Annotated in this window: 90 protein-coding genes and 1 pseudogene (2 of these 91 only partly in view); 61 read left to right on the forward strand and 30 right to left on the reverse strand. The window is 75.4% G+C overall.

Annotated features, from left to right (window positions below; all coding sequences use genetic code 11):
* A pseudogene (locus ACIQUT_RS02095) lies at positions 1-167 on the forward strand (molybdopterin-dependent oxidoreductase) (its annotated part extends 220 nt beyond the left edge of the window); the annotation flags it as partial.
* Between the two features lie 6 nt (positions 168-173).
* Here the strand turns inward: ACIQUT_RS02095 and ACIQUT_RS02100 are convergent.
* Positions 174-593 carry a molybdopterin-binding protein gene (locus ACIQUT_RS02100; protein ID WP_403558237.1) on the reverse strand — a complete coding sequence of 140 codons (420 nt, stop codon included), beginning with the start codon at positions 591-593 and terminating at the stop codon, positions 174-176.
* 234 nt (positions 594-827) lie between these two features.
* Here ACIQUT_RS02100 and ACIQUT_RS02105 point away from each other — a divergent pair, with 234 nt between their 5' ends.
* The 4 genes from ACIQUT_RS02105 to ACIQUT_RS02120 all read left to right on the forward strand — a co-directional run bounded on the left by ACIQUT_RS02105 (position 828) and on the right by ACIQUT_RS02120 (position 6,358).
* Positions 828-2,108, forward strand: coding sequence for an APC family permease (locus tag ACIQUT_RS02105; protein WP_403558239.1), 1,281 nt, complete (start codon positions 828-830; stop codon positions 2,106-2,108).
* 185 nt (positions 2,109-2,293) lie between these two features.
* Positions 2,294-3,130, forward strand: a complete 837-nt coding sequence (locus tag ACIQUT_RS02110) for an ABC transporter ATP-binding protein (RefSeq protein WP_403558240.1) — start codon at positions 2,294-2,296, stop codon at positions 3,128-3,130.
* A 136-nt stretch (positions 3,131-3,266) separates the two neighbouring features.
* Positions 3,267-4,262 (forward strand): ABC transporter substrate-binding protein, encoded by a 996-nt coding sequence (locus ACIQUT_RS02115; protein ID WP_403558242.1) that lies wholly within the window; start codon positions 3,267-3,269, stop codon positions 4,260-4,262.
* Positions 4,262-6,358, forward strand: coding sequence for an iron ABC transporter permease (locus ACIQUT_RS02120; RefSeq protein WP_403558244.1), 2,097 nt, complete (start codon positions 4,262-4,264; stop codon positions 6,356-6,358). The genes ACIQUT_RS02115 and ACIQUT_RS02120 overlap by 1 nt, the downstream gene beginning before the upstream one ends.
* Here ACIQUT_RS02120 and ACIQUT_RS02125 read toward each other — a convergent pair.
* Positions 6,346-7,890, reverse strand: a complete 1,545-nt coding sequence (locus ACIQUT_RS02125; protein ID WP_403558246.1) for an MFS transporter — start codon at positions 7,888-7,890, stop codon at positions 6,346-6,348. The two genes, ACIQUT_RS02120 and ACIQUT_RS02125, sit on opposite strands and share 13 nt — an antisense overlap.
* Positions 7,891-8,149: 259 nt before the next feature.
* Between ACIQUT_RS02125 and ACIQUT_RS02130 the strand changes: the two genes are divergently transcribed.
* The 7 genes from ACIQUT_RS02130 (at position 8,150) to ACIQUT_RS02160 (ending at position 18,083) form a co-directional block, all read left to right on the forward strand.
* The gene (locus tag ACIQUT_RS02130) at positions 8,150-9,958 is read left to right on the forward strand and encodes an IucA/IucC family protein (RefSeq protein ID WP_403558248.1); all 1,809 of its coding nucleotides are present in this window, start codon (positions 8,150-8,152) and stop codon (positions 9,956-9,958) included.
* 12 nt (positions 9,959-9,970) lie between these two features.
* Positions 9,971-11,509, forward strand: coding sequence for a pyridoxal phosphate-dependent decarboxylase family protein (locus tag ACIQUT_RS02135; protein ID WP_403558250.1), 1,539 nt, complete (start codon positions 9,971-9,973; stop codon positions 11,507-11,509).
* Entirely contained in the window at positions 11,506-13,314 is a 1,809-nt protein-coding gene (locus tag ACIQUT_RS02140) for an IucA/IucC family protein (protein WP_403558251.1), read from the forward strand. The genes ACIQUT_RS02135 and ACIQUT_RS02140 overlap by 4 nt, the downstream gene beginning before the upstream one ends.
* Positions 13,311-13,916 carry a GNAT family N-acetyltransferase gene (locus ACIQUT_RS02145; RefSeq protein WP_403558252.1) on the forward strand — a complete coding sequence of 202 codons (606 nt, stop codon included), beginning with the start codon at positions 13,311-13,313 and terminating at the stop codon, positions 13,914-13,916. Before ACIQUT_RS02140 ends, ACIQUT_RS02145 begins: the two co-directional genes overlap by 4 nt.
* Entirely contained in the window at positions 13,913-15,253 is a 1,341-nt protein-coding gene (locus ACIQUT_RS02150) for a lysine N(6)-hydroxylase/L-ornithine N(5)-oxygenase family protein (protein ID WP_403558254.1), read from the forward strand. Before ACIQUT_RS02145 ends, ACIQUT_RS02150 begins: the two co-directional genes overlap by 4 nt.
* A 312-nt stretch (positions 15,254-15,565) precedes the next feature.
* A complete protein-coding gene (locus ACIQUT_RS02155) occupies positions 15,566-16,711 on the forward strand; it encodes a molybdopterin-dependent oxidoreductase (protein WP_403558256.1) in 1,146 nt (381 codons plus the stop codon).
* A 16-nt stretch (positions 16,712-16,727) separates the two neighbouring features.
* Positions 16,728-18,083, forward strand: a complete 1,356-nt coding sequence (locus tag ACIQUT_RS02160) for a rhodanese-like domain-containing protein (RefSeq protein ID WP_403558258.1) — start codon at positions 16,728-16,730, stop codon at positions 18,081-18,083.
* Between the two features lie 18 nt (positions 18,084-18,101).
* Here the strand turns inward: ACIQUT_RS02160 and ACIQUT_RS02165 are convergent, their stop codons facing one another.
* From ACIQUT_RS02165 to ACIQUT_RS02190, 6 genes are all read right to left on the reverse strand, one after another.
* On the reverse strand, positions 18,102-18,860 hold the full coding sequence (locus tag ACIQUT_RS02165; RefSeq protein WP_403558260.1) for a class I SAM-dependent methyltransferase: 759 nt from the start codon (positions 18,858-18,860) through the stop codon (positions 18,102-18,104).
* An 8-nt stretch (positions 18,861-18,868) separates the two neighbouring features.
* Complete coding sequence (locus tag ACIQUT_RS02170) at positions 18,869-20,167, reverse strand: aminotransferase class V-fold PLP-dependent enzyme (protein ID WP_403558262.1); 1,299 nt, start codon at positions 20,165-20,167, stop codon at positions 18,869-18,871.
* Positions 20,167-21,486 carry a pyridoxal-phosphate dependent enzyme gene (locus tag ACIQUT_RS02175; RefSeq protein ID WP_403559285.1) on the reverse strand — a complete coding sequence of 440 codons (1,320 nt, stop codon included), beginning with the start codon at positions 21,484-21,486 and terminating at the stop codon, positions 20,167-20,169. Before ACIQUT_RS02175 ends, ACIQUT_RS02170 begins: the two co-directional genes overlap by 1 nt.
* Positions 21,487-21,491: 5 nt before the next feature.
* Positions 21,492-23,000 carry a Y4yA family PLP-dependent enzyme gene (locus tag ACIQUT_RS02180; RefSeq protein WP_403558263.1) on the reverse strand — a complete coding sequence of 503 codons (1,509 nt, stop codon included), beginning with the start codon at positions 22,998-23,000 and terminating at the stop codon, positions 21,492-21,494.
* A gap of 168 nt (positions 23,001-23,168) precedes the next feature.
* Entirely contained in the window at positions 23,169-23,732 is a 564-nt protein-coding gene (locus ACIQUT_RS02185; RefSeq protein ID WP_403558265.1) for a GNAT family N-acetyltransferase, read from the reverse strand.
* Between the two features lie 84 nt (positions 23,733-23,816).
* The gene (locus ACIQUT_RS02190) at positions 23,817-24,176 is read right to left on the reverse strand and encodes an ArsR/SmtB family transcription factor (protein ID WP_403558267.1); all 360 of its coding nucleotides are present in this window, start codon (positions 24,174-24,176) and stop codon (positions 23,817-23,819) included.
* 150 nt (positions 24,177-24,326) lie between these two features.
* Here ACIQUT_RS02190 and ACIQUT_RS02195 point away from each other — a divergent pair, with 150 nt between their 5' ends.
* Entirely contained in the window at positions 24,327-25,694 is a 1,368-nt protein-coding gene (locus tag ACIQUT_RS02195; protein WP_403559288.1) for an MFS transporter, read from the forward strand.
* Positions 25,695-25,704: 10 nt separating this feature from the next.
* Positions 25,705-27,723 (forward strand): DNA helicase RecQ, encoded by a 2,019-nt coding sequence (recQ, locus tag ACIQUT_RS02200; RefSeq protein WP_403558269.1) that lies wholly within the window; start codon positions 25,705-25,707, stop codon positions 27,721-27,723.
* A 71-nt stretch (positions 27,724-27,794) separates the two neighbouring features.
* Here the strand turns inward: recQ and ACIQUT_RS02205 are convergent, their stop codons facing one another.
* Positions 27,795-28,721 carry a hypothetical protein gene (locus ACIQUT_RS02205; protein WP_403558271.1) on the reverse strand — a complete coding sequence of 309 codons (927 nt, stop codon included), beginning with the start codon at positions 28,719-28,721 and terminating at the stop codon, positions 27,795-27,797.
* A gap of 155 nt (positions 28,722-28,876) precedes the next feature.
* Here ACIQUT_RS02205 and ACIQUT_RS02210 point away from each other — a divergent pair, with 155 nt between their 5' ends.
* The 22 genes from ACIQUT_RS02210 (at position 28,877) to ACIQUT_RS02315 (ending at position 63,018) form a co-directional block, all read left to right on the forward strand.
* Entirely contained in the window at positions 28,877-29,476 is a 600-nt protein-coding gene (locus ACIQUT_RS02210) for a DUF4255 domain-containing protein (protein WP_403558273.1), read from the forward strand.
* A complete protein-coding gene (locus ACIQUT_RS02215; protein ID WP_403558274.1) occupies positions 29,473-30,435 on the forward strand; it encodes a hypothetical protein in 963 nt (320 codons plus the stop codon). Before ACIQUT_RS02210 ends, ACIQUT_RS02215 begins: the two co-directional genes overlap by 4 nt.
* 24 nt (positions 30,436-30,459) lie before the next feature.
* Positions 30,460-32,328 carry a phage tail sheath family protein gene (locus ACIQUT_RS02220; protein ID WP_403558276.1) on the forward strand — a complete coding sequence of 623 codons (1,869 nt, stop codon included), beginning with the start codon at positions 30,460-30,462 and terminating at the stop codon, positions 32,326-32,328.
* A 45-nt stretch (positions 32,329-32,373) separates the two neighbouring features.
* Complete coding sequence (locus ACIQUT_RS02225) at positions 32,374-32,829, forward strand: phage tail protein (protein ID WP_403558278.1); 456 nt, start codon at positions 32,374-32,376, stop codon at positions 32,827-32,829.
* A complete protein-coding gene (locus ACIQUT_RS02230) occupies positions 32,826-34,844 on the forward strand; it encodes a phage tail sheath subtilisin-like domain-containing protein (protein WP_403558280.1) in 2,019 nt (672 codons plus the stop codon). The genes ACIQUT_RS02225 and ACIQUT_RS02230 overlap by 4 nt, the downstream gene beginning before the upstream one ends.
* Positions 34,845-34,851: 7 nt before the next feature.
* Positions 34,852-35,466 (forward strand): phage tail protein, encoded by a 615-nt coding sequence (locus ACIQUT_RS02235; RefSeq protein ID WP_403558282.1) that lies wholly within the window; start codon positions 34,852-34,854, stop codon positions 35,464-35,466.
* Complete coding sequence (locus tag ACIQUT_RS02240) at positions 35,463-36,914, forward strand: hypothetical protein (RefSeq protein ID WP_403558283.1); 1,452 nt, start codon at positions 35,463-35,465, stop codon at positions 36,912-36,914. Before ACIQUT_RS02235 ends, ACIQUT_RS02240 begins: the two co-directional genes overlap by 4 nt.
* Entirely contained in the window at positions 36,911-37,099 is a 189-nt protein-coding gene (locus ACIQUT_RS02245) for a hypothetical protein (protein ID WP_403558285.1), read from the forward strand. Before ACIQUT_RS02240 ends, ACIQUT_RS02245 begins: the two co-directional genes overlap by 4 nt.
* Entirely contained in the window at positions 37,092-38,189 is a 1,098-nt protein-coding gene (locus ACIQUT_RS02250; RefSeq protein WP_403558287.1) for a phage late control D family protein, read from the forward strand. Before ACIQUT_RS02245 ends, ACIQUT_RS02250 begins: the two co-directional genes overlap by 8 nt.
* Complete coding sequence (locus ACIQUT_RS02255; protein ID WP_403558289.1) at positions 38,189-38,854, forward strand: phage baseplate assembly protein V; 666 nt, start codon at positions 38,189-38,191, stop codon at positions 38,852-38,854. Before ACIQUT_RS02250 ends, ACIQUT_RS02255 begins: the two co-directional genes overlap by 1 nt.
* Positions 38,851-40,545: a hypothetical protein gene (locus ACIQUT_RS02260; protein WP_403558291.1), complete on the forward strand. Its 1,695-nt coding sequence runs from the start codon at positions 38,851-38,853 to the stop codon at positions 40,543-40,545. The genes ACIQUT_RS02255 and ACIQUT_RS02260 overlap by 4 nt, the downstream gene beginning before the upstream one ends.
* The gene (locus ACIQUT_RS02265; protein ID WP_403558292.1) at positions 40,542-43,478 is read left to right on the forward strand and encodes a hypothetical protein; all 2,937 of its coding nucleotides are present in this window, start codon (positions 40,542-40,544) and stop codon (positions 43,476-43,478) included. The genes ACIQUT_RS02260 and ACIQUT_RS02265 overlap by 4 nt, the downstream gene beginning before the upstream one ends.
* A 64-nt stretch (positions 43,479-43,542) precedes the next feature.
* A complete protein-coding gene (locus ACIQUT_RS02270; RefSeq protein ID WP_403558294.1) occupies positions 43,543-44,058 on the forward strand; it encodes a GPW/gp25 family protein in 516 nt (171 codons plus the stop codon).
* An 18-nt stretch (positions 44,059-44,076) separates the two neighbouring features.
* Complete coding sequence (locus ACIQUT_RS02275) at positions 44,077-46,254, forward strand: putative baseplate assembly protein (RefSeq protein ID WP_403558296.1); 2,178 nt, start codon at positions 44,077-44,079, stop codon at positions 46,252-46,254.
* A complete protein-coding gene (locus ACIQUT_RS02280) occupies positions 46,254-48,539 on the forward strand; it encodes a phage tail protein (RefSeq protein ID WP_403558298.1) in 2,286 nt (761 codons plus the stop codon). The genes ACIQUT_RS02275 and ACIQUT_RS02280 overlap by 1 nt, the downstream gene beginning before the upstream one ends.
* A gap of 619 nt (positions 48,540-49,158) precedes the next feature.
* Entirely contained in the window at positions 49,159-51,462 is a 2,304-nt protein-coding gene (locus tag ACIQUT_RS02285; RefSeq protein ID WP_403558300.1) for a hypothetical protein, read from the forward strand.
* Positions 51,455-53,551: an ATP-binding protein gene (locus ACIQUT_RS02290; RefSeq protein ID WP_403558301.1), complete on the forward strand. Its 2,097-nt coding sequence runs from the start codon at positions 51,455-51,457 to the stop codon at positions 53,549-53,551. The genes ACIQUT_RS02285 and ACIQUT_RS02290 overlap by 8 nt, the downstream gene beginning before the upstream one ends.
* The gene (locus tag ACIQUT_RS02295) at positions 53,548-55,098 is read left to right on the forward strand and encodes a hypothetical protein (RefSeq protein ID WP_403558302.1); all 1,551 of its coding nucleotides are present in this window, start codon (positions 53,548-53,550) and stop codon (positions 55,096-55,098) included. Before ACIQUT_RS02290 ends, ACIQUT_RS02295 begins: the two co-directional genes overlap by 4 nt.
* Entirely contained in the window at positions 55,095-56,552 is a 1,458-nt protein-coding gene (locus ACIQUT_RS02300; protein WP_403558304.1) for a hypothetical protein, read from the forward strand. The genes ACIQUT_RS02295 and ACIQUT_RS02300 overlap by 4 nt, the downstream gene beginning before the upstream one ends.
* Before the next feature lie 79 nt (positions 56,553-56,631).
* The gene (locus ACIQUT_RS02305) at positions 56,632-57,426 is read left to right on the forward strand and encodes a BTAD domain-containing putative transcriptional regulator (RefSeq protein WP_403558306.1); all 795 of its coding nucleotides are present in this window, start codon (positions 56,632-56,634) and stop codon (positions 57,424-57,426) included.
* Between the two features lie 20 nt (positions 57,427-57,446).
* Entirely contained in the window at positions 57,447-60,905 is a 3,459-nt protein-coding gene (locus ACIQUT_RS02310; RefSeq protein WP_403558308.1) for a DUF3376 domain-containing protein, read from the forward strand.
* 55 nt (positions 60,906-60,960) lie between these two features.
* The gene (locus ACIQUT_RS02315; RefSeq protein WP_403558310.1) at positions 60,961-63,018 is read left to right on the forward strand and encodes a SpoIIE family protein phosphatase; all 2,058 of its coding nucleotides are present in this window, start codon (positions 60,961-60,963) and stop codon (positions 63,016-63,018) included.
* Positions 63,019-63,164: 146 nt separating this feature from the next.
* Here the strand turns inward: ACIQUT_RS02315 and ACIQUT_RS02320 are convergent, their stop codons facing one another.
* Together ACIQUT_RS02320 and ACIQUT_RS02325 are read right to left on the reverse strand one after the other, a co-directional pair.
* Complete coding sequence (locus ACIQUT_RS02320) at positions 63,165-65,984, reverse strand: SpoIIE family protein phosphatase (protein ID WP_403558312.1); 2,820 nt, start codon at positions 65,982-65,984, stop codon at positions 63,165-63,167.
* Positions 65,985-66,383: 399 nt separating this feature from the next.
* Positions 66,384-67,526, reverse strand: a complete 1,143-nt coding sequence (locus ACIQUT_RS02325) for a glycerate kinase (protein WP_403558314.1) — start codon at positions 67,524-67,526, stop codon at positions 66,384-66,386.
* A 217-nt stretch (positions 67,527-67,743) separates the two neighbouring features.
* Here ACIQUT_RS02325 and ACIQUT_RS02330 point away from each other — a divergent pair, with 217 nt between their 5' ends.
* Genes ACIQUT_RS02330 through ACIQUT_RS02340 form a run of 3 tightly spaced genes read left to right on the forward strand, consistent with a single transcriptional unit; the run spans position 67,744 to position 69,272 of the window.
* Positions 67,744-68,244: an NUDIX domain-containing protein gene (locus tag ACIQUT_RS02330; protein ID WP_403558316.1), complete on the forward strand. Its 501-nt coding sequence runs from the start codon at positions 67,744-67,746 to the stop codon at positions 68,242-68,244.
* A gap of 49 nt (positions 68,245-68,293) precedes the next feature.
* The gene (locus tag ACIQUT_RS02335) at positions 68,294-68,722 is read left to right on the forward strand and encodes a hypothetical protein (RefSeq protein WP_403558318.1); all 429 of its coding nucleotides are present in this window, start codon (positions 68,294-68,296) and stop codon (positions 68,720-68,722) included.
* Positions 68,723-68,753: 31 nt separating this feature from the next.
* The gene (locus tag ACIQUT_RS02340) at positions 68,754-69,272 is read left to right on the forward strand and encodes a YcxB family protein (protein WP_403558319.1); all 519 of its coding nucleotides are present in this window, start codon (positions 68,754-68,756) and stop codon (positions 69,270-69,272) included.
* Between the two features lie 21 nt (positions 69,273-69,293).
* Here the strand turns inward: ACIQUT_RS02340 and ACIQUT_RS02345 are convergent, their stop codons facing one another.
* The 11 genes from ACIQUT_RS02345 to ACIQUT_RS02395 all read right to left on the reverse strand — a co-directional run bounded on the left by ACIQUT_RS02345 (position 69,294) and on the right by ACIQUT_RS02395 (position 82,870).
* Positions 69,294-69,818 carry a methylated-DNA--[protein]-cysteine S-methyltransferase gene (locus ACIQUT_RS02345; protein WP_403558321.1) on the reverse strand — a complete coding sequence of 175 codons (525 nt, stop codon included), beginning with the start codon at positions 69,816-69,818 and terminating at the stop codon, positions 69,294-69,296.
* Between the two features lie 15 nt (positions 69,819-69,833).
* A complete protein-coding gene (locus ACIQUT_RS02350; RefSeq protein ID WP_403558323.1) occupies positions 69,834-71,318 on the reverse strand; it encodes an AlkA N-terminal domain-containing protein in 1,485 nt (494 codons plus the stop codon).
* Between the two features lie 315 nt (positions 71,319-71,633).
* Positions 71,634-72,455 carry a CDP-diacylglycerol--serine O-phosphatidyltransferase gene (gene pssA / locus ACIQUT_RS02355; RefSeq protein ID WP_403559290.1) on the reverse strand — a complete coding sequence of 274 codons (822 nt, stop codon included), beginning with the start codon at positions 72,453-72,455 and terminating at the stop codon, positions 71,634-71,636.
* Positions 72,456-72,480: 25 nt separating this feature from the next.
* The gene (locus ACIQUT_RS02360; RefSeq protein WP_403558325.1) at positions 72,481-73,137 is read right to left on the reverse strand and encodes a phosphatidylserine decarboxylase; all 657 of its coding nucleotides are present in this window, start codon (positions 73,135-73,137) and stop codon (positions 72,481-72,483) included.
* Positions 73,138-73,325: 188 nt separating this feature from the next.
* Entirely contained in the window at positions 73,326-74,540 is a 1,215-nt protein-coding gene (locus tag ACIQUT_RS02365) for an acyl-CoA dehydrogenase family protein (protein WP_403558326.1), read from the reverse strand.
* Between the two features lie 27 nt (positions 74,541-74,567).
* Positions 74,568-75,071: a MaoC family dehydratase gene (locus tag ACIQUT_RS02370; protein ID WP_403558328.1), complete on the reverse strand. Its 504-nt coding sequence runs from the start codon at positions 75,069-75,071 to the stop codon at positions 74,568-74,570.
* A gap of 4 nt (positions 75,072-75,075) precedes the next feature.
* Entirely contained in the window at positions 75,076-76,104 is a 1,029-nt protein-coding gene (locus ACIQUT_RS02375; RefSeq protein WP_403558329.1) for an HpcH/HpaI aldolase/citrate lyase family protein, read from the reverse strand.
* Positions 76,101-78,152 (reverse strand): protein meaA, encoded by a 2,052-nt coding sequence (locus tag ACIQUT_RS02380; protein ID WP_403558331.1) that lies wholly within the window; start codon positions 78,150-78,152, stop codon positions 76,101-76,103. The genes ACIQUT_RS02375 and ACIQUT_RS02380 overlap by 4 nt, the downstream gene beginning before the upstream one ends.
* Before the next feature lie 101 nt (positions 78,153-78,253).
* On the reverse strand, positions 78,254-79,591 hold the full coding sequence (ccrA, locus tag ACIQUT_RS02385; RefSeq protein WP_403558333.1) for a crotonyl-CoA carboxylase/reductase: 1,338 nt from the start codon (positions 79,589-79,591) through the stop codon (positions 78,254-78,256).
* A 461-nt stretch (positions 79,592-80,052) separates the two neighbouring features.
* Complete coding sequence (locus ACIQUT_RS02390) at positions 80,053-80,892, reverse strand: TetR family transcriptional regulator (RefSeq protein WP_403558334.1); 840 nt, start codon at positions 80,890-80,892, stop codon at positions 80,053-80,055.
* Between the two features lie 175 nt (positions 80,893-81,067).
* The gene (locus ACIQUT_RS02395; RefSeq protein ID WP_403558335.1) at positions 81,068-82,870 is read right to left on the reverse strand and encodes a 3-hydroxyacyl-CoA dehydrogenase family protein; all 1,803 of its coding nucleotides are present in this window, start codon (positions 82,868-82,870) and stop codon (positions 81,068-81,070) included.
* Between the two features lie 531 nt (positions 82,871-83,401).
* Here ACIQUT_RS02395 and ACIQUT_RS02400 point away from each other — a divergent pair.
* Positions 83,402-83,971 carry a HEAT repeat domain-containing protein gene (locus ACIQUT_RS02400; protein WP_403558337.1) on the forward strand — a complete coding sequence of 190 codons (570 nt, stop codon included), beginning with the start codon at positions 83,402-83,404 and terminating at the stop codon, positions 83,969-83,971.
* A 23-nt stretch (positions 83,972-83,994) separates the two neighbouring features.
* Here the strand turns inward: ACIQUT_RS02400 and ACIQUT_RS02405 are convergent, their stop codons facing one another.
* Both ACIQUT_RS02405 and ACIQUT_RS02410 read right to left on the reverse strand, forming a co-directional pair.
* Positions 83,995-84,411: a RidA family protein gene (locus ACIQUT_RS02405; RefSeq protein ID WP_403558339.1), complete on the reverse strand. Its 417-nt coding sequence runs from the start codon at positions 84,409-84,411 to the stop codon at positions 83,995-83,997.
* A gap of 129 nt (positions 84,412-84,540) precedes the next feature.
* Complete coding sequence (locus ACIQUT_RS02410) at positions 84,541-86,133, reverse strand: alpha/beta hydrolase (protein ID WP_403558341.1); 1,593 nt, start codon at positions 86,131-86,133, stop codon at positions 84,541-84,543.
* A gap of 577 nt (positions 86,134-86,710) precedes the next feature.
* On the opposite strand from ACIQUT_RS02410, the gene ACIQUT_RS02415 reads away from it, so the two are divergent.
* The 5 genes from ACIQUT_RS02415 (at position 86,711) to ACIQUT_RS02435 (ending at position 92,529) form a co-directional block, all read left to right on the forward strand.
* Complete coding sequence (locus ACIQUT_RS02415; protein WP_403558343.1) at positions 86,711-87,502, forward strand: hypothetical protein; 792 nt, start codon at positions 86,711-86,713, stop codon at positions 87,500-87,502.
* A gap of 82 nt (positions 87,503-87,584) precedes the next feature.
* Positions 87,585-88,028, forward strand: a complete 444-nt coding sequence (locus tag ACIQUT_RS02420; RefSeq protein WP_179178179.1) for an SRPBCC family protein — start codon at positions 87,585-87,587, stop codon at positions 88,026-88,028.
* Between the two features lie 206 nt (positions 88,029-88,234).
* Complete coding sequence (locus tag ACIQUT_RS02425) at positions 88,235-89,068, forward strand: M55 family metallopeptidase (protein WP_403558345.1); 834 nt, start codon at positions 88,235-88,237, stop codon at positions 89,066-89,068.
* A gap of 1 nt (position 89,069) precedes the next feature.
* Positions 89,070-90,476 carry a M20/M25/M40 family metallo-hydrolase gene (locus ACIQUT_RS02430; RefSeq protein WP_403558347.1) on the forward strand — a complete coding sequence of 469 codons (1,407 nt, stop codon included), beginning with the start codon at positions 89,070-89,072 and terminating at the stop codon, positions 90,474-90,476.
* Positions 90,477-90,486: 10 nt separating this feature from the next.
* A complete protein-coding gene (locus ACIQUT_RS02435; protein ID WP_403558349.1) occupies positions 90,487-92,529 on the forward strand; it encodes a prolyl oligopeptidase family serine peptidase in 2,043 nt (680 codons plus the stop codon).
* A 45-nt stretch (positions 92,530-92,574) separates the two neighbouring features.
* On the opposite strand, the gene ACIQUT_RS02440 is transcribed toward ACIQUT_RS02435, so the two are convergent.
* Positions 92,575-93,291 carry a hypothetical protein gene (locus tag ACIQUT_RS02440; protein ID WP_403558351.1) on the reverse strand — a complete coding sequence of 239 codons (717 nt, stop codon included), beginning with the start codon at positions 93,289-93,291 and terminating at the stop codon, positions 92,575-92,577.
* Between the two features lie 34 nt (positions 93,292-93,325).
* On the opposite strand from ACIQUT_RS02440, the gene ACIQUT_RS02445 reads away from it, so the two are divergent.
* The 9 genes from ACIQUT_RS02445 (at position 93,326) to ACIQUT_RS02485 (ending at position 103,052) form a co-directional block, all read left to right on the forward strand.
* Positions 93,326-93,877: a GNAT family N-acetyltransferase gene (locus ACIQUT_RS02445; RefSeq protein WP_403558353.1), complete on the forward strand. Its 552-nt coding sequence runs from the start codon at positions 93,326-93,328 to the stop codon at positions 93,875-93,877.
* Between the two features lie 56 nt (positions 93,878-93,933).
* Positions 93,934-94,833, forward strand: a complete 900-nt coding sequence (locus tag ACIQUT_RS02450; RefSeq protein WP_403558355.1) for an arginase family protein — start codon at positions 93,934-93,936, stop codon at positions 94,831-94,833.
* Between the two features lie 89 nt (positions 94,834-94,922).
* Entirely contained in the window at positions 94,923-96,932 is a 2,010-nt protein-coding gene (locus tag ACIQUT_RS02455) for a DUF5107 domain-containing protein (RefSeq protein WP_403558357.1), read from the forward strand.
* A gap of 336 nt (positions 96,933-97,268) precedes the next feature.
* Positions 97,269-97,856, forward strand: a complete 588-nt coding sequence (locus ACIQUT_RS02460; protein ID WP_403558359.1) for a TIGR03086 family metal-binding protein — start codon at positions 97,269-97,271, stop codon at positions 97,854-97,856.
* A gap of 114 nt (positions 97,857-97,970) precedes the next feature.
* Positions 97,971-99,188 (forward strand): aminotransferase class I/II-fold pyridoxal phosphate-dependent enzyme, encoded by a 1,218-nt coding sequence (locus ACIQUT_RS02465; RefSeq protein ID WP_403558361.1) that lies wholly within the window; start codon positions 97,971-97,973, stop codon positions 99,186-99,188.
* A 60-nt stretch (positions 99,189-99,248) separates the two neighbouring features.
* Positions 99,249-100,430 (forward strand): MBL fold metallo-hydrolase, encoded by a 1,182-nt coding sequence (locus ACIQUT_RS02470; RefSeq protein WP_403558363.1) that lies wholly within the window; start codon positions 99,249-99,251, stop codon positions 100,428-100,430.
* 180 nt (positions 100,431-100,610) lie between these two features.
* Positions 100,611-101,261 (forward strand): hypothetical protein, encoded by a 651-nt coding sequence (locus ACIQUT_RS02475; protein WP_403558365.1) that lies wholly within the window; start codon positions 100,611-100,613, stop codon positions 101,259-101,261.
* Positions 101,262-101,569: 308 nt separating this feature from the next.
* Positions 101,570-102,634, forward strand: a complete 1,065-nt coding sequence (locus ACIQUT_RS02480) for a hypothetical protein (protein WP_403558367.1) — start codon at positions 101,570-101,572, stop codon at positions 102,632-102,634.
* A 160-nt stretch (positions 102,635-102,794) separates the two neighbouring features.
* Complete coding sequence (locus ACIQUT_RS02485) at positions 102,795-103,052, forward strand: hypothetical protein (RefSeq protein WP_403558369.1); 258 nt, start codon at positions 102,795-102,797, stop codon at positions 103,050-103,052.
* Between the two features lie 145 nt (positions 103,053-103,197).
* Here ACIQUT_RS02485 and ACIQUT_RS02490 read toward each other — a convergent pair whose 3' ends face one another.
* Together ACIQUT_RS02490 and ACIQUT_RS02495 are read right to left on the reverse strand one after the other, a co-directional pair.
* A complete protein-coding gene (locus tag ACIQUT_RS02490; RefSeq protein WP_403559293.1) occupies positions 103,198-103,812 on the reverse strand; it encodes a DedA family protein in 615 nt (204 codons plus the stop codon).
* Between the two features lie 41 nt (positions 103,813-103,853).
* On the reverse strand, positions 103,854-104,630 hold the full coding sequence (locus ACIQUT_RS02495) for an MBL fold metallo-hydrolase (RefSeq protein WP_403558370.1): 777 nt from the start codon (positions 104,628-104,630) through the stop codon (positions 103,854-103,856).
* 210 nt (positions 104,631-104,840) lie between these two features.
* Here ACIQUT_RS02495 and ACIQUT_RS02500 point away from each other — a divergent pair, with 210 nt between their 5' ends.
* The 4 genes from ACIQUT_RS02500 (at position 104,841) to ACIQUT_RS02515 (ending at position 109,573) form a co-directional block, all read left to right on the forward strand.
* Entirely contained in the window at positions 104,841-105,245 is a 405-nt protein-coding gene (locus ACIQUT_RS02500; RefSeq protein WP_385429572.1) for a hypothetical protein, read from the forward strand.
* A gap of 232 nt (positions 105,246-105,477) precedes the next feature.
* A complete protein-coding gene (locus ACIQUT_RS02505; RefSeq protein ID WP_403559295.1) occupies positions 105,478-107,616 on the forward strand; it encodes an alkaline phosphatase family protein in 2,139 nt (712 codons plus the stop codon).
* Positions 107,617-107,706: 90 nt separating this feature from the next.
* Positions 107,707-109,077, forward strand: a complete 1,371-nt coding sequence (locus ACIQUT_RS02510) for an amino acid permease (protein WP_403559297.1) — start codon at positions 107,707-107,709, stop codon at positions 109,075-109,077.
* 55 nt (positions 109,078-109,132) lie between these two features.
* On the forward strand, positions 109,133-109,573 hold the full coding sequence (locus tag ACIQUT_RS02515; RefSeq protein WP_403558372.1) for an SRPBCC family protein: 441 nt from the start codon (positions 109,133-109,135) through the stop codon (positions 109,571-109,573).
* Between the two features lie 84 nt (positions 109,574-109,657).
* On the opposite strand, the gene ACIQUT_RS02520 is transcribed toward ACIQUT_RS02515, so the two are convergent.
* Together ACIQUT_RS02520 and ACIQUT_RS02525 are read right to left on the reverse strand one after the other, a co-directional pair.
* A complete protein-coding gene (locus ACIQUT_RS02520) occupies positions 109,658-111,286 on the reverse strand; it encodes an RNA polymerase sigma factor (protein ID WP_403558374.1) in 1,629 nt (542 codons plus the stop codon).
* A 240-nt stretch (positions 111,287-111,526) separates the two neighbouring features.
* A complete protein-coding gene (locus tag ACIQUT_RS02525) occupies positions 111,527-112,288 on the reverse strand; it encodes a class I SAM-dependent methyltransferase (RefSeq protein WP_403558376.1) in 762 nt (253 codons plus the stop codon).
* Between the two features lie 253 nt (positions 112,289-112,541).
* On the opposite strand from ACIQUT_RS02525, the gene ACIQUT_RS02530 reads away from it, so the two are divergent.
* From ACIQUT_RS02530 to ACIQUT_RS02540, 3 genes are all read left to right on the forward strand, one after another.
* Positions 112,542-113,411 (forward strand): bifunctional 5,10-methylenetetrahydrofolate dehydrogenase/5,10-methenyltetrahydrofolate cyclohydrolase, encoded by an 870-nt coding sequence (locus tag ACIQUT_RS02530; protein ID WP_403558378.1) that lies wholly within the window; start codon positions 112,542-112,544, stop codon positions 113,409-113,411.
* Between the two features lie 115 nt (positions 113,412-113,526).
* Positions 113,527-113,898, forward strand: a complete 372-nt coding sequence (locus ACIQUT_RS02535; protein WP_403558380.1) for a hypothetical protein — start codon at positions 113,527-113,529, stop codon at positions 113,896-113,898.
* On the forward strand, positions 113,820-114,797 hold the full coding sequence (locus ACIQUT_RS02540) for a 2,4-dienoyl-CoA reductase (protein WP_403558382.1): 978 nt from the start codon (positions 113,820-113,822) through the stop codon (positions 114,795-114,797). Before ACIQUT_RS02535 ends, ACIQUT_RS02540 begins: the two co-directional genes overlap by 79 nt.
* A gap of 39 nt (positions 114,798-114,836) precedes the next feature.
* On the opposite strand, the gene ACIQUT_RS02545 is transcribed toward ACIQUT_RS02540, so the two are convergent.
* On the reverse strand, positions 114,837-115,343 hold the 3' end of the coding sequence (locus tag ACIQUT_RS02545) for an MAB_1171c family putative transporter (protein ID WP_403558384.1). It continues 702 nt past the right edge of the window; 507 of the gene's 1,209 nt are visible here — the last part of the coding sequence; its start codon lies off the right edge, out of view; the stop codon is at positions 114,837-114,839.

Consider the following 115,343-nt stretch of genomic DNA (forward strand, 5'->3'; position numbering starts at 1 on the left):
CCGAGCTCGACGGGGACTTCGGCGGCAGCCCCGTGCTGCCGGCGGCCCGCCTCGACGGAGCCGACCTCGACGCGGCGGGTGCGCAGCTGGTGGTGCCGTCCGACCGGTGCGGGGCGCGTTACGTCAGCGCCGTGACCGACGTCTGGTTCGGTGCGCCCCCACGGGAGCGGGGGTCAGGTCGCGGAGAGCAGGATCTCCGTCGACTTGATCAGGGCGACGACGGGGGAGCCCGCGGCCAGACCGAGCGCCTCCACCGCCTCGTTGGTGATCACTGCGGTCAGGCCGCCGCCCTCCACGTCCACCTGGACGGAGGCCATCGCGCCGCCGACGGCGATGCCCGTGACGGTCCCGGCGAGCTGGTTGCGGATGGAGATGCCCTCCACATGCCCGGTGGCCAGGGCCACCTCGGTGGCTTTGACCAGCGCCTTCACCGGGGTGCCGGGGGCGATGCCGAGGTCCTTGACGGCTCCGGCGGTGACGGCGGCGGTGATGTGCTGGCCGCCGTCCAGCCGGACCTTCACCGTCGCCATGGCCTCGTCCGCGGTGACGGCGGTGACGGTGCCGGGGATCCGGTTGCGGATGCTCAGGCTCATGGGTGCCCGTCCTTGTGGTGTGCTCGGGTGCCGTGCCGGTCCGGTAGGACCGATCAAGATCGACCGTAGTCGGCGTCCCGCGGGCCCCGGTCCGGCCCCTCGCAACGGCCCGCCGGAATCACCCGCCCGGCCCGGCCCGGGATCCGGTCGCCCCGGCCCCGGCTGTTTCCGTTCGCCCGCTATCGTCTGCCCCGGTCGGGGCCCGGACGGGGTCCTTGGTGAGGGGAGCAGGGCATGGCGGAGCCGGGGGTCGCGGCCGGGGGGCCGGGCGAGCTGCGGCGGCGGCTGGGGGTCGCCGACGCGGTGGTCATCGGCCTGGGGTCGATGATCGGCGCGGGGATCTTCGCCGCCCTCGCCCCCGCCGCCCGCGCGGCGGGTTCCGGGCTGCTGATCGGCCTGGCGCTGGCGGCCGTGGTCGCGTTCTGCAACGCCACCTCGTCCGCCCGACTCGCCGCCCGCCACCCGGCCTCCGGCGGCACCTACGTGTACGGCCGCGAGCGGCTCGGGGAGTTCTGGGGCTACCTCGCCGGGTGGGCCTTCGTCGTCGGCAAGACCGCCTCGTGCGCGGCGATGGCCCTGACCGTCGGCTCGTACGTGTGGCCCGGTCAGGCGCACGCGGTCGCCGTCGCGGCCGTGGTGGCGCTGACGGCGGTGAACTACGCCGGGGTGCAGAAGTCGGCCCTGCTGTCCCGGGTGATCGTGGCGGTGGTGCTGGCGGTGCTCGCCGCGGTCGTCGTCGCCGCCTGCACTTCGGGGGCGGCGGACGCGGGCCGGCTCGCCGTCGGCACCGGCACGGGCCCCGGCGGGGTGCTCCAGGCCGCGGGCCTGCTGTTCTTCGCGTTCGCCGGGTACGCGCGCATCGCCACGCTCGGCGAGGAGGTCCGCGACCCGGCGCGCACGATCCCGCGGGCCGTCCCGATCGCCCTCGGCATCACCCTCGTCGTGTACGTCGCGGTCGCGCTCGCGGTCCTGGCGGTCCTCGGCCCGCAGGGGCTGGCCGCCTCCGCCGCCCCGCTGTCGGACGCGGCCCGCGCCGCGGGCGCCGGGTGGCTGGTACCGGTCGTCCGGGCCGGGGCGGCGGTGGCCGCGCTCGGCTCGCTGCTGGCGCTGATCCTGGGGGTCTCCCGCACCACGCTGGCCATGGCGCGGGACCGGCACCTGCCGCACGCCCTGGCCGCCGTCCACCCGCGGTTCCAGGTCCCGCACCGGGCCGAACTCCTCGTCGGCGGTGTCGTCGCGGTCCTGGCGGCCACGGCCGACGTGCGCGGAGCCATCGGCTTCTCCTCCTTCGGGGTGCTCGCCTACTACGCCGTCGCCAACGCCTCCGCGTGGACCCTCGCCCCCGACGAGGGCCGGCCGCCCCGGATCGTCGCCGTCCTCGGCCTGGCCGGCTGCCTGGCCCTGGCCTTCGCCCTGCCGGCCTCCTCGGTGGCCTCCGGGGCCGCGGTGCTCGCCGCCGGAGCCGCCGCCTACGGGATCCGGAAGGCCGTGCAGCAGTACCGCGGCCGCCCGTAGCCCCCGGCGCTATTACCGGCCAACTCCTCTCCGCGCAAGGGGTGGTGAGTGTGTGCCGGGGGTGTGTGGTGGTGCGCGGGATCTCGACATGGTCACAGGTCCCCCGGGTTCCGAAATGGATCTTAGGGATGCCTTACCTAAGTTGTATGGTGGCGATCGAGAACCCGAGACGGGGGAGGAACGCGGTGGCGTTAGGCGACGTCCGGCTGGTGGCGGAAAGACTCGACGTCGGGCATGCGGGCCGCCCGGTACTCAAGCAGGTGGACCTCTCGCTCCGCTCCGGCGCGATCACGGTGCTGGTCGGCCCCAACGGCTGCGGGAAATCCACCCTCTTGCGCACGGCGGCCGGACTGCTGCCCCCCATCGGCGGCGAGGTGCGCGTCGACGGCGCACCGCTGCGGTCCTTCGGCCGCCGGACCCTGTCCCAGCGCCTGGCGTTCCTGCCGCAGACCTCGCAGGCCCCCGCCGGGGTCACCGTGCGCGAGCTCGTCCGCCACGGCCGCTACGCCCATCGAGGCGCCCTCTCCCGGCACACCGGCGAGGACACCGAGGCGATCGACTGGGCCCTCGACGTCACGGACGCCGCCCCCCTCGTCGACCGGCGGCTCGACGAGCTCTCGGGCGGCGAGCGCCAGCGCGCCTGGCTGGCCATGGTGCTGGCGCAGCGGGCCGGCGTGCTGCTGCTGGACGAGCCCACCACCTACCTGGACATGCGCCACCAGTTCGAAGTGCTCGACGTCGTCCGCCGGCTGGCCCGCGACCACGCCATCGCCTGCGGCGTGGTGCTGCACGATCTGATGCAGGCCGCGGCCTATGCCGACGAGGTCGTGGTCGTCGCCGACGGCGGGATCACGGCCGCGGGCGATCCCGCCGCCGTGCTGACCCCCGAGGTCATCGACCGTGCCTTCGGCCTGCGCGTGAGCGTCGTCCGCGACCCGGCCACCGGCTACCTCGCCTGCTTCCCGCAGCGTCCGCCCGCCGAGTCCGCGCCCTCCGCCGAGTCCGCGCCGCCCGCCGCCTGAGTCCGCGCCTCCGGCCGTCCGAGGCCGCGCCTCCGGCCGTCCGAGGCCGCGCCTCCGGCCGTCCGGGGCCGCGCCGCCGACCCGGTGCGTCGGGGCTGTCCGACCGCACCACCCAACCCCTTAGGAGAGATTCGCCATGCAGAGGATGCCGCGCGCCCTGAAGACGGCGGGTGCCGCCCTGGCGCTGATGCTGACCGCGGTCGCCTGCGGGTCCGGCACGGTCGGCGAGACCGCGGACCCCAAGAAGAGCGGGGACGCGCCCGCGGGCGCCGCCATCGTCCTCGACACCGCCCAGGGCAAGGTCACCCTGGCCAAACCCGCCACCAAGGTCGTCGCGCTGGAATGGACGTACACCGAGGAGCTGGTCGCGCTCGGCGTCACCCCGGTCGGGAACGCCGATAACAAGGGCTACGGCACCTGGATCACCGCGAAGGGGGCCGCCCTGCCCCAGGACGTCACCGACGTCGGCACCCGCAACGAGCCGAGCCTGGAGAAGATCCGGGCGCTCCAGCCGGACCTCATCGTGATCGACAACGACCGCTCCAAGGCGAACCTGAAGCAGCTCCAGGAGATCGCCCCGGTGGTGTCGTTCACGTACACCGCCAAGCCGCAGCTCCAGACGATGAAGAAGAACTTCGCCGAGCTGGCCAGGGCCGTCGGCAAGCAGGACAAGGCCGCCGAGGTCACCGGGCAGATCGACGCCCGGGCCGCCGACCTCAAGGCCCGCCTCGACAAGGCGGGCAAGGGCGGGCTGAAGTACGCGGTCGGGCAGGGGTTCACCGCCAACGGCACCGCCACCGTCCGCATGCTCACCGACGACGCCATCGCCCCGCAGGTGCTGAACCTCGCCGGCCTGAAGAACGGCTGGAAGGGCGAGCCCGACGCCTGGGGCATGACCACGGTCGGCGTCGAGGGCCTGACCAAGGTGGAGGGCGACTCCACCTTCCTGTACGTCGCCGCCGAGAAGGACAACCCGTTCACCGGGGCCCTCGCCGCCAACGCCGTGTGGAAGGGCCTCGACTTCGTCAGGAACGACAAGGCCGTCCCGCTCGACCCCGGCACCTGGCTCTTCGGCGGCCCCCTCTCGGCGCTGCACATCCTCGACGAGACCGGCAAGGCCCTGAAGGTCTGATGGCCCAGGACACCCTGACGGCAGCCGCCGGCCCCCGGCCGGCGGCGCGCCGGCCCGCCGGGGGCCGCACGCGCGCCCTGCTCACCTGCGGCGCCCTGGCGCTGCTCCTGTGCCTGGTCGCCCTGGTCCACCTCGGGCAGGGCGCGTCCGGTGTGGGGCTCTCCGACATCGCGGACCTGGTCCTGGGGCGCGGCGACGCCCGGACCGCCGACATCCTGCTCGGCAGCCGGCTGCCCCGCACCCTGACCGGGCTGGTCGTCGGCGTGGCGCTGGGCGTCTCCGGCGTCCTCGTCCAGGGCGCGACCCGCAACCCGCTCGCCGCGCCCGACACCCTCGGCGTCAACGCCGGCGCCTACCTCGCCGTCGTGCTGGTGGCGTTCACCGGAGTGAGCCTGGGCCCGCTGCCCGCCGGGGGCGCCGCGTTCCTCGGCGGGCTCCTCGCCGTCGCCGTGGTCCACCTGCTCACCAGCGGCGGCGTCATGACCCCCGGCCGGGTGCTCCTCGCCGGGGCCACCGTCGCCCTCGCCGGCACCGCGGCGGCGGAGTTCCTGCAGATGCTCGACGTGCAGGCGACGCGGGGACTGTTCTTCTGGGGCAACGGCACCCTGATGCAGTCCGGGCTGGAACGGCCGCTCACCCTCGGCGCCCTGGTCCTCGCCGGCGCCGTGTGCGCCCCGCTCCTGGCCCGCCCGCTGGACCTGCTCGCCCTCGGCGACGAGACGGCCCAGGCGATGGGCGTCCGCGTGGAGCGGATCCGGCCCGCCGCCTTCCTCGTCGCCGTGCTGCTCTCCGCCGCCGCGGTCTCGCTCGCCGGGCCGATCGGCTTCGTCGGGCTCATAGCCCCCGTCGCCGCACGCCAGCTGGGCCTGCGCAAGCACGCCGAACTCATCCCGACCGCGGCCCTGCTCGCCGCGGCCCTGGTCCTCGCGGCGGACGCCGCCGCCCAGCTGATCGCACCCCCGTCCGCCACCCAGCCCGCGGAGATCCCGGTCGGCGTGGTCACCGCCCTGATCGGCGGCCCGGTCTTCATGGCCCTGGCACGCCGGATCAGCACCGGCGACGCGGACACCGGGGCGGCCGTCGCCGTCTCCGACCGGCGGCGCGCCCCCGGCTTCGCCGCCGTGCTCGGCGCCGGGCTGATCGTGTTGGCCGCGGCCGTCGCGGTGTCGCTGCGCCTGGGCGACGTGGAGATCGGCTGGGGGCAGCTCGGCGCGCTGCTCTCCGGTTCGGCCGAGCAGATCACCGAGGCGGTGGTCGGCTACCGGCTGCCGCGCGTCCTGGTGGCCGCCGTGGCCGGCGCCTGCCTGGCCGTGGCCGGTGCGGCCGTGCAGGCCGTCGTACGCAACCCGCTGGCCGAGCCGGGACTCGTCGGCGTGACCGCGGGAGCCTCCCTGGGCGCCGTCACCGTCATCCTGGCCGTCCCGTCCGCGCCCGCCGCCGCGCTGCCGGCCGCCGCGGCCGCCGGCGGCCTGCTGATGCTGGTCGTCGTCGTCCTCGTGGCCCGGGGGAGTACGGGCGGGGGCCGCCGCGGACTGGACCCGACCCGGGTGGTGCTGGTCGGCCTCGGGGCCGCCGCCACCGCCATGGCCCTGGTCAACATCATGGTCGTGGGCGCCCAGATGAACATCTCGGCCGCCCTCGGCTGGCTCTCCGGCAGCACCTACGGCCGCGACCTCTCGGCGCTCGGCTGGCTGGCCCTGCCCGTGCTGGTCGCGGTGGCGCTGGTCGTCGCGGCCCGGCCGGTGGACCTGCTCGCCCTGGGGGAGGAGCTGCCGCGCGCCCTCGGCCTGGAACTGGGCCGTGCCCGGCTGCTCGTCCTCGGCGCGGGCGCGGTGCTGGCCGCCGGCACGGCCGCCGCCGTCGGCGCGGTCGGCTTCGTCGGGCTGGTCGCCCCGCACCTGGCGCGCCGTCTGGTCGGCGGCCACACCGCGCGGATGGTGCCCATGGCCGCGCTGCTGGGCGCGCTGCTGGTGGTCTGCTCGGACGCGCTGGGGCGCTGGCTGCTGGCGCCGACCGAGATCCCGGTAGGCGTGGTGACCGCGCTGGTGGGCGCCCCGTACCTGGTGTGGCTGCTGCGCCGGACTCAGGACGTCTGAGCCGTACGGGCGGCCGGGGCGGGCTTCCCGGCCGGGCCGCCGGCGGTCCCGGCCCCGGCCGCGCCGTCCCGGAGCGTACGGGCGGCGAGGACGCCGATCAGGCAGACGGCGGCCGAGGCCAGGCAGACGGCCGTGTAGGCGCCGGAGAACGCGGACCGGGCGAGGGGCCGGAGCACGGGGTCGAGGAGTTCGAGGCGGCCGGTGCCGACGGCGTCCCGCACCGGCCCGTCGGCGGCGGCGCCGAGCTCCCCGCCGAGCCCCCCGCCCAGCCCGGCGTCGAGGCGGGCGGCGAACAGGGCGCCGAAGGCGGCGACGCCGGTCGCGGTGCCCAGCGGGTAGCAGGCGTTGGTCAGCCCGGAGGCCAGGCCCGCCCGGTCCTCGGGCACGGCGCCCACCGCGACGCCCATCAGCGGCGGGAAGATGACGGCTCCTCCGATGCCGAGCAGCACCAGCCCGGCCGCTGTGGCGGCCCCGCCGGGGCCGGCCGGCCCGGCGCCCGCGGCGCTCCCGGCGGCTCCGGAAGCGGCCCCGGACGCGGCGGCGGCCAGCGCCAGCAGGCCCAGCCCCTGGAGCGCGAAGCCGCCCGCGACGAGGGCGTGCGGGGGGAACGCCCGCTGGAGCCGGGCCACGAACAGGCCGGCCAGCAGCAGACTGCCCGTCAGCGGGATCAGGTGCAGCCCGACCTCCAGGGGGGAGTAGGCGTGCGTGCTCTGCAGCCACAGGGTGGTGAAGGCCAGCACGCCCAGGCTGGACATCCGGGCGAGGAACCCGAGTACGGCGGCTCCGGAGAGCGCCCGGATGCGCAGCAGGGCCAGGTCGATCAGGCCGTCCCCGCGGCGCTGGACGGCCACCAGGGCGGCGGTGAGGACGATCCCGGCGGCCGCCGGCAGCAGGACGCGCGGCGAGGTCCAGCCCGCTTCCGGCCCCACGGTCAGCGGGTAGTGCAGGGCGAGGAGGGCGGCCACGGCGAGCACCGCGCCGAGGGGGTCGACCCGGCGCCGGGCGGCCCCCGCGGCGGGCGGTGCCTGCGCTCCGGGCATCCGGGCGAGCGCCCCGGCCACGGCCAGGACCCCGATCGGCACGTTGACGAGGAAGATCCAGCGCCAGCCGGGCCCGCTCACGAAGAGGCCGCCGACGACCGGTCCGAGGGCGCCGGCCGCCGAGGCGACGGCGGCGAACGCGGCGATGGCGGCCTGCCGGCGGGCGCCCTCGTACGCGGCGGCGAGCAGGGCGAGGCTGGGCGCGAACACCAGGGAGCCGCCCAGCCCCTGGGCGGCGCGCGCCGCGATGAGCGTGCCCGCGTCCGGCGCGAGCCCGCATGCGGCCGAGGCGACCGTGAACAGTGCCATTCCGGCCATGAACACGGTCTTGCGCCCGATGCGGTCGGAGAGCGCGCCCGCGGTGAGCAGGAGGGCTCCGAAGGCGAGGGAGTAGGCGGAGACCGTCCACTGCACGCGGGCGAGGCCGACGTCCAGGGAGCCGGCGATATCGGCGAGCGCGACGTTCACCACCGTGACGTCCAGCGTCATCATCACGCCGCCTGCGCTGACCAGAGCGAACGTCCATCGCGGAGAGCCACTGCGGGAAGGTGCCACTGATTCACCCCGAGCGCGTAGACCCTGGAACGGGCATGCGGATTGGTAAGCCTAACCTAAGTGCATTCCCGATGGAATGTCATCTGTCCCAGTATGGCCGAAAGTTGTGATTGCGACTTAGGTAAGCCTTCCCTAATCTGGCTTCGCCTGGACGGATCGCCTCCGGGCGCCACAAGACGGATACAGGAGCTGCCAGATGCCCCTGCCCCCCGACCATCCCGTGCCGGACCTGCCGGACGTCTCCCCGGCGGCCTGGCGGGAAGCCGGCCGCCGCCTCCTCGCCAAAGCCCTCGGCGAATGGTGCTTCGAGGACATGCTCAAGGCGGTCGACACCGGCGACGGCTACCGCGTCGACCTCGCGAGCGGCACGACCTACGCCTTCCGCGCCGAACCGGGCGCCTACGGCTGGCTGCGCGTCGACCCGGACTCGATCACCCGCACCGCCACCGGCATGCTCGGCAACTCCATCGCCCAACCCGCCTGGGACCCCCAGCAGTTCCTCATCGAGGCGGCCACGACGATCGACAGCGACCCCTCGACCGTCGCCACCTACCTCACCGAGCTCTCCGCCACCCTCGCCGTCGACGCCGCCCGCCTCACCCACGGCGGCGAGACCGCGGCCGAACTGCGCGCCCTCGGCCACACCGAGCTGGAATGCCGGATGACCGGCCACAACCTGCTCGTCGCCAACAAGGGCCGGATCGGCTTCTCCGCCACCGACGTACGCCGCTACGCCCCCGAGTCCGCGCAGCCGCTGAAGCTCCACTGGGTGGCCGTGCACCGCGGCCTCGCCGAGTTCCGCGGCACCTCCGAGCTGTCCGAACGCGAGATCCTCGCCCGGGAGCTGGACGAGGAGACGCAAGGCCGGTTCACCGCCGTCCTGGAGCGCGCCGGGGTCGACCCCGCGGCCTATGTGTGGCTGCCCGTGCACCCCTGGCAGTGGGACCACGCCGTCCAGGTCCTGCACGCCGCCGACATCGCGCAGCGCCGCATCGTCCCGCTCGGTGAGAGCCCCGACGCGTACCTCCCGGGCCAGTCGATCCGCACGATGGCCAACGTCACCACCCCCGAGCGGTACGACGTCAAACTCCCCCTGAAGATCCTCAACACCCTCGTCTGGCGCGGCATCCCGCCGCACTGCACCGCCGGGGCCCCCGTCGTCACCCAGTGGCTGCGCGGACTGGTCGAGCGCGACCCGTTCCTGACGGAGGAATGCCGCACCGTCTTCCTCGGCGAGGTCGCCTCGGTGACCGTCCACCACCCCTACCTCTCCCGGCTCGACGGGGCGCCCTACCAGTACCTGGAGACCCTCGGCTGCATCTGGCGCGAATCGGTGTCCGCGCGCAAGGACCCGGACGAACGCGTCCGCACCTTCGCCTCCCTGCTGCACACCGACCACACCGGCCGCGCGTTCACCGCGGAACTCGTACGCGCCTCGGGCCTCGACCCGCAGGACTGGCTGCGCCGCCTGTTCGACACCCTGCTCGTGCCGATCCTCCACGTCCTCTACCGCTACGGGATCACCTTCAACCCGCACGGCCAGAACACCCTCATCGGCTACGACGACAACGACGTCCCGGCCCGCCTCTACCTGAAGGACTTCGTCGACGACGTCTGCGTCTCCTTCACGGACGTGCCCGAACGCGGCCCGGAGCCCGACGGCCACGACCACCTCCTGCCGCGCAAGCACCCCTCGGTCATCCGCCAGCACGTCGTCGACCAGGTCTTCGTCGGCCACTTCCGCTACCTCGCACCGCTCTGCGCCGACCAGCTCGGCGTACCCGAGCGGACCTTCTGGCGGCTGGTCCGGCAGACCATCCTCGACTTCCACAAGCGCTTCCCCGAACTGTCCGACCGGTTCGCCGAATACGACCTGCTCACCCCCGAGATCCCCCGGTACGGCCTGAACCGCGACCGGATCGTCGTCACCCGCTACGGCGACCGGGCCCTGCGCCACGCGCTGTACCCGAACGGCACCCACCCCAGCCCACTTGCTGCCGACTGAGGAGGCCAGAGCGTGCTACCGCTGACCGCAGTACCGCCCCGGCCCCGGCCCGCACCGCCGTCCCCCGCCCTCGGCCTCGACGGGCTCGGCGAGGTCCACGGCCTGCTCGGCGAGATCATCGACACCGTGGCGGCCGCCCGCCGCCCGGCCGGCCCCGTCCCCGCCGGCACCCCCGCCGACGTCCTCGCCGCGGCCGCCGAGGCACTCGGACCGCCCCGCCTCCCCGACGAGGGGCTCGGCGCCAAGGCCGCCCTCCAGCGGCTCACCGCCGTCCTCGTCGAACAGGGCCTCGACCTGGCCCACCCCCGCGCCGCCGCCCACCTCCAGCCCCCGCCGCTCGCCGTCGCGATCGCCGCGGACACCCTCGCGAGCGCCGGCAACGCCTCCCTCGACACCTACGACTCCGGCCCGGCGGCCATCGCCGTCGAACGCTGGCTGATCGCGGCCCTCACCGGCCTGGCGGGACTCGGCGACGGCGCCGACGGCGTCCTCACCCCCGGCGGCTCCCTCTCCAACCTGATGGGACTGCTCCTCGCCCGCGACGCGGCCGCCCTCCGCCTCGGCATCGACGTCCGCGAACAGGGCGTCGCGGCCCTCCCCGCACCGGTGGTCTTCTGCTCCGAGTACGCCCACTTCTCCACCCACCGCGCCTGCGCCACCCTCGGACTCGGCGAGGCGGCCGTCCGCACCGTCCCCGCCGACGAGCACCGGCGCATGCGGCCCGAGGCCCTCGCCGCCGCGCTGGCCTCCCTGAGCCCAGGCCAGACCCCGGTCGCCGTCGTCGCCACCGCCGGGACCACCGACTTCGGCTCCGTCGACCCGCTCGCCCGGATCGCGGAGATCGCGGCCGACCACGGCATGTGGACCCACGTCGACGCCGCGTACGGCTTCGGCGCCCTGTTCTCCGACCGCCTCGCCGACCGGCTCACCGGACTGGACCTCGCCGACTCCGTCACCCTCGACCTGCACAAACTCGGCTGGCAGCCCGCCGCCGCCAGTGCCCTGCTGGTCGCGGACGGCAGAGCCTTCACCGCGTTCGACCGCGAGGTCGCCTACCTCAACCCGGCCGACGACACCGAGGCCGGCTACGACGGGCTGCTCGGGCGCAGCCTCCAGACCACCCGGCGCCCCGACGCGGTCAAGGCCGCCGCCACCCTCCTGGCGTACGGGCGCACCGGCCTCGGCCGCATGGTCGACACCTGCCACGACCTGGCCCGGCACGCCGAACGGCGCATCCTCGCCGAGCCCGAACTGGAACTGGTCTCCCCGGCCGAGCTGACCACTGTGGTGTTCCGCTACCGGGGCGGCGCGGACCCGGCGGACGCCGACGCCCTCAACGGCGCCGTCCGCCGCCGCCTGCTCCAGTCCGGCAGCGCCCTCATCGGCCGCACCGAGGCCCCGGCCGGCGAACCGGGCGCCCCGCACCGGGTGTGCCTGAAGTTCACCCTGCTCAACCCCGCCGCCACCGCCGACGACATCGACGACCTCGTGGACACCGTCCTCGACGCCGGACGCACCTGTGAACGACTGACGGAGGAGACCGCCGCATGACGACCACCGCCGCGGCCGCAACCCCCACCCCACCGGACGGCCCCCCGCCCGCCCCCGACCCGCTGCACGCCGCCGACGCCCGGACCGCCGCCGAGCACGCCCACGCCGAGGCCCTGCTGCGCTGCTGGCTCCTGGAGACCGCCACCCCCGTCCGCCCCGGCCCGCTGCGGGTCGAGCTGCCCACCGCGGGACTGGCCCTCGTCACCGAGGTCACCCACCGCTCGCCCACCGGCTGGCACCGCTTCGCCCCCGTACGCCTCGAAGGCCCCGGCGGCCTCCTCGGCAACCCCGCCGACCCGGTGACGGCCGTCGCCCTGCTCGCCGCCGAGGCCGCCGTACGGGGCGGCGCCCGCCCCGGCGGGGTCCCCCCGGGCGAGGCGGCCGACCTGGTCGAGCGCACCGCCGAATCCGTGCGCCGCGTCACCGCGTTCCTCGCCGACCGCCGCGCCCACCCCAACCCGCCGCCCGGCACGGACGGCTTCCTCGACTCCGAACAGGCCCTCCTCCTCGGCCACCTGAACCACCCCGCCCCCAAGAGCCGCGACGGCATCTCCGACCACGACACCGCCGCCTTCTCGCCCGAGCTGCGCGGCTCCTTCCGGCTGCACTGGTTCGCCGCCGACCCGTCGGTGCTCTCCCACGACGCCGTCGAGGGGGCGCCGTCCCTGGCCGGCCGGGACACCGCCGCCCTCCTCGCCGACCTCGCCGGGGAGCCCCTCGCCGACGGCCGGGTCCTGATCCCCGCCCACCCCTGGCAGGCCCGCGACCTGCTGCACCGCCCGCGCATCGCCGCCCTCGTGGCCTCCGGCGCACTCGAACCGCTCGGCGAGCTCGGCCCCGTCTGGTGGCCGACGTCCAGCCTGCGCACCGTGTACCGGCCCGGCGCCGAGGTGATGCTGAAGCTCTCCCTCGGGCTGCGGCTGACCAACTCCCGCCGCGAATCCACCCGTACGGAACTGCGCCGCGGCCCGGAGGTCAACCGGCTGCTCGACGCCGGCCACGCCGACAGCACCTTCCTCGCCCACCCCGGATTCACCGTCACCCGCGACCCGGCCTGGATCGCCGTCGACGAACCCGGCCGCCCTGAGGGCCCGGAGGTGACCGGCCTCGACGTCGCCGTCCGGGAGGTCCCGCACGGCATCGCCGACCTGCGCTGCCTCGTCGGCCTGGTCGCCCCCCGCCCCGGCCTCGGCCGCAGCACGCTCGGCGGGCTGGTGGCCGGGCAGGGCCCCGGCGCCGCCGAGCAGTGGACGGCCGACTACGCCGACCGGGTCCTCGTCCCCATGCTCCACCTGTACGCGGCCACCGGCATCGGCCTGGAGGCCCACCAGCAGAACACCCTGGTCCGGCTGGACGCACAGGGCCGGGTCACCGGCGGCGCCTTCCGCGACAACCAGGGCTACTACCTGGCCGCCTCCCACCTGCCGGACGTCCTCAAGCGGACCGGCTCCGACTCCTCCACCCTCGCCGTCGTCAACGACGCCCTCGTCGACGACCGCCTCTCCTACTACCTCCTGCGCAACCAGGCCCTGTCGGTCGTCGGCTGCCTCGCCGTCGACGGACTCGCCGCCGAACGCGACCTCCTGGCCGTGCTCGCCGACCGGCTGCGGGCCGCCCTGCCCGCCCTCGCCGCCGCCGGCCCGGACGGCGACCGGCTGGCGCGCCGCTGGCTGACCGCCGGCACCCTGCCCGGCAAGGCCAACCTGCTGACCCGGCTGCACGGCATCGACGAGGTCCTCGCCCCCCTCGACGCCCAGTCCGTCTACCTCGACGCCCCCAACCCGCTGCAGGAGGCCGCCGTATGACGTCCGCCCACCCGCTGCCGCCGGAAACGGACCGGCCGGGCGCCGCCGTCCCCGGACCCCCGCTGCCCCTGCTGCCCGGCCCCTGGTCGGCCCGCACCGCCCGGGCCGGCGGAGCCGACCTCGACCTGGTCCACGGCTGGATGCAGTCCCCGCACATCGACGCCTTCTGGCACCAGGCCTGGCCGCGCGAACGCTGGCACGAGGAGATCGCCGGACACCTCGCGGGCGTCGCCGTCCGGCCCGTGCTCGTCGCGCTCGACGGCGAACCCGTGGCCTACATCGAGGTGTACCGGGTGCTCCGCGACCGGCTGACCGAGCACTACGCCTACCACCCCCGCGACCTGGGCGTGCACATCGCCGTCGGCGAAGAGGCCCGCACCGGCAAGGGCCTGGGCCGGACCCTGCTGCGCGCCCTCGCCGAGGGGCTGCTCGCCGCCGACCCGGCCTGCCCCCGGGTGGTCGCCGAGCCCGACGCGGCCAACACGGCCTCCCTCCGGGCGTTCGGCGCCGCCGGCTACCGCCGCATCCGGGAGATCACCCTGCCCGAGAAGACGGCCGTCCTGCTCTGCCACCCGCGCCGCGAGGAGGACCTGCCCCGATGACCGGACACGATGTGATCGCCATCGGCTGCGGCCCCTTCAACCTGGGCCTCGCCGCCCTCGCCCAGGCCGTCGACGGCCTCGACCTGCTGGTCCTGGAGGAACAGCCCGAATTCACCTGGCACCGCGGGATGATGTTCGCGGACGCCTCGATGCAGGTGAACTTCCTCGCCGACCTCGTCACCCTCGTCGCCCCCGGCCACCCCCTGTCGTTCCTGCACTACCTCCACGACATGGACCGGCTCTACACCTTCACCGTGCGGGAGAACTTCTTCCCCTCCCGCCGGGAGTACGAGGACTACCTGCGCTGGGCCGCCGCCCGCCTGCCCTCCGTCCGCTTCTCCCACCGCGTCGAGGAGGTCCGCTGGGAGCCCGGCCCCGAGCACTTCGCCGTGCACGCGGTGCGCGGCGACGGCACCCGGCTGCGCCTCGCCGCCCGCAACCTCGTCCTCGGCATCGGCACCGCACCCCACGTGCCCGAGGCACTGGCCGGCCTGCCGCGGGAGCGGCTGCTGCACACCTCGGAGTACCTGTACCGGGGGGCCGAGGTGCAGGACGCCGGCAAGGTCACCGTGGTCGGCTCCGGCCAGTCGGGCGCCGAGGTCATGGTCGACCTGCTGGGCCGCAACGTGGAGGGCGGCCCGGCGGCGGCCTGGCTGACCCGGACCCCGTCCTTCGCGCCGCTGGACTACACCAAGATGGTCCTGGAGATGACCACCCCGGCGTACATGCAGTACTTCCACACCCTGCCGGAGCACGTACGGGACCGGCTCGCCGGCGAGCAGTGGCAGTTCTACAAGGGCATCTCCACCGACACCCTCGACCAGATCCACGAACTGCTGTACCGGCGCCAGCTGGAGCACGGCCTCGCCGACGTGGAACTGCGCTTCGGCATCACCGTGGAGTCCGCCGGCGTCGACGCGGCGGGCCGGGCGGTGCTCGCCTGCCGGCACCGCGACACCGGGGCGGTCTTCGAGCACACCACCGACCTCGTGGTGGCCGCCACCGGCTACCGCAACCGCCCGCCGACCTTCCTCGACCCCGTCGAGCACCTGCTGCTGCGGGACGGCCGCGGCCGCTACCGGGTCCGCGCCGACCACTCCGTGGAGCTCGCCGACGGAATCGAGGGCATCGAGGGCGTCGGGGGCATCGGGGGCATCGGGGGACGCATCTTCGTCGCCAACGCCGAAGTGCACAGCCACGGGGTCTCCGCGCCGAACCTGGACATCGGGGCGGTGCGCAACGCCACGATCCTCAACGCCGTCACCGGCCGCGAGGCCTTCCGCCTCCCCAAGCGCAGCGCCTTCACCACCTTCACGGCCCCGCAGCAGAACCCCTGACACGCAGCAGCCCCCACACACAGCAGTCCCCGGCAGCCTTGCCGATCCTGAGGGTCGTCGGTCGTCGCCGTCGAATCCTCTGGTCGGCAGTCTCTGCCGGGGGCCTGGCCAGAGCCTGGACAAGTGTCACGCGGGCTCCCGAACGTCTTCGGGAGGCGGAGTGGCTCTTTCTGGTATTCCGGTGTAAGGACTACTTTCCTCCTCTATTGCTCCGAGTCAAGGGTTTTGCCGGAATTTTCCGTCGACGTCCCCGGACGTAAACTGAAGGGGATCCGCGTCGTGTCAGGTCAGCGGCCCGACGGAGGTTCCGCGATGACGGCATGGCCCATTCCGCTCGGGTCCGGTGCCACCGGCTGGGCTCCCGAGACGGTGACGTCCGACCCGTACAACGCCCAGACGCCGGCGGCCGCGCTGGCCGAGCCGGTGACACCCGTGGCCGCCCTGTTCGTCCGCGACCACTTCGGCATCCCCGAGACCGCGCCCGACCGCTGGCAGCTGCACCTCGGCGGTGCCGCGGCCGCGCCCTTCACCCTCGGCTACGCGGACCTGCTCACCCTGGAGCGCCGCGAGCACGACGTCGTCATGGAGTGTGCGGGCAACGGCCGCGCCCTGATGACCCCCCGCCCGCCCGGCCTCCCATGGGACCAGCGGGCGGTCGGCTGCACCCGCGTGGCCGGGGTGCCGTTCGTGCTGGTGGCCGCCCGGGCCCGCTTCGACCCGCGCAGCGTCGAGATCGTCTTCACCGGAGCCGACTCCGGCACCGTGCACGGCCGCCCCACCGCCTTCGCACGCAGCCTCCCCCTCGACGTGGCCCTCCACCCCGACACCCTGCTCGCCACGCACATGAACGGCGAGCCGCTCACCCCCGAGCACGGGGCGCCGGTCCGCCTGGTGGTCCCCGGCCGGTACGCGGTCGCCGACGTGAAGTGGCTGGTCGCCGCCCGCGCCGTGACCGAGCCGTTCACCGGCGTCTTCCAGGCCGAGGAGTACCTGTACACCGACTCCCGCGGCACCCCCGAGGGGCCCGTCACGACCGTCCGGGTCAAATCGCTGATCACCGCCCCCGAACCGGACGCGGACCTGCGCCGCGGCCACGAGGTGCTGGTGCAGGGGCGGGCCTGGTCGGGCGGCGGCGTGCCCGTGCGCCGGGTGGTGGTGCGGACGGAGTACGCCGGGGACGACGTCGACGCCGAAAACCCCCACGGCGGGGGCTCCGGCGGGGATGCGGGAGCCCGGGGCCCCGGCGCGGGCTGGCACCACGCCCGCCTCGAAGCCCCGGCCGGCCGCTACGCCTGGACCCCCTGGTCGTACCGGTGGACACCCGACCGGCCCGGCCCCTACCGGCTGCTGTCCCGCGCGACCGACGCCCGCGGCGACACCCAGCCGGACGCCGCCCCCTGGAACGCCCACGGCTACGGCTGCAACCCCGTCGCCCGCGTGGACGTGGTCGTCGTCTGAAGGACCCGGTGACCCGATGACCGAGATCGAGATCATGACCACCGCCTCGCTCGGCGACACGAGCTACCTCCTCGTGAGCGGGGACGAAGCCGCCCTGGTCGACCCGCAGCGCGACAGCTGGGAGCTGATGGAGTCCTGCGCCGGCCGCGGCGTGCGGATCCGGTACGCGCTGGAGACCCACGTCCACAACGACTACGTCTCCGGATCCCTGGAGGTCCGCGCCGCGACCGGCGCCACCGTGGCGGGCCCCGCCCGGGCCCCGTACGCCTTCGACCACCTCGGACTGGCCGACGGCGACGAGATCACGGTCGGGGACACGACGCTGCGGGCCCTGGAGACGCCGGGCCACACCGCCGAACACACCTCCTACCTCGTCCTCGACGCCTCCCGCCCGGACCACCCCGCGGCCGTCTTCACCGGCGGCAGCCTGCTCGTCGGCACCGCCGGCCGCACCGACCTCTCCGGCCCCGACCACACCGAGGAGCTGGCCCGCGCCCAGTACCGCTCGCTGCGCCGGCTCGCCCTGCTGCCCGACACCACCCGCATCCTGCCCACGCACGGCGCCGGCAGCTCCTGCTCCGCCGGCCCGGCGGCGGCCGACCGGACCACCACCCTGGGCGCGGAGCGGCGCACCAACCCGGCGCTCACCGCCGCCGACGAGGAGGAGTTCGTCAGCGGGCGGATGGCGGGCCTGCCGCCGTACCCGGCGTACTACCACCACATGGCCCCGGTGAACCGGTCCGGCCCGCCCGTCCTGGGCGGCCTGCCCGCGCTGCGGCCGCTCACCCCCGCCGCGGTCGAAGGGCTCGCCGGGGGCGGCGCACAGATCGTCGACGGCCGCGACCGCGCCTCCTTCGCCGCCGGGCACCTGCCCGGCTCGATCTGCGAGGAACTCGACGACCGGTTCGCGAGCCTGGTCGCCGAGGTCGTGCCGTTCGGCACCCGCCTGGTCCTCGTCCTGCCCGAACCGGCCGGGGAGGCGGGCCGCGAGGCGGTCCGCCAGCTCCTGCGGATCGGCTACGACAACATTGCCGGGCACCTGGCGGGAGGCGTCGACGCCTGGGCCGCCGCCGGCCGCCCCCTGCGGTCCTTCCGCACCGCCGACGCCGCCGAACTCGCCGGACACCTCGCCGGGCGGCGCATCCTGGACGTCCGCCCCGACCGCCCCGACGGCGGCATCCCCGGCGCCCTCGCCGTGCCGCTGTCCGAACTCCCGCGGCGGCTCGGGGAGTTGCCCCGCGACCGGGAGATCTGGACGGTGTGCGGCAGCGGCCGCCGGGCCGTCATCGCGGCCAGCCTCATCGACCGGGCCGGCATCCCCGTCACGGCGGTAACCCGGGGCGGAGCAGCGGACCTGCTCCGGCCCGCCTGACCGCGCCCCGCCCGCAGGTCAGCGCACGGCGGCCAGGACGCGGCTGCTGCCGTACTGCCAGACCGTGCCCACGTGCCGGAAGCCGGCCCGGCGCAGCAGCGCGGCATGGACCGACACCGGCAGGTCGTCGGCGGCGCAGGGCGGGTGCCCGCCGGCGTCGGGGGAGGACAGCAGCGGGGCGAGCTCCGGGTCGGCCGCAGCCCCCGACCACCAGGACGACCAGTCCTCGTGGGTGAAGGCCAGGCTGCGCTCGCTGTGGCGGCGGCCGATGTCCTGCGCGAGGGCGCGCAGCGGCGCGTCGTCCGGCGCGATGTGGTCGCCGTTGACGAACACCCCGCCCGGGCGCAGCCGTTCGGCCAGCTCCCGGTACACCCCGCCCAGGGTGGTCCGGTCCAGGTAGTGCAGTGCCGTCGTGGAGACGGCCGCGTCCACCGGCCGGTCGAGGCCGAGCGCGTCGAGCCAGCCGGGCGCGCCGATCAGGGCCCGCACGTACCGCAGGCGCTCCCCGAAGTGCGCCCGGCCCAGCTCCAGCAGCAGCGGGTCCGCGTCGACGGCCAGGACCTCGGAACCGGGCAGCCGGTCGGCCAGGCGCGCGGCGAGCGTGCCCGGGCCGCTGCCCAGGTCGAGGAGGAGGCGGCGGCCGGACGCGGTGTGCGTGATGTGCTCGACCACGTCCGCGATGACCGTGAACCGCTCCTCGCGGTCCACCGCGTACCGCTGCTGCTGGCACTCCCAGCGCTCCACCCAGCGCGCGGCCGTCACTGCGCTCATACCCATAGTGAAAATCATTGCAGGTTGGCGAGCACCGTCAGCAACTCCTCCATCTCTTCGAGCGTGTTGTACACGTGCAGGCTCACACGCACCGATCCGTCCCGTACACTTCGCCCGGCCTGGCAGTGCTCGTCGGAACGCACCATGAACCCGTGGCTGTACAGGATGAACCCCAGGTCCTGCGAGCCGATCCCGTGGTGCCGGAAGGTCACGATGCTGCCGCGCCGCTGCACGGGGGACCCGGCCGCCAGGCTGGTCCGGCAGCCGAGGACCTCGTACGCGGGCAGCCGGTCCAGCCCGTCGGTCAGCACCGCCGCCAGCGCCGTCGTCCACCGCGCGATCCGCCCCACATCCGCCGCCCGGAGCCAGTCCAGAGCGGCCGAAAGGCTCGCGATGCCCGCCGTGTTGGGCGTGCCCGGCCAGCCGCCGGGGCGGAACGCCGGGCCGCGCGCGCCCCGCGCCCACACCGCACCGGTGCCCGGCAGCGCGAGCGCCTTGTGCCCGGAGAACACCAGGAAGTCCACGTCCAGTTCGGCGAGGGAGACCGGCTGGTGGCCGACGCTCTGGGCGGCGTCCAGGCAGATCGGCACCCGCGGCCCGACCGCCTCGCGGACGCGGTGCAGGTTCATGTCGGCGCCGTACACGTGGTGGACGTGCGTCGCGGCCACGAACCGCGTGCGCGGGCCCGTGAGGGCGGCCAGGGCCGCCGGGTCGTAGTCCCCGGACCCCGCCTGGCAGGGCAGCTCCCGTACGGTGATCCGCACCCCGCGCGCGGCCAGCAGGTCCCGCGCCTCCAGCCAGGGGTCGAGGTTGGCCCGGTGGTCGCCGAAGGGGACGACGATCTCGTCGCCGTCGGCGAGCAGCTCCGGCAGCCAGTCCCGGGCGACCGTCCGCAGCCCCTCCGAGGCCCCGCTGGTGAAGTGCACCGAGGAGCGCCCCGGGTCCGGGTCCCCGAGGAACGCCTTCACCTGCTCGCGGGCGCCCTCCACCAGCGCCGTCGTCGCGTTCGCCCACGGGTACGAGCCGCGGGCGGAGTTGGCGTTGGAGGTGGTCAGGTAGGCGTGCACGGCGTCCAGGACCGCCTGCGGCTTCTGCCCGGTCGCGGCACTGTCGAGGTACGCCTGGCCGGGGTGCCCGGCCACGATGGGGAACCCGGCGCGCAGCGGGCGCTGCCACGCGGCCAGCTCCCGCAGCTCCGCCCGCGGATCCGGCGGGGCCGGCGGGGCAGTCGGGGTCGGCCGGGCGGGCGGGGTCGGCCGGACCGGCGGGGTGGGCGGGGTCGGCGGGGTGGGCGGGGTCGGCGGGGCGGCCATCAGTCGCGCACCAGCGGGGCGCCCGCGTCCCGCCAGGCGATGATGCCGCCCGCGAGGCTGCGTACGTCCGGATGCCCCATCCGGGTCAGCAGGGCCGCGTACCGCTGCGACTGCTCGCCGACCGGGCAGGCCAGCAGCACCGGCCGGCTCGTGCTGAACGGCAGCCCGCCGCGCACGAGTTCCGCGAACAGCTCGTCCACGATGTTGACCGAGCCGTCGATGTGCAGCGCCCCGTACGCGAACGGCCCGCGCAGGTCGACCACCAGCGGCTGCCCCGACTCCGCCCACTTGCGGGCCTCGGCCACGTCCATCGCGCGTACGGCGGCCAGTTCGGCCTCGGTGACGGTGGCGGCGGAGTTGCGCACGGCGGGTCGGCCCAGCAGCTCGGGCCGCCGCTGCCGGACGTAGCCCAGATAGCTCTCCGCCCGGTCGCACACGATGAACACGGCCGTCCGGCGCTCGGTCAGCCCGGCGTCCAGGGCCTTCAAGTGGCGGACGGCACCCTGGTAGGCGGCCCCGCCGGTCGGGCCGGACAGCAGCCCGCAGCGGCGCAGCAGGACCAGCATCCCGTCGAGGGCCTCGTCCGCGCTCACCGCCTCGATCGCGTCGTACGCGGCCGGGTCGAACAGGCCCACCTCCTGCACCTCGTCGGCGGTGCGGATGCCCGGGATGAAGTCCGACTTCGCGCCGACGAGCCCGACCACGCGCACGGCCGGGTCGTGCGCGCGCAGCGCCCGGGCGACGCCGGTGGAGGAGCCGGCGGTGCCCACGCAGGCGATGAACCAGTCGGGGGCGCGGCCGTCCAGGTCGGCGATGATCTCCGGGCCCGTGCCCTGCGCGTGCGCCTGCGCGTTCAGCGGGTTGAAGTACTGGTCCGTGTGGAGGTGGGCGCTCCCGGGGACGCCGAGCTGCTGGTGGAAGAGGGTCAGCGGGTCGGCGGTGTCGGTCGGGTCCAGGCACTCGCTCTGCCCGGGCAGCTCCTCGATCTCCGCGCCCAGCAGGAGCAGCAGGTCCTTGATCTCCGGGACGCGCATGCGGTTGGTGACGCTCTTGAACCGCAGTCCGTGCAGGCCCGCGATCAGGGCCAAGGCCTTCGCGGTGTTGCCGCTGGACAGCTCGACCACCGTCTCGTCGCCGGCCGCGGCGCCGGCCAGCCGTTCGCGGACCATGTTCCAGGCGGGCCGGTCCTTGAGCGAGCCGAACGGGTTGAGCATCTCCAGCTTGGCGTAGAGATCGATGTTCCGCAGTCCGTGCACGTCCGGATCGATGCGCACCAGCGGGGTGTTGCCGATGGCGTCGGTGATGCTGTCGTACCTCATGTGCCTCATGCCCCCGTTTCCGTGACCGGCCAGTACTGCTCGTCGAGGCACCAGCGCCAGGCTCCGCCCTCCTCTCCGGCGTCGGTTGCGGTGCCGCCCCCGGCGGCTCTGACGGCCACCTTGCGGGCCACGGGCTGGCGTTGGGCCCGGGTTGCGGTGAAGTCCATGCAGTAGGCGGCCGTGTTGGGGAAGGCAAGCAGGTCGCCCGGGCGGGGCAGGCGGGGCAGGAAGACGGTCCGGCGGGTGATCAGGTCGGCCTCCAGGCAGAGGCTGCCCATGAGGTGCACGCCGACGGCGCCGGCAGCGCCGATGGCCGGGTCGACCGGTGCCGCGCCGCCGTCGCGGGGGACGAGGACCGGGTCCACGAGCACGCCGTGCTCCTCCAGGCCCACGTCGCCCGCGTTCAGGGCGAGGCGCACCCGCGGCGGGCCCCCGGCGTCGTCGCGGACCTCCATGACCCGGCCGAGGGTCAGCCCGCACTGGTCGACGAGGGCGCGGCCCGGCTCGGCGTACAGGTCGCACAGGCTCTCCAGCAGCAGCGTGCCCAGCGGCCGCCCCAGCCCCGGCGCCGGCCGGGAGAGCAGCTCGTCGAGATAGGCGGCCCCGGCGGCCGGCCGGTACGCGGGGTACAGGGCGGGCGCGCCCCTGAGGACGCCGTTCTCCACGCGCAGGCCGTACCCGTACCCGCCCCAGGCCAGCGGGCCGCGGCGGCCGAGCACGGCCTCGGTGAGGGCGGTCGTCCAGCGCTCCCACTGGCCGGCGTGCGCGAGGTAGCTGATGCCGAAGCCGCCGCCGACGTCGATCGCCCGGGGCTGGAAGCCCCGCAGCCGCAGCTCGTCCACGGCCCGCAGGCAGCCTTCCAGGGCGACGGCCTTCTCGTCCGCGCTGGTGGTGTCCAGGTGGTAGCCGACACCGACGGGCTCCAGGGCGTCCCGGAGGGTGTCGAGCAGGTCGAGCAGCCGGGCCAGGTGCCGTTCGGGGGTGCCGAAGCGGGTGGGCCGGGACAGGGTGCGGGGCCCGGCCGCACCGAACTCCGACAGGCGCAGCACGACGCGCAGCCGGGGCAGGCCGTGGGTGCGCACCAGCCGGGCCGCCTCGGCGAGTTCGCCCGGCCCGTCGGCGTTCACGACGGCCCCGCAGCGGGCGGCGAGCCACAGGAAGGCGGGGTCCTTCGGCCCGGTCACCATGACGCGGTCGCCGGTGAAGCCGGCGCCGAGGGCGTGCTGGAGCTCCCCCACGGAGGCGGCGTCCAGCCCGGCGCCGGTGGCTGCCGCGTGGCGGACCAGGGCGCTGGAGCCGGTGGCCTTGTGGGCGAACCAGATCCGCCCGGGTAACCGGTGCCGGCGCAGGACCTCGGCGAACGCCTCCGCGTTGCGCTCGAACTCGTCCGGCAGCACCACGTTCAGGGGCGACCCCAGCGCGTCCACCAGGCCGTGCAGGAACCGCCCGGAACGCAGCAGGGCCGCAGGGCCCGAGGTGAGCCGCGGTTCCAGGTACAAAGGGGCGTCGCTCATCCCGGCCGTCCCTCCCCGACGACGCATGCGGACCCGCATCCGCGATCACTCGTACGGCTCCGCCGCGCGATCACTCGTACGGCTCCGCCCATCATCGCTCCCCGTCTGCCGCAGCTGAAGGGGGCGTGGGAGCACGCGGGGGCGGTTGGCCGGATCGGTACGGCCGTTTCAGAGGGTGAGGCTCATCAGGACGTCGTCCCGGTCGTCCCCGGGCGCCACACGCAGCGCACCCGGCCACCGGCCCACCTCCACCCAGCCCAGCCGCCGGTAGAACTCCTCCAGCCCGCACCCGGAGCGGGCGCTGAGCTGCAGCCGTTCCAGGCCCAGCTCATCGCGGGCGACGTCGGCCACGCCGGTCATCAGGGCGCTGCCGATGCCGCGGCCGCGCAGCCCGGGGAGGGTCTGGAGGTGGTTGACCACCCCGCAGTGGGCCACCAGCGGGTGCGGGTCATGGCGCAGAACCAGCCAGCCGGACAGGGTTCCGCCGTCGACGGCGAGGAGGATCCGGCAGCGCAGCGGATCGAGTGCGCGGACGAGGCGGTCCACGGCGGGCGCGACGTCGGCCGCGGACACGGGCGGCATCGGCAGCTCGGGGGCGATCACCGCCCCGCCCGCGTTGACCACGGCCGTCCAGCAGTCCGCCAGCTGCCGTGCGGTGGCGGGCGGTACGTCCCTCGGGGTCGTCAGCTGCACCAGCTCGGGCACCACGGGCACCACACCTCGGGACGGCATGGCCCCAGCCTCCCACGGGGGCCGTCAGTCCGGGGGCCGTCGGTCAGGAGTCCGTCAGTCCGGGGGCCGTCAGTCCGGAGTCCGTCAGTCGTGGGGTGCCTCTCCGCTCACCCGGTGGTCGGCGTGGCTCAGCGCCTCCAGGACCAGGCGGCGCAGGTGGCCGTCGCGGAGCCGGTAGTGGACGTGGCGCCCCTCCTTGCGGGACTCCACCAGCTGGGCCAGACGCAGTTTGGCCAGGTGTTGGCTGACCGCGGTGCGCGAGGCGGCGCACTGCTCGGCGAGGGTGCCGACGTCGGACTCGTCCTGGGCGAGCAGCCACAGCAGGTGCAGGCGCGTGGGGTCGGAGAGCAGCGCGAAGACCGACGCCGCCTCGGCCAGCCGGGCGCCGTCGGGGGCGCGCAGGTGCGAGACGGTCGCAGGTGGCAGGGAATCGCTCAGGGCCATGGGGACAGCGTATGGCCGGGCGGCGCGGGGCCGGGCGGCCGGGCGGCGCGGTTGCGGCCGGGGGCGCGCGGGCATCCATTCGTCATGTGCGCATCTGCGCACATGACGATACGGTGGAGGGGTGACCCCGCCGAGCGGAAGGCCGCCGCCATGCTGTCCGTCCTGCGCAACCGCACCTACCGGCACCTGTTCGCAGCCCAGGCCGTCGCCCTGACCGGCACCGGCCTGGCCACCGTCGCCCTCGGCCTGCTCGCCTACGACATCGCGGGCCCCCGGGCCGGATCGGTCCTCGGCACCGCGCTGGCGATCAAGATGGTGGCGTACGTCGCCATCGCGCCGGCCGTCGGCGCCGTCGCCCACCGGCTCCCGCGCCGCACCCTCCTGATCGGCGCCGACCTGGGCCGCGCCGCGGTCGCCCTCTCCCTGCCGTTCGTCGACCGGGTCTGGCAGGTCTACGTCCTGGTCTTCGTGCTGCAGGCCGCCTCCGCCGTGTTCACCCCCGCCTTCCAGGCCGTGATCCCCGACGTGCTGCCCGAGGAGCGCGACTACACCCGGGCGCTGTCGCTGTCCCGGCTGGCCTACGACCTGGAGAGCCTGTTCAGCCCGGCCGTGGCCGCCGCCCTGCTCGCCGTCACCGGCTACAACCGGCTCTTCCTCGGCACCGCCGCCGGCTTCCTCGCCTCGGCCGTCCTGGTCGCCTCGGTCGCCCTCCCGGGGCCGCCGGCCGCGATGGCGGGGACGCCGGGCGGGGCGGGGGCCGGGGTGCCGGGTGGCGGGTCAGGGTCCGGCGTGGGCGGGGAGCGTCGTGCGGCCCGGCGCGGGCGGAGGGTGTACGCGGCTGCCACCGCGGGTGCACGGCTCTTCCTCGCCGCCCCGCAGCTGCGCGCCCTGCTGCTGCTCAACCTCACCGTGGCCGCGGCCGGCGCGCTCGTCACCGTCAACACCGTCGTCTACGTCCGCGACCACCTGGGCCGCCCCACCGGGGACGTCGCCCTCGCCCTCGGCGCCTACGGGGCCGGCTCCATGGCCGTGGCCCTGCTCCTGCCCCGCGTCCTCGACCGGGCCCCCGACCGCAGGGTCATGCTGCGCGGCGCCCTCGGCCTGACCGCGGTGTTCGCCGCCGCCGGAGCCCTGACCGCGGCGGGCGCCGGCGGCTGGCGCTGGCCCGCCCTGCTGGCGGCGTGGGCGGCGTTCGGGGCCGGAGGCTCGCTGGTGCTCACCCCCGCCGGCCGGCTCATCCGCCGTACCGTCCCGGCCGAGCGGCGCACCGAGGCCTTCGCCGCCCAGTTCTCCCTCTCCCACGCCTGCTGGCTGCTGACCTACCCGCTGGCCGGCTGGGTCGGCGCCACCGCCGGCCTGACGGCCGCCGTCGCCGGCCTCGGCGCGGTCGCCGCCGTCTCGGCCGCCGCCGCGGCCCGCCTGTGGCGCCCCGCCGCGGCCGCGGACCGGCCGCGCGGCCACCGTCCGGCGGGCCCGGTTTTCCACAGGGCGGAGCGGGGTGTCGTCGGAGGTCGGTAGGCTGCCGGACATGACCCTTTCGGACGCGTCCCCCGAGACCAGCGATGCCCTGCAGGTGCTTCACCGCGTCTTCGGGTACGACTCCTTCCGCGGCGAGCAGAAGGACATCATCGAGCACGTCGCCGGCGGCGGCGACGCCCTGGTGCTGATGCCCACCGGCGGCGGCAAGTCGCTCTGCTACCAGATCCCGGCCCTCGTCAGGGGCGGCACCGGCGTGGTGATCTCGCCGCTGATCGCGCTGATGCAGGACCAGGTGGACGCGCTGACCGCGCTCGGGGTGCGGGCCGGCTTCCTCAACTCCACGCAGGGGTTCGACGAGCGGCGCACCGTCGAGCAGCTTCTTCTCGCCGGCGAGCTCGACCTGCTGTACCTGGCGCCCGAGCGGCTGCGCACCGAGGGCACCCAGCGACTCCTCGACCGCGCCGAGATCTCCGTCTTCGCCATCGACGAGGCGCACTGCGTCGCCCAGTGGGGCCACGACTTCCGGCCCGACTACCTCGCGCTGTCGATGCTGCACGAGCGCTGGCCCAAGGTGCCCCGGATCGCCCTGACGGCGACGGCCACGCCGGCCACGCACGCCGAGATCGCCGGCCGCCTCGGCCTGAAGGACGCGCGGCACTTCGTCGCCAGCTTCGACCGGCCGAACATCCAGTACCGGATCGCCGCCAAGAACAACCCCGTCAAGCAGCTGCTGGACCTGATCCGCACCGAGCACGAGGGGGAAGCCGGCGTCGTCTACTGCCTCTCCCGGGCCTCCGTGGAGAAGACCGCCGCCGCCCTCGTGGAGCACGGCATCGACGCCGTCGCCTACCACGCGGGCATGGACGCGGCCACGCGCGCCGCGAACCAGGCCCGGTTCCTGCGCGAGGACGGCATCGTGGTCGTCGCCACCATCGCCTTCGGCATGGGCATCGACAAGCCCGACGTCCGCTTCGTCGCCCACCTCGACCTGCCGAAGTCCGTCGAGGGCTACTACCAGGAGACCGGCCGCGCCGGCCGCGACGGCGAACCGGCCACCGCCTGGCTGGCGTACGGCCTGCAGGACGTGGTCCAGCAGCGCAAGCTGATCGACGGCTCCGAGGGCGACGACACCCACCGCCGCTCGCTGACCGCCCACCTCGACGCGATGCTCGCCCTGTGCGAGACCGTCGAATGCCGCCGCGTGCGGCTGCTGGCCTACTTCGGCCAGGAGTCCGGCCCCTGCGGCAACTGCGACACCTGCCTGACCCCGGCCGAGTCCTGGGACGGCACGGTCGCCGCGCAGAAACTGCTGTCGACGGTGTGGCGGCTGGCCCGGGAGCGGCGCCAGAAGTTCGGCGCCGGCCAGATCATCGACATCCTCCAGGGCAAGAAGACGGCCAAGGTCATCCAGTTCGACCACGACACGCTGTCGGTGTTCGGGGTCGGCGCCGACCTGGGCGCCGGCGAATGGCGCGGGATCGTACGGCAGCTGCTCGCGCAGGGCCTGCTGGCGGTCGAGGGCGACTACGGCACGCTGGTGCTGACGGACGCCAGCGGCGAGGTGCTGGGCGGCCGCCGGCCCGTGCCCCTGCGCAAGGAGGCCGCGCCCGCCGCCGGCCGGACCCGCAAGGAGTCCGGGGCCCGCTCCGGGAAGCAGGGCGCGCGCGTCCCGGCCGACCTGCCGGCGGCCGCGGTACCGGTCTTCGAGGCCCTGCGGGCCTGGCGGGCCGCGACGGCCCGCGAGCAGGGCGTACCGGCGTACGTCGTCTTCCATGACGCGACCCTGCGCGAGATCGCGACGCGGCTGCCCGCCACCGTCGAGGAGCTCGGCACCATCAGCGGCGTCGGCGAGGCGAAGCTCACCAAGTACGCCGAGGGGATCCTCGACACCCTCGCCGAGACCGGCGCCGACCCGGCACAGCCCGCGCCGCCCGCCGCCCCTGCCGCGCCGCCTGCCGGCCCCGCCGCGCCCGCGGGCCCCGGCCGGACCGGGCACCAGGAGCCGTGGGACGACGAGCCGCCCCTCGACCCGGAGGAGACGGACGCGCCCTGGGACGACTGGGAATAGTCACACCCCCGGGCAGCCCGACGGCTGTGGCTGTGGCTGTGGCTGTGGCTGTGGCTGCCCGGTGCCGTGGCTTAGTCGGCCGCGGACGGTGCGGGCTCCTCCTCCTCGGAGTCCGCGCCGTCCTCCCGGTCGGAGTCGGCGTGGGCCGGGCACGGCGGGCACAGGCGGGTGTACTCGGCCATCACCTCCTCCACGGTCTCCCGCTGCTTGCGCTCGCACGCCGCGCGCCGGGTCTCCTCCTTGCACAGCAGCTCCGCCCGGGCGCCCTCCAGCACGGCGATGGCCTGCCAGCCCTTGAGGACGCACAGCAGCGCCTTGCACAGGCAGTCGACGAACTCCGACACGGATCCGAAGCCCCGGAAGGCCTCCGTGATCCGGCGCAGCAGCACCAGCAGGCGCGCGTAGAGGCGTACGACGTCCTGGCCGAGCACCGGGTCGCAGACGTCGGCCAGCAGCTGCACCGCGTCCGCCTTGATCTTCACGGCCCGTTCGGGCAGCGCCGTCACCTCGCCCTCCAGCGCCGTGAAGCAGGCCGCCGCCTGCTGGGTGTCCTGCGTGTACCGGGCGATCCGGGACGCGAGGGAGGCGACCGTGTCGTCCGGGTGGACCGCGTCCGAGAACGCGCAGCCGCAGTCGTCCACGCAGCAGCCCCAGCCGCCCGCGCACCGGCGGATGTCCTCGAAGACCCGGTCCACGGCCTGCGCCAGGCAGTGCCGCTGCTCGTGCCCGACCCGGCAGCGGATCTGCTCGCGGACCTTCCCGAGCGTCGCGGCCGCCTCGTCCAGATCCGCCTTCGCGGCCAGTCGGGCCTGGGTGTACCGGGTCCGGGCCCCGTTGAACTTCTCCTGGAACTCACGCAGTTGCGGCAGGTGCTGCTGGGTGACCTCGGCCCGGCGCTGGATTCCCGTGGCGATGCAGGCCAGTTCGTCGATGGCGCCGGGGTCGCAGCCGCCGGTGCTGCTGCCGGCTGCCGGGTGGGTGTGCGCGGTGCTGCTCATACTGGCTCTCCTGGTCGATGCGGGCAGGCGCGACCCGAGTGTGGGCCGGGCGGTGTCACCGGCCCGTCGCCCGGCCATCGCGCACCGGGCGCCGCCGGACGCGCCCGGGCGGCCCGGCAACGCGCGCGTGACGCGGCGGGCCGCAGCATCGCCCCATGGCTGGATACCGGGCACTCGCCGCCGTCGGGCGCAGCGTCGTCGCGCTGCTCAACCGGCGCTTCGCCGAGGAGATCCCCGTCGGGCGCCGCCCGGAGGCCGTCCTCGCCGGGCCCGTCGACTTCGACAAGGTCGACACCCCGGGCTCCGTCATCCGCAACCCCGCGGTCTCCGTCTACTGCTACCGCCTGAGCCTCGACCGGGAGACCCGGCCCGCCCTCGCGGCGCTCGCCGCCCAGGACGGGCTGCCCCGCCTGCCGCTGCGGATGCACCTGATGATCGCCGCCTGGGACCAGTTCGTGGAGGCCGAGCTGGAATGGCTCGGGCTCGTCGCCCGGACCCTGGAGACCGAGGCCCTGCTCACCGGGCCGCTCCTGCACCCCAGCGGGGACTGGCTCCCCGGCGACTCGGTGCAGATCGTCCCCGACGAGCTGGCCATGGACTCGATGAGCGAGGCCTTCCAGGCGATGACCACCGACTACCGGCTCTGCCTGCCCTACCTCGCCCGGGTCGTCCGCATCGACGGCCCGGCCGGACCCGCCCCCGGCACGGTCACCACCGTCGCCGCAGGCCCCGTCTCCGCGGAGCGCCCGCGATGACCGGCCGGGCCGCCGGGCGGCAGGACGCGGCCGCGGTGGGGGATGCCGCCGCCGCGGCACGGGAGGCCGCCGCTACGGCGGGGGAGGCCCCGATCACCGTCGACGCCGGGACCGCCGACGTACTGCACCGGCTCGCCCTCGCCGTCCGCCCGCTCGACGCCCGCACCCGCGCCCCCGCCGGGCCCGGGCTGCGCGTCGGCTGCGAGCACGACCCCGTCCCGGGCCGCCGGCCGCGCCCCGGCGACCTGCTGCGCCCGCTCGAAGGCCACGGGGCGACCGGCTTCGTCCTGCGGTACGGCACCTCCGGCGGGCTGCCGCACACCGTGACCGTACGCGTCGACGACCCCGCCCGGCGGTGGATACCGCGCCGCTTCCGCATACCCCTGTGGACCCGGCCCGAACTCGCCGCGGCCGACGCCCGGCCGCCCTCCGCCCCGTACGTCCGCGCCGACGCCCGGCTCCTGCTGCCCTGGCTGCTGCCCGGCCCCGCCCACCCCGTACCCGTCGGCACGACCGGCATCCGGCTGCGCGTCACCACCGCCGCCGGGACGCCCGTGCGCTGGCCGCGGGTCGACGCCTTCGGGCCCGGCGGCGTCCCGCTCGGCTGGGCCCACGGCGACGAGCACGGCCAGGTGCTGCTGCTGATCGACGCGGTGGGCGTCCTGCCCTCGCCGCCGCCGTCCCGGTTCGACATCGCCCTGCGCACCCACGCCCCGGACCCGCCCGCGGACCCGTCCGCCGGTGGGCCCGCCGGTGCGCCCGCCGACCCGCTCGCCGGTCTCGTCGCCGAACCGGTCGTACGCAGCACCTCCCCGCCCCGGCCTCAGGACCTCGACAACGCGGTGCTGCGCGGGACCGCCCGGCCCGCCGGGTACCGCACCGGCGCCGCCGACACCGTCCGCACGCTCACCGTCGGTCAGGTGGTCCACGCCGCCGACCTGCCCCACATCCCCGCCTGACCCGCGACCGAGGAGAGCCGCCCGATGCCCGAGTACCTGACCCCCGGCGTGTACGTCGAGGAGACCAGCTTCCGATCCCGCTCCATCGAGGGCGTGCCGACCAGCACCTTCGGCATGGCCGGGCGGACCGAGTACGGGCCCGTGCCCTACGCCCTGCCCGGCGGCCCGACCGTGCTCCCCGGGCCGGTCCTCGTCACCGGCTTCACCGAGTACGAACGGGCCTTCGGCGGCCTGCGGATCGGCGACGAGGACTGCCCGCTCGCCCTCGCCGCCCGCGCGTTCTTCGCCAACGGCGGCCGCCGCCTCTACGTCTCCCGGGTCTTCCGCTTCCCCCGCACCGCCGCCGGCGCCATCGACGTCCCCCGCGCCTTCGCCTCCCTCGCCCTGCCCGCGCAGGGCACCCCGCTGCTGCGCTGGCGGGCCCGCTGGCCCGGCTCCGCGGGCGCCCGGACCGGCGTCGCGGTGACCTTCCGGCGCGGCAAGAACATCCTCGTCGCCGGCCCCGGGGGAACACCCCGCCTCACCGGGGTCCAGGAGGGCGCCGCCGTGGAGGTCGTACCGCTGGACGGCGGGCAGCCGCCGGCCATCGCCGACACGGTCCCGCCGACGCCCGGGAACGTCCGGGTCGTCGCCCGCCGTGCCGACGGCGTCCTCGGCTACCGGGACGACCGGACCGGCGGCTTCGAGGCCGTCACGGCCGGGTTCGCCGCCTTCCACCTGACGCTCGCCGTCACCGTACGCCTCGACGACCGCGTCGACGTGTACAACGAACTGGAACTCGACGACCGGCACCCGCGCTCGGTCGGCAACGTCCTGCAGGCGGCCGATCCGGCCGACGAGTTCTCCCTCGTCTGGCTGGAGACCGTACCGCCCGCGACGGGGGCGCCCCCGGTCACCCCCGGCGCGCGGCTCGCCGCCCTGCTCCTGCCCGGGCAGGGCGGCCTCCACCTCACCGACGGCGGCGACGGCGACCGGCTCGGCTCCGGGGACCTCGCCGGCCGGGAAGCCGACCCCGACAACCTCGCCAACCCCGCCCTCGGACTCGGCGCGCTCGCCGAGATCGACGACATCGCCATCGTCGGCACCCCCGACACCGTCACCCTCGCCCCGGCCGACCAGAAGACCGCCGTCGACCACCTGATCGGCCACTGCGAGAGGCTCCGCTACCGGATCGCCGTCGTCGACCCGCCCCGCGACAGCTCGCTCTCCGAAGTCCGCAGGTTCCGCGCCCAGTTCGACAGCAAGTACGCCGCCCTCTACTACCCGTGGGTCAGGATCACCGACCCGACCCGGCGCCCCGACCCCGGCGCCCCCGCCCCCCTCCTGGACGTCCCGCCGTCCGGGTACGTCGCCGGCATCTACGCCCGCAGCGACACCGAGCGCGGCGTGCACAAGGCCCCCGCCAACGAAGTCCTCCTCGGCGTCGACGACTTCACGGTCAACGTCACCTACGACCGGCAGTCCGTCCTCAACCCCGAGGGCATCAACGCCCTCCGCTTCTTCGAGGGCCGCGCCCGCCGCGTGTGGGGCGCCCGCACGATGAGCTCCGACCCCGAGTGGAAATACGTCAACGTCCGCAGGCTCTTCATCTACCTGGAGCACTCCATCGAGAAGTCCACCCAGTGGGCGGTCTTCGAACCGAACAACGAACGCCTGTGGGCGTCGGTCCGGCAGACCGTCGAGGACTTCCTGTTCGCCACCTGGCGGACCGGAGCCCTGCTCGGCACCAAGCCCGAGGAGGCCTTCTTCGTCCGCTGCGACCGCACCACCATGACCCAGAACGACCTCGACAACGGGCGGCTGATCTGCCTGGTCGGCGTGGCCCCCACCTACCCGGCCGAGTTCGTCGTGTTCCGCATCGGACAGTTCACCGCCGACGCCCGGCGCAGCTGACCCCCGCCGCGCCCCGCCCGCTCCAGAACGGGAGACACACCGCCCATGGCCACCCGCAACAACCCGTACGGCGCCTTCAACTTCCTCGTCAAACTCGGCGACACCGGCGGCGAGGACCAGATCGCCGGCGGCTTCTCCGACTTCAGCGGAGCCGGCAACGAGGTCAAGTTCTCCGAGTACCGCAACGGCAACGACCCCGAGAACCACGTCCGCAAGATCGCCAACACCAACACGACGAACGACGTCACCCTCAAGCGGGGCATCATCGGTGACCTGCGCCTCTTCAACTGGATCAAGGCGGTCCGCGAAGGCGCGTACGACGCCCGCACCGTCACCGTCACCCTCCACGACGAGGGCCGCACCCCGGTCTGCGCCTGGGTGCTGCACGCCGCCCAGCCGAAGAAGTGGGTCGGGCCCACCCTCACCGGCAAGGGCGGCGGGGAGGTCGCGATGGAGGAACTGCACCTCGTCGCCGAACGCATCGACTTCCAGTCATTGTGACCGGGCCCGGACTGCGCCTCGGGGCGCCCGGCGTGTACCGCGACGCCCGGCCCGCGCCGCCCGCCGGAGCGCCGGTCCGGCTCGACGTCGCGGGCTTCGTCGGCGTGGCCCCGCGCGGGCCGGTCGACGAACCGGTGCCCGTCGACCGCTGGTCCGACTACGTGCGCCGGTTCGGCGGGTTCGAAGGCCCCGGGCTGCTGCCGTACGCCGTCCGGGCCTTCTTCGCCCAGGGCGGGGCCCGGGCGTACGTACTGCGGGTCGCGCCGCTGCCGCGCGCCCCGCACCCCGCCGCGCTGGACGCCTGCGCCCTGCACCGGGCCGTGCTCGTGCGCGCGGACGGGCCCGCGGGCTCCGGCCCGGGCGGGACGCCGTACGGGATCGGGCTGCGCGCCCGCGACGAGGGCGGCTGGGGCGGGCGGCTGTCCGTGCGCTGGGACTTCACCGCCTCCGACCGGTTCGAGGCCGCGGCCGACGGGCGGGAGCTGGCCCTGCCGCCCGGGCGCACCCCGCCCGCCGGATCGGTGCTGCGGGTCCGCGGGCCCGGGCTGCCGGCCGCCGGGGCGTTCTTCCGCATCCTCGGACTCGCCGAGCGGAGGAACGGCTTCGGCCCGCCGACCGTGGTCGCCCTGCTCGACCGGGCCCCGGCACAGGGGGCGGGCCCGGGCTCCGGGCGCGGCGGGGCACGGGCGGCGGCCGTCGAGGCCGAGGTCGTCACCGCCGGGGTGACCGTCGCCGACGGCGACCCCGCCCACCCCCGCCGCGAGCGGTTCGCCGGGCTCGGGCTGAGCCGCGGGCACCCCCGGTACGCCGCCGCCGTACTCGCCGCCGAATCCCTGCTCGTCACCCCCGACGGGGAGTGGCCCGACGCCCTGCTCCCGCCCGACACCTTCCTCACCTCCGCCCTCTCCCGGCCCGTCCGCCCCGGCGCGGACCGGTACGCCGCCATCGGCGCCGACAGCTTCCACGGCCCGCTCCCCGTCGAGCTGCTCCCCGGCACCGCGGCCGACCACGACAGCGAAGGCGGAGGTACCGCCGCCGTCGGACTGGACCGGATGGCGCTCGTCCCCGGGATCGGGCTGCTGTCCGCCCCCGACCTGCTGTGGCAGTACGGCGAGAACGCCCCCGCCACCGAGACGCCGCCCCGCCCCGTCGGCGGCCGCTTCGCACCCTGCCCGCCGCCCGCCGTCCCCCTCACCCTGGCCCCGGCCCGCCCGCGCCCCCTGCTGCTGGACCCGACCGCCGAACTGCCGGAGATCCTGCGCCGCCAGCAGCGGCTCGTCGCCCTCGCCGAGCACGGACGCCGCTTCGTCGCCCTCCTCGACGCACCGCCCGGGCTGCCGGTCCGCGCCGTCGCCCGCTGGCGCGCCGCCTTCGACAGCACGTACGCGGCCGCCTACCACCCCTGGCTCGGCGTCGTGGACCCCGACGACCCGGACCGCCGCGCCGTCCCCGTACCCCCCTCCGGCTTCGCGGCCGGCATCATCGCCGAACGCGAGCGCCGCCTCGGGCTGCCCTGGGGTCCCGCCAACGCCCTGGCCGCCGGAGCCGTCACCGCCGCCCAGCCGCTCGGCGACGCCGACTGCGACGAACTCCACCTGCTCGGCATCGACGTGTTCCGCGCCGAACGCGACGGCTTCCGCCTCGCCTCGGCCCGCACCCTCTCCCGCGACCCCGACTACCGCCAGCTGAGCGTGCGCCGGCTGATGACCGCGCTCCGGCTCACCCTGGACCGGCAGGCGCAGGTCCTGGCGTTCGAACCGCACACGCCGCGGCTGCGCGACGAACTGCGCGGCTCCGTCGTACAACTGCTGCGCGGCCTGTACCGGGACGGGGCCTTCGCCGGCGACACCGAGGACGAGTCCTTCTTCGTACGCTGCGACGAGCGCCTCAACCCCGCCTGGTCGCAGGGGCTCGGCCGGCTCGTCGCCGAGATCGGCGTGGCCCCCGCGCAGCCCCTCGAATACCTCGTCCTGCGGATCGCGCAGGACGCCGACGGCTCCGTTGACGTGAGGTGAGACCGCCGTGCCCGAGCACCCGCCCGAACTCGTCCAGACCTTCCGGTTCCGGATCCGCATCGTCCGCAGCACCGCGCCCGGGCGCACCGCACTGCCGCCGCCCCGCCTCTCCGGCGCCCTCTCCGGCGCCGGGCCCGGGCCCGGTCCCGGCCGCGGCCGTACGGCACCGGCGGCCTCCGGCCCCGGCGGGCCGGGCCGCGTCCCCGACCGGCTGGGCGACGGCGGGTTCCAGGAGTGCTCCGGCCTGGGCCTGGAGGCCGACCTGCGGGAGTACGCGGAGGGCGGCGCCAACGACGCGGTGGTGCGCCGCGTGGGCCGGGTCCGGCTCCAGCCGCTCGTCCTGCGGCGCGGCATGCTCGCCGCCACCGACGGCGGGAGCGCCGACACCGCCCTGTGGGACTGGCTGCACGGCATGGTCGCCGGCGGCGGCCCGGTGCCCCGCTACGACGGCGACGTGGAGGTGCTCGACACCACGGGCGGGCGGACGCTGGCGCGCTGGACGTTCACCCGCGGCCTGCCCCTGAAGATCACCGGGCCGGCGCTCAACGCGAGGACGGGGGAGATCGCCGTGGAGGAACTGCACATCGCCCACGAGGGCCTGCGCCTGGAGCGCACCCCGTGACGGCCACCGCCCACGCCACCCTGACCCCCCTGAAGGTGACCGGCGAGCAGGGCCCGCAGCGCACGCCCCGGGTCGACGAGGCCGGCAGCCCCCTCGAAGTGCAGTTCAACCCCACCACCCTGCGGATCTCCCGCAACAACAACGTGGACCGCGGCGGGGCGACCACCCGCACCCAGAAGGCGCAGCACCCCGCCCAGGAGGGCTCCACCCTCACCTTCGACCTGGAATTCGACACCGCCGAGCAGGGCGGCGCCGGCGGGTACGTCGACGTACGCCAGTGGACCGCCCTCGTACGGCAGTTCGTCGAGCCGCCGGCGGCGAGCCCGGCCGACGCGCCGCCGCCCGTCCGCTTCGTGTGGGGGACGCTCCGCTACGACGGCATCGTCACCCAGGTCAACGAGGAGCTCGACCACTTCGCCCCCGACGGGACCCCGCTGCGCGCCAAGGTCGCACTGACCATCGTCGAGCAGAACTTCGCCTACCAGGCGAACGCCAAGGGCCCCGGCGCCCGCGACGCAGGGGCCGCCACCGAGGCCGGAGACCAGGGGGCCGGCGCCGTGCCCGGCACCGCCGGGACCAGCCGGCCCCGGCAGGTGGTCCAGGCCCACGGCGGGGAGTCCGCCCAGCAGCTGATGTCCCGGGTCGGACTCGACCCGGCGGCCTGGCGCGGGGCGATGAGCGGACTCGACAGCCCGCTCGGCCTGGCGGCCGGAGCCGGCGTGGTCCTCGGCGCGGAGGCCGAGGCGGGCCTGGCCGCCTCCGCGGGCATCAGCCTGTCGGCGGGGTACGCCGGGGGAGCGGCGGCGACCTCCACCGCGGGCCTGGCCGCCGCCCTCGGCATCACGGCCGGCGCCGCATCCGGCGCGGCGGCGGGAGGCGCACCGGCCGGCGCCGCCCCGGGGGGCCCGGCCGCGCAGGGCGGCCTGCGCGTCCCCGGCGGCGGCCCCGGCGCACCGGGCGGCCCCGCCGACGCGCCCCCGGGCGGCCCGGACACGGCGGCGCGGGCGGGCTTCGTCCTCAGCGCGGGCGGCGGCATCGCCGCGGCCGCGCAGGCGGTGACCGCCGCCGCGGCCGGCCTCGCCACCGCACGCGCCCGCAGCTCCTTCGAGGTCCCCGCCGCCGGCCCCGTGCCGCGGCCCGGAGGCCCCCCGCGGTACGGCCCCGACCGCCCCGACGGCCCCGACCCGCGTTCCACCACGTACGGCCGAGGCATACCCCTGCGCGCCCGCGCCGACCCCGGAACCCTCGCCGAGGTCCGGGCCGGCGGCGGCCGCAGCCTCGCCGACCGGGCCCGCCGCGAGGAGGTCCCCGCCCCCGACCCCGGGGCCGCGCCCTGGGAGCGGCTCCCGCCCGACCCGCCCGGCCGGGCCGCCGCCGACTGCGAGCAACGCGGCCGTGACGCGGGCCCCACCACCCTGGGATGGACACCGCGAGGAGGTCCGCCATGAGCCTGTACATCGGAGAGCTGCACACCGAAGTGGTGCCCGCGGGCAGCGGCGGCCCGCCCGTCACCGCCCGCGGCGAGGGCCCCGCCTCCGGCGGCCGCTGGGCCGCCGCCGAACGCCACCGGGAGGCCGTCGAACGGGCCGCCTGGCTCGCCGCCCGCACCACGGCGGAGGGCTTCGATGACTGATGCCGCGGTCGCCGCCGTCGCCGCCGTCTCGCCCGTCTTCGAGGTCGGCGGCAGCCTCGTCAGGGCCCTCGCCCGGGACTGCGTACGCCTGGAGGTCGCGGAGGGCACGGAGGGGCTGCGCACCCTGCGCGCCTGCTTCCTCGCCGTCGGCCCCGGCGCGACGGGCCCGCAGGACCGGCTGCTGCACCTCGACGGGTCCACCGTCGGCCTCGGCAGCACCCTCAAGGCCGCCCTCGGCCCGCCGTCGGCCCAGCGGTACGTCTTCGAGGGCGTCGTCTCGGCCGTGGAACTCGTCCTCGGCGACGGCGAGCCTCCGCTGGTCCTCGTCCATGCCGAGGACGCGCTGATGCGGCTGCGGATGACCCGCCGCCTGCGCACGTACCGCGACACCACCGACGCCGGCATCGCCCGCGAGGTGGCCCGCGCGCACGGCCTCGACGCCGACGCGGACGTCCCCGGCCCCCGCTACGACGTCGTCCAGCAGCTCAACCAGAGCGACCTGGCCTTCCTGCGCGAGCGGGCCCGCCTCGTCCAGGCCGAGCTGTGGGCGACCGGCACCACCGTGCACTTCCGGCCCCGCGGCAGCCGCACCGCCCCCGTCCAGACCCTCGTCTACGGCAACCAGCTGACGGCGGTGCGGCTCGCCGCCGACCTGGCGCACCAGCGCAGCGAGGTCGTCGTCACCGGCTACGACGCCGAACGCCGCGAACCCATCGACGAACGGGCCGGCCCCGAGGTCGTCGAGGCCGAGACGGCCGGCGGCGGCCGCACCGGGGCACGGCTGCTGGCCCGCGCGCTGGGGCCCGCCACCAGCCTGCGGGTCCGGGAGGCGGCCCTGACCACCGAGGAGGCCGAGAGCTGGGCCCGCGCCGAAATGCTGCGCCGCGGCCGCCGGTTCGTCACCGTCGCCGGCACCACCAACGGCAGCCCCGACCTCGTCGTCGGCGGCCGGATCGCCCTCCGCTCCGTCGGCGGGCCCTTCGAGGGGGACGGCTACCACGTCACCCGGGTCCGGCACACCTTCGACCCCGACCGGGGCTTCCGCACCCGCTTCGACGCCGAACGCCCGTCCCTGAACGAGGTGCCGTGATGTCCCTGCCCGCCCCCGTGGACGGAGCCGCCCCCGGCTACTTCGGCGTCTACCCGGCCCTCGTCACCGACATCGTCGACGAGAAACGGCTCGGCCGCATCGAGGTCCGCTTCCCCTGGCTCGGCCGGGACGGGGACCGCGACGTGCGCGCCTGGGCCACGCTCTGCTCCCCGTACGCCGACGACCGGCAGGGCCTGCTCGCCCTGCCCGAGGTGGGCAGCCAGGTCGTGGTCGCCTTCGAGGCCGGCAACCCGCGCCGCCCGTACGTCCTCGGCGCCGCCTGGAACGGCCGTACCGCCCTGCCGCACGAACCCGAACCGGCCAACAACACCCGCCAGTTCAGGTCCCGGGCCGGCAGCAGCCTGGAGTTCGACGACACGGCGGGCGCGGCCCGGGTGCGGATCACCATGGCCTCCGGCCACGAGGTCGTCCTCGACGACGCCGCCCGGCAGGTCGTGATCCGGCACAGCGGCGGCTGCACCGTCCGCCTCACCCCCACCGCGGTCCAGGTCGAGGCCAACGCCTCCGTCGACGTCAAGGCGCCCACCGTCACCGTGAACGCCCCGCTGACCACCTTCACCGGACTCGTGAAGTGCGCGACCCTGGTCACCGACCAGATGGTGATCTCCCCGGCCTACACGCCCGGCGCCGGGAACATCTGGTGAGCGCGGACACCGCCGCCGGGCACGGCTTCAAGCTCCTCGCCCCCTGGTACGTGTGCGAGCGCGGCCGGTTCGACCGCTTCGCCCCCGCCGCCCGCACCCCCGCCCTGCAGAAGTACGCCTCGCCCGAGTTCGTCCGCGCCCTCGTCGCCGACCCGAGGGACTCGCTGCGCTTCGACGCCGCCGAGGACGTGTGGTCCTGCCCCGTGCCCGTCCGCTCCGAGGACCGCGGCCCCGGGCGCGCCCGCTTCGCCACGCACCGGCTGTACCGCACCGGGCTGCGCAAGCTGTACCAGCCCGGCCACGAGCGCTTCTACGCCGTCGTGGTCGAGCTTTTCTGCGACGGGCCCGGGTGGCCCCGCCCGCAGTCCGCCGAAGGGCTGGAGGTGGGGTTCGTGATGCGGCGCCGGCAGGTGGAGATGTCCGCCCCGCCGCAGGTGCTGCGCCGGCTCGCACACCGGCTGACCGCCGGACTGGCCGCCGCAGAGGACACGGCCGAGGCCGCCGCCGGGGACACGGCCGGAACGCCGGGCAGCCCGCCGGCCGGTACGCCGGGCAGTGCGCCGACCGGTGCGCCGGACAGCCCGTCGGACGCTGCGCCGGGCAGTGCGCCAGACAGCCCGTCGGACGGTGCGCCGACCGGGCCCGCCCCGTATGCCTCGGAGGTGCGGGACATCCTGTGGGCCGACCTCGCGCACCGGGCGGCCTTCGAGGACGCCAACCGCGCGCTGATCGACCAGATCGGCCTGGAGACGGAGATCCAGGCCTGGATGGAGGGCCCGGCCGGCGGCACGTGGCGCAAGGCCGGCGCCCCGCCGCCCCCGGGCCGCCCCCCGGACCGGGAACAGGAACTGCCGATGTGGCGGCTGCCGCCCCGCTCGGGCGACTGCCCGCGGGGCGGCCCGCAACCGCCCGAGCGCTCCCTGTGGTTCGGGGTCGTGCCGACCTGCTCCGGAGACCACGACGGCCGGGGCGCCCCCAAACTCGACGACCAGTCCGTCTACGAGCTGGTCTGCTTCGTCCGCCGGACCCCCGCCCCGGGACACGAGCACTGCCCGCCGCAGATCTCCTGGAGCGAGCCCACCGAACCGTTCCGGCTCGCCCCGTTCTACGACCCCGAGGGCACCAAGAACCGCCGCACCTCCATCACCCTGCCCGACCTGCGCGCCCTGGCCGCCCGGGCCGGCGCACCACCCGGCCCCGGCGGGGTCGCCGTCACCAGCCCGCCCGGATCCCAGCTCTCCTTCGACCCCGGCGGCGGCACCCCGAGCGGCGGCTCGGTCAACGGCCTGACCCCCCGGATCTGCACCTTCGCCCTCGAACTCTTCATGATTGTGGCGTTCTTCCTGTTCAGCATGTTCCTGCCGATCGTGGTGTTCCTGTTCCAGCTGTGGTGGCTGCTCGCCCTGCGGTTCTGCCTGCCGCCCTCCGCCACGGCCATCGCCACCCTCAAGGCCCACTTCGACGCCGGACTGACACTGCGCGACATGGGCGCCGCCGAACGGGACGCCCTCGACGGACTCCTCGGCGCCCGCGGCGCCACGGCCCGGCTCCAGGCGGGCGAGGGCGGCTTCCGCGACGAGGACGGCAAGGACCTCTTCGAGACCGTGATCCCGCCCGACCCGCCCCCCGTACCCGTACGCCCCGAACCGGAGCCGCCGGTCCGCGACCCCCTGTGCGGGAGCGGGGGATGAGCGGCCGGGCGGCCCCCGTACCGGCCCCGATACCGTCCCCCGCACCGGCAGCACCAGCACCCGCCCCGCGGCCCCCGGCGCAGCGCGCCCCCGCGCCCGTCCCGGCCCCCGCGGCCGTTCCCGTACCGGCTCCGGCTGCCGCGGCCACCCGGACCGCCGCCGGCCCCGGCCCGGCCGCGGCTGCTGCGCCCGGCGCACCCGCCGCGCCCGGCCGGGCCGCACCGCCCGCCCGGCTCGCGGACGAGCTCGCCCGCGCCCTGCCCGTTCCCGCCCCCGACATGCCCAAGGAGGAGCTGGCCCTGGAGGGCGGCGCCCCGCTCACCCCGCCGCCCGCCGTCGCCGCGTACCTGGAGCGCAAGGGCCCCGCGGGCGGGCCGGTCCGCGTCCGCCTCGGCCACACCGCCGCCGGCATCCTGCACCTCCGCGCCACCGACCGGGGCCCGGCCACGGCCGCGGGCGGCGCGTTCCAGCCGGTCCCGCTGCGGCTCCCGTTCCTGCTGCCGCTGCGGAACGCCGGCATCGAGCCGGTCCTCGCCGTCCGCGTCCACGACGGCGTCCTCCAGGGACACGCCTCGGTGGTGGTGCAGGGCACCCTCGCCGGCAGCCCCCGCGCCCTCCTCGACCGGATCGAGACCTGCGCCCGGACCCTGGGCTGGCTCGGCGTCAGCGGCCTGAAACTCCCCGGCGCCGAGAACGAACTCCGCGGCCCGACCCTGGTCGTACAGGCCACCGGCATGAGCTTCACCCTCGGCGGCTTCCTCACCGCCTCCGGCGGCTTCGGCATCGCCGGCGACACTGTCACCTTCGACGCGGTCGCCCGCGGCACGGTCTCCGGCCTCGGCTCGGTCGAGGTCCCGGTGGTCCGCGGCGCGGACGGCGCGCTGTCCGGCAGCGCGGCCGTGGACGTGGCCCTGCGCGGCTTCACCGGTCAGGTGACGGCCGCGTACGCGGGCGGGGCGGTCGACGTCCGGGGCACCGTCGGCTACCGCAACGACCGGTTCGACGGCCAGGTGACCTTCGTCGCCACCGACCCGGCGACCGCCCGGGAACTGACGGACAGCCGGCTCGCCGAGCAGGTGAAGACCGCCAAGGCGGTCACGGGCGAGCCGTCCCCCGCGCAGGCGGCCGCCGCCGGCGCCCCCGACGGGGCCGCCGGGCCGCGCCCGGGCCCCCGCGTGCTCGCCGGCTGGGGCACGGTCACCGTCCGGCTGGCCGACTGGCTGGGCGGCGAGGCCCTCGTCGTCATCGACCACCGCGGGGACGTGACCGTCGTCGGCAAGATCGTGCCGCGGATGGACAAACCGCTCTTCGAGCAGAAGGACCACGTCAAGCAGCTCGCCCGGTTCGAGGTCCGCACCCTCTACGGCATCCCCCTCGTCGGCAACGTCTTCCTCTTCGCCGGCATCGGCCTGGAGGCTGTCGCCAAGATCGGGCCCGCGACCCTCGACCGCATGGAGCTCACCGGCACCTGGTCCACCAAACCCGAGGTCCTCAAGGACTTCGGCCTGACCGGCACCCTCAACGTCTCCGCCTTCGCAGGACTGCGCCTGAAGGCCGAGGGCGGCGCCGGCCTGCAGCTCCTCGGCCACGACATCAAGGCGGGCGTCGCCCTGCACGCCCTCGCGGGCGTCCGCGGCTATGTGGAGGCCACACCCCGGATCGGATTCCGCGAGGTCGCCGACCCCAAGGCCGGCAAACGCGGCGAGTTCTTCCTCGCCGGGCACATGGAGATCGCCGCCCAGCCGTTCCTCGCGCTTGGCGGGGACCTCTTCGTCGAACTCGACAGCCCCTGGTGGTCGCCCGCCCCGGACAAGCGGTGGGACTGGCCGGTTGGCCGGCTGGAATACCCGCTGCCCGGGGAGTTCGGCATCGGGGCCGACGTGGAGCACGTCCTCGGCTCCGGGAAGGTCCCCGAAGTCGCCTTCGGCGAAGTCAAGTTCAACCCCGACAAGTTCATGACCGACCTGATCAACGACAAGGTCCCGGCGAAGTCGGCCGCGGACGAGCAGAAGAAGGGCGCCTGGAAGGAGCCCGGCGCCCCGGCAGGCGCCCCGGGAGCCGCCACGGCCCCGGGCGCCCCGTCCGCCGCCCCCGCCAAGGCGCCCGCGGCCCCCTCCCGGCCGACCGCCCGCACGGCTCCGGCCGCGGGCCCCGCCCCGGCTCCGGCCGCGGCCCGCAAAGACCCCGCGGACGTCCCCTCCCCGGCCAAGCAGACCCGCTGGCTCTCGGGCCTCCAGGCCCTGGGGCGGATCGCGGAGAAGTCGCACGCCCACCCGTACGAGGAGGCCGACCTGCGCGCCGAACTCGCCGGGGTCCGCAGGACGTACGGGTTCCGCGTGCTGGAGCCGGAGCTGCACGAGGGAAAGTGGCACGTCACGGCGGCCATGAGCCCGAAGGCACAGAAACTTCCGCTCATCGACGCCGCCGCCAAGGGTGCCTCGAAGGGCTCCTCGAAGGACGCGGCGAAGGGCACCGGGAAGGGTCCGCAGGAGGAGGGCGGCACGATCCGCGTCGACCGCCGTGACCCGGCCGAGCTGCCCGCCTTCCGGGGCGGCCGCTACGACGAACTGAAGAAGCCGGACGGGCTCAACCACCCCGGCACTGAGATCAACCACATCCCCCCGCACAGCGTCACCAAGCAGGTCAGCACCCTCTCGTACGGCCGAGGCCCGGCCATCCAGATGGACCGGCAGGACCACCGGGGCCGCAAGAACCCCGACGGCAACTGGAGTTCCCACCCGCGTGCGCTGAGCACGGGCAGCTGGACCGAGTCCAAGGAGCACCGCGCCCGGCAGCTGGCGCTGATGGAAGCCGAACGGTTCAAGCAGGCCGTCAAGCTGGACATCAAGGACATCAAGTCCAAGTTCGGCGCCAAGTACGACGGCGCCCTCAACGAGATGAAGCCCGCCCTGCGCGAGGAGGGCTGGTGGTGACCCAATGGCGGCCCGTGGCGGCGGGGGAGACGGCGCGGTGACGCCCGCCGCGCAGCATGGAGCCATGGCAGCATCTGACGCCCTGACATACGCCCCCGGCGGCGGCCCGCTCCCCGCGGCCGGGCCCGCGGGCGAGGCCTGGTCCGGAACCGGGATCCGGTTCCCGCTGCGGCCGCAGGGCGGCGACGGCGGCCCGGGCGGCCCGGACGGCCCCGGCGGCGGTTCCGGCAGCGGTGGTCCCGGCAGCGGTGGCGGCCGGCTCGGCTGGGTCGCGGGCAGCGCCGCGATCCGCCAGTCCGTGGAGACCATCCTCGACACCGAGCCCGGCGAACGCGTCATGCGCCCCACCTTCGGCTGCGGACTGCGCCGCCACCTCATGGCCCCCAACACCCCCGCCACCCGCGCCGCGATCGCCGCCGAGATCGGCGAGGCCCTCACCGCCTGGGAGCCCCGCATCCAGGTCACCGAGGTCTCCGTGACCCCGGGGGAGGAACCGACCCTGGTGTGGATCGACATCGCCTACGTACGGCTCCTCGACCTGCGCCCGGACAACCTCGTCTACCCCTTCTACCTGCGATAGAGGCCGGGTGACGACGGAATGCCGCTGATCGGCCCCATCCTCGACGACCGCACCTTCGAACAGCTCCGCGACGAGCTGGTCAAACGGATCCCCGTCTACGCCCCCGAGTGGACCGACCACAACGCCGGCGACCCCGGCATCGCCCTCCTCGAACTCTTCGCCCACCTCGGTGAGTCACTGCTCTTCCGCTTCAACCAGATCCCCGACGCCACCAAGGTCGCCTTCCTCCGGCTGCTCGGCGTACGCCCCCGCCCCGCGCTCACCGCCCGCACCCTCCTCACCCTGCGCACCGAGCGCCCCGAAGGGATCCAGGTGCTGCGCGGCACCGAGGCCCGGGCCGGCGCCGTCCCCTTCGAAACCGACAACGAGACCGTCGCCTGGCCCCTGGACACCCTCGCCGCCGGCAAGACCCCCGTCGCCCCCGCCCCGCCCGGCAGCGGGGAGAGCCGCCGCCGGGACAACGCCGTCCAGGCCCTCCCCCAGGCCGACCGGGACCGCGTCGCCGCCGGCGCGCCCGTCGCCTTCTACACCACCACCGAGGTCCCCGCCGACCCGCTCGACCCCGACCGGCCGCCCCTCGACGTCAGCACCACCCTCGACCAGAGCCTGTGGATCGCCCTCCTCGCCCGCCCCACCACCGACCCCGCCCGGCTGCGCGGCCAGACCGTCTTCCTCGGCGTCGTCCCCGACGAGGAACTCCGCCGCCCCTACGACCTCGTGGCCCGGGATCCCGCCGACCCCACCCGGCTGCGCGCCGGCGACCTGCTGAACGCCCCGCCCGGCTTCCTCTGGGAACTGTGGAACGGGCCCGCCGCCCGCACCCCCTTCACCCCCCTCGCCGTACTCGGCGACACCACCCGCGGCCTCACCACCGCCGGCGTCGTCAGCGTCGCCCTGCCCGCCGCCCTCCCCGCCCACCCCCAGGGCCAGGCCGGGACCGGCGGCCTCGACAGCCCCCCGGTGCTCGACGACGCCCCGACCGCCGCCCGCGTCCTCGGCTGGCTGCGCGTCCGCCGCCCCGCCGGGGAGAACGACGCCATCCACCGCATCCGCTGGGTCGGCGTCAACGCCGTCGGCGCCGTCCAGGCCCGCACCGCCGCCCCCGAACTCCTCGGCACCGGCACCGCCGAGGCCGGACAGGTCCACCGGCTCACCCAGCGCCCCGTCCTCCCCGGCACCGTCCGCCTGGAAGTCGAGGAACCCGACGGCTGGCAGCCCTGGACCGAGGTCGAGGACTTCGCCGCCGACGGCCCCCTCGACCGGCACTACACCCTCGACCCCGACGCCGGACTCGTCCGCTTCGGCACCCGCGGCCGGCTGCCCCGGATCGGCGAACGCATCCGCGTCCTCGGCTACCGGTACGGCGGCGGCTCCGCCGGCAACGTCCCGGCCGGCGCCATCACCGCCCTCACCGGGGTCTCCGGCGTCCAGGCCGGCAACCCGCTCCCCGCCACCGGCGGCGCCGACCCCGCCTCCCTCGCCGACGCCCTCGAAGCCCTGCCCGCCGAAGTGCACCGCCGCGACCGCGCCGTCACCGCCGACGACCACCGCGCCCTCGCCCTCGAAGTCCCCGGCGTACGGCGCGCCGAGGCCCTGCCCCTGCTCCACCCCGACACCCCCGGCCGGCCCGCCGCGGGCGTCGTCAGCGTCCTCGTCTTCCCCACCGAGGACCTCCGCGACCCCGGCGCCCCGCTGCCCGACCTCGCGCTGCTGCGGCAGGTTGCCGCGTACCTCAATCCCAGGCGCCTCGTCACCGCCGAGCTGTACGTCATCCCGCCCACCTACGTGGACATCGCCGTCTCCGTCGGCATCCGGACCCGGGAGGGCTACCAGCCCGACGCCGTCCGCCGCTGGACCGAGCTGATCCTGCGCCAGTACCTCGCCCCGCTGCCACCGTACGGGCCCGACGGCGCGGGCTGGCCGCTCGGCCGGGCCGTGCGGCGCGCCGAGCTGGAGGCCGTCGCCGTCCAGGTGGAGGGGCTGGAGTACCTCGAAGGCGAACTCGCCCTGGCCCGGCGCGGCCCGACCGGCTGGACACCGCTGCCGCTCGTCCCGCTGAACCCGTGGGAGGTGCCGCGGCTCGCCGAGATCACCGTCGTCACCGGCAGCCCGCTGCCCGTCGGCGCCGGCTACGGCACCCCGCCCCCGCCGGCCGGAGACCCCGTCGTCGTACCGCTCCCCCCGGAGGTGTGCTGATGCACGGCGACCGCACCACCGCCCTGATCGCCGACCCGGACCAGTGGGTCCGCTGCCGCCACGAGTCCACCGCCCTCCTCGACGGCGGCGGCATCCAACTCGCCTGGGAACCGGAACCCGAGGCCGCCGCCGGGCCCCGGACCGGGGCCGGGGGCGATCCCGGGGCCGATCCCGGGGCCGATCCCGGGGTCGGGACCGTGGTCGCGGCGGACGGTCCCGCATCCGGCTTCGGGGCCGGCCCCGGCCCCGGCTACGGTCCGGCCGGACCCGGGTACGGCCCCGCCGGGCTCGCGTTCGACCGGTGGGGCCGGGCCTACCGCTCCCACCCCCGCGACGGCCGCGTCGACGTCATCCCGCGCGGCGCCACCGCCCCCGCGCCCGGCCCCGCCCCCCACCGGCCCGGCACCCTCTGCGTCCCCCGCGGCCTCGCCGTCGACGCCGGCCAGCGGCTCCACATCGCCGAATCCGGCGGCGCCGCCGTCCACGTCGTCGACCTGTGGGGCGAACGGCTGCTGCGCCGCGTCCCCGTCCGCACCGCCGCCCACCCGCACCGCCGCCCCCTCGACGTCACCGCCCACTGCGGGGCCGTCGCCGTCCTCGTCACCCGGCCCGCCGGAATCGTCCTCCTCCAAGGCCGCCGCGGCCCCCTGCGCGGCCCCGCCCTGCACCGCCCGCCCGGCGCCGACGGCCTGCGCCCCACCCGGATCGCCGACCACGCCGGACACCTCCACGTCCTGTGGACCGGCCCCGCGGGCCCGGCCGGCGGCGGCCGCGCCGTCATCGCCCGCGCCGACGGCACCCGCCCCCTCACCGTCGACGGCGCCACCGACCTCGACCTCACCCCCGACGGCACCCTCGTCGTCGCCCGCACCCCCGGCCGGCCCTTCCGCCGCTTCCGCCCCGACGGCACCACCGCCTGGGCCGAGCTCGAACCGCTGCGCGCCCCCGACCACGACGGCGGAGCCATCACCGTCGACCCCGACGGCCGCATCGCGTACACCACCGTCGCCGGGATCGCCCGTACCGCCGGAGCCGCCGCCCGGTACACCCCCGCCGGCACCGTGATCTGCTACCGCCTCGACGCCGGCGAGTACCGCACCCGCTGGGGCCGCCTCTTCCTGGACGCCTGCATCCCGCCCGGCACCGACGTCCGGGTCGGCTTCCTCACCGACGACGAGGACACCGTCCCCGACCCCCTGCCCTGGCAGCCGCCCGTCCGCGGACCGCGCGCCGTCCACCGCCCCGACCTCACCCCGCCCCTGCCCTCCCGCGCCGCACACGCCGCCCGGCTCCCCGCCCCGGCCCCCCTGTTCCGGCGGCCCACCGGACGCGAACTGCCCTGGGCGCAGATCGACCCCGACGACGCCTACGAGACGTACGAGGCCCCCGTCCAGGCCCCGCCCGGCCGCTACCTGTGGATCGTGCTCCGGCTCACCGGCACCCTCCGCCTCACCCCCCGCGTCCGCGCCCTGCGCGTCGAACGGCCCGGGCACCGGCTGGCGGCGACCCTGCCGAGGGCCTGGAGCCGGGACGAGGCTGACGCCGCCTTCCTGCACCGCTTCCTCGCCCCCGCCGAGGGAATGCTGCACGAGATGGACTCCCGCGCCGCCCTGCGCACCCTGCTCCTCGACCCCCGGACCACCCCGCAGGAGGCCCTCGGCTGGCTCGCCGGACTGCTCGGCCTGGCCCTGGACCGGCGCTGGCCCGTGGCCGCCCGCCGCGAGCTCATCGCCCGGGCGTACGACCTCTTCCGCATCCGCGGCACCGCCGCCTGCCTGGAACGCATCCTGCGGCTCTACCTGCCCGTCCCCGTCAGCGTGGTGGAGCAGTGGCGGCTCCGCGGACTCGCCGGCGCCGTCCTCGGCACCGCCCCCGGCGGGCCGCCCGCCCCCGCCGTCGGCGGCGCGGCCGCCACCTCCGGGGCGCTCGGCCGGTTCACGGTCGGCGGCACCCGGCCCGGCGAGGACGGCTACACCGCCACCGCGCACCGCTTCAGCGTCCTCATCCCCGCGGCCCTGACCGCCGTCCAACTGGACGTCGTACGCGGCATCGTGGAAGCCCACAAGCCGGCCCACACCCGCGTCGACATCTGCCCCCTCGGCACCGGCATGCGCATCGGCCGCACCCTCCACCTCGGCCTCACCTCGGTCGTCGGCCCCGGTGCCGCCTGGGCCCCGGCGGTCGCCGGCCACATCGCGCTCGGTGCGAACGCCGTCGTCGGCGTCCCCGCCCAGGGCTCCCGCGTCGGCGAAACCACCATCTCCGGGGCGGTGCGCGTCGGATGACCCCGAACCCCTCCTGCGCGCCGCCGAGGCCGCCCGCAACGCCACCACCGCCCCCGCCACACACGCCCGTGCCGCCGACCCGGCCCCGCCGGCGCGCGACGCAGCTCGCACGGGCGGGTTCTGCGTCCCGTGCCTACCGGACTGCCCTGGTACGCCGGCCCGGTCCGGGGTTTCGCGAGGGGCGGGCGCATCCGACCGGCCCGGTGGGGGTACGGCTGCCGGACGCGCCGGGTGGGACGTGCCGCTCGGGCGAATGCGGCGAGGACGAGCGCGGCGGGCAGCACGAGGTGCCCGGAACGGGCACGGCGAGCCCCGTGGCAGCGCACTCCGCACCGGGCACCCCGGGCACCCCGGGCACCTCGGGCATCCCGGGGACCCCGGTTGTCCCGGGTGCGCCGGGTATCCCGGGCACGCCGGCGAGGCCGGGCGGTCTGTGGTGCGCGGACGTTCCCGGCGGTTCGGGGGCGGTCGGCTGCGCGGGCTGGGTGGGCGGTCTGTGGTGCGCGGGTGTTCCCGGTGGTGCGGGGGCGGCCGGCGGCGCGGGCCGGGCGGGTGCGGTGGGTCGCGGGCGTGGGGGAGTCGTCTGCGCCGGAGCGGAGCTCGGGGCGGGGTGGGTGCGGTGAGCGCGGGGCAGCCGGGGAGTGCGGCGGGGCCGGAGCTGGTCGTCGGGCGGCTGTCCGCCACCCTGCGGTACGACCCCGCAGCGGCGCCGCCCGGGCCGGACCGGCTGCGCGGGCCGCTGCGGCACGCCGTGGACGGCCACCTGGAGGCGGCCCTGCGCGCCCTCGCGCTGCCGCCCGGCCGGTGGTGCCTGGCCCGGCTCGACCTGACCGTCTCCCTCGACCTGGACCGCCCCGACCCGGCGCTGGCCCGCGACTGGTCCCGGGCCGTCGCCGCCGCGATCGCGCGGACCGTACGGGAGGACCGCGGCGCCGCCGTCCACTACCGCAACGATGCCGACCTGCTCGCCGACGCCGTCACCGGCCTCGCCGCCGGCCGCCTCGAACGGCTCTGGGCCTGGCGCCAGACCGGACTCGTACGCCCCGAGGACCCCGCACCTGCGGCGGCACCCGGCGAGGCCGTGCTCGCGGTGCTGGAACGCCACCCGCGGCAGGCCGCCGCGACCGTGCTCCGCGCCGCCGAACGCTGCGGGGCGGCGGCCCTGGACCGGGCCCTGGGGCGCCGCGGCTGGCAGCGGCTGGCCGCACTCGCCACCGCCAACGCCCCGTACCCGCCCGGCGGTACGGACCCCGACCCCGCCACCCGCGCGCTGGCCCGGACCCTGCTGGCCGGATCCCGGTTCGCCGCCCTCGTGCGGGCCGCCCGGCTGCGCCCGGCCGAACCGACCGCGGCCGCCTGGGCCGTGCTCGTCCTCGCCGAGACCGACCCCGCCGCGCTGCACCGGCCCGGGACCCGCCCCGGCCTGCACCGCCTGCTCGCCGAGGCGTTGGGAGCGCCCGACGGCATGCCGACCCGGCTCCCCGCCGGACCACGGCCGTCCACAGCGGAGCCGGGGCGGGAGGCTTCCGCCCGTCCCGCGTCCGCCGCGCCGGCGGAACGCGAGGCACCGCCCCGAGGCCGCCGTGTCGAGGAGGCCGGAGAGGACCCGCCCGGGGCGTCCGACGCGCTCGTGCCCGGCTGCCGCACCCCGGCGCCGGACGCCCCCGGCGAGCGGGCACCCGTACGCACCCCCGGGCTGCCGGACCGCCTCCCGGCGGCGGAGGCGAACCGTCAACCCGGCCCGGAACCCGCCGCGGAGCCGGCGGCCGAGGGCGGCCTGCCCACCGACTGGGCCGGGCTGCCGTTCCTGCTCGCCACGGCGGCCGAGGCCGGCCTGCCGGACCGGGTCCTGGACGATCCCGCCCTCGCCGCACGGCCGCTGCCCTGGGTGCTGCACGCCGCCGTGCGCGCCCTCGTACCCGCCGTTCCCGCGGGCGACCCGGCCGCCCTGGCCCTCGCCGGCCTCGACCGCACCAGGGCCGCCCGCGTCCTGGGCGCCGATCCGCCCACCCCGGACGAGCAGGCCCGGATCGACGCACTCGCCACCGCCTGGGCCCTGGCCACCGCCACCCGCCTGGCCACAACGGTCGCGCCAGCCCCCTCGGTTGCAGCGGTCACGCCGACCACCCCCGTTGCAGCGTCCGCCCTGGCCACCCCCGTTGCCGCGTCGATGCCCGCTGTGCCGGCCCCACCGGTGCCGCCGGTCGCGGGCGTCCCCGCCCCCCGCCTCGCCGCAGCGGCCATCCCCGTTGCCGCGTCGGTGCCTGCCGTGTCGACCCCACCGGTGCCGCCGGTCGCGGGTGTCCCCGCCGCCCGCGTCGCCGCAGCGGCCGCGTCGGCCGCCCCCGTTGCAGCGTCCGTGCCCGCCGCCCCGGCACCGCCGGAATCGGGCGTCCCCGTCGGCGCGGTCCGGTCGGTGCCGCCGGGTGCGGGGGTTCCCGCTGTCCTGGCTCCGCCGGTGCCGCCGGGTTCGGGGGTTCTGCCGGCCCCGCTCAGCGCGGGTCCGGTTGCGCCGCAGAGCGTGTGCACACCGCCCACTTCGGCCGCCGCCACCCCTGCCCCGCCGCTCGGCAGCGGTGCGCCTTCCGGCGTGCCGGCCCGCCCGCCGGCCTTGGACGAGCGGTGCGGCTCCGTGGATCCGGCGTCCGGCTCCGAATCCGGCCTCACCGATGCGGCCCCGCCGACCACGGCCCCGGCCGCAGCGGCGCCGCCGTCCGACGTGCCGGCACCGGCGGATGCGGACGCGCGGCGGGCCGTGGCGGCGCTGGCCCGGCGGCGCGGGCGGGTGGCGGCCGAGGCGGGGTGGATCGAGGTGGTGCTGGCCGCCGGGGATGCCGATCCGCAGGTCCGGCGGGCAGGGCTGGACCTCGATCCGGGCTGGATCGGCTGGCTCGGGGCCGTCGTGAGGTACCGCTATGTCTGACCGCATCAGCCGTGATCTGTCGCTCCGGGCCGCCGCCGTCGCCGTCCGGGTCGCCGAGCTGCTGGAGACCACCTGCAGCGAGGAGGCCGGCGCCGAGCCCGCCGCCTTCCTGCGGGACTGGGCCGCGGCCGCCGAACGCCGCGCCCCCGGTCCCGGTTCCGGCTCCGGGCGGACCCCGCTCGACCGGCTCGTGCACTGCTACGGGCTCGGCGTGCTCGAGACCGAGCTCCTGCTGTTCGCGGGGCTCCCCGAGGAACACGAGGGCCTCGCCCGGACGTTCCGCACCATGCACCCGGCCGGCGCCCCGCACCCCAGCGTCGGCCTCGCCGGGCTGCTCATCGACTGCGCCGCCAGCCGTGGCACGGCGGGCGCCCGCACCACCGCCCCGGACCGGGTCGGGTTGCGCCGGCTGCTCCACGAGGGCCCCGCCGTACGGGCCGGGCTGCTCGCGCTGACCGGCGACGGCCCCCTCCACGAGCGCTCGCTGACCCTCGCCGACCAGCTGTGGGAGGCCCTGCACGGCCACCCGGCCCGGCCCGCCGCGCTGGAGCCGGCCGACGCCGGCCCGGCCGTCCCCGGGCTCGACGGTTGGCTCGCCCTGCCCGAGAGCGTCCGGGCGGTCGCCGCGCTCCGCTCCCGCGAGCCCCGCACCCTGCTCGTCAGCGCCCGCGACGAAACCGTCGCCCTCAGCCGCTGCGCCGCCCTCGCCGACGCCGCCGGACTCGGCGTGTTCGCCGCCCGCGCCCGGCCCGAGGACCCGGCGGCCATGGGCCTGCTGGGGGCGCACGCCGCCGTACGGGGCGCGGTACCGCTGCTGGTGGTCGCCGCGCCGGCGGCCGGGGCGGGCCCGGTCACCCCCGCCGCCGACCGCATCCCGGGCCCGCTGCTGGTGTGCGCCGCACCCGGCGCCGTACGCCCCGGGCCGCAGCGGCCCGTGCTCACCGTGCCCGTCGGCCCCGTCGGGGTGGCGGACCGGCGCCGGGCCTGGCAGGCCGCACTGCCCGAAGCGCCCGCCGACGCCCCGGAACTGGCGGCCCGGCACCCCCTGGACCCGGCGCTCACCGCGCAGGTCGCCCTCGACGTGCGCAGCCGCGCCGCCCTCGCCGGCCCCGGTACCGACACCGGCACCGGCACCGGCCACGACGGCCGCCCGGACGTGTCCGGTGCCATCCGGGCCCGGGCCGGGGCCCTGCTGCCCCCGGGCGTCGACCTGGTCGGCCCGAGCGCTTTTTGGTCGCGGCTCGTCCTCTCCGCGGAGGCCGACGGCCAGCTGCGGGACGCCGTCGCCCGGCTGCGCCACCAGGCGCTCGTCCTCGACGACTGGCGGCTGCGGGAGGCCGCCCGGGCCGCGCGCGGCGTACGGCTGCTGCTGACGGGGCCGCCCGGCACCGGCAAGTCCCTCGCCGCCGAGGTGCTGGCCACCGAGGCAGGCCGGGACCTGCTGGTGGTCGACGGCTCCGAGCTGGTGTCCAAGTACATCGGCGAGACGGAGAAGAACCTCGCCGCCTGCTTCGAGGCGGCCGAGCGCACCCAGGCGGTGTTCCTGCTGGACGAGGCCGACGCCCTGTTCGGGACCCGCACCGAGATCTCCGAGGCGAACGACCGCTTCGCGAACATGGAGACCGCGTACCTGCTCCAGCGGCTGGACCGGTTCGACGGCCTGGCCGTCCTGACGACCAACCTGCGGCAGAACATCGACGCGGCCTTCATCCGCCGCATGGACTTCGTCGTGGAGTTCCCGCTGCCCGACGAGGCGGGCCGGCACCGGATGTGGGACCTGCACCTGCCCGCGGCGCTGCGGCACGCCGACGTCGACCTGGCCGCCCTCGCACAGTGCTACCCGGTACCCGGCGGCTGGATCCGCAACGCCGCGATCGGGGCGGCGTTCCGGGCGGCCGACGAGGCCGGACAGGTCCGGCAGGCCCACCTCGCCGACGCGATGCGGCGCGAGTACGGCAAGGCGGGCCGGCCCTTCCCCGGGGACCCGGTCACCCCCGGCGGCGCCGGCGCGGACCGCCGGGCCGCGCAAGCCCTGGCCGCCGCGGCAGACACGGCGAACGAAACGCCCACCCGGAAGGAGAACCCATGACGGCCCTCGGCACCGGCGGCACCCCGTGCGGCTGCGGCTGCACCGGCGGCGGCACGTCCGCCCCGGACCTGCCCACCGGACCCTCGCCCGGAAGCGGCCCCTGCGGCCCCGGCCCCTGCGGCGGGGAGGAACTGCCCGCCAACCCCTTCCTCGCCCTGCGCGTGGCCTTCGGCATGCTCCTCGGCGAGGACGACTTCCGCGTCCTCATGGGCAATCCGCGCGGCAAGCTCATGCTCCACAACGCCTGGCTGCACGGCCCGGGCGTCATCTGGGGCCTGGGCGTCGCCCGGGACGGCGACGAACTGGCCGTACTGCCCGGACTCGCCGTGGACGGGCTGGGCCGCGAACTCAGCCTGGACGCGCGGTGGTGCCTCTCCCTGACGCAGTGGGCGCGGGACTGGGCCGAGCAGCACCCCGCCGACCCGCCCGCGGAACCCGCCGCCCGCCCCGCCGAGCCCGCCGCCCATCCCACCGCCGGGCCCGCGGACCGCCCCGGCGCCCGTCCCGCCGACCGGCCCGCCGCCCATCCCGCCGTGGGCGAGGAGCCCTGCCCGCCCTGCCGCCGCACCGCCGAGGCCTGGATCGTCGCCGAGTTCGCGTCCTGCCCCGACCGCCCGGTGCCGGCCCTGGCCGACCCCTGCGACGTGACGCGCCGCCACGACGACTTCTCCCGGACCGTCGAGACGGCGGCGGTCACCGTCCGCTCCCGTCCGCCCGAGCCCTGGCGGCCGTACCACCGCGTACGGGTCCTCCTCGGCCTCGACGAGGCCGGCGAGGGCGACGCCGCCGGCCGCGAGGCGCTCCGCGAGGCCGCCGAGGTCGCCCGGGTCCCCGCCCACCTGCGGGCCCCGGCCCTGCTCGCAGCGTTCCGCCGACTCGCCGCCGCCGACGCCACCGAGCAGGCGCCGCGGTGCGAGGAGGGCGACGCCTGCCCGCCCCGGGCGCCCGTGACCGAGGAGCACGCGGCGGTCGTCCTCGCCCGCCTCACCGTCGAACTCACCGAGTACGACGGCTGCGTACGCGTCGACGACGTGCGCATCGACCCCTCCGTGCGCACCGCCGTCCTGCCCACCACCACCCTCCAGGAACTGGCCTGCGGCCTCGCCCCCGGACTCGTCGGTGCCCTTCCCGAAGCGGACGCCGGAGGCCCCCGCCTGATCCGCGACTCCCTCGCCTGGAGCCGCGAGCACACCGTGCTCACCTTCGACGTCACCGCCCCCCTCGCCCCCGGCTGCGCGGAACCGGGAGGCGTCGAGATCACCTCGCTCTCCGACACCGGCCGCGGCTGGGCGACCGACGAGGTCGCCGGGATCGGGATCTCCGCCGACGGCCGCCGGGTCCGGGTCGACCTCGACCAGCGGCCCGCGTACGAGACCGTACGCATCCGCATCCGCGGCACCGGCCCCACACCGCTGTACGGCGACGCCCCCCGCGCGCCCTTCGCCGGGCCGGACGGCGGGCCGCCGGGCACCCTCGACGAGGGCCACGACGCCGTCGTCACCGTCCACCTGCCGCGCGGGACGGCCCCCGAAAGGACCGAGGAATGACGATCACCGAAGGAACCGCCGACGGCGGGATCGACCGGCTCAACGCCTTCGACGGCCTGTTCCTGCGCGCCGAACACCTCAACCTCATCCAGGACTACGCCCGGGAACTCGCCCTCGCCGTCGGCGCCTGCGCCGGCCCCGGCACCGTCGAGGGCTACGAGGTCACCGTCCAGGACGGCACGCTGCGCGTCGGCGCCGGCCTCGCCGTCAACGCCGAGGGGCGGCCGCTGCGCTCCGAGAGGCTGGTGACGATCCCGCTCACCGGCCTCACCCCCGGGCTCGACGGGTTCTGGTGGGTCGAGGTCGCCCCCGCCACCCGGGACCACGGGGAGGCCCCCGTCCAGGGCAGCTACTGCGACGACCCGTGCTCCGGGACGGGCACGACCCGGCACCCGTACACCGCCGAAGGGGTGCGGATCCGGCTCGTGGAGGACAGCGAGCGCGGCCTCGACAGTCAACTCCCCGCCGCCCGCCGCAACTTCCTCGCCTCACGCGTCTTCGGAGCCGAGCGCACGGCGCACTCCGCCTGGCCGTACGGCACCGCCGCCGCCACCCTGCCGCGCGCCTGGGGGCCGCCGGCCGCCGCCCCGAGCCGGCCGGCCGCCGTCCGCCTCGCGGTACTGCTGCGCGTCCCCGGCGCGGCCGCCGGCTTCGAGGCCGACGTGTGGACCGCCCGCCGCGACCGGGGCGCGGCCCCGCCGTACCGGTACTGGCAGTCGCGGCTCGGCCTGCGTCCCTGGGACGTCTACACCGCCCAGATCCTACAGTTCCAGAGCCAGTTGGCGCAGGTGCTGACGGGCCGGACGGCCCGGGAGGCGCCGTCGGCGCAGGGGCCGCAGGGGCCGCAGGGGGAGACGCGGGACGCGCCGGGGGAGGGGCCCGCGGCCGCCGGGCCCGGGCTGGGGCCGCTGCTGGAGCAGCTTGCCCTGCTCGGCGACCAGCAGTTCCTGCGGACCCACACCAAGGACCAGCTGGGCCGGGAGGTGGCCCGGATCGTGGCGGGCCTCGGCGCGCACGGCGGCCCCGCCGCGGCCGCGGCGCCCGCGGCGGCGGCCGAAGGCCCGTACTCGCTGGAGCAGTTGGGCATCGTCGAACTCCCGCCCGCCGGATACCTGCCGGTCCGCGCCGACGACGAACCGGAGGAAGGGGAAGGAGGCGGGGAGGGAGACGGCGACGGGGACGGGAGCGGGAGCGGCGACGGGGACCGCAGTGTGCCGGGCCGGATCGAGACCCTGCTCGGGCAGCAGGCGTACCTGCGGTACTGCCGGTGCGGTCCGGCGGACATCGCCGAGGCCGTCGAAGAGGCCCGCAACCGCGACCGGATCCGGCTCGACACCCCGTCCTATCTCGACATCCTGGTACCCGTCGACGAGGAGGGGGAGCCCGCCGGCGACTGGGTCGCCTTCGTCCGCAGCCGCCGCCGCATCTGCTACAGCCCTGGCAGCCGGAGGTGAAACTGTTGCACTCGGTGACTGATCCGTGACGGTCTGCGCATAGCATGGGTGGTCGGACTTCTCTGGGGGAGGACCGCTCATGAACCAACAGTTCCTCGATTCGCCGTCCCGTGTTCCGGGGGCGGGTGAGGCGCCGATGCTCCATCTCCTCGGCGGCCCGCGTGTGGTCCACCACGGGAGATGGCTGGATGTTCCGGAAGGGGGGAAGCGACTGCTCGCGTTCGTCGCGCTCAACGGGGGCAGGGTCGAACGGAGGCATGCCGCGGGCACGCTGTGGCCGTCCGGGGACGACCTGAGGGCGGCGGGCAACCTGCGGTCCGCGCTGTGGCGGCTCAAGGCCGCCGGCATCGACCTGCTCGACTCCGACAAGTGCTCGCTCTCCGTCCGCGAGCACACCGTGGTCGACCTGTACGTGCTCTACGGGTGGGCCGGGCGGCTCATCAACGGCAAGGCCACCGCCCAAGACCTCTCCGCGCTGAAATGGCGCACGGACGCCCTCGACCTGCTGCCGGGCTGGTACGACGACTGGGTGCTGCTGGAGCGCGAGCGGGTCCGCCAGCGGCTGCTGCACGCCCTGGAGGCCCTCAGCCGCGAGCTGGGCCGCGTCGGGCGGCATGCCGAGGCGGTGGAGTCCGCGCTGGTCGCGGTCAGCGCCGAGCCACTGCGCGAGAGCGCCCAGCGGGCCCTGATACAGGCGCACTTGGCGGAGGGCAACCTGGTGGAGGCCATGCGGGCGTACGACACCTACCGCAACCTCGTCCGGCGCGAACTCGGGGTGGAACCCGGGCGCGAACTCTCGGGACTCATACGCGACTTCTGCCGCACCGCCACCCGCTCTCGCGAGGTCCTCGCCGCCCGGGTGCGGCACGCCTGATCCCGGGTCAAGCTGGGGGCATGAGCGACGACCCACAGGGCGGGCGCAGCTCCGAGCTGCGGCTCGCCCTCGCGATGCGGGGCGGGGTCAGCCTCGCCGTGTGGATGGGCGGGGCGTGTTGCGAGACGGCAGCCCTGAGGGCGGCGGCTCCGGCGGCCGCCCCGGACCCGGAAGCCGCCCCGGACCAGGGCACCCCGGAACACGGGGACCCGGACCGGGGTCAGGGCCACGGCCGGGGACAGGGGCAGAGCCACGGCCACGGCACGGGGCAGGACCACGGCCCGGGGCAGGGGCAGGGCCAAAGACAGGGCCACGGCAGCGGTGAGGGCGAAGGCCGCGCTCAGAGCCAGAGCCAGAGCCAGGGGCAGGGCCAGGGTGGCGCCGAGGGCCCCGGGCCGGGTGTCTACCGGGGGCTGCTGCAGGCCTGCGGTTACGACCACGTCAACATCGACGTCCTCGTCGGCACCAGCGCAGGCGGCCTCAACGGCGTCCTGATGGCCTGCCACCTCGTCTACGGCATGCCCTTCGGCAAGGGCGTCCGCGACCTGTGGCTGCGCCTCGGCGACCTCGAAGGACTGCTCCGCCGCTCGCTCCCGTTCCGCCTGCCCGCCTCGCTCCTGCGCGGCGACGAGGTCTTCTACCGGGAGCTGCGCGCCGCCCTCGGCACGCTCGTCGACCAGGCCCCGCCGGACTGGAAGCCCCCCGCCTCGCTCCGGCTGATCCTGACCGCGACCCGGCTGCGGCCCCGCCGCGACTGGGTGCGCCCCACCCTCGGCCGGCCGCTGCTGGTCGGCCGCTCCAACGCCTACTTCCGCTTCCGGCACCGCAGCGCCCTGACCGACTTCCCCGACGACACCACCGGCGCGGCCCGCGAGACCGCCCTGAACCGGCTCGCGTACGCCGCCCGCACCACCTCCTCCTTCCCCGGCGCCTTCGAGCCGGGCCGGGTGTACGTCGGCAACGGCGCCCAGCCGTTCACCGACCCGCTGCCCGTGGACATGCGGGGCGTCAGCAGCGAGACCGGGCACCCCGACGAGAGCCTGGGCGGCTGCGCCGAGCTCATGGACGGCGGGCTGCTCGACAACATCCCCGTCGCCTGGGCGGTCCGGGCCGTCGCCGCCGCGCCCGTGGACCGCCCGGCCGAGCGGTGGCTGCTGCTCTTCCAGCCCGTCCCGCCGTTCCCGCCGCCGCCCGAGCGCGGCACCGGCCGGCGCGTCCCCCGGCTCGTCCGTACCGCCGCGGCCTCCCTGGCGGTGAAGGCCGGCACCGAGTCCCTCCGCGACGACGCGCTCGAAATGGAGGCCGCCGCGGCCGCGGCCCGGCAGCGGCAGTGCGCCGCCGGGGTGCTGCCCCCGGCCCTGGACGAGCTCCAGGGCACGGCCCTGGCCCGGCTGCCCGCGTACCGCGCGAAGGTCGGCGCCGCCGAGGCCGCCCGGCTGATCCGGCTGCTGGAGGACCCCGCCGAGGTGACCGGCCCGGACGGGCTGCCGCTGCCGGCCGGGCCCGGCCCGCTGGAGCCGCTGGACGCGACCGGCCCGGGCTCGGTCACCCTCTTCGGGCGGCTGCGTGCACCGCGGACCGCGGCCGGGCTGGTGCTGCCCGAGGGGTCCGGCGCGCTCCCCGAACCCGGCCACTCCCCGCTGGCCCTGGCCCGTACGGTGCGGCTGCTCATGGACTGGGTGCGGGCCTGGGAGGCCTGCGGAACCCCGGCGGACCCCGCCCTCGCCGCGGACCTGCGGCGGCGGCTCTACGCGTTCCGCTTCGCCGTCGCCACGGTGATCGCCGCACGGGACCGGCTGCTCCTCGCCGCCTACCGCGACGAGCTCGCCCTGGGCCTGGTCCCCTCCGACGCCGCCGCCCCGTACCGGGCCGCCACCCGCCGCCTCGGCACCCTGATGCCGGTCCTCCCGCCGCCCGGCGCCGACGCGGCGCAGTGGGACACCTGGGCCGTCAACCTGGCCCAGGCCGTGACCGGAGGCCCCCCGCCCCCCGCCCCCGCGCCCGTGGTGCTGCGCGCCGCCCCCGCCCCCCTCGCGGACGTCTACGCCGGCCTGTGGGAGCGGCTCGCCGAGCTGGCCGGGGGGATCGGCGCGGCCCTGCCGGCCGGCGTCGACGGCTACGAGGCCCTGGAGGAGGCCGTCGGCACCGGATTCCCGACCATGGCCGACGCCCTGGCCTTCGCCGAGGTGCTGCTCGGCCCGCTGCGCCCGGGCCCGCTCGACGAGGGCACGGACATCCGCTTCCACGCCGTCTCCGCCGCCAACACCAGCTGGGCGACCGCCACGGTCCTGCCCGGGGTGGACCGGAACTCCCCGAAAGACCTGGTCAAGGCCAAGCTCAGCGGCAACCAGCTCAACAACTTCGCCGCGTTCCTCAGCGCCCGCTGGCGGATGAGCGACTGGACCTGGGGCCGCCTCGACGGCGCCGCCTCGCTCGTCTCCGTCGTCGCCACCGACGCGCGCCTGAAAGACGCCTTCGGCGGCATCGGGGATCCCGCGGCCCTCGGGGAGAGCGTCGCCGAGGCGACCGGACTCGGGTCGGCATTCATCGAGGCCTGGGCCGCGGACGTCGTGGCCGCCCCCGACCTGCCGCCCTGGGACCGCGTACGGGGCGTTCTCACCCAGCTGCGCCAGCGCGAGATCCTCGACGAGGAGCTGCCGCTCATCGCCGACCTGCACCGCACCGGCCCGCGCTCCGGCAACCGGCCGCCGGAGCCGCCGCCCGCCCCGCCGCCCCTGGAGCCCGGCGCCTTCGACGGTGCGCTGGACGCCTTCCGGGAGATCGGCGCCGAGGGCGTCGGCCGGCTGCTCCGGGCCCGCGACCCGCGCCGGTCCGCGCTGCGCGCCGGACTGATCGCCTGGCCGGCCCTGCAGCCCACCGGCCGGGCCGGCGCCCGCCTCGTCCAAGGCGTGCTCGGCGCGCTGAAACCGCTGGTCTGCCTGCCGCTGCTGTGCGCGGTCCTGGCGCCCTGGCACACCCTGGCCGCCGCCGCGCTGATGTGGACCGGCATCGCCTTCAGCACCGGCCGCTGGTCCTCCCTCCTCGGGCACGTCCCCGTCTGCCTGTACGCCATGGCGGCGCTGGCGGCCGCCGCCCGGCAGCTGATCCGCCCGGCCTGGCCGGGCAGGATCACCGCGCTCGTCCTCGCCGCCGGCCCGCCGCTCGCCCTGTGGCTGCTGCGCGGCCTCCACCCCCCGGACGTCGGCGCCGGCTGGCGCACGGTGATCGTCGGCGCGACGTTCGCCCTGGCCGCGGGGGTCCTGCTGGACGTGGGCTCCGACCGGTGGGAGCAGCTGCTCCCGGCGGCGGCCGCCGCGGGCGTCGTGGCCGGGCTGATCCAGTTCGGGCGGGGTCCGCTCGGCGGCTGGTGGGGCGCGCTGATCCTGTACGCCGTCCTCTTCTGGGTGACGTTCGTCCTGCCCTGGCTGTACCCCCGGCTGCCCCACCCGCAGGGTGACGAGGCAGGGCCCTCCCCCTGACGCTCGGATAGGGTGAATCGGTAGGAATCGGACCCCCCGGGGTGAGGTCGGTGCGGTGGACACTTACCAGTCGACGAGCGAGGTCCCGGAGCAGCCGGCCGCGGCCGTCGGGTACGCGGGTGTGCTCCGGGAACTGCTGCCGATCGCCCTGTGGCGGGAGGACGCCGACGGCCGCGTCGCCGAATGGTCGCTGGCCGCCCAGGACCTCCTCGGCCACCGCCCCCAGGACATCCTCGGCCGCCCCGGCACCGAGGTCCTCGTCCCCGACGCCAACCGCGAGCTCGCCCACCAGCTGAGCCGCCGCGTCCAGGCCGGCGAGACCGTCGTCGGCACCCTGCCCGTACGCCACCGCGACGGCCACCGCGTCACGATGGAGATGTGGATCGTCCCCGCCGCCGACGCGCAGGGACGCACCGGCGCCATGCTGATCGCCGTCGAGACCTCCGAGGTCCTGCGGATGCGGGACTCCCTCGCCGCCCTCCAGAGCCTGTTCACCCAGTCGCCCATCGGGCTCGCCACGCTCGGCCCCGACCTGCGGTTCGTACGCGTCAACGACGCCCTCGCCCGGATGAACGGCGTCAGCCCCGCCGGCCACCTCGGCAAGCGGCTCACCGAGGTCGTCCCCGGCGTCAACGCCGACGCCCTGGAGGCGACCATGCGGCAGGTCCTGGACCGGGGCACCGCCGTCGTCGACGTCCGCCGCACCGGCCGCACCCCCGCCGACCCCGACCACGACCACACCTGGTCCTGCTCCTACGCCCCGCTCCTCGACGCCTCCGGCCGCGCCCTCGGCGTGATCGCCTCCCTCATCGACATCACCGACAGCCAGCACGCCCAGATCGAGGCCGAACGGGCCCGGCGCCGCTTCGCCGTCCTCGCCGAGGCCGGCACCCGCATCGGCACCACCCTCGACCTGCGGCAGACCGCCGAGGAGATCGCCCAGGTCCTCGTCCCGCAGCTCGCCGACTCCGCCGACGTCCAGCTGCTGGAGGCCGTCCTCGCCCCCGACGACGCGGCCGGCACGCACCGCGGCGTCCTGCGCCGCCTCGCGGCCGTCTTCCCCGACCCGGGCGCACCCACCGCGAAGCTGCTGCCCGGCCAGACCTTCAAGATCCCCGCCGGGACCGTGTACGAACAGGTCATCGCCGACGGCCGGCCCATGAACCTGTACCGCACCGACATCAACACCCTCATCCCGGACCCGCGCGCCGAGCCGCTGCGCGCCTACCTCGCCACCCTCGGCTCGGCCCGGCTGATCCCCCTGGTCGCCCGCGGCAGCGTACTCGGCGCCGTCACCGTGACCCGGCTGGCCAGCCGCGAGCCCTTCGACGAGCAGGACTGCATCCTGATCGACGAGGTCGTCGCCCGCGCCGCCCTCAACATCGACAACGCCCGGATGTACACCAACCAGCGCCGTGCCGCCCTCACCCTGCAGCGCAGCCTCAGCAACAGCGCGCTGCCCCGGGTCACCGGGCTGGAGCTGACCGGCCGCTACCTGCCCGCCAGCGACCACGACGTCGGCGGCGACTGGTACGACGTCATCCAGCTGCCCGGCGGCCGCACCGGCCTGGTCATCGGGGACGTCATGGGGCACGGCATCCACGCCGCCGCCGTCATGGGCCAGCTCCGCACCGCCGTCCGCACCCTGGCCCGGCACGGCGTCCCCCCGGCGCAGCTGCTGCGCTCCCTCGACGCCGTGGTGGCCGACCTCGGCGAGGACGAGATGGCCACCTGCGTGTACGCCGTCCACGACCCCGCATCCGGCGGCTGCACCATCGCGCGCGCCGGCCACCCGCCGCCGGCCGTGGCCGCCTCCGGCGGGCAGGTCACCTTCCTCGACGGCCCGCCCGGCACCCCCCTGGGCACCGGCGGCCGAGAGTTCCGCACCGAGGAGGTGGACCTGCCGCCCGGCAGCCTCCTCGTGCTCTACACCGACGGGCTCATCGAGGCCCGCGACCGCGACCTCGACCAGGGAATGGCCCAGCTCGGCTGGGTCCTGCGCGACCCGGCCGTCCCCCTGGACCGGCTGTGCGACGAGGTCCTGACCCGCCTGCTGCCGACCGCCCCACAGGACGACGTGGCCCTCCTCCTGGCCCGCACGACCCCCGCCTGAGCGCTCCGCGGGAGTGCCGTGATGGGTCGGCGGTCGCGCGCGGGCCCGTTGCGGCCGGTCGCGCAGTTCCCCGCGCCCCTTCGGGGCGCTGCCGAACCGCAGCCGACCCCCGCCCCCCGGGGCGGTAACCCCGCGGCGGGTGCGGGTCACCAGGCCAGGTCTTCCAGGGCGTCCAGGTCGGGGGCGGGGACGGTGGGCTCGCCTCCGGCCGTGAGCGGCAGCTCGGCCCAGATCACCTTGCCGCGCTTGGTGTAGCGGGTCCCCCAGCGGTCCGCGTACTGGGCCACCAGGAACAGGCCCCGGCCCCCCTCGTCCGTGGTCGCCGCGTACCGCAGGTGCGGGGAGGTGCTGCTGGCGTCGGACACCTCGCAGATCAGCGTGCGGTCCCGCAGCATCCGCACCCGGATGGGCGCGTTCCCGTACCGGATGGCGTTGGTGACGAGCTCGCTCAGGATCAGCTCGGCCGTGAACGCGATCTCCTCCAGCCCCCAGGCGGCCAGCTGCCCGGCGCTCGCCGCCCGCACCCGGGAGACGGCCGCCGGTTCCGCGGGCACCTCCCACTCCGCGATCCGGTCGGACTCCAGGCGCCGCGTGTCGGCGATCAGCAGGGCGATGTCGTCGCTCGGCGCCGGGAACAGCAGCGCGTCCAGGACGTCCCCGCAGGCCTGGTCGGGGCTGCGGCCCGGCCGGGTGAGGGTCTCGGCCAGCAGTACCTGGCCGGCGTCGAAGTCCCGGTCGCGGTCCTCCAGCAGCCCGTCGGTGAACAGCACCAGCCGGCTCGACTCCGGCAGCCGCAGCTCCACGGCCTCGAACGGCATGCCGCCCACCCCGAGCGGCAGGCCGACCGGCAGCTCCGGGAACTCCACCCGCCCGTCCGGCCACACCAGCGCGGGCCCCGGATGCCCGGCGCTGGCCATCGTGCAGCTCCCGGACACGGGGTCGTACACCGCGTACAGGCAGGTCGCGCCGGTGACCGAGGCCGCCTCGCCCGCCGTTGCCGCCGCCGCTTTGTCGCCGTCCGGGCCGGCGGCGGCCGCGGACTCGTTCTGGTCGATCCGGTCGATCAGCTCGTCCAGGTGGCCCAGCAGCTCGTCCGGCTGCATGTCGAGGGTGGAGAAGTTGTGCACGGCCGTCCGCAGCCGCCCCATGGTGGCCGCCGCGTGCACCCCGTGGCCCACCACGTCTCCCACGATCAGCGCCACCCGGGTGCCCGCGAGCGGGATCACGTCGAACCAGTCCCCGCCCACTCCGGCCTTCGCCGGCAGGTACCGGAAGGCCGCGTCCACGGCGCTCTGGTCGGGCAGCACCCGCGGCAGCAGGCTGCGCTGCAGGGTGACGGCCGTCGCGTGCTCCCGGGTGTAGCGGCGGGCGTTGTCGATGGAGACCGCCGCCCGGGCCCCGAGCTCCTCCGCGAACGACAGGTCCTCCTCGTCGAACGCGTCGGGCGTGGCCGCGGCCCGCCAGAAGTTCGCCATGCCCAGCACCACGCCGCGGGCCTGCAGCGGCACCGAGATCAGCGAGTGCAGCCCGTACTCCAGGGCCTGCCGGGTGCCGGCCTCGTCCTGGGCCCGCCAGCCCATCGCCGCGTCGAGGTCCGCCGCGAGCACCGCCTGCCCCGCGTCGAGGGCCGCGGCCATCGGGGCCGTCGGCACGTCGAAGCGGATGAGGTCCCCCACCGGCTGCAGCGGCTGGTCGGTGCGGACCCCGCCCATGGCCGCCCGCCGCATCTCCGAGTGCATGCCGGCGGCCAGCTCCGGATCGTCCCCGTGCAGCACCGGCTCCAGCAGCTCCACCGTCACGAAGTCCGCGAACCGGGGCACGGCGACCTCCGTCAGCTCCTCCGCCGTCCGCACGACGTCCAGCGTCGTCCCGATCCGCACCCCGGCCTCGTACAGCATCTGGAGCCGCTCCCGGGCCACCTCGGCGCGGCCGGACAGCGCGGCGAGCTCGGTGGAGTCGCGCAGCGTCATGACACTGCCGGTGGGCCGCCCCTTGTACGGCTTGGTGGGGCGCACGTTGATCGCGAGGAGCCGGTCGCCCGCCAGGTGCACCTCGTCCGTCGCGACCCGCCCCGACAGCAGCAGCGAGGTGGTGCGCGCGTCGAGCCCGAGCTCGGTGACGTTGCGGCCCTCGGCCCCCGGCGGCAGGTCCAGCAGCCGCCGGCCCTCGTCGTTGGCCAGCAGCAGCCGGTGGTCGGCGCTGATGATGAGGACGCCCTCGCGGACGGCGTGCAGCACCGCCTCGTGGTGCTCGTTCATCCGGGCCATCTCGGCGGCGCCCAGGCCCCGGGTCTGGCGCCGCAGCCGCCGGCTGACCAGCGCCGCGCCGGCGGTGCCCAGCAGCAGTGCGGCCCCCGCCGCGCCCAGCAGCAGCGGCAGCTGGCCCTCCACGACGTCCGCGACCCTCTGGACCTCTATCCCGGTGGCGACCAGGCCCACGACCATCCCGTCCGCGCCCCGTACGGGCACCACCGAGCGGACCGCGTTGGCGGGCTCGCCGCGGAACAGCTCGGTGAAGGACGTCCCGGAGACGGCGCGCGAGAGGTCCCCGCCGGCGCGCGAGCCGATCAGCTCGGGACGCGAGTCGGTGTAGCGGATCCCGTTGGTGCTCATCACGGCGATGAAGTCGACGCCGGCGGCCGCGCTTGTGGCCTCCGTGAGGGGCTGCAGGATGCGGGTCGGGTCGGACGAGTCGAGGGCCTCCGGCAGGCCGGGGGCGTGGGCGAAGGCCTCGGCGGCCGCGAGGGAGCGGTTCCGGGCGTCGCGCTCGCTGTCGTAGCGCGCCTGGAACACCAGTGCCAGCGCGGCGGCGGTGATCAGCAGCAGCACGAGGGACGCCTGCAGTGCGAAGACCTGACCGGCGAAGCTGCGGGCACCCCGGGAGAGGCGCGCGAGCAGTCTCGGGTCGAGCTCGGCCGACAGCCGGGGCGGTGACTCCCCGGGCGGTCGACCAGAACGTCCGGTCATGAGCCATTTCTAACACTGTCACCGTGGTTCGCGCGTGGCCGCGGACCCCATCCGGCCCGCCGCACGCACCGCCCCCGCCGCCCGCACCGACACCGCGCCGAAGCCCCGACTCGTACGGACGGGGCGCTGCCCCGCGCCCCGGGACCCCCGGGCCCCGGGGCAACGACCGCGGCACCAGTGGGCCGCTCGGGCTAAGCGGCCGTGGCGAAGCCGGCAGTGCCCCGAAGGGGCGCGGGGATCAGCGCGACCGGCCGCAATCGGCCCGCAGAAGATCGCCGGCCCCTGACCGCACCCCACGCGGAGCGCTTGCGCTGGGCGGGGCGGGAGCCCCGCACACGCCGGAGCCCGGCGGCCCGACCGGGCCGCCGGGCTCCGGCAGGTGCGTCGCGGGACGCCGGGTCAGAGCGCGTCGGCGGCGATGCCGGCCGCGACCTGCTCCAGCAGCGGGCCCGCGTTCGCGATGCACTTCGCCGGGTCCGGTTCGAGCGCCGTCAGCGGGTACGCCCGGCGGATGCCCGCCGCCTGCAGCGCGGACTGCTCCAGCAGGAGCCGCCCGCACACCGCCACGACCTCCTTGCCTGCCGCACGGGCCGCGGCCGCGACACCGGCCGGGGCCTTGCCGTGCAGGGTCTGCTCGTCCAGCGAGCCCTCACCGGTGATCACCAGCGTCGCCCGCTCCAGTGCCGGGGCGAAGCCCAGCACCTCCAGCATCAGCTCGATGCCGGGCCGGAAGCTCGCGCCGAGCAGCAGCGCCCCGTAGCCGATGCCGCCCGCGCCGCCCGCGCCGGGGGAGGCGGCCAGCGCGGTGGCCTTCGGGCCGATCGCCTTCTCCAGCACCAGCGCGTAGTGCGCCAGCGCCGCGTCCAGCGCCGCGACGTCGTCCGGTGAGGCGCCCTTCTGCGGGCCGTACACCGCCGCGCAGCCCTTCGGGCCCGTCAGCGGGTTGTCGACGTCGCCGGCCAGGACGAAGTCCACCTCCGCGAACCGCGCGTCGATCCCGGACAGGTCCGCCGAGGCCAGCCGGGCCAGCGCACCGCCGCCCGGGCCGACCGGTGCGCCGTCGGCGTCCAGGAACACCGCGCCGAGGGCGGCCAGCATGCCCGCGCCGCCGTCGGTGGTGGCGCTGCCGCCGACACCGAAGACGATGGTGCGCGCGCCCGCGTCCAGCGCGGCCTTCAGCACCTCGCCCGAGCCGTACGTCGTCGCCGTCAGCGGCGCGAAGACGCCCGGCGGCAGCAGCTGCAGCCCGGAGGCCTCCGCCATCTCGACCACCGCGGTACCGTCGCGCAGCGCGAAGGCGGCCGTGACCTGCTCGCCGAGGGGCCCGGTGACCCGTACCTCCCGGCGTTCGAACCCGGCCGCCACGGCGGCCGCGACCGTGCCGTCGCCGCCGTCCGCGACGGGGAGGGTCTCGACCTCCACGCCCGGTACGGCCCTGCGCAGGCCGGCCGTCACCCGCTCGGCGACCTGAACGGCCGTGAGCGAGCCCTTGAATTTGTCCGCGGCGATGAGCACGCGCGCGGATACTGCTCCGTTCGTCACCTTGCCATCCCTTGCTTTCGAACAGTGCAGTCGCGCCCCCATGAGCCTATCCGGAGGATCCTCCTATGCCCATGGGTGGCCTGGGTCACATCCGGCACGCGATGTCCGTCCATGCAGGCATGCGTCCGCATGTCGGGGTCGGTGCGGCCCGGACCCGCGGAACGATCCACCGCCCCACCCGTGATCCCGTACACCCCGCGCTCGATAGGGTGACCGGGTGACCACCACGGATGACTACGCCACGTACATCGCGAGCCTGCCCCGGGTCCTGGCCGGCTCCGCGGCCCTCTTCCGCGACGCGGACGGGCGGGTACTGATCGTCGAGCCCAACTACCGCGAGGGCTGGGCACTGCCGGGCGGGACCATCGAGTCCGACCGGGGCGAGTCCCCGCGGGCGGCCGCCCGCCGCGAGACCGCCGAGGAGATCGGCCTCGACGTGCCGCTCGGCCGGCTGCTCGCCGTCGACTGGACGCTCGGTGCGGGCCGGCCGCCGCTGGTCGCCTACCTCTACGACGGCGGCGTCCTCGGCGAGGCGCAGCTCGCCGCGATCCGCCTCCAGGTGGAGGAGCTGCTCTCCTGGCGCCTCGTCGAGCCCGCCGAGCTCCCCGGTTTCCTCCTCGGCCCGCTCGGCCTGCGCGCCGTGGAGGCCTGCCGGGTCCTGGACTCCGGCGAGGGCGCCGTGGAGCTGGAGAACGGCCGCCGCACGGACGCGTCCTGACACCGGGTCAGTGACGTCGGACTTATCCAGAGCAGGACACAATCATCTGATGATCACGATGTACGCCTGGCCGAGCACGGCCGACGGGCCGGACGCCCTCCCCCTGGTCCACTTCACCACCGACCGCCAGGAGGGCGGCGAGGTCACCCCCGACGGGACACCGGTGTGGCTCTTCGACACCGCGATACGCGAGGGCGGCTGGGCCCTTTTCACCGACTTCGACGGCTGGGCCACCCCCGCCGAGGGCTGGCGGGCCCTCTACCGCCGCGAGGACGACCTGCTGGCCGTCTCCGGTCCCGGCCCGTGCGAGGGCTGGTACGAGGGCAACCTCGGGGCCGACGCCGACTGGGTGGAGGCCGCCGCCGCCCGGCAGAGCGTGGTCCTGCTCGCCGCCCCCGTCCAGCACCCCTCCCTGTTCCCGTACGCGGTGGAGGCGGGCGCGGCCTTCGCCCTGCTGGTGCCCCTGGCCGTGGTCTAGCGGCGGGCGGGCAGCGGCTACCCTCCTGCCTGTGCACGACATACGCGACGCCTCCTTCACCACCCAGCCCTTCAGACTGACGCGTGAGGAGTTCCACGGAGCCGTCAAGGCGACCGGCCTGCACCGGCGCCAGCGACGGCTCGCCGCCGCCGGTGCGGTCCTGTTCGCCGCGATGAACGCGGCCTTCTTCTTGCTTGAGATCCCGCCGAACCGGTTGCTGCTGGGTGCCGCCGCGGGCCAGGCCGTCCTGGGCGTGGTCCTGCCCCCTGTGCTCACCGCACTGTCGTACCGCGCGTGGCGGCGCAAGGGGGAGCGGGAGGGGTATTACGTGATGGACGGGGACGGCCTCGCGTGCCACGGGGGCGAGGAGCTCCTGCGGATGCCGTGGAGCCTGTTCACCGGATACCGCGAGACGGACCGGATGTTCGTGCTCCTGTGGCGAAAGGGCCGGAAGCAGTGGTTCCTCACCGTGCCGAAGCGGCTGCTGACCGGGCCCGGTGAGGCGGAGCTGCTCGGCGCCCTGCTTGAGGACCGCATCGGCCGCCGCTAGCCGGCCCGTCCGCCCCGCGGATCAGAAGAGGGCCTCCGCGGCCGGGGCGGCGGCCGCCTTGCCGGACTCGAACTCCAGCAGCCGGACCTTGCGGTCGACACCGCCGCCGTAGCCCGTCATGCCGCCCGAGGCGCCGATCACGCGGTGGCAGGGCACGATGATCCCGATCGGGTTCTTGCCGTTGGCCAGGCCCACCGCCCGCGAGGCGTTCGGCTTGCCGAGCCGGGCCGCGAGCTCCCCGTACGACCAGGTCTGCCCGTACGGGATCCGCACGAGCTGGTCCCAGACGCTCCGCTGGAACGCGGTGCCTTCCATGAGCATCGGCAGGTCGAACGCGGTCAGCTCCCCGGCGAAGTACGCGGCGAGCTGCCGCGCCACCTCCGGGAAGGGCTCCTCGGCGGCGGCGACCCGCTCCCCGAAGGTCTCCTCGGCGGGGCGGTGCCGCTGCCCGGTCATGTACAGGCCGCTGAGGACCCCGTCCGTGGCGACGAGCGTGAGCGGCCCGTAGGGGCTGTCGACGACGGTGTGCTGCTTGATGTGCGTCATGGTGCTGCGTGCTCCTCAGGCGGGCAGGTGGTTGATCGGGTGGTCGTAGGTGGCCCACAGGTACTGGACGGCGTACGCGCGCCAGGGCCGCCAGCCGGCCGCGCGGGCGGTCAGCGCCGCGGGCGTGGACGGCAGCCCGAGCTCCGCGGCGGCCTTCCGCAGCCCCAGGTCGGACGGCAGGAAGGCATCGGGGTCGCCCAGCGCCCGCATGGCGATGACCTCGGTGGTCCACGGGCCGAAGCCGGGCAGGGCGGCGAGCCGGGCGCGGGCGGCCTCCCAGTCGCTGTCGAAGCCCAGCGCCAGCGAGCCGTCGGCCAGGGCCGCGACCAGGGTGGTCAGGGTGGTGCGGCGGCTGCGCGGCAGGGCGAGCTGCTCGGGGTCCAGGGCGGCCAGCGCCTCCGGCGACGGGAACAGGTGGGTCAGCCCGCCCTCGGCGTCGGGATCGGCCACCGGTTCCCCGTACGCGGTCACCAGCCGGGCCGCGTGGGTCCGGGCCGCCGCGGTGGACACCTGCTGGCCCAGGACCGCCCGTACGGCGAACTCGGCCGCGTCGACGGTCCGCGGGACCCGCCGCCCCGGGGCCTTGTCCACGAGCGGGGCGAGCAGCGGGTCGGAGCGCAGCTGCCCGTCCACCGCCTCGGGGTCGGCGTCGAGGTCCAGCAGCCAGCGGCAGCGGCTGATGGCGAGGGTGAGGTCGCGCAGGTCGGTGAGGGCCAGCTGGCAGCCGATGTGGTCGGGCTGCGGGGTCAGGGCGACGACCCCGGTGCCGTAGGGGAGCCGCAGGGTCCGGCGGTAGGCGCCGGCCCGCCACTCCTCGACCCCGGGGACGGCGGTGGCGGCGAGGTGGCCGAAGAGGTTGTCGGGGTTGAGCGGGGCCCGGTAGGGCAGCCGCAGGCTGATCGTCCCCGGAATCCGCGGCTCCGGCGGCCCGCCCCTGACCGCGGCCCGGGCCCGCAGCTCGCCGGGAGCGAGGGCGAACACCTCGCGCACGGTCTCGTTGAACGTCCGGATGGACGAGAACCCCGCGGCGAAGGCCACGTCACCCATGGGCAGGCCGGAGGTCTCGATCAGCAGCCGCGCGGTCTGCGCCCGCTGGGCCCGGGCCAGGGCGAGCGGGCCCGCCCCGAGCTCGGCGTTCAGCTGCCGCTCGACCTGCCGGGTGGAGTACCCGAGCCGGGCCGCGAGCCCGGGGACACCCTCGCGGTCCACCACGCCGTCCCGGATGAGCCGCATGGCCCGTGCCACGGCATCGGCGCGGGCGTTCCACTCGGGGGAGCCGGGGGAGCTGTCGGGCCGGCACCGCTTGCAGGCCCGGTACCCGGCCTGCTGGCAGGCGGCGGCACTGGGCAGGAAGGTCATGTTCTCGACCTTCGGCGGAACGGCGGGGCAGCTGGGCCGGCAGTAGATCCGGGTGGTCCGGACGGCGGTGAAGAACCACCCGTCGAACCGGGCGTCCTTCGACTGCACGGCCCGCACACAGCGCTCGGTGTCGGTGTACATGGCTCCAGCATCCCGGCCCCCAGCCCCCCGGGCTGGCCGTTTTCCGACATCAAGCCTACGCGCTCCGCACCGTGCCGCCGGCCCCGTCCGGTCCGCCACGAGAGCCCGGCGGAGGAGGTGCTGCGATCGCCTGCGGGCCGTTTGCGGCTGGTCGCGCAGTTCCCCGCGCCCCTTCGGGGCGCTGCCGACTTCGCCCCGGCCCCACCCGAAGCCCGCGTCGGGTGGCTCCGGGGGTGCTCCCGGCCCCCGGGCCCGGGCAGCGCGAAGGCCCCGGGGTGGGGAACCCCGGGGCCTTCGTACAAAGCCAGCGCAGCGCTACGGCAGCTGGGCCGCCCGCGCCTCCCGCCGATTGTGGCGGAACGTGTTCGCCCGGCGCGTGGTCGCGAACAGCGGAATGGTGGCCGCGAGCGCGATCTGCAGGGCGCAGCCGGTCTGGAGCAGCAGCTGGCCGCCGGGGGCGTCGAACGCCCACGCCGCCAGCAGCCCCATGGCCGAGACGATCCAGCTGAGCATCGCCACCGCGAGGACCCCCTGCGGCTTCGGGTACTCGACCCGGCTCACCATCAGCCAGGCCACCCCGATGATCGCCAGCAGCGTCGGCACGAACGGCAGCTCCAGCAGCACGACCGAGACGACGGTGAGCGCGCCGAAGGGGCTCGGCATGCCCTGGAACATGCCGTCCTTCATCGTCACGCAGCTGAATCTGGCGAGCCGCAGCACCACGGCCAGCAGCACCACGATCGCCGCGAGCGCGGACACCTTCTGGTGGGCGTCGTCGGCGACCATGCCGTAGACCAGCACGAAGTACGCCGGCGCGAGGCCGAAGCTGATCAGGTCGGACAGGTTGTCCAGCTCGGCGCCCATGGGGGAGCTGCGCAGCTTGCGGGCGACGATGCCGTCGAAGAGGTCGAAGACCGCCGCGAGCAGCATCAGTATCACCGCGGTCGCCGCGCTGTGCCGGGCCATGCCGGATTCGCCGCTGCCGGTGAGGTGCGGGATGAGGATTCCGGTGGTGGTGAAGTACACCGCCATGAATCCGCAGGTCGCGTTGCCGAGGGTGAGGGTGTCCGCTATCGACAGCCGCAGCGAGAGCGGCATGTCGTCTTCGGCGGCCTCCTCCTCCGCGGCCTCGGGCACCCAGCCCGTGGCGGGAGTCTCAGGGTCAGTCACGGTCAATTCGGGTCACCCCCGCGGTGGTGGCCTGACCGACCTCGACCGCGACTTCGACTCCCTCGGGGAGGTAGATGTCGACGCGGGAGCCGAAGCGGATCAGACCGATGCGTTCGCCCTGCTCCACCTTGGTTCCGGCCGGCAGGTACGGGACGATACGGCGCGCGACGGCACCGGCGATCTGCACCATCTCGATGTCGCCGAGCTCGGTGTCGAAGTGCCAGACAACGCGCTCGTTGTTCTCGCTCTCCTTGTTGAACGCCGGGACGAACCCGCCGGGGATGTGCTCCACGGACGTGATCGTGCCCGCGAGGGGCGCACGGTTCACGTGGACGTTCAGCGGGCTCATGAAGATCGCGACGCGGGTCCGCCCGTCCTTCCACGGCATGATGCTCTGCACCACACCGTCGGCGGGCGAGATGACGCGGCCCTGGGCGATCTCGCGCTCGGGGTCCCGGAAGAACCACAGCATGCCCGCGGCGAGCGCGGTGGCGGGCACGGCCGCGGCGGCCCAGCGTCCGGACTTGCGGGCCCGGGCGAGGCTGAGCGCCGCGGTGGCGACGGTCGGCAGAAGCCACGGCGATGCTCCGCGCGCGAGGCGTACGCCCAGGAGGCTGTCGCGAGGTGCAGAGGTTTGGCTGTGGGGCATGGATGACCTTCGTAGCGGTGGATTGCCGCGCCGCAAACAGGGGGACGGGACGGCGGCTTTTACTGGAATGCTATCGGTTGCGCGCGACAACTGGGCAAGCCAGAAGCTCAGTCGATGCCCGTCAGCCAGTGACTGCAAGTGATTCTTTTGCGGCGAACCCTTGGAGGATTCGCCGCAAAAGCGGACTTTCAGCCCTGGAGCCGGTACTCCTCGAGCAGGCGTCGCCCAATGATCATTTTCTGGATCTCGGCAGTACCCTCACCGATCAGCAGCATCGGAGCCTCGCGGTAGAGGCGCTCGATCTCGTACTCCTTCGAGAAGCCGTAGCCGCCGTGGATGCGGAACGCGTCCTCCACCACCTCCTTGCAGTACTCGGAGGCGAGGTACTTCGCCATCCCTGCTTCGAGGTCGTTTCGTTCCCCGGAGTCCTTTTTGCGTGCTGCGTTGACCATCATGGCATGGGCGGCCTCGACCTTGGTAGCCATCTCGGCCAGCTTGAACTGGATGGCCTGGTGCTGGGCGATCGGCTTGCCGAAAGTGTGACGTTGCTGGGCATACGAGACACCCAGCTCGAAGGCACGCTGCGCGACGCCGCAGCCACGGGCCGCCACGTTCACGCGGCCGACCTCGACGCCGTCCATCATTTGGTAAAACCCTCGGCCGGTGACCCCGCCCAGGACCCGATTGGCCGGAATGCGCAGTCCGTCCATGATGAGCTCGGTCGTGTCGACGCCCTTGTAGCCCATCTTGTCGATCTTGCCCGGGATGGTCAGGCCCGGCCGGACCTCGCCGAAGCCCGGCTCCTTCTCCACCAGGAAGGTCGTCATCGACTTGTGCGGGGCCGTGGCCGCTTCTGGACTGGGGTGTCCTTCGTCACTCCGGCACAGCACCGCCACCAGCGTCGAGGTGCCGCCGTTCGTCAGCCACATCTTCTGGCCGTTCAGGACATATTCGTCGCCGTCCTGGACCGCCTTCGACGTGATCGCCGACACATCGGAGCCCAGCCCCGGCTCGGACATCGAGAACGCGCCCCGCACCTCGCCCAGCGCCATCCGCGGGAGGAAGTGGTCCTTCTGCTCCTGCGTGCCGTGCTGCTTGAGCATGTACGCGACGATGAAGTGGGTGTTGATGATGCCCGAGACGGACATCCAGCCCCGCGCTATCTCCTCCACGCACAGCGCGTAGGTGAGCAGCGACTCACCGAGACCGCCGTACTCCTCCGGGATCATCAGCCCGAACAGGCCGAGCTCCTTGAGCCCGTCCACGATCTGCTGCGGGTACTCGTCGCGGTGCTCCAGCTCGGTCGCGACCGGGATGATCTCCTTGTCCACGAATTCGCGGACGGTCTTGAGGATCTCCTGCTGGACGTCGGTCAGCCCGGCGGTCTGGGCGAGTCGTGCCATGGCTACTTCCCCTGTTCCTTCACTCTGTCAATTGGAAAGCGTGGGCCGGCCGGGCTGCTCGCCGCCGCGCTCCTTGATGTACGTCTCGGTCGGGACCATCACCTTGCGCCGGAAGACGCAGACGAGGGTGCCGTCCTGCTTGTAGCCCTTGGTCTCCACGTGCACGATCCCGCGGTCGCTCTTGGACTTCGAGGGGGTCTTGTCCAGGACCGTGGTCTCGCCGTAGATCGTGTCGCCGTGGAACGTCGGCGCGACGTGCCGCAGCGACTCGATCTCCAGGTTGGCGATGGCCTTGCCGGAGACGTCCGGCACGGACATGCCGAGGAGCAGCGAGTAGATGTAGTTGCCCACCACCACGTTCTTGCCGAAGTCCGTGGTGTTCTCCGCGTAATTCACATCCATGTGGAGCGGGTGGTGGTTCATGGTGAGGAGGCAGAAGAGGTGGTCGTCGTACTCCGTGACCGTCTTCCCGGGCCAGTGCTTGTAGACCGCCCCGACCTCGAACTCCTCGTACGTGCGTCCGAACTGCATGACCTCAGGCCTCCGGGATCTCGAACTTGGTGGTCCGCTGCATGCCGGCGGCGCGGCCCTTGCCGGCGATGACCAGGGCCATCTTGCGGCTGGCCTCGTCGATCATCTCGTCGCCGAGCATCGCCGAGCCCTTCTTGCCGCCGGCCTCGGACGTGCACCAGTCGTACGCGTCGAGGATCAGCTCGGCGTGGTCGTAGTCCTCCTGGGAGGGGGAGAAGACCTCGTTGGCCGCCTCGACCTGGCCCGGGTGCAGCACCCACTTGCCGTCGAAGCCGAGGGCCGCGGCGCGGCCGGCGACCTCGCGGTAGGCGTCCACGTCGCGGATCTGGAGGAAGGGGCCGTCGATCGCCTGGAGGTTGTGCGTCCGGGCCGCCATCAGGATCCGCATGAGGATGTAGTGGTAGGCGTCCGCCGGGTAGCCGGGCGGCTGCATGCCCACGACCAGCGACTTCATGTTGATCGAGGCCATGAAGTCGGCCGGGCCGAAGATGATCGTCTCCAGGCGCGGCGACGCGGCCGCGATCTCGTCGACGTTGACCAGGCCCTTGGCGTTCTCGATCTGCGCCTCGATGCCGATCTTGCCGACCTCGAAGCCCATCGTCTTCTCGATCTGCGTCAGCAGCAGGTCCAGGGCGACGACCTGCTGGGCGTCCTGGACCTTCGGCAGCATGATGCAGTCCAGGTTCTGGCCCGCGCCCTCGACGACCGTGATGACGTCGCGGTACGTCCAGTGGGTGGTCCAGTCGTTGACGCGCACGACCCGGGTCTTGCCGGTCCAGTCGCCGTTGTTCAGCGCGTCCACGATCGTGTGGCGGGCGCCCTCCTTGGCGAGCGGGGCGCAGGCGTCCTCCAGGTCGAGGAAGACCTGGTCGGCCGGGAGGCCCTGGGCCTTCTCCAGGAAGCGCGGGTTCGAGCCCGGCACCGCGAGGCAGGAGCGGCGCGGCCGCAGCCGGTTCACCGGGGACGAACCAGAAGGGGCAGCGGCGGAGCCGCTTCCGCCAAGGGCGGTGGTGGGCGACGGGTGGGCGGTCATGCGGGGACCTCCAGGGGGTCGAGCTTGTTCGCTTTCCGGATCTCGTCGACGATACGGCCGATGATCTCCGTGATACCGAAGTCTTTGGGGGTGAACACGGCGGCGACGCCGGCGGCCTTCAGTTCGGCTGCGTCGGCCTGGGGAATGATGCCGCCCAGGACGACGGGCATGTCGGCCGCCCCCGCCGCGCGCAGCCGCTCCAGCACCTCGGGGACGAGTGCGCTGTGCGAGCCGGACAGGATCGACAGGCCCACGCAGTGCACGTCCTCGGCCAGGGCGGCGGTGGAGATTTCCTCCGGGGTGAGCCGGATGCCCTGGTAGACCACCTCGAAGCCGGCGTCGCGGGCCCGGACGGCGATCTGCTCGGCGCCGTTGGAGTGCCCGTCCAGGCCGGGCTTGCCGACGAGCAGGCGCAGCCGGCCGCTGCCGAGGTCCTCCGCGGTCCGGCTGACCTTCTCGCGGACGACCGCGAGCGGCGTGCCCTCCTCGGCGGCGACGGCCACCGGGGCCGACGAGACGCCGGTCGGGGCGCGGAACTCGCCGAAGACCTCGCGCAGGGCGCTCGCCCACTCGCCCGTGGTGACACCGGCGCGGGCGCACTCCAGGGTGGCCTCCATCAGGTTCTCGGTCCCGGCGGCGGCCTCCTTCAGCCGCGTCAGGGCCTGCCCGACGGTGGGGAAGACGAACGGGTCGCCGCCGCCCTGCCGGTCCGAGGACTCCTGCCGCTCGCCGCGCCAGCGCACGATCCGCTCGACGATGGTGTCCTCCACCGCCCCGTCCACCGTCATGATCGCGGTGTCCAGGTCGGCGGTGAGCGGGTTGGGCTCGGTCTGCTGGAAGCAGTTCACGCCGACGATCCTGTCCTCGCCGTTCTCGATCCGGGCGCGGCGCTCGGCGTGCGAGGCGACCAGCCGGGACTTGAGGTAGCCGGACTCGACGGCGGCCATCGCGCCGCCCATCTCCTGGATCCGGTCGATCTCGGCCGTGCAGTCGGCGACCAGTGCGTCGACTTTGGCCTCGATGACGTGCGACCCGGCGAAGATGTCGTCGTACTCCAGGAGGTCGCTCTCGTGGGCGAGGACCTGCTGGATGCGCAGCGACCACTGCTGGTCCCAGGGCCGGGGCAGGCCGAGGGCCTCGTTCCAGGCGGGCAGCTGCACGGCGCGGGCCCGGGCGTCCTTGGAGAGGGTGACGGCCAGCATTTCGAGGACGATGCGCTGGACGTTGTTCTCCGGCTGGGCCTCGGTCAGGCCGAGGGAGTTGACCTGGACGCCGTACCGGAAGCGGCGCTGCTTGGCGTCCTGGATGCCGTACCGCTCGCGGGTGATCGTGTCCCAGATGCGGCCGAAGGCGCGCATCTTGCACATCTCCTCGATGAAGCGGACGCCCGCGTTCACGAAGAAGGAGATGCGGGCGACGACCTCGCCGAACCGCTCCTCGGGCACCTGGCCCGAGTCGCGCACAGAGTCCAGCACGGCGATGGCGGTGGCCATCGCGTAGCTGATCTCCTGGACCGGGGTGGCTCCCGCCTCCTGCAGGTGGTAGCTGCAGATGTTGATCGGGTTCCACTTCGGGATGTGGTTGACCGTGTACGCGATCATGTCGGTCGTCAGGCGGAGCGAGGGCCCGGGCGGGAAGACGTGCGTCCCGCGCGAGAGGTACTCCTTGACGATGTCGTTCTGGGTGGTGCCCTGGAGCTTGGAGATGTCCGCGCCCTGCTCCTCGGCGGCCACCTGGTAGAGCGCCAGCAGCCACATGGCGGTGGCGTTGATCGTCATCGAGGTGTTCATCTGCTCCAGGGGGATGTCCTGGAACAGCCGCCGCATGTCGCCGAGGTGGGAGACCGGGACCCCGACCCGGCCGACCTCGCCGCGGGCGAGGATGTGGTCGGGGTCGTAGCCGGTCTGGGTCGGCAGGTCGAAGGCGACCGACAGGCCTGTCTGGCCCTTGGCGAGGTTGCGGCGGTAGAGCTCGTTGGACGCCTCGGCCGTGGAGTGGCCGGCGTACGTCCGCATGAGCCACGGACGGTCTTTCTGGCGCTCTGTCATCTCAGGCTGTCCCTTTGGCCCTTGATCGGTCCGACGACGGTTCGGTGGTCAGACGGTTCAGATGTTGCGACTGGTCGGACTGGTCGGACTGGTCCGCTCCGCTACGCGTCGCGGAACCGGTTGATGGCGTCGATGTGCTTGTCGCGCATCTCCTGGTCGCGGACGCCGAGGCCCTCCTCGGGGGCGAGGCAGAGCACGCCGACCTTGCCCTGGTGGAGGTTGCGGTGGACGTCGTACGCGGCCTGGCCGGTCTCCTCCAGGGAGTAGACCTTCGACAGGGTGGGGTGGATCTTGCCCTTGGCGATGAGGCGGTTGGCCTCCCACGCCTCGCGGTAGTTGGCGAAGTGCGAGCCGATGATCCGCTTCAGCGACATCCACAGGTAGCGGTTGTCGTACTCGTGCATGTAGCCCGAGGTCGAGGCGCAGGTGGTGATGGTGCCGCCCTTGCGGGTGACGTAGACGGAGGCGCCGAAGGTCTCGCGGCCGGGGTGCTCGAAGACGATGTCGATGTCCTCGCCGCCGGTCAGCTCGCGGATCTTCGAGCCGAAGCGCTTCCACTCGCGCGGGTCCTGGGTGCGCTCGTCCTTCCAGAACCTGTAGCCCTCGGCGTTGCGGTCGATGACCGCATCGGCGCCCATCTTCCGGCAGATGTCGGCCTTCTCGGGGGAGGAGACGACACAGATCGGGTTGGCGCCGCCGGCGAGGGCGAACTGGGTGGCGTACGAGCCGAGGCCGCCGCTCGCGCCCCAGATCAGGACGTTGTCGCCCTGCTTCATGCCGGCGCCGTTGCGGGAGACCAGCTGGCGGTAGGCGGTGGAGTTGACCAGGCCGGGGGAGGCGGCCTCCTCCCAGCTCAGGTGGGCCGGCTTCGGCATCAGCTGGTTCGACTTGACCAGGGCGACCTCGGCGAGGCCGCCGAAGTTGGTCTCGAAGCCCCAGATGCGCTGCTCGGGGTCGAGCATCGTGTCGTTGTGGCCGTCGGAGGACTCCAGCTCGACGGAGAGGCAGTGTGCGACGACCTCGTCGCCCGGCTTCCAGGAGTTGACGCCCGGGCCGGTGCGCAGGACGACGCCCGCGAGGTCGGAGCCGATGATGTGGTACGGCAGGTCGTGGCGCTTGGTGAGCTCGCTGAGCCGGCCGTAGCGCTCCAGGAAGCCGAAGGTGGACAGCGGCTCGAAGATCGAGGTCCACACGGAGTTGTAGTTGACCGAGGAGGCCATGACGGCCACCAGGGCCTCGCCCGGGCCGAGTTCGGGCACCGGGACCTGGTCGAGGTGCAGGGACTTGCGCGGGTCCTTGTCGCGGGACGGGAGCCCGGCGAACATCTCCGTCTCGTCCTTGTGCACGGTGATCGCGCGGTACGAGTCGGGGAGCGGCAGGGCCGCGAAGTCGGCGGCGGTGGCGGCCTGGGACTGGATCGCGTCCAGGATGTCCTTCACGGTGTTGCCTCCTGGGGTCCTCCCGGGCGGGGCCGGGGGAAAGCGCTGGATGAGGGTGCGCCGAGGGGTACGCGGTGCGTTCGGATGCGTGGGGCGGTGGTGCTGTGGTGCCGTCGGTCCGGCGGGCGGTGGTGCGGGGGCGGCGCCTGTGGTGCGGCGCGCGGGTGCCTGGTGACGCAGGCGTCCGGGGCGCGTTCCGTGCCGAGTGGGCGTGGACCGCGGGGACATCCGGACGAGATTCAACGTATGGCACCCCGTGTCACTCAGCAAGGCACCGCGTGCCAAAACTTTCTCTCATTTGCCGATTGACCTGCGCAGATGAGCGATGATCGATCAGAGTTACCGGCGAGTAGGGGTAACTCGGACAAACGGAAGCGGCCGCTCCCGGGAAGGGAGCGGCCGCTGTGACAAGCGTCGCTTCGTGTGGTTCCTCGTGCCGCTCAGGACACCAGGCGCCGTGGCTAGGTGTTGCGCAGTGCCTCTTCGATGGTCCGCATGACCTCTTCCAGCGGGGCGTCCGTCCGCGCCACCGCCACCAGCACCTCGCCCTGCGCGCGGACCTCGGCCGCCGGAGCCGCCGCCTGCCGGTCGGGCACCGGACCCGCCGCAGCGGTCATGGCCCGGCCGGCACCGATCCCCGTGCCGAAGGTCTTGCGGACGATCGCGAAGGCGCGGTCCAGCTGCGCCTCCACGTCCCCCTGGCCGCCCGACCGCAGCCAGCGCCGCAGCACGTGGTTGTGGGCCGTCACGACCGCCGAGGCGGCCACCTCGGCCAGCAGCGGGTCGTCGTTGCCGTCGTGGGGCTCGGTCTCGTCGAAGTGGGCCAGCAGATAGCGGGTGAAGAGCCGCTCGTACCGGGCCACCGAGGCGATCTCCCGCTCCCGCAGCGCCGGCACCTTCCGGGTCAGCCGGTAGCGCTCCACCGACACCGCCGGGGAGGCGGCGTACATCTTCATGACTTCCTTGATCCCGCGGCACACCGTGTCGAGCGGGTGCTCGTGCGCCGGGGCCACGTCCAGCACGGCCTCGGCCCGGATCAGCGTGTCGTCGTGGTCCGGGAAGATCGCCTCTTCCTTGGACCGGAAGTGCCGGAAGAAGGTCCTGCGCGCCACCCCCGCGGCCGCGGCGATCTCGTCGACCGTCGTGGCCTCGTACCCCTTGGTCGCGAACAGCTCCATCGCGGCGGCGGCGAGCTCGCGGCGCATTTTCAGCCGCTGCGCGGCCGCCTTGCTGCCGGCCGCGCTCTCCGGACTGTCGGAGGCCGCGGCGGCGCGGGGTGAGGTCTTGGCGGGCTGGGACATAGAGCGAAAGTACTTCATTCGCGCCGGGGCGCGCGCCTGAGGGGGGCGGTACGGGGGTGGATGCGGGGGAGGGCCCGCACTGGGCTCGGAGGGTGCGGTCCGCCGTGAGGGTGCGGCAGACCCGAGCAGCCCTCCCCACGCATCCGGATCGGGGGCCCCGTGGGCCGGGCCCGTCTTACCGGCGGGCGTACTCACGGAATCCGCGGCCGGTCTTGCGGCCCAGGCAGCCCGCCGCCACCAGGTGCTCCAGCAGCGGGGAGGGGGCCAGGCCGGGCTCGCGGAACTCCTTGTGGAGCACCTTCTCGATGGCCAGGGAGACGTCCAGGCCGACCACGTCGAGCAGCTCGAACGGGCCCATCGGGTAGCCGCCGCCCAGCTTCATCGCCGCGTCGATCTCGTCGATGCCGGCGTAGTGCTGCTCCACCATCTTGATCGCGTTGTTCAGGTACGGGAACAGCAGCGCGTTCACGATGAAGCCGGCCCGGTCACCGCAGTCGACCGGGTGCTTGCGCACCTTCGTGCAGACCGCGCGGACCGTGGCGTGCACGTCGTCCGAGGTCAGGACGGTCCGGACCACCTCGACGAGCTTCATCGCCGGCGCCGGGTTGAAGAAGTGCATGCCGATCACGTCCTGCGGGCGCGAGGTCGCGCGGGCGCAGGCGATCACCGGCAGCGAGGAGGTCGTGGTGGCCAGCACCGCGCCCGGCTTGCAGATCTTGTCCAGGGCCGCGAACAGCTCCTGCTTGACCGCCAGGTCCTCGGCGACGGCCTCCACGGCCAGGTCGACCTCGGCGAACGCGTCCAGCGACCCGGCCGGGGTGATCCGCGCCAGCGTCCCGGCCGCCGCCTCCTCGGTCAGCCGGCCCTTCGACACCGCACGGCCCAGCGACTTCCCGATGGCCGCCTTCGCCGCCTCGGCCTTCTCCTGGCTGCGGGCGGCCAGCACCACCGCGTAGCCGGCCTGCGCGAAGACCTGCGCGATGCCGCTCGCCATGGTGCCCGAGCCGGCCACGCCGACCGAGGAGACCGGGCGGCCCTCGCCGAGGCCGGCCCCCTCCAGCGGGGTCTGCGCGTCGCGGACGGTCTCGGAGCTGCCCGGCTCCGCGTACGTGTAGAAGCCGCGCCCGGACTTCTGCCCCGTCAGCCCGGCCTCGGCCAGGTGGCCCAGGATCGGGGCCGGGGCGTGCAGCCGGTCGCCGGAGGAGGCGTACATGGCCTCCAGGACGGTCCGGGCGGTGTCCACGCCGATCAGGTCGAGCAGGGCGAGCGGGCCCATCGGCAGACCGCAGCCGAGCCGCATCGCCGCGTCGATGTCCTCGCGGGAGGCGTACTTCGACTCGTACATGGCGGCGGCCTGGTTCAGGTAGCCGAAGAGCAGGCCGTCCGCGACGAACCCGGGGCGGTCGCCGACCGACACCGGCTCCTTGCCCAGGTCGCGGGCGAGGGCGGTGACCGCCTCCACCGCGGGCGGTGCGGTCAGGACGCTGGAGACCACCTCGACGAGCTTCATCGCGGGCGCCGGGTTGAAGAAGTGCAGGCCCAGGACGCGCTCGGGGCGCTGCGACTCGGCGGCGAGGCGGGTCACCGACAGGGCGTTGGTGCCGGTGGCCAGGATCGTGTCGGGGCGGACGATCGCGTCCAGCTCGGTGAAGATCCGGTGCTTGAGCCCGTACTCCTCCGGGACGACCTCGATGACGAGGTCGGCGCCGGCGGCGGCTTCCAGCTCGGTGTAGGTCCGCAGCCGGGCGAGGACGCCTTCGCGCTCCTCCTCGGTGAGGCGGCCGCGGGCCACGGAACGGGCGGTGGCGGCCGCGAGGGAGGCGGTGGCCCGGCGGGTGGCGCTCTCGCTGATGTCGATGCCGACGACCTCGCGGCCGGCGCGGGCGAGGACCTCGGCGATACCGGTGCCCATCGTGCCGAGGCCGACGACGGCGATGGTCTGCAGGGTGGACTGACTGGACGTGGACGGAAGGTCCATCGCGGGACTCCAGTGGATGAGGGTGACGACTGAGGGTGGCGCGCGGCGCACGACGCACGGCCGGAAGAACGGGAAAGCAGAACGGGAAAGCAGAAAACGGGAAAAGCGGGAGAACGGGAGATGTCCGCACAGGGCGCCGTGATCGGGCGGGGCGGGGCGGAACGGAGAGCGGCGGACCCTGTCCCGGGGCCACGCCGCACGTGGAGCGCAGTCCGCGGACGGCCGGCGGCCGCGTGCTGCGAGCGGTACCTGGCGGTACCGGTGGTGCTGTGCGGTACCTGGGTACCGGACCGACTGCACGAGGCGGCTGCGTCACCAGGCCGGCCTCGTACGTGTTGCAGCGAGACTAACTCGTCGGTAACTCCTTGGCCAGAGCGCGGAGAAGACAGCCGGTGTGACGTACGCCGCCCACCCGGGCGGCGCCGCAGCGCGTCCGCTCTCCGGATTCCCTTCGCCGTCCCGGCCACGGGACGGCGGCCAATGCGGGAGAACGCCGAACGGGCCGGCCCGGCTGCCCCTAGGGTGGGCCGCGTGAGCGACGGACAGGACGGACAGCGCGTACTGGAACGCCTGCGGGCCGAAGCGGACGGCTCTCCCCGCTACCGGGACCTGCTCGACGCGGACCCGGACGCGCTCGCCGCCTCCCTGATGTCGGCCGGGCTGCCGCTGTGGGCCCGGGAGCTGGCCGCGTACCGGCTGGGGCTCGCGGGCGACCGCCGGGCCTTCGAACCGCTGGTCCTGCTGCTCAACCACCGCGACCCGGCGCGCTGCGCGGCCGCCGCCGAGGCCCTGGCGGCGCTCGGCGACCCGCGCACCGCCCGCGCGGCCGCCGCCCTCGCGACGAACGAGCTGCGCACCGCGTACGCCCTCCAGCCCGTCCGGCTCCTCGTGGCGCTCCGCGCCCCCGAGTCCGCCCCCGCCCTGATCCGGACCCTGACCCGGCGGCTCGCGCCGCACGACCCGTACTGGCGGGTGGCCCTGGCCTGCGTGGAGGGCCTGGGCGCGCTGTCCGACCCGAGCGCCCGTGAGGTCCTCACCCGCGCCCAGGCCCACCCCCGCCTGGCGGTGGCCGCCACCCGGGCCCTGCGCACACTGCCCTGACGGCGGCCGGCGGCCGGCGGCCGTCAGGGGCGGCCGGGCTCCGGGACGACGGCGAACGCCTCCACCTCCATGAGGAGGTCCGGGTGGACCAGGGCGGCGACCTGCACCGCCGAGGAGGCGGGCAGGCGGTCCGGGGCGATCACCGCGTCGCGGGCCGCCCGCAGCGCCGGGAGGTGGGCCATGTCCGTGACGAAGTACGTCAGCTTCACGACGTCGTCGAAACCCGCCCCGGCGGCGGCCAGGCACCGGCGCAGGTTCGCGAACACCTGCCGGGCCTGCGCCCCGGGGTCGCCGGCGCCCACGATGCCGCCCTTCTCGTCGAACGCGCACTGCCCGGACACGGCGACGAACGTCCCGGTGCCCAGGACGACATGGGTGTAGCCGGTGCCGGGGGCGACGCCCTCCGGCGCCGCGATACGGGTGAGGTGGTGGTCGGTCATGGTGGACGATCATGCCGGAAGCCCGGAGCCGGTGCGGTACCGCGCCCCCGTAGAGGCGCGGGGAACTGCGCGATCAGCCCCCGCCGGCCCGCGGTTTCACGACCGGACTTCCCGCGGAGCGCTCGGCGCTCAGCTGCGGAAGCCCAGCAGGCCGTGCAGGGCCGCACCGCCCGCCGCGGGGGTCGCCGCGCGGCCGGCCGACGTCGGCTTCGGGTCGGGCTGGGCCGGGCAGGTCGCGTCCGCCGCCCGGCCCGTGCGCAGGTAGGCCGACACCTTCTCGTCCAGGCAGGTGTTCCCGCTCAGCGAGACCCCGTGGTTCCCGCCGCCCTCCTCCACCACCAGCGCCGAGCCCTTCAGTTTGTCCCGCATGGTCAGCGCGCCCCCGAACGGCGTCGCCGCGTCCTGCGTGGCCTGCAGCAGCAGCGTCGGCGGGAGGTCGGCGTTGGTCACGTCCGGCGCCTGGAGCGGCTCCGTCTTCCAGAACGCGCACGGGGCGTTGTACCAGGCGTTGTTCCAGGTCATGAACGGGGCCTCGGCGTGCGTGCGCCACATGTCGGCCCGCCAGGTGTTCCAGTCCTTCGGCCAGGCCGAGTCCCGGCACTGCACCGCCGTGTACACGCTGTACCCGTTGCCCGCCGTGGGCTCCACCGCCCCGAACCGCTCGTACGCCGCCACCAGCGGCTTGGCGTCCCCGCCCACCGTGTACGCCGAGAACGCCTCGGCCAGGTTCGGCCAGTAGCCGTTGTAGTAGCCGCCCGGCATGTAGGTGTCCTCCAGCTCCGCCGGGCCCACCTTGCCGCCCGCCGGCTCCTCGCGCAGCGCGGCCCGCATGCCGTACCAGCGCTGCTCGACCGCGGTCGGGTCGGTGCCCAGCCGGTAGGTGGCGTCGTGCTCGGCCACCCAGGCCAGGAACGCCTTGTGGCGGGCGTCGAAGGCGCGGTCCTGCGCGAGGTTGTCCTCGTACCAGACCCCGCCCGGGTCGACGACCGAGTCCAGGACCATGCGGTGGACGCGGCCCGGGTGCAGCTTGGCGTACACCGCGCCCAGGTAGGTGCCGTAGGAGAAGCCGAAGTAGCTGAGCTTCGGCGTGCCCAGGGCGGTGCGGATCGCCTCGATGTCGCGGGCGGCGGAGACGGTGTCGATGTACGGGAGCAGGTCCGCGTGCTTCGCCTGGCAGGCCTCGGCGAAGGCCTCCGCCCGCTCCAGGTTGGCCTGCTCGGTCTGCCCCGCGTACGGCACGGAGTCGGGGCGTACGGGGTTGAAGTGGCCGGCGGTGCAGTCGAGGGCGGGCTCGCTCTTGCCGACCCCGCGGGGGTCAAAGCCGATCACGTCGTACTGGGCGGCCACGTCCTTCGGCAGGGCGGAGGCGATGTACGGGGCCAGGCCCCGGCCGCTGCCGCCGGGGCCGCCGGGGTTGACCAGGAGCGGGCCCTGGCTCGTGGCGGCGGTGTGCGGGACGCGGGTCAGGGCCAGGGTGATCTGGCGCCCGGACGGGCGGGCGTGGTCGAGGGGGACCTTGAGGGAGGCGCACTCCAGCGTCGGGTAGCGGCTGGTGGCGCAGCCGGTCCAGCGCAGCGCGGCCGCCGGGGCGGACGCGGTGGTGCCGGCGGTGGCGGCGGCCGCGGGGGCCGGCGCGGCCCCGAGCTGGCCGGCCACCGCGGCGGCGGTGGCGGTGGCGATCGACAGCAGGACGGCGGCGCGCTTCTTCACGGGACGGGTCATGGGGCCTCCCAGCCGAGGGTTCTGGGCGGAATCGTCCCGGAAGCGCGGCCCGGAAAACGGGATTGGGCCCCGGATTGGCCCGATGGGATGAGATGGGGTTGACGGCTCCTCGGCCGCCGCCGACGGGCACAGCAGCATGAGCTGCTCCCGGCCGCCGCCCGCAGGCCCGACCACCCGCTCCGGCAGCCCGCCCCCCCGGGCGGCGCCCCACCGTGGGGACCGATACCGAATTCCGCCGCAGGCCCGCGGACTTGGCGGGCGATCCGCCGCCGGCGCCAGGCGGGCGCGTACACCCCGCCCGCACCCCTCCGCGCATACCGCCCGACCGGCCGTGGCCGGCACCGCCCCGACCAGGCGGTGACCCCCTCGCGCGGCCCGGGCCGCAGATGGAGTACCAGGGGTGTCACGGACGCCGCGTACGGCGCCGCCGAGGACAGCCGTACCCCTGACGGCCGGCCGCCGCGGGGCCTCGACCGCCGGGGCGGGACCGGACCTTGCGGATTCTCCTCCGCCGGCCGCGTTCGTCGCTTTCAATGGGCCGGTGGAGGGGATACGCGAGGGGGGCGGGGGCGCGGGGATGGGTGTGACGGAGTCCGGGCCGGAGGAGAACGGCGGCCGGGAGCCGCGGCGCCGGCTGGGCGAGGTGGCGGCGGCCGTCTCGGCGGCGACCGCCGTCGCCGGACTGCTGCTGGCCGTGTTCGGCCTGCCGGGAGCGGTGGTCTCCTCCGGGGCCAGGCCCCCGGCCCCGGGGACCCCCGCCTCGCCCGGGCCGAGCGCCACCGCCCCGTCGGCCCCGGGACAGCCCGCGACCCCGGCGCCCACGGCGCCTCCGGCGTCCCCGGCGCCTCGGGCGTCCCCGGCGCCCACGCCCGGGTCGGCCACCACCCCGGCGCCCGCGCCGCTGCCCGCCGGCTGGCACCCGTTCGTCGAGCCGGCGCTCACCCTCTCCGGAGCGGTGCCCGACGGCTGGCAGCCCGAGGCCTCGGACGACCTGCGCCGCAACTGGAAGTCCCCCGACGGCGCGCACGTCCTCGGGTACAAACGCGACAGCTTCAACGGCACCACCGCCGACGCCGCGGCCGACGGGCAGCTCGCCTGGTACCGCAAGACCGCCGAGTCCTCCATGGAGGGCCTCCAGGTGCAGCGCACCCGTACCGCCCACGACGGCAAGGACGCCGTCCTGCTCACCCTCGACTACCACTGGGCCGGTCAGAGCGCGCCCCGCAGACGGGTCGAGCTGTTCGTCACGGGCGCCGCCGGGCAGGTCTACCAGCTGCTCGTCGACAGCGAGGCGGGGGCGGGCCGGCCCGCCGAACAGGCCGGGCTGTTCGATACCGCACGGGCCCGGCTGCGCACAGACGTGCGCTGACCCGGGGCCCGATTTTGGGCCGCCGCCCCCGAAGTGGTTGGCTTGCCGCCGACGAGGCAACACAACTGCTGGAGGAACAGGTATGGCGCAGGTCGAGGCCACCACGGAGCGCATCATCGCGGCCGACGCGGACACCGTGTTCGACGCGCTGGCGGACTACACCGGCACCCGGGGCAAGCTGCTGCCCGAGCACTTCAGCGAGTACGAGGTGCGCGAGGGCGGCGACGGCGAGGGCACCCTCGTCCACTGGAAGCTCCAGGCCACCAGCAAGCGCGTGCGCGACTGCCTGCTGGAGGTCACCGAGCCCACCGACGGCCAGCTCGTGGAGAAGGACCGCAACTCCTCCATGGTCACCACCTGGATCGTCACCCCGGCCGGCGAGGGCAAGTCCAAGGCCGTCGTCACCACCGTCTGGAACGGCGCCGGCGGCATCGGCGGCTTCTTCGAGCGCACCTTCGCCCCCAAGGGCCTCGGCCGCATCTACGACGCGGTCCTGGAGAACCTGGCCCGCGAAGTCGAGGCCTGAGCCACGCCGTTGCCGGTGAGGCCGAGGCCGAGGACACGGCCTCACCGGTTCGGGTGGATTCCCGGCACGGGCGGGCCGGCCTTCCCGGGCGCGCCCGACAGGCCGCGGCGGGTCCGGAAAGCTAGGGTGGAGACCCGCGTGGACGGTGCGGTGCGCGACGTCCGCGCCGACCGCCGCGCTGCGCGCACCCGACCTCCGGGGGCCCGATGAAGATCCTCATCTCCGCCGACATGGAAGGCGCCACCGGCGTCACCTGGCCCGCCGACGTCCTGCCCGGTACCCCCGAGTGGGAGCGCTGCCGGCCGATGTTCACCTCCGACGTGAACGCGGCCGTCCTCGGCTTCCTCGACGGCGGCGCCGACCGGGTCGTCGTCAACGAGGCCCACTGGACCATGCGGAACCTCCTCCTCGAACAGCTCGACGAGCGGGCCGAGATGCTCACCGGGCGGCACAAGGCCCTGTCCATGGTCGAGGGGGTGCAGCACGGGGACGTCGACGGGGTCGCCTTCGTCGGCTACCACACCGGCGCCGGTACGGAGGGCGTCCTCGCCCACACCTACCTCGCCAACTCCATCACCGGGGTCTGGCTGAACGGCGTCCGCGCGAGCGAGGGCCTGCTCAACGCCCACGTCGTCGCCGAGTACGGGGTCCCGGTCGTCCTCGTCACCGGGGACGACCTGACCTGCCGCGACGCCGCCGGGTACGCCCCGGACGCGGTCACCGTCGCCGTCAAGGACCACGTCTCCCGCTACGCCGCCGTCTGCCGCACCCCCGCCCGCACCGCCGCCGACATCCGGTCCGCCGCCAAGCAGGCCGCGGGCCTCGCGGTGCGCCGGGACCCGGTACGGGGCGGCCCGTACACGGTCGAGCTGGAGTTCGACGCCGAGCACCTGGCGATGTACGCCACCCTCGTCCCGGGCGTCGAACGCAGCGGCGAACGCAGGGTCGCGTACACCAGTGATGCGATGTACGAGGGGATCCGGACGTTCAAGACGGTCACGACGGTCGTCTCCTCGGCCGTGGAGGAGCAGTATGGCTGACATGTCCGTAGCCACGCCCCAGCACCAGACACCCGCCGGGGAGCCGCCTGCCGAGGGGGACCCGGGCGACGGGTCCCCGGCCGACGGGTCCCCGGTCGACCGGGCGGCGCTCGACGAGGTCGTCGAGTTCACCTCCCGGCTCATCCGCATCGACACCACCAACCGGGGCGGCGGCGACTGCCGCGAGCGCCCCGCCGCCGAGTACGCCGCCGGGCTCCTGGCCTCCGCAGGGCTGGAGCCCGTACTCCTCGAACGCACCCCCGGCCGCACCAACGTGGTGGCCCGGATCGCCGGCACCGACCCCTCCGCCGACGCCCTCCTCGTCCACGGCCACCTCGACGTGGTCCCGGCCGAGGCCGCCGACTGGAGCGTGGACCCCTTCTCCGGGGAGGTCCGCGACGGGGTGGTCTGGGGCCGCGGCGCCGTCGACATGAAGAACACGGACGCGATGGTGCTGGCCGTCGTACGGGCCTGGGCCCGGGCCGGGGCGGCCCCCCGCCGGGACATCGTGATCGCCTTCACCGCCGACGAGGAGGACAGCGCCGTCGACGGCTCCGGCTTCCTCGCCGACCACCACCCCGGCCTCTTCGAGGGCTGCACGGAAGGGCTCAGCGAATCCGGTGCCTTCACCGTGCACACCGGCCCCCGGCAGCGCCTCTACCCCATTGCCGCCGGCGAACGCGGCACCGCCTGGCTGAAGTTGACCGCCCGCGGGACCACCGGGCACGGCTCCAAGCCCAACCCGGCCAACGCCGTCAGCCGGCTCGCCGCCGCCGTCGCCCGCATCGGCGAGCACCGGTGGCCCGTCCGCCTCACCGACACCGTCGCCGCCTGCATCGCCGAACTCGCCGCCCTGCAGGGCCTGTCGGTGGACCCGCGCAGCCGCCAGACCGACCTCGACGAGCTGCTGCCCAAGCTCGGCCCGGCCGCCGCCCTCGTCGAGGCGACCCTGCGCAACAGCGCCAACCCGACCATGCTCAGCGCCGGCTACAAGGTCAACGTCATCCCGGGCAGTGCCACGGCGTACGTGGACGGCCGGACGCTGCCCGGCGGCGAGGAGGAGTTCCTCGCCACCCTCGACGAGCTGACCGGCCCCGACGTCACCTGGGAGTTCCACCACCGCGAGGTGGCCCTCGAAGCCCCCGTCGACGGGCGGACGTTCGCCGTGCTGCGCGAGTCCGTGGAGCGCTTCGACCCGGCGGGGCGGGTCGTGCCGTTCTGCATGGCCGGCGGCACCGACGCCAAGCAGTTCTCCCGCCTCGGCATCACCGGCTACGGCTTCTCCCCGCTCAAACTCCCCCCGGGCTTCGACTACTGGTCCCTCTTCCACGGCGTGGACGAGCGGGTACCCGTCGACGCGCTGCACTTCGGCGTGCGCGTCCTCGACCACGCGCTGCGGACGCTGTGAGGGGGAGCCCGTGAAGGCCTCCCGGCAGGACACCGGTGCCGCAGCCCCGGCTCCGGCTCCGGCCGCGGCTCAGGCCGCGCAGGAGCCGTACGGCAGCTGGCCCTCGCCCCTCGGCGCGGCGCTCGCCGCCTCCCACGACGGCCGGCCCGAGTACGTCGGCACGATCGGCCCTGAGGTGTGGTGGACCGAGCCCCGGCCCGCCGAGAACGGCCGCCGCACCCTGGTGCGCCGGCCCGGCGGCGGCTCCGCGGCCGAGGCCCTGCCCGCCCCGTGGAACGTCCGCAGCGGGTTCACCGAGTACGGCGGCCGCCCCTGGGCGGGCACCGAGCGGCCCGACGGCGGCCCCCTGGTGGTCTTCGTCCACTACGCCGACCAGCGGATGTACGCGTACGAGCCGGACGCGCCCGGCGGCCCCGCCCCGCGCCCGCTCACCCCGCTCTCCCCGGTCGGCGGCGGGCTGCGCTGGGCCGACCCGGTGCTGCGCGGCACCGAGGTGTGGTGCGTCCTGGAGGAGTTCACCGGGCCGGCGCCGACCGACGTCCGCCGCGTGCCGGCCGCCGTACCGCTGGACGGGTCCGCCGCCGGCGACCGCTCCCGGGTACGGGAGCTGACCGACGGCCGGCACCGGTTCGCCACCGGGCCGCGGCTGTCCCCCGACGGGCGGCACGCGGCCTGGCTGGCCTGGGACCACCCGCGGATGCCCTGGGACGGCACCGAGCTGCGGCTCGCCGCCGTCGCCGCCGACGGCACCCTGGCCGGCGCCCGCACCGTCCTCGGCGGGCCCGAGGAGGCCGTGGCCCAAGCCGAGTGGGGCGCCGACGGCAGCCTCCTCGCGGTCAGCGACCGCAGCGGCTGGTGGAACCCGTACCGGGTCGACCCGGACAGCGGCACCGCCGTCAACCTGTGCCCGCGCGAGGAGGAGTTCGGCGGCCCGCTGTGGAAGCCGGGGCTGAGCTGGCTGGCCCCGCTGCCCGACGGGCTCGTCGCCGTCCTGCACGGCCAGGGCTCCTCCGTCCTCGGCGTCCTCGACCCGGAGAGCGGCGACCTGGTGGATGCCGCCGGCCCCTGGACTGCCTGGCAGCCCACCCTCGCCGCCCACGGCCACCGCGTCTACGGCGTCGCCGCCAGCCCGCGCAGCGCCTACGAGGTGGTGGAACTCGATACCGAGAGCGGCCACGCCCGCGTGATCGGCGCCGCCGGCGTCGACCCGGTCGACCCCGCCCACTACCCCGAACCGCAGACCCGCACCTTCCTCGGCCCCGACGACCGGGAGATCCACGCCCACGTCTACCCGCCGCACCACCCGGCGCGCCGGGCCCCCGCCGACGAACTGCCCCCGTACGTCATCTGGGCGCACGGCGGCCCCACCGACCACGTGCCGCCCGTACTCGACCTGCACATCGCCTACTTCACCTCCCGCGGCATCGGCGTCGCCGAGGTCAACTACGGGGGATCCACCGGCTACGGGCGCGCCTACCGGGAACGGCTGCGCGAGCAGTGGGGCGTGGTCGACGTCGAGGACTGCGCGGCGGTGGCCCGGGCCCTCGCCGCCGAGGGCACCGCCGACCCGGACCGGCTCGCCATCCGCGGCGGCAGCGCCGGCGGCTGGACGGCCGCGGCCTCGCTCGCCGCGACCTCCCTGTACGCGTGCGCCGCCATCCGCTACCCGGTCCTGGACCTGCGGGGCTTCGCCGAGGAGACCCACGACCTGGAGTCCCGCTACGTCGAGGCCCTGGCCGGGCCGCCGCAGACCCTCGCCGTACGCGACCGAGAGCGGTCCCCGGTGGCCCTCGCCGACCGGATCACCGCACCGTTCCTGCTGCTCCAGGGCCTGGACGACGCGGTCTGCCCGCCCGCCCAGGCGGAGCGGCTGCTCGCCGCCCTGCGGGGGCGGGGCGTGCCGTACGCGTACCTGGCCTTCGAGGGCGAGGGGCACGGCTTCCGCCGGGCCGACACCATGGTCCGCGCCCTGGAGGCGGAACTCGCCCTGTACGTAAAGGTGTTCGGCATCGAACGGACGGACGTGCCGAAGCTGCACCTGGACACCAGCTGACGGGCCCGGCCGCACGGCCCCCGGGCCCGGCCGCACGGGCCGGCGTCAGGCCGTGTGCAGCCAGACGCGGAGCGGGCCCAGCTCGGTGAAGCCGTGGCGGGCGGCCGTCCGGAGGTCCTCCCCGCTCTCGTACCCCACGACCGGCAGCCCCGGCCACAGCCCGGCGATCCCGGCGAGGGCGCCCGCCCAGGCCTCGTCGTCCCCGACCCCGTCGGCGGCGAACACGTTCGACACCCCGACCACGCCGGCGGCCGCGTTCACGACCGCCCCGGCCAGGATCCGCCCGTCCGCGTCCCGCCCGGCGAGGAAGGCGATGTCCCCGGTCAGCAGCCCCGGGTGGAACAGGCCCGAGCTGCGCTCCCCGTCCCAGGCGGCCTCCCACCGGTCGAGCTCCGCGGCGTCCGCCACCCGCGACCAGGCCAGGGCCGGCGACGCCGTCCCGGCCGGCGCGGGGGCGTCCGCCGGGCGGTGGATCCACTGCGCCTCGAACAGGACCTCGAAGCCGGCCGGGGCCAGGTCGAGCACGGCGAAGCTGTCCTTGACCGAGCAGCCGGGGGAGTCCGTGTCCAGCGCGGCCGCCAGGGCGGCGGCCGGGACGTCCCGGGTCAGGGTCACCGCGTCCGGGTAGTAGGGCGGGGTGCGGCGCGCGCTGGTCCAGGCGTCCGCGGTGAACGCGCCTCCGGCGCAGACCGCGGCGCACCAGGCGGCGTTGTTGCGCGCCGCGGTGTGCAGGAGTTCGTCGGTGTTCGGGATGCTGATCACTGCGGCATGATCACACACGATCTAGCCTGGCACGATGCGAATTTCCACGTACGTCGCCGAGGGCGGGCGCGTCGGACTGCGCCCCTTCCGGCCCGCCGACGGCCCCGAGTTCACCGCCCGGGTGCGCGAGAGCCGGGAACTGCACCGCCCCTGGCTGTTCCCGCCCGCCACCATCGAGGAGTACGAGCCGTACGCGGCCCGGCTGGCCGAGGGCGACAGCCGCGCCGGATTCCTCGTCTGCGAGCTCTCCACCAGCGCCATCGCCGGATTCATCAACATCAACAACATCGTCCGCGGGGCCTTCCAGTGCGGCGCCCTCGGCTACGGCGCGTTCGCGCACGCCGCCGGGCGCGGCCTCCTCGGCGAGGCCCTCGGCCTCGTCCTCGGCCACGCCTTCGCCCCGGAGCGGTCCGGCGGCCTCGGCCTGCACCGCCTGGAGGCCAACATCCAGCCCGGCAACACCGCCTCCATCGCCCTCGTCCGCGGCCGGGGCTTCCGGCTGGAGGGGCTGTCCCCGGACTTCCTCCGCGTGGACGGGGCCTGGCGCGACCACGAACGCTGGGCGATCACCGCCGAGATGACCTGACCCGGCCCGGCCGGCGCCTCTTCCTCCGCGCGCCCGCCATGGCGGAGGATGAGGGCATGCGAAACCCGGTGCTCCTCGACGCCCCCTCCAACCTGGGACTGCGCCCGCCCGCACCCGGCACCGTGCCCGGCGTGTACAAGCTCGCCGGGGCCCTGCGCGACCAGGGCCTGCTGAGCCGGCTCGGCGCCCGCGAGGGCGGGGTCGTCGTCCCGCCCCGCTACGACCGCGGGGACTGGCAGGAGGGCGACGGGGTGTTCCACGCCGCGCCGCTGGCCGCGTACACCGTCAGCCTCGCCGACCGGATCGAGAAGCACCTGCGGGCCGGGGAGTTCCCCGTCGTGCTCGGCGGGGACTGCTCGATCCAGCTCGGCGCCTCCCTCGCCCTGCGCCGCCTCGGCCGCTACGGGCTCGCCGCGATCGACGGCTCCGCGGACTTCCGCCACCCGGGCAACGAGGCCGTCAACGGGCCCGTGGGCGCAGCCGGCGGCGAGGAGCTCGCCCTCGCCACCGGCCGCGGCCAGGCCGGCCTCGCCGACCTGGAGGGCCTCGGCCCCTACCTGCGGGACGAGGACGTACGCCTCTTCGGGCTCCGCGACGGCGACGAGGACCTGCCCGAGCTGCGGGCCGCGGGCATCCGCACCGCCACCGTCGGGGAGATCCGCGCCCGCGGGGCCGAGGCCGTGGCCCGGGCCGCCCTGGACGGGCTCCACCCGCCGGTCACCGACGGGTTCTGGGTGCACCTGGACGCCGACGTGCTCGACCCCGAGGTCATGCCCGCCGTCGACAGCCCCGACCCCGGCGGGCTCCTCCCCGGCGAACTCGCCGCGCTGCTGCGGGTGCTGGCGGGCTCCCCGCGGTGCGTCGGGCTCAACGTCACCATCTACGACCCGGACCTCGACCCCGACGGGCGGGCCGGCGCCCTCCTCGCCGACCTCGTCGCCGGCGCCTTCGAGTGACAGCCCTGGCCACGGCTTTGCGTAATCCTGACCGGTGGTGATCCGCGGATCCCCTGTGCACCGGCCGCCGTGGCGTGTTCCATTTCCCCATGGCCACCACCGTCCGCCGTGCCGTACTGACCCTGCCCGCCGCCCCGTTGGGCCCCGAGAACCCGCTCCCCGCGCTCGGCGCCCCCGCCGGCGCCCACGCCCTGGACGAGCGCACCCGGGCCGGGCTGCCCCGCGACATGGCCCGGCAGGCCGGCTACGGGCCGCTGCGCTCGCTGCTGCCCGTCCGGATCCTCGACGGCTACGGACGGCAGCGGCAGGAACGGGAGTTCGAGGCGCTCGTCCTGGAGAACGCCCACCTGCGGGCCACCGTCCTGCCCGGCCTCGGCGGCCGCGTCCACTCCCTCGTCCACGTCCCGACCGGCCGCGAACTCCTCTACCGCAACCCGGTGTTCCAGCCCGCGAACTTCGCCCTCAACGGCGCCTGGTTCTCCGGCGGCATCGAATGGAACATCGGCGCCACCGGCCACACCACCCTCGCCTGCGCCCCGCTCCACGCCGCGACCGTACCGGCGCCCGACGGCGGGGTGATGCTGCGGCTGTGGGAATGGGAACGGCTGCGCGACCTGCCCTTCCAGGTCGACCTGTGGCTGCCCGAGGACTCGGAGTACCTGTACGCCGGCGTCCGCATCCGCAACCCGCACGAGCGGCCCGCACCCGTCTACTGGTGGTCCAACACCGCCGTCCCCGAGGACCACGGCACCCGCGTCCTCGCCCCCGCCGACGAGGCCTGGAACCACGGCTGCGAGCGCAGCCTGCGCCGCATCCCGGTCCCCGACTGGCAGGGCGCGGACCGCACGTACCCGCTGCGCAGCGAGTACGCGGCGGACTACTTCTACGAGGTCGACCACGAGCCCGACCCCGCCGCCGGGGCCGGGACACGCCCCTGGATCGCCGCCCTCGACGCCGCCGGCAGCGGCCTCGCCCAGACCTCCACAGACGTACTGCGCGGCCGGAAGCTCTTCGTGTGGGGCTCCGGCGCGGGCGGCCGGCGCTGGCAGGACTGGCTGACCGAGCCGGGCAGCGGCGGCTACGCCGAGATCCAGGCCGGGCTGGCCCGCACCCAGCTGGAACACGTACGCCTGGAGGCCGGGGCCGAGCTGAGCTGGCTGGAGGCGTACGGCCCGCTGACCGCGGACCCGGCGGCCGTGCACGGCCCCGACTGGGCGGCGGCCCGCGCCGAGGCGGGCCGGGCCCTGGACGCGGCCCTGCCCCGACACCGGGTCGAGGAGGCGTACGCGGCCTGGCGCGGCGCGGCCGACACCGAGCCCGGGGAGCGGCTGGCCCGCGGCTCGGGATGGGGAGCCCTGGAAGTGCTGTGCGGCGGCCACAAGCTCCCCGGCACCCCCTTCGCCGAATCCGACCTGGGGGAGGAGCAGCAGCCCTGGCTGGAGCTGTGGCGCAGCGGCGCCCTCCCCGACCCGGGCCGTACGGCGCCCCCGGGGCCCAGCCTGGTCGCCCCGCACTGGCGGGACATGCTGGAGACGGCCCCCGCCGACCCGCTCACCGAGTACCACCTGGGCGTGGCCCAGTGGCATGCGGGCGACGTCGCCCAGGCGATCCGCAGCTGGGAGCGCGGCCTCCCCCGGGCCGCGTCGCGCTGGCCGCTGCTGCGCTGCCTGGCGGCCGCGGACACCCTGTCCGGGGACCCGGTGCGCGGGGCCCGGCGCTACGCGGAGGCCTTCGCCGACCTGGCCGACCCGGCCGACCCGGCGCAGGCCGGCCGCGGCAGCGCCGCCTGGGAGGCCGCCGAGTCCGCGCTGGGCCGGGAGGCGATGACCGCCCTGCTGGAGACCGGCCGCCCGGCCGAGGCCCGCGCGGTGTGGGACCGGCTGCGCCCCGCCCTGCGCGAGCAGCCCCGCTTCCGCCTGCTCGCGGCGCTGCTGCTGGCGGCGGAGGGCCACATGGCCGCCGCCCGCCGCGTCTTCGAGGACGGCTTCGAACTCCCCGACCTGAGGGAGGGCGACGAGATCCTGGCCGAGGTCTGGTCCCGCATCACGGACCGCCCGCTCCCGCCGGCGTACGACTTCCGCATGCGCCCGCCGGGTTGAGGCGGTGCGGCCGCACGCCCCGCGTGACGTCGCGCAGAACCCGGCGCGCGGAAAGCCGGCACCGGTGAACGAAGGCCGACCAAGGCCGACCAAGGCCGACCAAGATCGAACGAAGGCCGAACGAAGGTCCCGCTGCGGTGAATCGGGCGTCGCGGGGCACGTCCTCATCCCCCGGGGCCGCATGGTGTGCGGATCCGCCCGCCCACCGTTCCGGCGTCCTGCGCCGCGGGCCGCCCGCAAGCCGGGGCCGCGGGCCCGCCCTTGGGTGGCGGGGCGCGACGGGGGCGAGGAGAGTGGCTGGAGGGGAGCACGCCACGGCAGGAGGCGGTGAGACCCATGCCCGGGAGACCCATGCCCGAGACGCTGCTCGAACAGCACGCCGCCGCGCTCAGGCTCTTCGGCGAGCGCGTGCGGGCCGTCGCGGACGACCAGTGGGGCGCCCCGACCCCGTGCACGGAGTGGACCGTGCGCGACCTCGTCAACCACGTCACCGGCGAGCAGCTGTGGATCCCGCCGCTGGTCACCGACGGCAGCACCGTTGCCGACATCGGCGACCGGTTCGCCGGCGACGTGCTCGGCGACGACCCGGTCGCCGCCTGGGAGCAGGCCGCCGACGCCGCGCACGCCGCGTTCACCGCCCCCGGGGCGCTGGAGCGCACCATCGCGCTGTCCTACGGGCCCGCGAAGGGGGCGGCGTACTGTGCGGAGCTGACCGCGGACTGCGTGGTGCACACCTGGGACCTCGCGCGGGGCATCGGCGCCGACGACCGGCTGCCCGGCGGGCTCGTCGAGTTCTCCCTCAAGGAGGTCATGCCGTACGCGGACGGGCTCGCGGCCAGCGGGATGTTCGCGCCGCCGCTGGAGGTCCCGCCGGGCGCCGACGCCCAGACCAGGCTGCTGGCACTGGTCGGCCGGAAGGGCTGAAGGGCTGACACAGCGGGCGGAATCCGGCAGGCGATCGTATAAAGGGCATGGTCGGTCGGCGGAGCGGTACGGACGTGTCAGGACGAGCCGGGAAGGCAGGGCCAGGTGGAGGGGATGCGGCGCACGGCGGAGGGCCGGGGACCGGTCCGGTTCGGGCCGCTCGCGCCCCCGCCCGGGCTGCCCGTGCCGCCCGAGCTCACCGCCGTCCTGGCCGCGGCCGCCGAACGCTCCGCCCCCGAGTCCCCGGGCGGTGGCGCCCCCCTGCACGAGGCCGCCTGCCGGCACTGGGAGCGGCGCGGGCTCGCCGTCGACCCGGAGCACGTGGCCGCCGCCCCGGGCGCGCCCGCGCTGCTGCTCGCGCTGATCGGCGCGTACGGGGGCGATGTGATGCTGCCCCGGCCGTGCCCGGCGTGGTGGACCCCGCAGGTCCGGCTGCTGGGGCGGCGGGCGTACCACGTGCCGACCCCCGCCGAGTGCGGGGGCGTTCCCGACCCGTACGCCCTGCTGGAGACCGTCCGCCGGGTGCGGGCCGAGGGCGGCGACCCGCGGGTGCTGCTGCTGTCCGTCGCCGACGACCCGACCGCGACCGTGCCACCCCCGGAACTGCTGCTGGAGGCCTGCGAGGCCGCCGCCACCGCCGACCTGTTCGTCGTCAGCGACGAGAGCTGGCGCGACACCGTGCACCGGCCGCACGACACCCTCGTCCTCAGCCCCGCCGAGATGCTGCCCGACCGGGCCGCCGTCCTCCTCGACCTGTCCGGCGCCCTGCTGCCCGCCGGCTGGCCCGCCGCCGTCGCCCGCTTCCCCGGCACCCCGCAGGGCGCCCGGCTGCGGGCCCGCACCCTCGACGTCCTCGCCGCCACCGGAGCCCTGGTCGCCGCGCCCGTCGCCGCGGCCGCGGCGCACGCCCTCCACGAACCCGACGCCGTCGCCGCCCGCGCCCGCGCGGCCGCCGCCCTGCACGGGGCGGTCGCCGCCGCCGTCCACCGGCACCTGCTCGCCGCCGGAGCCCTCGCCCGGCCGCCGCAGGCCGGCCGCCACGTGTACGCCGACCTGACACCGCTGCGGCCCGGGCTCGCCCGGCACGGCGTCCGCGACGCCATGGAGCTGGAGGACTGGCTCGGCGCCCGGCTCGGCGCCCCGACCCCCGGCGGCCAGCGCTTCGCCGACGAGCTGGGCGAGCTGCGGGTCCGCCTGTCCACCGGGCCGCTGCTCGGCGCGGACCCGGCGGAACGGCTCGCCGCGCTCACCGCCCCCGACCCCCTCGAACTCCCGCACATACGCGCCTCCCTGGACCTCCTCGACTCGGTCCTGGCCGGGCTGGCCGGCTGACCGGGTCCCACGCCGGCGCCGACGCCGGACCCGACCGACACGACGAGCGGAGACTTCTCGATGAGGGACCTGCCACCCGCCGCCGCACCGGGACCCGCCACCCCCGCACCTGCCACCCCCGCCCCCGCCGTCCTGGCGGCCGCACCCGGAGCCCCGGCGCCCGCCACCCCCGCGCCCGGGCGCCCCGCGTCCCCCGTACCGGCCCGCGCCGCGCCCCCTGTGCCCCCCGCGCCCCCTGTGCCCCTCGCGCCCGGACGCCCCGGGTCCGGTGTCGGCGGGGGGCTGCGGCCGGTCGGGGAGCGGCGGGTGTGGCCGCGGTCGTTCGCCGACCGGCTCACCACCCCGCTCCCCGGGCTGCGCGCCTACGCCCGCCTCGCGCGCGAGGGGGTCTTCCGGCCCGGCCCCGAGGGCCTGCGCGGCATCCCCGACCTGCCCTGCCGGCCGGACCCGCTGCCCGACCTCGCCCCCGGCACCGCCTGCGTCACCTGGGCGGGCCACGCCAGCTGGGTGGTGCGGACCGGCGGCCTGACCGTCCTCACCGACCCCGTCTGGTCCCGCCGGATCCTCGCCACCCCGCCCCGCATGACCCCCGTCGGCATCCGCTGGGCGGACCTGCCGCCCGTCGACGCGGTCGTGATCAGCCACAACCACTACGACCACCTCGACGCCCCCACCCTCCGACGGCTGCCCCGGCACACCGCCCTCTTCGTCCCGGCCGGCCTCGGCCGCTGGTGCCGCCGCCGCGGCTTCACCCGCGTCACCGAGCTCGACTGGTGGGAGGCCGCCGAACTGGACGGCGTACGCTTCGACTTCGTCCCCGCCCACCACTGGTCGAAGCGGTCCCTCGTCGACACCTGCCGCAGCCTGTGGGGCGGCTGGATCCTCACCGACACCCGGTCCGCCGCCCCGCGCAGGGTGTACTTCGCCGGCGACTCCGGATACGGCCACTGGTTCGCCGAGATCGGCCGCCGCCACCCCGGCATCGACCTGGCCCTGCTGCCGATCGGCGCCTACGCCCCCCGCTGGTGGCTGTGCGACGTCCACACCGACCCCGAGGAGGCCGTACAGGCCTGCCGCGACGTCGGGGCCCGCCGGATGGCGCCCATGCACTGGGGCACGTTCGTCCTGTCCGCCGAGCCGGTCATGGAGCCCCTGCACCGCGCCCGCGCCGCCTGGGACCGCGCCGGCCTCGACCGCGGGGACCTGTGGGACCTGCCCGTCGGGGCGTCCCGCGCCTGGTGACCGCCCCCGTGAGACCCGGGCCCGTGGCGATCGGGTGATTGCGGGGCGCGCGGCCGTGATCATCCCGGACCCGGCGCGTTCCTGAATGCGCAGGCGTCCCACACGAGCGGGGCTGCCCGCCCTTCGCGGCCGGACCGTGCCTGCCGGCGAACCCACGAGCACCACAGGAGAGGACCCACCATGGCCAACCACACATTGAGGCGGCGCTTCGCTTCCCTCGGCACCGTCCTGGGACTGGGTGTCGCGCTGCCGTTCGCAGCAGGGGCAACCCCCGCTCACGCGCAGGCCCAGCTGACCATCACGAAGACCCACGAGGGGGATTTCCCCCGCGGCGGACAGGGGGTCTACCGCATCACGGTCGCCAACACCGGCGATGAACCGACCTCCGTCGAAGGGACGCGAATGACCGACAACTACCCGGAAGGGCTGACATTCGCCGACCTCGAGTTCATCAACAGGCCCGAAGGGACCGGCTGTTTCGGGGGCTCCACCCCCAATACGACCATCTGCACCAGCGGCCAGTTGCCGCCGGGTACGAGCTACACGATCGAAGTCACCGTCGACGTGGCGGCCGACGCTCCCTGCACGGTCACCAACACCGCCAGCGTGCTCGACCTCGCCGTCCCCGGTGGCGACTTCGTGAACGACCGGACCAACATCCCCGGTCCCGACTGCCCCACCGCTGACGGGGACGGTGGCGACACGTCGGTTCTCCCCGTCGACCTCAGCGGCCTGGTCCCGATCTACAACAACATCAACACGAACACCAACTTCAACAGCCCCGGCGCCAGCAACACCAACACCCAGACCTTCGGAGCCACCGCGCCCTGAACAGCCGACCCCCTGCACGTTCCGACCTCGCGCCCCGAAGAGTAGGCGGCGGCGCGGGCCTTCCCCCGGTGAGACGGCATGGGTGCCGGCCGACCCCTGGCCGGCGTTTTCCGTGACCTGTGGTGGCCGTCAGCCGAACGTCCCTTCCCGTACTGCACTGCCGGGCTGTCCTGGGGCCGATGGTGGCGGGCTTCCGTGCCGGTGGCCGGCGCGCGGCAGAAGAAGGAGGTCTGCAAGTGTCCACTTCAACCGAATCCGTCATCCCACGTCATGGCGCCAGGCCGCGAATGCGCTCCCTGGCGGCTGCGATGCTTGCGACGGGCGTGTCCCTGGCCCTCGTACCGGCCCTGGCCGGGGCGGCCCGCGCGCAAGGCTCTTGTGTGCAGACCGGCAGCCAGGTGGTGTGCACGTTCGACTACACCGGGGCGGCCGACACGTTCACCGTGCCCAGCGGCGTGACACAGCTGTCCGTTGAGGCCCGAGGCGCTTCTGGGGGTGCCGGGTCCGGTGATCCCGGTCCCGGAGGAGCCGGGGGTCCCGGTGCCGTGGTCACCAGCAGTCTGACCGTCACACCCGGCCAGACCGTGCAGGTCAATGTCGGCGGTGCGGGCGGTGCCGGGACGGACGGCGGTCCGGGCACCGGCGGCTTCAACGGCGGTGGCACCGGCGGGTTGTCGGACCTCGCCCACGGCGGGGGCGGCGGGGGCGCTTCGGACGTTCGCTCCGGAGCCTTCGACCTGCTCTCCCGGCTGGTGACGGCCGGCGGCGGAGGAGGCGGCGGCGGAACCGCCGAACTGGCCGGCGGCGGAGGCGGCGCCGGCGGCCAGTCGGGTTCGGACGGCGCCGACGGCACCCCGGGCACCGACACCACCGGTGGCGGTGGTGGCGAGGGCGCGACCCCCACCTCGCCGGGCGCGGGCGCGGCCGGGGGGACCGGCGTCGATGGCACCGGCGGGAACGGCAACTCCGGCGTCTTCGGCACCGGCGGCGTCGGCGGCGCCGGCGAAGCCGGAAACCCGGGCAGCGGGATCACTGCCGGCGGTGGGGGCGGCGGCGGAGTCTTCGGCGGCGGAGGCGGTGGAGGCGGCGGCATCACCAACACGGAGTTCTCCGGTGCGGGCGGTGGCGGCGGCGGGTCCAGCGCCGGACCTGTCGGGAGTACCTTCACCACCGGCGCGAACACCGGCAACGGGCGCGTCGTCCTCACCTACACGCTGCCCGAGCCTCCTGATGGCACCGACGGCACGTCCATCCTCCCCATCAATCTCAGCGGGCTGATCCCGATCTACAACAACATCAACACCAACACCAACTTCAACAGCCCCAAGGCCAGGAACACCAACAGCCAGACCTTCGGGGCCACGGCGCCCTGACCGAACGCAGCTCGGCTGTCCGGCCGCACGTCCCGGACGCACGTCCCGGACGGGCGCCCGGTCGGACGGCCCAGCCCTGTGAGGGGCCACTCGGGCGAAACGCGGCCCCGTACGGCCCATCAGCCATTACCGGGCGGGCCCCGAGGGCGTTGGGGCCGTCATGACCTCCAGCACCCTCACCCGCGCCGCGGGCGGCGCAGCCCTGGCCGTCGTCCTCGCCCTCGTCTCCGCTCCGACCACTCAGGCCGCTCCCGCAGCCGCACGCCAGGGCGCCGGCCCCCTCGCCCTCGACAACCTCCTGTCGCTCAACTTCCTCGCCCCGACGGTCCGGGACGCGAAGCGCCAGGTCGGCGGTCTCGTTTCCGGGCTGTCGCCCGCCCCGGCCCATGCCTCCGGCCTGGGTGGGCTGCTGAAGTAGGGGGTGCCGCCCTCGGAGACGACCCGTCCGCGCTGGGCACGCACGGGACACCGAGGGCTGCCAGCTCGAAGGGCAGGGGTTCGGCACCGCCGCGGGCCGGTCCGGCAGGCGCCGGCTCGCCGCGCAGGAACCTCCCGGGGGCGGGCTACTCCGGCGGCCGCAGCCGGCGCCACACCGCCGGCGCCGCACTGACCAGCAGGGCCAGCGCCACCGCCGCCACCACGCCCTTCCACGGCTCCGCGAACAGCGACCCGCCCACGATCCCGATCAGCCCGTACGTCGCCGCCCACGCCAGGCACGCCGGCAGGTCGCCCCGCGCGAACCGGCCCAGCGGCAGCTGCGCCAGCAGGCAGGCCAGCATCACCGGGATCCGGCCCGCCGGAACCAGCCGGGACAGCACCAGCACCAGCACCCCGTGCTCGTCCAGCCGCGCCCGGGCCTGGTCCAGCCGCTCCGGCGCGGCCCGCGCCCGCAGCGCCTCCACCCACCGCGAGCCGCCCGGGGACCGCACCCCGCGCTGCCCGAGCCAGTACAGGGTGACGTCCCCGGTGAACGCCGCCGCCGCGGCCACCGCGAACACCGCCAGCACCCCCACCAGCGGCAACTCCTGATGGAACGCCACCACCGCCGCCGAGCTCACCAGCGCCCCCGTCGGCACCACCGGCACCAGCGCGCCCAGCGCCACCAGCACGAACAGCGCCGGGTAGCCGACCGCCTGCTGCGTGGTCTCCGGCGGCACCCGCCCGACCGCCACCGCCACCGCAGCCGCCGCTGCCGTCGCCACCGCGAGCCCGGACCCCGTCACGGCAGCCGCACCCGCTCCCCGTGCCCGGGCACCCGGACCGCCGTCTTCGGCGCCAGCCGCCCCGCGTGCCGCAGGAAGTCATCGCCCGGCGCATGGAACTCGTGCGGCCGCACCGCGTCCAGCCCGATCGGCCAGTACGTCCCGTAGTGCACCGGCACCGCCGCGGCCGGCGCCAGCGAGGCCAGCGCCCGGGCCGCCCGGGCCGCGTCCAGGTGCCCGGGCCCCAGGTACGGGCCCCAGCCGCCCACCGGCAGCAGCGCCACGTCCACCGGCCCGACCTCCTCGGCCATCGACGCGAACAGCCCGGTGTCCCCGGCGAAGTACGTCCGCCGCGCGCCCTGCACCACGTACCCGAGGGCCGGCGCCAGATGCGGCCCGAACGGCAGCCGCCGCCCGTCGTGCCGCGCACTGACCGCCCGTACCGTCACCCCGGGGCCCACGCCGACCTCGTCCCCCGGAACCACCTCCGTCACCGTCAGGGACCGCACCCCGGCCAGCCGCGCGAGCCCCGGCACCGCCTGGCGCGCCCCGCGCGGGACGACCAGCCGGGTCCCCGGCGCCAGCCGGGCCAGCGAGGGCAGGTGCAGGTGGTCGGCGTGCAGGTGCGACACCACCGCCACGTCCGCCCGGGCCGCCTCGGCAGGCGGCAGGGCCCCCCGCCGCCTGCGCAGGTGCGCCAGCCGCCGGGCGAACAGCGGGTCCGTCAGCACCCGCACCCCGGAGTCCTCCACCGTGCATGCGGCATGCCCCCACCAGGTGATCTCCACCGGCATCCGGCACCCCCGTCCTGTCGCGGCCCCGCACCGCACGGGCCGCACGCCACGAGCGTAGGCGCTCCGCCGGCAGTCCGGTCGTGAAACCGCGGGCCGGCGGGATCCGGGCCGTGCCCCGCGCCCCTGCGGGGCACGGCCCGGATGAGTGCCCGCACCCAAACCGTCCGCACCCCTCCTCCCGAGCCCCGGATCGGAGTAGGGTCGGGCGGCATGGATGAGCTGCGCGTGGCCGCGATCGCCAGCCTGGCCCCGCTCGAGGATCTGGACACCGACCCCTTCGCCGTGGACACCCGGAGCCAGCGCGCCATGTGCGACCGCTGGGCCGCCGACCAGGGCTACGTCGTCACCAGGGAGCTGCTCGTCTACGGGCTGCGCCCCGACCACTGCGCGCTGTGGTGCGACGTCGACGCCGGGCAGGTCGACCTGTTCGTCGCCCCCAACCACCGCGTGCTCGCCCGGGCGCTGCGCTCCGTCGAGGAGTTCACCGCGGAGTGCCGGCGGCGCGGCGTACGGCTGGAGACCGCCGGGCTCGACGAGCCGCACTACACCTCCGCGATGAAGGCCGAGGTGCACCGCAGGCTCTCCATGCCGACCGCCGGCTACGACGGCACCTGACCCGCTGCCCCGCACCACCCGCTGCCCCCGCACCGGCCCGCGCCGCGGCGCCCGCTGTGCGACGCTGGACGAGGCGGCGGGGACCGCGGGCGGCGCGCGCGGGCCCGGGGGTGCTTACCGGCCGTGGCCGGGGGAGACACGAGGCGGGTGCGGCGTGCGGCGAGGACGGTTGCGGAGCTCGGGCGGCGCCCTGCTGCGCGTGATCGTGGTCTGGGCGGTGTCCACCCTGACGATGCTGGTGCTGGCCGGCATCCTGCCCGACTTCCGGCTGCAGTCCGGGGACGGCGAGAGCATCACCCGGGTCGGGCTGACCGCGGCCTGGGGCGCCGGGGCGTTCGGCCTGCTGAGCGCGCTGGTGTGGCCGCTGCTGGTACGGGCCCTGCTGCTGGTGCCGGCCCTGGTGCTGGGCGTGCTCGTGTTCTTCCTCAACGGCTCCCTGCTGCTGATGGCGCTCCGCCTGATCCCCTCCGGGCACGGGGAGGCGGCCCCCGAGACCGCGGTCGTGGTGGCCGCGGTCATGTCCGCCGTCGCGTCGGCGACCTCGACCGCGCTCGCGGTCCGCGACGACGAGGCGTACCGGCGGCGGCTCTACCGGCTCGCCGACCGGCGGCGCCGGCGCCGCCGCGGGACGGGCGCGGACGGCGCCCGGCCGGTGCCGCCGGGCCTGCTCTTCGTCCAGCTCGACGGCGTCGGCCACCGGGTGCTGTGCGAGGCCGCGGCGGGCGGGGTGATGCCGACGGTGGCCGACTGGCTGGAGCACAGCCACCGCATCACCCCGTGGCGCACCGACTGGTCCAGCCAGACCGGCGCCAGCCAGCTCGGCATCCTGCACGGCTCCGCCTTCGACGTGCCCGCCTTCCGCTGGTACGAGAAGGAGAGCGGCGAGGTGATGGTCTGCAACCGGCCCGCCAGCGCCGCCGTACTCCAGCGCCGGGCCGTCGCCCGCACCGGGAACGGCGGGCTGCTCATCCTGGACGGGGCCAGCCGCGGCAACCTGTTCAGCGGCGGCGCCGACCAGCTGGCCCTGGTGCTGTCGGTCTCGGCCCGCCGGGGCCGGGCCAACCGCTCGCGGGCCGGCTACTTCGCGTACTTCTCCGACCCGGCGAACGCCGTCCGCACCGCGGTGTCCTTCGTCGCCGAGGTCTGCCGGGAGATCGTCCAGTCGGTACGGGCACGGCTGCGCGGCGACGGCCCCCGCGTGTCCCGGGGCGGCCTGTACCCGCTGATCCGGGCCTTCGCGACGGTCGTCGAGCGCGATGTGGTCGTGGCCGCGGTGATCGGCGACATGCTCGCCGGGCGCTCCGCGATCTACGCCGACCTGGTCGCGTACGACGAGGTCGCCCACCACTCGGGGCCGCGCGGCCGGGACACCGACCAGGTCCTGGCCCGCCTCGACCGCAGCCTCGCGCTCCTGGCGCGGGTCGCCGAGCACGCACCGCGCACCTATCGGATCGTGCTGCTGTCGGACCACGGGCAGAGCCCGGGGGAGACCTTCCTGAGCCGGTACGGGCTGACCCTGAAGGACCTGGTCCGGGCGGGCTGCGGGCTGCCCGTCTCCCGCCGGGCCGGCGGCACCCCGAGCGGCGCCGAGGCCCGGGCGGCCGTGCTGGCGGCCCTGCACCGGCCCGTGGAGGAGGACGAGGAGGAGCAGCCGCGGCCGGGCCGCCGGGAGCCGGTGGTGCTGGCCTCCGGCAACCTCGGGGTGATCTCCTTCCCGGACATCCGCGGCCGGGCCACGCGGGAGCGGATCGAGCGGGCGCACCCGGCGCTGCTGCCGACCCTGGCCAACCATCCGGGCATCGGGTTCCTGCTGGTGGACGGGGTGGTGCTGGGCCCCGGCGGGGTGGCGGCCCGGCTGCCCGAGCCGGGGGAGGCGGAGGCCCTGCTGGCCCCGTTCGGGCCGGGGGCGGCGGAGGCGGTCCGGCGCAGCGACGGCTTCCCGCACGTCCCGGACATCATGGTGAACTCCGCGTACGACCCGCTGACCGGGCAGGTGCACGCCTTCGAGGAGCAGGTCGGCTCGCACGGCGGCCTGGGCGGGGAGCAGGGGGAGGCCTTCCTGATGTGGCCGGCCGACCTGTCGGAGCCGGACCCGCCGGGCCCGGTGGGCGCGGAGGCCGTGCACCGCGTCCTGCGGGGCTGGCTGCGGGAGCTGGACGGGCCGCAGGTACCACTGGGACCGGCCCGGACGGCTGCAACGGCTGCAACGGCTGCGGCTGCGGAGGCTGCGGATCCGGCGTCCGCGGAGGCCCGTGAGCCGGGCGGGAGGGCGGCGCCCGCAGGGGCTGCGCCGAAGGATCCGCGGTCTGGGGCCCCGCAGAGCGGAATCTTTCCGTCCGCAGGGGTGTCCGTGCCGGACGAAAGCCGTTGATTTTGCGGGACCCGCACCGTACCGGAGCATGTGTCGACCTGTCCGGCATGTGAAACACCCGAGGCGCGACCCTTGAGCACCACCCCTGTCATGGACCCGGCCCCCGAGGCCCCCGCCCCCGAGACCGCGGAGGGGAGCACGGGCGGCCCGCACGCCCGCCGCTTCGGCCTTCCGATCGCGACCTGCCTGGTCATGGGCAACATCATCGGCGGCGGCATCTTCCTGCTGCCCGCCTCCGTGGCCCCCTTCGGCACGATCAGCCTGGTCGCCTTCGGCGTCCTCACGCTCGGCGCGATAGCCCTGGCCCTGGTCTTCGGCCGGCTCGCCGAGCGCCTCCCGCAGACCGGCGGCCCGTACGTGTACGCCCGCGCCGCCTTCGGCGACTTTGCCGGCTTCCTCGCGGCCTGGACCTACTGGATCACCTCCTGGGTGTCGAACGCGGCCCTCGCCGTCGCCTCGGTCGGCTACCTGTCGGTCCTCTTCCCGGCCATCGGCGCGCACAAGTGGTCCATGTGCCTGGCGGCCCTGGCCATGCAGTGGCTCCCGGCGCTCGCCAACCTGGCCGGCACCCGCTGGGTGGGCACCGTCCAACTCGTCGCCACCGTGCTGAAGTTCGCCCCGCTGCTGCTGGTGGCGGTCGGCGGCCTGTTCTTCTTCGACCCGGCCAACCTCGGCCCGTTCCAGGCCACCGACCAGAGCCCGGCCGGCGCCCTCTCCGCCTCCGCGGCGATCCTCCTCTTCAGCTACCTCGGCGTGGAGTCCGCCGCCGTCAGCGCCGGCGAGGTCCGCGACCCCGCCCGCAACGTCGGCCGGGCCACGATCCTCGGCACCGCCGGCGCGGCCGTCGTCTACCTGCTGGGCACCCTCTCCGTGTTCGGCCTGGTCGCCCACGACCGGCTGGTCGACTCCGAGGCCCCCTTCACCGACGCCGTCAACGCCATGTTCGGCGGGACCTGGGGCGGCACCGTCGTCGCCTGCGCCGCCGTGATCTCCATGGCGGGCGCCCTGAACGGCTGGACCCTGCTCAGCGCGCAGACCCCGTACGCCGCCGCCAAGGACGGCCTCTTCCCGAAGGCCTTCGGGAAGAAGAAGCGCGGCGTCCCGGTGATGGGCGTGCTCGTCACCACCGCCCTGGCCTCCGTCCTGACCGTCTACAACTACACGGCCGGCTCCGGCGGCGTCTTCGAGATCCTCGTCCTGGTCACCACCTTCACCGCGACCGTCCCCTACCTGCTCGCCACCGCCGCGCAGATCCGCTTCCTGCTGGAGGGCAAGGCCGACCAGGTCCACCGCGGCCGCCTCGTCCGCGACGCCTCCCTCGCCACCGCGGCCTTCGGCTTCTCGATGTGGCTGGTCGCAGGCTCCGGCTACGCCGCCGTCTACCAGGGCACCCTGTTCCTCTTCGCCGGTGTGCTCGTCTACGCCGTGATCGCCGCCCGCAAAGCCCGCGCGGCCTCCTGACCTGCGGGGGTAGTTTGGAATGAGAGGACAAGCAGGGGGGCGCTAAGGGGTCGCCATGTCCGCGATCAGAGAGACCATCGACATTTCCGCCAGTCCTGAGGACGTCTACGCCTATGTGACGGACCCCAGACACCTCCCGGAGTGGCAGGAGAGTGCCGTCTCCGCCCGCGCGCTGGACGGCGCGCCGCCCCACGTCGGGCAGCGGGTCGAGGTCACCCGAAGGATGGGCAAGCGGGAGTTCCCGATGACGATGGAGGTCAAGCAGCTCGACCCGCCCCGCAGTTGGCACATGGAGGGCGTGGACGGGCCCGTGCGCGGCCACGTCCACGGGGCCATCGAGCCGCTGGACGGCGGCAAGCGCTCCCGCCTGACCCTGGACCTCGAACTGGAGGGCCACGGCATCGGCAGGGTCATCGCCCCGTTCGTGGTCAAGCCGCACGCGCGCAAGGAGATGGCCCGCAACGAGGAGCGGCTGCGGAACCTGCTGGAGCACTGAACCCGCGAGTACGCGAAAGGCCCCCGTACCCCGCCCGTGAGGGCGGGGTACGGGGGCCGCTGCGTTTCCGGCCCGATCCGGAGATCAGTCCAGGTAGTCGCGCAGCACCTGGGAGCGCGACGGGTGGCGCAGCTTCGACATCGTCTTCGACTCGATCTGGCGGATGCGCTCACGGGTGACCCCGTACACGCGGCCGATCTCGTCGAGCGTCTTCGGCTGGCCGTCGTTGAGGCCGTAGCGCATGGAGACGACACCCGCCTCACGCTCGGAGAGCGTGCCCAGGATCGACTGCAGCTGCTCCTGCAGGAAGGTGAAGGAGACCGCGTCGGCCGGGACGACCGCCTCGGAGTCCTCGATCAGGTCACCGAACTCGCTGTCGCCCTCCTCACCCAGCGGGGTGTGGAGGGAGATCGGCTCACGGCCGTACTTCTGGACCTCGATGACCTTCTCCGGGGTCATGTCGAGCTCCTTGCCCAGCTCCTCCGGCGTGGGCTCGCGGCCGAGGTCCTGGAGCATCTGCCGCTGCACACGGGCGAGCTTGTTGATGATCTCGACCATGTGGACGGGGATGCGGATGGTGCGCGACTGGTCGGCCATGGCACGCGTGATCGCCTGCCGGATCCACCAGGTCGCGTACGTGGAGAACTTGAAGCCCTTGGTGTAGTCGAACTTCTCCACCGCGCGGATCAGACCGACGTTGCCCTCCTGGATCAGGTCCAGGAAGAGCATGCCGCGGCCCGTGTAGCGCTTGGCGAGGGACACCACGAGACGGAGGTTGGCCTCCAGCAGGTGGTTCTTGGCCCGGCGGCCGTCCTCGACCAGGATCTCCAGCTCGCGCCGGTACGCGGGCTTGAGGTCCTCCTCCTCTTCGAGCTTGTACTCGGAGAACAGGCCGGCCTCGATCCGCTTGGCGAGCTCGACCTCCTGCTCGGCGTTGAGCAGCGGCACCTTGCCGATGAGCTTGAGGTAGTCCTTGACCGGGTCGGCGGTGGCACCGGCCACCATGACCGTCTGCGCCGGGGCGTCGTCCTCGTCCTCGTCGGACAGCACGAAGCCCTGGCCGCCCGGGGTCTCCTCCTCGGCCTCGTCGACGAGCTCCTCGGTCTGCCAGTCCTCGCCCTCGGCGGACGGGTTCTCGGCGTCGTCGGCGTCCTTGGCGGTGGTCTTCTTGGCCGCCGCGGTGGTCTTCTTCACAGCGGTCTTCTTCGCCGCGGCCTTCTTGACCGTCCGCTTCTTCGGCTCGGCGGCGGCCTCCGCCGCCACGGCCTGCGGCGCGGCGGCCGACGTGGCGGATATCGCCGAGGCGGAGGCCGAGGCGGCGGTTGCGGCGGCCGGGGCGGCCTGCGCCGCGGCAGCGGCGGCGGCAGCAGCGGCGGTCGCGGCCTTGCTGCGGGCGCCGATCGGGCGCGGCGCGGCGACCTTCTTCGTCACGGTGCGGGCCGGGGCGGCAGCAGCCTTGCGGGGCTTCTTGGCGGCAGCCTTGGTGGCGGGGGCCGCGCTGACGTGGAGGGCGACACCCTCCTCGTCCAGGACCTGGTTCAGGCTGCGCAGGACCCGCTTCCACTGGTCCACCGGGATGCGCCCGGCCTCGAAGGCCTGGCGCACGTCGTCACCGTTGATGTGACCCTGCTCGCGGCCGCGCTCGACGAGCGCGACCAGGGCCTCGGAATCGGCGATCTCCGGAGGGAACGTACGGGACGGGCTGAGCGACACAAGAAGCCTCTCGTTGCGAACAGATAGGAGTGGGCGGGTCATCATCGCGCGGACTCGGGAAACAGACCCGAGGGGGGTCTGTATTCCGGGCCGCGCGAGGACAACCTGTCGGTTCATCGCATGCCCGAGTCGATTCGTTACGCGCTGAATTGAGTGACCTGCGCCACGCTGTGGACGCGCAACCGATCGGCCGGGAATCCGTCCGCGCGCCCGCGCGGCCCCGACCTCGGCGGACAGGGCTCAGCCCGGCTTGCGCGCCTCTACGAGGAAGCGGGCCGTATGCGCCACGAACGGGCCTTCCCGCTCGATCTCCTCGTGCAGCTCCCGCAGGCGGTCACGGTACCGGTCGACGGTGAAGCCCGGCACCATCCAGATCACCTTCCGCAGGAAATAGATCACCGCCCCGATGTCGTGGAACTCCGTCCGCAGCCGCTCCGAGCGCAGATCGACGACCTCCAGCCCCGCCCTCGTCGCGTCGGCGACCGCATCGTCGGGATGCCGGGCGCGCCGGACCCCCTCCGGCAGCGGCCCGAGGAAGTACTCGACGAGCTCGAACACGCTCGACGGCCCGACCTGCTGGGAGAAGTACGTGCCGCCCGGGCGCAGCACCCGCGCGATCTCCTCCCACCAGACGGTCACCGGATGCCGACTGCACACCAGTTCGAACGCCTCGTCCCCGAACGGCAGCGGCGGCTCGTCGGCGTCCGCGACGACCACCGCCCCCAGCGGGTGCAGCAGCCGGGTGGCCTTGTCGATGTTCGGCGGCCACGACTCGGTCGCCGCCGTCAGCGGCGGCAGCGGCCCCGCTCCCGCGAGCACCTCGCCCCCGCCGGTCTGGATGTCGAGTACGGAGCGGACGCGGGCGAGCCGCTCGCCCAGCATCCGCTGATAGCCCCAGGAGGGCCGCTGCTCGGTGGCGCGGCCGTCGAGCCACGAGAAGTCCCACCCCGCCACGGCGACGGACTCGGCCTCTGCCACCAGATCATCAAAAGTGCGTGTCATATCCCACATCGTTCCCGGCGCGGCACGGGTGATCCACTGATTTGTCCGTCTCTCCCCGCCCGGTCCGGGGCCCCTCCGGCCGTCCGGCGCCGTCGACTACAGTGGGCACGGGCCGTGACTGGCGTTCGGGTGGATCACCACCGGGGAGCGGCCCGGCGTACGTCACACCCGTCGTGCGCCCGGCGTACCGCGCGTACGCCGAAGCCGCGCGCCTGGGCGAACCGCGATCCGCAGCGACGCCCAGGAGACCCCTATGACGACTGCCACCGCCCGCCTCATGGACGGCACCGCCCTCGCCCGCCGCATCTCCGAGCAGACCGCCGCCCACGCGGCGAAGCTCACCGAGCGCACCGGCACCGCGCCCTGCCTCGCGACCGTCCTGGTCGGCGAGGACCCGGCCTCCGTCACCTACGTCCGCATGAAGCAGAACCGCTGCGCCAAGGCCGGGATCACCTCCCGCCACGTGGAGCTGCCGGCCGAGACCACCACCGAGGAGCTCGTCGCCACCCTCACAGCCCTCTCCGAGGACCCGGCGATCAGCGGCATCCTGCTCCAGCACCCGGTCCCGCACCACATCGACGAGCGCGCCGCCTTCGAGGCCATCGCCCCGGGCAAGGACGTCGACGGCGTCACCATGCACTCCTTCGCCGCCATGGGCTTCGGCCTGCCCGGCTTCGTCTCCTGCACCCCGGGCGGCATCATGCGCCTGCTCGCCGAGTACGACGTGGACCTCACCGGCAAGCACGCCGTGGTCGTCGGCCGCAGCGCCATCCTCGGCAAGCCCGCCGGCATGCTGCTGCTGGAGCAGAACGCCACCGTCACCTACTGCCACTCCCGCACCCGGGACCTGTCCTCGATCGTCCGCCAGGCCGACGTCCTCGTCGCCGCCGTCGGCAAGGCCGAGTTCATCCGCGGCGAGGACATCAAGCCGGGCGCCGTGGTCCTGGACGCCGGCTACAACGAGGGCAACGTCGGCGACGTGCACTTCGAGTCCGCCGCCGCCCGCGCCTCGCTGATCACCCCGGTCCCCGGCGGCGTCGGCCCGATGACCATCGCCGTGCTGCTGGAGCAGACCGTGCAGGCGGCCGCCGCGCAGGCCGGCCTCTCCCTCGCGGACCTCTGACCGACGGCGGCCGCAGCCGGGTCCGGCAGGGGGCTGACGCGCCCCGGACACGTGGCGGTATGTTGTCGGCCGCATACGGATGACACGTGCCACGAGCGGTCCGGGGGGAGCGCAGATGGACCTCTTCACACCACTCGACCTGCCCCACGGCGGCCGGCTGCCGAACCGGCTGGCGAAGGCCGCGATGGAGGAGGGCCTCGCCGGGCCCGGCCAGCTGCCCGGCGAGCGCATCGAGCACCTCTACCGCCGGTGGGCGCAGGGCGGCGCCGGACTGCTGATCACCGGCAACGTCATGGTGGACCGCCGGGCCCTGACCGCCCCCGGGACGGTCGTCCTCGACGCGCACGCCCCCTCGGCCCCTTCCGCCGCTGGGCCCGGGCCGCCGCCTCGGGCGGCGGCCGGGTCTGGATGCAGATCAACCACCCCGGCCGGCAGGTCGGCGCCGAGATGCCCGGCACCGCCTGGGCGCCCTCCGAGGTCGGGGTGAGCCTCGGCAAGCACACCAAGCGCTTCGCCCGCCCCACCGCGATGACCGAGGCCGACATCCGGGCCACCGTCCACCGCTTCGCGGTCACCGCCCGGCGGGCGCGGGAGGCCGGCTTCCACGGCGTCCAGATCCACGCCGCCCACGGCTACCTCCTCAGCCAGTTCCTCTCCCCGCTGGTCAACCGGCGCACCGACCGCTGGGGCGGCAGCCTCCCCCACCGGGTCCGGCTGCTCACCGAGGTCGTCCGGGCCGTCCGCGACCAGGTCGGGGACGACTTCGCGGTCGCGGTGAAGCTGAACACCGCCGACTTCCAGCGCGGCGGCTTCGACACCGACGACGCCGCCCGGGTCCTGGAGATCCTCGGCGGCCTCGGCGTCGACCTGGTCGAACTGTCCGGGGGCAGCATCGAGAGCCCCGCCACCCTGGGCCGCACCGCCGACCTGCGGACCCTGGAGCGCGAGGCGTACTTCCTCGCCTTCGCCGAACAGCTCGTCGAGGCCGCCGCCATGCCGCTGATGCTGACCGGCGGGATAGCCCGCAGCCAGACCGCGGGCCGGGTCCTCGACCGCGGCTTCGCCGTCGTCGGCCTCGCCTCCGCCCTGGCGTTCCGGCCCGACCTGCCGGCCCGCTGGCGCGCGGGGGAGGACGTACGCGTCACCGTGGAACGCCTGCGGTGGAAGGACCGGGACCTGGCCGGCGCCGCGCTGCTGGCCTTCGTACGCCTCCAGCTGCACCGGCTCGCCCGGGGCCTGGAACCGCGGCCGCACGCCTCGGCCCGGGCGGCGTTCGCCCTCGACCAGCTCAGACACCGGCGCCGGGTCCGCGCGTACGGGGCCTGGCTCGCCCGCAACCCCGAACCCGGGACCGGGCCAGGGCCCGGGGAGGCCCGCGCCGCCTGAGCGGCCGCCGCCCGCCCCTCCGGCCCGAGCGCCTGGGAGTCACTCCCCGTGGCCGTCGCGGCCGTCGTGGCTGCTGCGCACGGCCGCCACGATCGGCGACGAGCGGAACTCCCGGGCCAGCGCCGCCAGCGGCGTCGAGTCCAGCCGGTACGGGTCGGGCGGCCCCTGGTCGGCGTCCTTCCGGTGCTCCCCGACACAGCCCGCCAGCTCGGCGGCCTCCCGGCGCCGTACGGCCGCCGCGAGCATCGCCGCGTCCGCCACCAGCAAGGCCCGCGGCCCGTCCATGCCCTGGGCGCGCGCGGCCCGGTACGCGGCGCACCGCACCCCGGGGTCGAACCAGCAGCCGAGCGCCAGGATCCCGTCGTCGATCACCGACTCGCGGTGGATCAGCCGGATCCCGATCGGCGACCACCAGGTCAGCGGCACCGTCCGCACGCTCGGCGAGGCGAAGCCGCGCAGCGCCTTCCACAGCGGGTGCAGCCGCCGGTACCGGCTGTAGTCCCGCCAGGCCTCCGAGCCGCCGACCAGCGGCACGATGAAACCGGC

The sequence above is a fragment of the Streptomyces sp. NPDC090445 genome (genome assembly GCF_044769385.1).
GTDB lineage: Bacteria > Actinomycetota > Actinomycetes > Streptomycetales > Streptomycetaceae > Streptomyces.

Bases quoted from the DNA above. Each gene is read 5' to 3' on its own strand.
- ACIQUT_RS02500 (WP_385429572.1), top strand. From the start codon at position 104,841: ATGGATGAGCTGCGCGTGGCCGCGATCGCCAGCCTGGCCCCGCTCGAG.
- ACIQUT_RS02415 (WP_403558343.1), top strand. From the start codon at position 86,711: ATGGGTGTGACGGAGTCCGGGCCGGAGGAGAACGGCGGCCGGGAGCCG.
- ACIQUT_RS02525 (WP_403558376.1), bottom strand. From the start codon at position 112,288: ATGACACGCACTTTTGATGATCTGGTGGCAGAGGCCGAGTCCGTCGCC.
- ACIQUT_RS02180 (WP_403558263.1), bottom strand. From the start codon at position 23,000: ATGAGCGACGCCCCTTTGTACCTGGAACCGCGGCTCACCTCGGGCCCT.
- ACIQUT_RS02505 (WP_403559295.1), top strand. From the start codon at position 105,478: ATGCTGGTGCTGGCCGGCATCCTGCCCGACTTCCGGCTGCAGTCCGGG.
- ACIQUT_RS02140 (WP_403558251.1), top strand. From the start codon at position 11,506: ATGACGACCACCGCCGCGGCCGCAACCCCCACCCCACCGGACGGCCCC.
- ACIQUT_RS02120 (WP_403558244.1), top strand. From the start codon at position 4,262: ATGGCCCAGGACACCCTGACGGCAGCCGCCGGCCCCCGGCCGGCGGCG.
- ACIQUT_RS02185 (WP_403558265.1), bottom strand. From the start codon at position 23,732: ATGCCGTCCCGAGGTGTGGTGCCCGTGGTGCCCGAGCTGGTGCAGCTG.
- ACIQUT_RS02250 (WP_403558287.1), top strand. From the start codon at position 37,092: ATGACTGATGCCGCGGTCGCCGCCGTCGCCGCCGTCTCGCCCGTCTTC.
- ACIQUT_RS02275 (WP_403558296.1), top strand. From the start codon at position 44,077: ATGCCGCTGATCGGCCCCATCCTCGACGACCGCACCTTCGAACAGCTC.
- ACIQUT_RS02530 (WP_403558378.1), top strand. From the start codon at position 112,542: ATGACGACTGCCACCGCCCGCCTCATGGACGGCACCGCCCTCGCCCGC.
- ACIQUT_RS02445 (WP_403558353.1), top strand. From the start codon at position 93,326: ATGCGAATTTCCACGTACGTCGCCGAGGGCGGGCGCGTCGGACTGCGC.
- ACIQUT_RS02155 (WP_403558256.1), top strand. From the start codon at position 15,566: ATGACGGCATGGCCCATTCCGCTCGGGTCCGGTGCCACCGGCTGGGCT.
- ACIQUT_RS02305 (WP_403558306.1), top strand. From the start codon at position 56,632: ATGAACCAACAGTTCCTCGATTCGCCGTCCCGTGTTCCGGGGGCGGGT.
- ACIQUT_RS02125 (WP_403558246.1), bottom strand. From the start codon at position 7,890: ATGATGACGCTGGACGTCACGGTGGTGAACGTCGCGCTCGCCGATATC.
- ACIQUT_RS02220 (WP_403558276.1), top strand. From the start codon at position 30,460: ATGCCCGAGTACCTGACCCCCGGCGTGTACGTCGAGGAGACCAGCTTC.
- ACIQUT_RS02430 (WP_403558347.1), top strand. From the start codon at position 89,070: ATGTCCGTAGCCACGCCCCAGCACCAGACACCCGCCGGGGAGCCGCCT.
- ACIQUT_RS02350 (WP_403558323.1), bottom strand. From the start codon at position 71,318: ATGTACACCGACACCGAGCGCTGTGTGCGGGCCGTGCAGTCGAAGGAC.
- ACIQUT_RS02165 (WP_403558260.1), bottom strand. From the start codon at position 18,860: ATGGGTATGAGCGCAGTGACGGCCGCGCGCTGGGTGGAGCGCTGGGAG.
- ACIQUT_RS02390 (WP_403558334.1), bottom strand. From the start codon at position 80,892: ATGTCCCAGCCCGCCAAGACCTCACCCCGCGCCGCCGCGGCCTCCGAC.
- ACIQUT_RS02470 (WP_403558363.1), top strand. From the start codon at position 99,249: ATGAGGGACCTGCCACCCGCCGCCGCACCGGGACCCGCCACCCCCGCA.
- ACIQUT_RS02425 (WP_403558345.1), top strand. From the start codon at position 88,235: ATGAAGATCCTCATCTCCGCCGACATGGAAGGCGCCACCGGCGTCACC.
- ACIQUT_RS02210 (WP_403558273.1), top strand. From the start codon at position 28,877: ATGGCTGGATACCGGGCACTCGCCGCCGTCGGGCGCAGCGTCGTCGCG.
- ACIQUT_RS02450 (WP_403558355.1), top strand. From the start codon at position 93,934: ATGCGAAACCCGGTGCTCCTCGACGCCCCCTCCAACCTGGGACTGCGC.
- ACIQUT_RS02375 (WP_403558329.1), bottom strand. From the start codon at position 76,104: ATGACCGCCCACCCGTCGCCCACCACCGCCCTTGGCGGAAGCGGCTCC.
- ACIQUT_RS02255 (WP_403558289.1), top strand. From the start codon at position 38,189: ATGTCCCTGCCCGCCCCCGTGGACGGAGCCGCCCCCGGCTACTTCGGC.
- ACIQUT_RS02115 (WP_403558242.1), top strand. From the start codon at position 3,267: ATGCAGAGGATGCCGCGCGCCCTGAAGACGGCGGGTGCCGCCCTGGCG.
- ACIQUT_RS02455 (WP_403558357.1), top strand. From the start codon at position 94,923: ATGGCCACCACCGTCCGCCGTGCCGTACTGACCCTGCCCGCCGCCCCG.
- ACIQUT_RS02270 (WP_403558294.1), top strand. From the start codon at position 43,543: ATGGCAGCATCTGACGCCCTGACATACGCCCCCGGCGGCGGCCCGCTC.
- ACIQUT_RS02475 (WP_403558365.1), top strand. From the start codon at position 100,611: ATGGCCAACCACACATTGAGGCGGCGCTTCGCTTCCCTCGGCACCGTC.
- recQ (WP_403558269.1), top strand. From the start codon at position 25,705: ATGACCCTTTCGGACGCGTCCCCCGAGACCAGCGATGCCCTGCAGGTG.
- ACIQUT_RS02175 (WP_403559285.1), bottom strand. From the start codon at position 21,486: ATGAGGTACGACAGCATCACCGACGCCATCGGCAACACCCCGCTGGTG.
- ACIQUT_RS02480 (WP_403558367.1), top strand. From the start codon at position 101,570: ATGCTTGCGACGGGCGTGTCCCTGGCCCTCGTACCGGCCCTGGCCGGG.
- ACIQUT_RS02170 (WP_403558262.1), bottom strand. From the start codon at position 20,167: ATGGCCGCCCCGCCGACCCCGCCCACCCCGCCGACCCCGCCCACCCCG.
- ACIQUT_RS02540 (WP_403558382.1), top strand. From the start codon at position 113,820: ATGCAGATCAACCACCCCGGCCGGCAGGTCGGCGCCGAGATGCCCGGC.
- ACIQUT_RS02515 (WP_403558372.1), top strand. From the start codon at position 109,133: ATGTCCGCGATCAGAGAGACCATCGACATTTCCGCCAGTCCTGAGGAC.
- ACIQUT_RS02195 (WP_403559288.1), top strand. From the start codon at position 24,327: ATGCTGTCCGTCCTGCGCAACCGCACCTACCGGCACCTGTTCGCAGCC.
- ACIQUT_RS02310 (WP_403558308.1), top strand. From the start codon at position 57,447: ATGAGCGACGACCCACAGGGCGGGCGCAGCTCCGAGCTGCGGCTCGCC.
- ACIQUT_RS02370 (WP_403558328.1), bottom strand. From the start codon at position 75,071: ATGCAGTTCGGACGCACGTACGAGGAGTTCGAGGTCGGGGCGGTCTAC.
- ACIQUT_RS02100 (WP_403558237.1), bottom strand. From the start codon at position 593: ATGAGCCTGAGCATCCGCAACCGGATCCCCGGCACCGTCACCGCCGTC.
- ACIQUT_RS02225 (WP_403558278.1), top strand. From the start codon at position 32,374: ATGGCCACCCGCAACAACCCGTACGGCGCCTTCAACTTCCTCGTCAAA.
- ACIQUT_RS02130 (WP_403558248.1), top strand. From the start codon at position 8,150: ATGCCCCTGCCCCCCGACCATCCCGTGCCGGACCTGCCGGACGTCTCC.
- ACIQUT_RS02215 (WP_403558274.1), top strand. From the start codon at position 29,473: ATGACCGGCCGGGCCGCCGGGCGGCAGGACGCGGCCGCGGTGGGGGAT.
- ACIQUT_RS02345 (WP_403558321.1), bottom strand. From the start codon at position 69,818: ATGACGCACATCAAGCAGCACACCGTCGTCGACAGCCCCTACGGGCCG.
- ACIQUT_RS02380 (WP_403558331.1), bottom strand. From the start codon at position 78,152: ATGACAGAGCGCCAGAAAGACCGTCCGTGGCTCATGCGGACGTACGCC.
- ACIQUT_RS02420 (WP_179178179.1), top strand. From the start codon at position 87,585: ATGGCGCAGGTCGAGGCCACCACGGAGCGCATCATCGCGGCCGACGCG.
- ACIQUT_RS02150 (WP_403558254.1), top strand. From the start codon at position 13,913: ATGACCGGACACGATGTGATCGCCATCGGCTGCGGCCCCTTCAACCTG.
- ACIQUT_RS02465 (WP_403558361.1), top strand. From the start codon at position 97,971: ATGCGGCGCACGGCGGAGGGCCGGGGACCGGTCCGGTTCGGGCCGCTC.
- ACIQUT_RS02535 (WP_403558380.1), top strand. From the start codon at position 113,527: ATGGACCTCTTCACACCACTCGACCTGCCCCACGGCGGCCGGCTGCCG.
- ACIQUT_RS02295 (WP_403558302.1), top strand. From the start codon at position 53,548: ATGACGGCCCTCGGCACCGGCGGCACCCCGTGCGGCTGCGGCTGCACC.
- ACIQUT_RS02395 (WP_403558335.1), bottom strand. From the start codon at position 82,870: ATGGACCTTCCGTCCACGTCCAGTCAGTCCACCCTGCAGACCATCGCC.
- ACIQUT_RS02360 (WP_403558325.1), bottom strand. From the start codon at position 73,137: ATGCCCCACAGCCAAACCTCTGCACCTCGCGACAGCCTCCTGGGCGTA.
- ACIQUT_RS02410 (WP_403558341.1), bottom strand. From the start codon at position 86,133: ATGACCCGTCCCGTGAAGAAGCGCGCCGCCGTCCTGCTGTCGATCGCC.
- ACIQUT_RS02300 (WP_403558304.1), top strand. From the start codon at position 55,095: ATGACGATCACCGAAGGAACCGCCGACGGCGGGATCGACCGGCTCAAC.
- ACIQUT_RS02495 (WP_403558370.1), bottom strand. From the start codon at position 104,630: ATGCCGGTGGAGATCACCTGGTGGGGGCATGCCGCATGCACGGTGGAG.
- ACIQUT_RS02335 (WP_403558318.1), top strand. From the start codon at position 68,294: ATGATCACGATGTACGCCTGGCCGAGCACGGCCGACGGGCCGGACGCC.
- ACIQUT_RS02320 (WP_403558312.1), bottom strand. From the start codon at position 65,984: ATGACCGGACGTTCTGGTCGACCGCCCGGGGAGTCACCGCCCCGGCTG.
- ACIQUT_RS02405 (WP_403558339.1), bottom strand. From the start codon at position 84,411: ATGACCGACCACCACCTCACCCGTATCGCGGCGCCGGAGGGCGTCGCC.
- ACIQUT_RS02160 (WP_403558258.1), top strand. From the start codon at position 16,728: ATGACCGAGATCGAGATCATGACCACCGCCTCGCTCGGCGACACGAGC.
- ACIQUT_RS02245 (WP_403558285.1), top strand. From the start codon at position 36,911: ATGAGCCTGTACATCGGAGAGCTGCACACCGAAGTGGTGCCCGCGGGC.
- ACIQUT_RS02485 (WP_403558369.1), top strand. From the start codon at position 102,795: ATGACCTCCAGCACCCTCACCCGCGCCGCGGGCGGCGCAGCCCTGGCC.
- ACIQUT_RS02145 (WP_403558252.1), top strand. From the start codon at position 13,311: ATGACGTCCGCCCACCCGCTGCCGCCGGAAACGGACCGGCCGGGCGCC.
- ACIQUT_RS02510 (WP_403559297.1), top strand. From the start codon at position 107,707: ATGGACCCGGCCCCCGAGGCCCCCGCCCCCGAGACCGCGGAGGGGAGC.
- ACIQUT_RS02105 (WP_403558239.1), top strand. From the start codon at position 828: ATGGCGGAGCCGGGGGTCGCGGCCGGGGGGCCGGGCGAGCTGCGGCGG.
- ACIQUT_RS02265 (WP_403558292.1), top strand. From the start codon at position 40,542: ATGAGCGGCCGGGCGGCCCCCGTACCGGCCCCGATACCGTCCCCCGCA.
- ACIQUT_RS02365 (WP_403558326.1), bottom strand. From the start codon at position 74,540: ATGGCACGACTCGCCCAGACCGCCGGGCTGACCGACGTCCAGCAGGAG.
- ACIQUT_RS02280 (WP_403558298.1), top strand. From the start codon at position 46,254: ATGCACGGCGACCGCACCACCGCCCTGATCGCCGACCCGGACCAGTGG.
- ACIQUT_RS02190 (WP_403558267.1), bottom strand. From the start codon at position 24,176: ATGGCCCTGAGCGATTCCCTGCCACCTGCGACCGTCTCGCACCTGCGC.
- ACIQUT_RS02460 (WP_403558359.1), top strand. From the start codon at position 97,269: ATGCCCGGGAGACCCATGCCCGAGACGCTGCTCGAACAGCACGCCGCC.
- ACIQUT_RS02290 (WP_403558301.1), top strand. From the start codon at position 51,455: ATGTCTGACCGCATCAGCCGTGATCTGTCGCTCCGGGCCGCCGCCGTC.
- ACIQUT_RS02205 (WP_403558271.1), bottom strand. From the start codon at position 28,721: ATGAGCAGCACCGCGCACACCCACCCGGCAGCCGGCAGCAGCACCGGC.